105 protein-coding genes, 1 pseudogene and 1 riboswitch (2 of these 107 only partly in view) are annotated in these 113,713 nt (G+C 72.6%); of the genes and pseudogenes, 44 read left to right on the forward strand and 62 right to left on the reverse strand.

Annotation, left to right across the window (positions count from 1 at the left end; all coding sequences use genetic code 11):
* On the reverse strand, positions 1–56 hold the beginning of the coding sequence (locus tag NCI01_RS13160) for a L,D-transpeptidase family protein (protein WP_254181939.1). The gene continues 667 nt to the left of window position 1, outside the view; the window shows 56 of its 723 coding nt (coding positions 1–56); it begins with the start codon at positions 54–56; its stop codon lies off the left edge, out of view.
* Positions 56–967: a non-homologous end-joining DNA ligase gene (gene ligD, locus NCI01_RS13165; RefSeq protein WP_254182103.1), complete on the reverse strand. Its 912-nt coding sequence runs from the start codon at positions 965–967 to the stop codon at positions 56–58. The genes NCI01_RS13160 and ligD overlap by 1 nt, the downstream gene beginning before the upstream one ends.
* Positions 968–1,061: 94 nt before the next feature.
* On the opposite strand from ligD, the gene ku reads away from it, so the two are divergent.
* Positions 1,062–2,033 (forward strand): non-homologous end joining protein Ku, encoded by a 972-nt coding sequence (gene ku, locus NCI01_RS13170; RefSeq protein ID WP_254181940.1) that lies wholly within the window; start codon positions 1,062–1,064, stop codon positions 2,031–2,033.
* 228 nt (positions 2,034–2,261) lie between these two features.
* Here the strand turns inward: ku and NCI01_RS13175 are convergent, their stop codons facing one another.
* The 3 genes from NCI01_RS13175 to NCI01_RS13185 form a co-directional block, all read right to left on the reverse strand.
* Positions 2,262–3,719 (reverse strand): carboxyl transferase domain-containing protein, encoded by a 1,458-nt coding sequence (locus NCI01_RS13175; protein WP_254181941.1) that lies wholly within the window; start codon positions 3,717–3,719, stop codon positions 2,262–2,264.
* A 61-nt stretch (positions 3,720–3,780) separates the two neighbouring features.
* Positions 3,781–5,055: a CaiB/BaiF CoA transferase family protein gene (locus tag NCI01_RS13180; RefSeq protein ID WP_254181942.1), complete on the reverse strand. Its 1,275-nt coding sequence runs from the start codon at positions 5,053–5,055 to the stop codon at positions 3,781–3,783.
* 5 nt (positions 5,056–5,060) lie between these two features.
* Complete coding sequence (locus NCI01_RS13185) at positions 5,061–6,431, reverse strand: SLC13 family permease (protein WP_254181943.1); 1,371 nt, start codon at positions 6,429–6,431, stop codon at positions 5,061–5,063.
* Positions 6,432–6,550: 119 nt separating this feature from the next.
* On the opposite strand from NCI01_RS13185, the gene NCI01_RS13190 reads away from it, so the two are divergent.
* Together NCI01_RS13190 and NCI01_RS13195 are read left to right on the forward strand one after the other, a co-directional pair.
* Positions 6,551–7,258 (forward strand): FadR/GntR family transcriptional regulator, encoded by a 708-nt coding sequence (locus NCI01_RS13190; protein ID WP_254181944.1) that lies wholly within the window; start codon positions 6,551–6,553, stop codon positions 7,256–7,258.
* Positions 7,255–8,025 (forward strand): sulfite exporter TauE/SafE family protein, encoded by a 771-nt coding sequence (locus NCI01_RS13195; RefSeq protein ID WP_254181945.1) that lies wholly within the window; start codon positions 7,255–7,257, stop codon positions 8,023–8,025. The genes NCI01_RS13190 and NCI01_RS13195 overlap by 4 nt, the downstream gene beginning before the upstream one ends.
* A 19-nt stretch (positions 8,026–8,044) precedes the next feature.
* On the opposite strand, the gene NCI01_RS13200 is transcribed toward NCI01_RS13195, so the two are convergent.
* Positions 8,045–12,934, reverse strand: a complete 4,890-nt coding sequence (locus tag NCI01_RS13200; RefSeq protein ID WP_254181946.1) for an NAD-glutamate dehydrogenase — start codon at positions 12,932–12,934, stop codon at positions 8,045–8,047.
* 73 nt (positions 12,935–13,007) lie between these two features.
* On the opposite strand from NCI01_RS13200, the gene NCI01_RS13205 reads away from it, so the two are divergent.
* On the forward strand, positions 13,008–13,475 hold the full coding sequence (locus tag NCI01_RS13205; RefSeq protein ID WP_254181947.1) for a DUF2505 domain-containing protein: 468 nt from the start codon (positions 13,008–13,010) through the stop codon (positions 13,473–13,475).
* Between the two features lie 22 nt (positions 13,476–13,497).
* Here the strand turns inward: NCI01_RS13205 and NCI01_RS13210 are convergent, their stop codons facing one another.
* Genes NCI01_RS13210 through NCI01_RS13225 form a run of 4 tightly spaced genes read right to left on the reverse strand, consistent with a single transcriptional unit; the run spans position 13,498 to position 17,258 of the window.
* The gene (locus tag NCI01_RS13210) at positions 13,498–13,743 is read right to left on the reverse strand and encodes a hypothetical protein (RefSeq protein ID WP_254181948.1); all 246 of its coding nucleotides are present in this window, start codon (positions 13,741–13,743) and stop codon (positions 13,498–13,500) included.
* Between the two features lie 37 nt (positions 13,744–13,780).
* Positions 13,781–15,409 carry an L-glutamate gamma-semialdehyde dehydrogenase gene (pruA, locus tag NCI01_RS13215; RefSeq protein WP_254181949.1) on the reverse strand — a complete coding sequence of 543 codons (1,629 nt, stop codon included), beginning with the start codon at positions 15,407–15,409 and terminating at the stop codon, positions 13,781–13,783.
* Positions 15,410–15,441: 32 nt separating this feature from the next.
* A complete protein-coding gene (locus NCI01_RS13220; protein ID WP_254181950.1) occupies positions 15,442–15,795 on the reverse strand; it encodes a DUF6912 family protein in 354 nt (117 codons plus the stop codon).
* Entirely contained in the window at positions 15,792–17,258 is a 1,467-nt protein-coding gene (locus NCI01_RS13225) for a WS/DGAT/MGAT family O-acyltransferase (RefSeq protein WP_254181951.1), read from the reverse strand. Before NCI01_RS13225 ends, NCI01_RS13220 begins: the two co-directional genes overlap by 4 nt.
* 112 nt (positions 17,259–17,370) lie before the next feature.
* On the opposite strand from NCI01_RS13225, the gene NCI01_RS13230 reads away from it, so the two are divergent.
* Positions 17,371–17,820 carry a hypothetical protein gene (locus tag NCI01_RS13230; protein WP_254181952.1) on the forward strand — a complete coding sequence of 150 codons (450 nt, stop codon included), beginning with the start codon at positions 17,371–17,373 and terminating at the stop codon, positions 17,818–17,820.
* Complete coding sequence (locus NCI01_RS13235) at positions 17,817–19,160, forward strand: hypothetical protein (RefSeq protein ID WP_254181953.1); 1,344 nt, start codon at positions 17,817–17,819, stop codon at positions 19,158–19,160. The genes NCI01_RS13230 and NCI01_RS13235 overlap by 4 nt, the downstream gene beginning before the upstream one ends.
* Before the next feature lie 12 nt (positions 19,161–19,172).
* Here the strand turns inward: NCI01_RS13235 and NCI01_RS13240 are convergent, their stop codons facing one another.
* Genes NCI01_RS13240 through NCI01_RS13250 form a run of 3 tightly spaced genes read right to left on the reverse strand, consistent with a single transcriptional unit; the run spans position 19,173 to position 22,147 of the window.
* Positions 19,173–20,030 (reverse strand): calcium-binding protein, encoded by an 858-nt coding sequence (locus tag NCI01_RS13240; RefSeq protein ID WP_254181954.1) that lies wholly within the window; start codon positions 20,028–20,030, stop codon positions 19,173–19,175.
* Positions 20,031–20,075: 45 nt separating this feature from the next.
* Positions 20,076–21,410 (reverse strand): CpaE/TadZ family protein, encoded by a 1,335-nt coding sequence (locus tag NCI01_RS13245; protein ID WP_254181955.1) that lies wholly within the window; start codon positions 21,408–21,410, stop codon positions 20,076–20,078.
* Positions 21,411–21,415: 5 nt separating this feature from the next.
* Complete coding sequence (locus tag NCI01_RS13250) at positions 21,416–22,147, reverse strand: CpaB family protein (RefSeq protein ID WP_254181956.1); 732 nt, start codon at positions 22,145–22,147, stop codon at positions 21,416–21,418.
* Between the two features lie 99 nt (positions 22,148–22,246).
* Between NCI01_RS13250 and NCI01_RS13255 the strand changes: the two genes are divergently transcribed.
* Positions 22,247–22,492: a helix-turn-helix domain-containing protein gene (locus tag NCI01_RS13255; protein WP_254181957.1), complete on the forward strand. Its 246-nt coding sequence runs from the start codon at positions 22,247–22,249 to the stop codon at positions 22,490–22,492.
* Between the two features lie 12 nt (positions 22,493–22,504).
* Here the strand turns inward: NCI01_RS13255 and NCI01_RS13260 are convergent, their stop codons facing one another.
* From NCI01_RS13260 to sigE, 3 genes are read right to left on the reverse strand one after another with little or no spacing between them, the layout of a single operon-like run.
* Entirely contained in the window at positions 22,505–24,145 is a 1,641-nt protein-coding gene (locus tag NCI01_RS13260) for a trypsin-like peptidase domain-containing protein (RefSeq protein WP_254181958.1), read from the reverse strand.
* Positions 24,142–24,663: an anti-sigma factor family protein gene (locus tag NCI01_RS13265; protein ID WP_254181959.1), complete on the reverse strand. Its 522-nt coding sequence runs from the start codon at positions 24,661–24,663 to the stop codon at positions 24,142–24,144. The genes NCI01_RS13260 and NCI01_RS13265 overlap by 4 nt, the downstream gene beginning before the upstream one ends.
* Positions 24,663–25,262 carry an RNA polymerase sigma factor SigE gene (gene sigE / locus NCI01_RS13270; protein WP_254181960.1) on the reverse strand — a complete coding sequence of 200 codons (600 nt, stop codon included), beginning with the start codon at positions 25,260–25,262 and terminating at the stop codon, positions 24,663–24,665. The genes NCI01_RS13265 and sigE overlap by 1 nt, the downstream gene beginning before the upstream one ends.
* 240 nt (positions 25,263–25,502) lie before the next feature.
* On the opposite strand from sigE, the gene NCI01_RS13275 reads away from it, so the two are divergent.
* Complete coding sequence (locus NCI01_RS13275) at positions 25,503–26,162, forward strand: O-methyltransferase (RefSeq protein WP_254181961.1); 660 nt, start codon at positions 25,503–25,505, stop codon at positions 26,160–26,162.
* Between the two features lie 6 nt (positions 26,163–26,168).
* On the opposite strand, the gene NCI01_RS13280 is transcribed toward NCI01_RS13275, so the two are convergent.
* From NCI01_RS13280 to NCI01_RS13290, 3 genes are read right to left on the reverse strand one after another with little or no spacing between them, the layout of a single operon-like run.
* A complete protein-coding gene (locus NCI01_RS13280) occupies positions 26,169–26,528 on the reverse strand; it encodes a hypothetical protein (protein ID WP_254181962.1) in 360 nt (119 codons plus the stop codon).
* Entirely contained in the window at positions 26,528–28,108 is a 1,581-nt protein-coding gene (locus NCI01_RS13285) for a leucyl aminopeptidase family protein (RefSeq protein WP_254181963.1), read from the reverse strand. Before NCI01_RS13285 ends, NCI01_RS13280 begins: the two co-directional genes overlap by 1 nt.
* Before the next feature lie 2 nt (positions 28,109–28,110).
* Positions 28,111–28,278 (reverse strand): DUF3117 domain-containing protein, encoded by a 168-nt coding sequence (locus tag NCI01_RS13290; protein WP_082602897.1) that lies wholly within the window; start codon positions 28,276–28,278, stop codon positions 28,111–28,113.
* Positions 28,279–28,458: 180 nt separating this feature from the next.
* Between NCI01_RS13290 and NCI01_RS13295 the strand changes: the two genes are divergently transcribed.
* Positions 28,459–29,304: an enoyl-CoA hydratase/isomerase family protein gene (locus NCI01_RS13295; protein ID WP_254181964.1), complete on the forward strand. Its 846-nt coding sequence runs from the start codon at positions 28,459–28,461 to the stop codon at positions 29,302–29,304.
* 63 nt (positions 29,305–29,367) lie between these two features.
* Here NCI01_RS13295 and NCI01_RS13300 read toward each other — a convergent pair whose 3' ends face one another.
* From NCI01_RS13300 to NCI01_RS13325, 6 genes are read right to left on the reverse strand one after another with little or no spacing between them, the layout of a single operon-like run.
* Positions 29,368–30,123: a M14 family zinc carboxypeptidase gene (locus tag NCI01_RS13300; RefSeq protein ID WP_254181965.1), complete on the reverse strand. Its 756-nt coding sequence runs from the start codon at positions 30,121–30,123 to the stop codon at positions 29,368–29,370.
* Positions 30,123–30,545: a hypothetical protein gene (locus NCI01_RS13305; protein WP_254181966.1), complete on the reverse strand. Its 423-nt coding sequence runs from the start codon at positions 30,543–30,545 to the stop codon at positions 30,123–30,125. Before NCI01_RS13305 ends, NCI01_RS13300 begins: the two co-directional genes overlap by 1 nt.
* Positions 30,546–30,561: 16 nt before the next feature.
* Entirely contained in the window at positions 30,562–30,870 is a 309-nt protein-coding gene (locus NCI01_RS13310; protein WP_254181967.1) for a DivIVA domain-containing protein, read from the reverse strand.
* The gene (locus tag NCI01_RS13315) at positions 30,870–31,616 is read right to left on the reverse strand and encodes an LOG family protein (RefSeq protein ID WP_254182104.1); all 747 of its coding nucleotides are present in this window, start codon (positions 31,614–31,616) and stop codon (positions 30,870–30,872) included. Before NCI01_RS13315 ends, NCI01_RS13310 begins: the two co-directional genes overlap by 1 nt.
* A 20-nt stretch (positions 31,617–31,636) precedes the next feature.
* A complete protein-coding gene (dapE, locus tag NCI01_RS13320) occupies positions 31,637–32,692 on the reverse strand; it encodes a succinyl-diaminopimelate desuccinylase (RefSeq protein WP_254181968.1) in 1,056 nt (351 codons plus the stop codon).
* Between the two features lie 37 nt (positions 32,693–32,729).
* A complete protein-coding gene (locus tag NCI01_RS13325; protein WP_254181969.1) occupies positions 32,730–33,497 on the reverse strand; it encodes a TetR/AcrR family transcriptional regulator in 768 nt (255 codons plus the stop codon).
* A 91-nt stretch (positions 33,498–33,588) separates the two neighbouring features.
* Here NCI01_RS13325 and NCI01_RS13330 point away from each other — a divergent pair, with 91 nt between their 5' ends.
* Both NCI01_RS13330 and NCI01_RS13335 read left to right on the forward strand, forming a co-directional pair.
* A complete protein-coding gene (locus NCI01_RS13330; RefSeq protein WP_254181970.1) occupies positions 33,589–34,587 on the forward strand; it encodes an ATP-binding cassette domain-containing protein in 999 nt (332 codons plus the stop codon).
* Positions 34,584–35,372, forward strand: a complete 789-nt coding sequence (locus NCI01_RS13335) for an ABC transporter permease (protein ID WP_254181971.1) — start codon at positions 34,584–34,586, stop codon at positions 35,370–35,372. Before NCI01_RS13330 ends, NCI01_RS13335 begins: the two co-directional genes overlap by 4 nt.
* A 21-nt stretch (positions 35,373–35,393) precedes the next feature.
* Here the strand turns inward: NCI01_RS13335 and ileS are convergent, their stop codons facing one another.
* Entirely contained in the window at positions 35,394–38,594 is a 3,201-nt protein-coding gene (ileS, locus tag NCI01_RS13340) for an isoleucine--tRNA ligase (protein WP_254181972.1), read from the reverse strand.
* 416 nt (positions 38,595–39,010) lie between these two features.
* Positions 39,011–40,048 (reverse strand): hypothetical protein, encoded by a 1,038-nt coding sequence (locus NCI01_RS13345; protein ID WP_254181973.1) that lies wholly within the window; start codon positions 40,046–40,048, stop codon positions 39,011–39,013.
* Between the two features lie 171 nt (positions 40,049–40,219).
* Here NCI01_RS13345 and NCI01_RS13350 point away from each other — a divergent pair, with 171 nt between their 5' ends.
* Genes NCI01_RS13350 through NCI01_RS13360 form a run of 3 tightly spaced genes read left to right on the forward strand, consistent with a single transcriptional unit; the run spans position 40,220 to position 42,727 of the window.
* Positions 40,220–40,765 (forward strand): DinB family protein, encoded by a 546-nt coding sequence (locus NCI01_RS13350; protein ID WP_254181974.1) that lies wholly within the window; start codon positions 40,220–40,222, stop codon positions 40,763–40,765.
* A gap of 44 nt (positions 40,766–40,809) precedes the next feature.
* A complete protein-coding gene (gene dapD / locus NCI01_RS13355; RefSeq protein ID WP_254181975.1) occupies positions 40,810–41,751 on the forward strand; it encodes a 2,3,4,5-tetrahydropyridine-2,6-dicarboxylate N-succinyltransferase in 942 nt (313 codons plus the stop codon).
* Between the two features lie 7 nt (positions 41,752–41,758).
* Positions 41,759–42,727 (forward strand): VldE C-terminal domain-containing protein, encoded by a 969-nt coding sequence (locus tag NCI01_RS13360; protein WP_254181976.1) that lies wholly within the window; start codon positions 41,759–41,761, stop codon positions 42,725–42,727.
* A gap of 110 nt (positions 42,728–42,837) precedes the next feature.
* On the opposite strand, the gene dapC is transcribed toward NCI01_RS13360, so the two are convergent.
* Positions 42,838–43,965 (reverse strand): succinyldiaminopimelate transaminase, encoded by a 1,128-nt coding sequence (gene dapC, locus NCI01_RS13365; protein ID WP_254181977.1) that lies wholly within the window; start codon positions 43,963–43,965, stop codon positions 42,838–42,840.
* The gene (gene fdxA, locus NCI01_RS13370; protein ID WP_056604759.1) at positions 43,965–44,291 is read right to left on the reverse strand and encodes a ferredoxin; all 327 of its coding nucleotides are present in this window, start codon (positions 44,289–44,291) and stop codon (positions 43,965–43,967) included. The genes dapC and fdxA overlap by 1 nt, the downstream gene beginning before the upstream one ends.
* A 64-nt stretch (positions 44,292–44,355) precedes the next feature.
* On the opposite strand from fdxA, the gene NCI01_RS22770 reads away from it, so the two are divergent.
* The 3 genes from NCI01_RS22770 (at position 44,356) to aspS (ending at position 47,696) form a co-directional block, all read left to right on the forward strand.
* Positions 44,356–45,282, forward strand: a complete 927-nt coding sequence (locus NCI01_RS22770) for a GNAT family N-acetyltransferase (protein ID WP_254181978.1) — start codon at positions 44,356–44,358, stop codon at positions 45,280–45,282.
* A 39-nt stretch (positions 45,283–45,321) separates the two neighbouring features.
* Positions 45,322–46,158, forward strand: a complete 837-nt coding sequence (locus NCI01_RS13380; RefSeq protein WP_254181979.1) for a TspO-related membrane protein — start codon at positions 45,322–45,324, stop codon at positions 46,156–46,158.
* Between the two features lie 242 nt (positions 46,159–46,400).
* Positions 46,401–47,696, forward strand: a complete 1,296-nt coding sequence (gene aspS, locus NCI01_RS13385; protein ID WP_254181980.1) for an aspartate--tRNA(Asn) ligase — start codon at positions 46,401–46,403, stop codon at positions 47,694–47,696.
* Between the two features lie 5 nt (positions 47,697–47,701).
* On the opposite strand, the gene NCI01_RS13390 is transcribed toward aspS, so the two are convergent.
* The 4 genes from NCI01_RS13390 to NCI01_RS13405 are packed head-to-tail and all read right to left on the reverse strand — an operon-like array spanning position 47,702 to position 51,071.
* Complete coding sequence (locus NCI01_RS13390; protein ID WP_254181981.1) at positions 47,702–49,453, reverse strand: VanW family protein; 1,752 nt, start codon at positions 49,451–49,453, stop codon at positions 47,702–47,704.
* Positions 49,454–49,462: 9 nt separating this feature from the next.
* Positions 49,463–49,849, reverse strand: coding sequence for a hypothetical protein (locus tag NCI01_RS13395; protein ID WP_254181982.1), 387 nt, complete (start codon positions 49,847–49,849; stop codon positions 49,463–49,465).
* Positions 49,846–50,757, reverse strand: a complete 912-nt coding sequence (gene mshB / locus NCI01_RS13400; RefSeq protein WP_254181983.1) for an N-acetyl-1-D-myo-inositol-2-amino-2-deoxy-alpha-D-glucopyranoside deacetylase — start codon at positions 50,755–50,757, stop codon at positions 49,846–49,848. The genes NCI01_RS13395 and mshB overlap by 4 nt, the downstream gene beginning before the upstream one ends.
* Before the next feature lie 5 nt (positions 50,758–50,762).
* Positions 50,763–51,071, reverse strand: coding sequence for a hypothetical protein (locus NCI01_RS13405; RefSeq protein ID WP_254181984.1), 309 nt, complete (start codon positions 51,069–51,071; stop codon positions 50,763–50,765).
* A 41-nt stretch (positions 51,072–51,112) separates the two neighbouring features.
* Here NCI01_RS13405 and NCI01_RS13410 point away from each other — a divergent pair, with 41 nt between their 5' ends.
* The gene (locus tag NCI01_RS13410; RefSeq protein ID WP_254181985.1) at positions 51,113–52,231 is read left to right on the forward strand and encodes a hypothetical protein; all 1,119 of its coding nucleotides are present in this window, start codon (positions 51,113–51,115) and stop codon (positions 52,229–52,231) included.
* Between the two features lie 2 nt (positions 52,232–52,233).
* On the opposite strand, the gene NCI01_RS13415 is transcribed toward NCI01_RS13410, so the two are convergent.
* From NCI01_RS13415 to NCI01_RS13450, 8 genes are all read right to left on the reverse strand, one after another.
* Positions 52,234–53,040: a thioesterase family protein gene (locus NCI01_RS13415; RefSeq protein ID WP_254181986.1), complete on the reverse strand. Its 807-nt coding sequence runs from the start codon at positions 53,038–53,040 to the stop codon at positions 52,234–52,236.
* A 25-nt stretch (positions 53,041–53,065) separates the two neighbouring features.
* Positions 53,066–54,115, reverse strand: a complete 1,050-nt coding sequence (locus NCI01_RS13420) for a family 43 glycosylhydrolase (RefSeq protein ID WP_254181987.1) — start codon at positions 54,113–54,115, stop codon at positions 53,066–53,068.
* A gap of 25 nt (positions 54,116–54,140) precedes the next feature.
* Complete coding sequence (locus NCI01_RS13425; RefSeq protein ID WP_254181988.1) at positions 54,141–54,752, reverse strand: histone deacetylase; 612 nt, start codon at positions 54,750–54,752, stop codon at positions 54,141–54,143.
* Positions 54,749–56,326 (reverse strand): peptide ligase PGM1-related protein, encoded by a 1,578-nt coding sequence (locus NCI01_RS22775; protein WP_254181989.1) that lies wholly within the window; start codon positions 56,324–56,326, stop codon positions 54,749–54,751. The genes NCI01_RS13425 and NCI01_RS22775 overlap by 4 nt, the downstream gene beginning before the upstream one ends.
* Positions 56,327–56,330: 4 nt before the next feature.
* Positions 56,331–57,437 carry a response regulator gene (locus NCI01_RS22780; RefSeq protein ID WP_254181990.1) on the reverse strand — a complete coding sequence of 369 codons (1,107 nt, stop codon included), beginning with the start codon at positions 57,435–57,437 and terminating at the stop codon, positions 56,331–56,333.
* The gene (locus NCI01_RS13440) at positions 57,434–57,811 is read right to left on the reverse strand and encodes a response regulator (protein ID WP_254181991.1); all 378 of its coding nucleotides are present in this window, start codon (positions 57,809–57,811) and stop codon (positions 57,434–57,436) included. The genes NCI01_RS22780 and NCI01_RS13440 overlap by 4 nt, the downstream gene beginning before the upstream one ends.
* Positions 57,808–60,054 carry a hybrid sensor histidine kinase/response regulator gene (locus NCI01_RS13445; protein ID WP_254181992.1) on the reverse strand — a complete coding sequence of 749 codons (2,247 nt, stop codon included), beginning with the start codon at positions 60,052–60,054 and terminating at the stop codon, positions 57,808–57,810. Before NCI01_RS13445 ends, NCI01_RS13440 begins: the two co-directional genes overlap by 4 nt.
* A gap of 102 nt (positions 60,055–60,156) precedes the next feature.
* Positions 60,157–61,464, reverse strand: a complete 1,308-nt coding sequence (locus NCI01_RS13450; protein WP_254181993.1) for a cytochrome P450 — start codon at positions 61,462–61,464, stop codon at positions 60,157–60,159.
* Positions 61,465–61,497: 33 nt separating this feature from the next.
* Here NCI01_RS13450 and NCI01_RS13455 point away from each other — a divergent pair, with 33 nt between their 5' ends.
* The 6 genes from NCI01_RS13455 (at position 61,498) to NCI01_RS13480 (ending at position 68,741) form a co-directional block, all read left to right on the forward strand.
* Complete coding sequence (locus NCI01_RS13455; protein WP_254181994.1) at positions 61,498–61,836, forward strand: DUF3054 domain-containing protein; 339 nt, start codon at positions 61,498–61,500, stop codon at positions 61,834–61,836.
* The gene (locus tag NCI01_RS13460; protein WP_254181995.1) at positions 61,829–63,046 is read left to right on the forward strand and encodes an MFS transporter; all 1,218 of its coding nucleotides are present in this window, start codon (positions 61,829–61,831) and stop codon (positions 63,044–63,046) included. Before NCI01_RS13455 ends, NCI01_RS13460 begins: the two co-directional genes overlap by 8 nt.
* 35 nt (positions 63,047–63,081) lie before the next feature.
* Positions 63,082–63,987 (forward strand): carbohydrate kinase family protein, encoded by a 906-nt coding sequence (locus NCI01_RS13465; RefSeq protein WP_254181996.1) that lies wholly within the window; start codon positions 63,082–63,084, stop codon positions 63,985–63,987.
* Position 63,988: 1 nt separating this feature from the next.
* The gene (locus tag NCI01_RS13470; RefSeq protein WP_254181997.1) at positions 63,989–64,891 is read left to right on the forward strand and encodes a pseudouridine-5'-phosphate glycosidase; all 903 of its coding nucleotides are present in this window, start codon (positions 63,989–63,991) and stop codon (positions 64,889–64,891) included.
* Positions 64,892–64,955: 64 nt separating this feature from the next.
* Positions 64,956–65,179, forward strand: a riboswitch (cobalamin riboswitch).
* Between the two features lie 128 nt (positions 65,180–65,307).
* Complete coding sequence (locus NCI01_RS13475) at positions 65,308–67,722, forward strand: ribonucleoside-diphosphate reductase subunit alpha (RefSeq protein ID WP_254181998.1); 2,415 nt, start codon at positions 65,308–65,310, stop codon at positions 67,720–67,722.
* Positions 67,719–68,741, forward strand: coding sequence for a ribonucleotide-diphosphate reductase subunit beta (locus tag NCI01_RS13480; protein ID WP_254181999.1), 1,023 nt, complete (start codon positions 67,719–67,721; stop codon positions 68,739–68,741). Before NCI01_RS13475 ends, NCI01_RS13480 begins: the two co-directional genes overlap by 4 nt.
* A 21-nt stretch (positions 68,742–68,762) precedes the next feature.
* Here NCI01_RS13480 and NCI01_RS13485 read toward each other — a convergent pair whose 3' ends face one another.
* The 5 genes from NCI01_RS13485 to NCI01_RS13505 form a co-directional block, all read right to left on the reverse strand.
* Positions 68,763–69,545, reverse strand: coding sequence for a PIG-L deacetylase family protein (locus NCI01_RS13485; protein WP_254182000.1), 783 nt, complete (start codon positions 69,543–69,545; stop codon positions 68,763–68,765).
* Between the two features lie 73 nt (positions 69,546–69,618).
* Positions 69,619–71,067 carry an FAD-binding oxidoreductase gene (locus NCI01_RS13490; protein WP_254182001.1) on the reverse strand — a complete coding sequence of 483 codons (1,449 nt, stop codon included), beginning with the start codon at positions 71,065–71,067 and terminating at the stop codon, positions 69,619–69,621.
* A 69-nt stretch (positions 71,068–71,136) separates the two neighbouring features.
* Positions 71,137–74,466: an ATP-binding protein gene (locus NCI01_RS13495; protein ID WP_254182002.1), complete on the reverse strand. Its 3,330-nt coding sequence runs from the start codon at positions 74,464–74,466 to the stop codon at positions 71,137–71,139.
* A 202-nt stretch (positions 74,467–74,668) separates the two neighbouring features.
* Complete coding sequence (locus NCI01_RS13500) at positions 74,669–75,253, reverse strand: hypothetical protein (RefSeq protein WP_254182003.1); 585 nt, start codon at positions 75,251–75,253, stop codon at positions 74,669–74,671.
* A 141-nt stretch (positions 75,254–75,394) separates the two neighbouring features.
* Entirely contained in the window at positions 75,395–75,793 is a 399-nt protein-coding gene (locus NCI01_RS13505) for a YccF domain-containing protein (RefSeq protein WP_254182004.1), read from the reverse strand.
* 31 nt (positions 75,794–75,824) lie between these two features.
* On the opposite strand from NCI01_RS13505, the gene NCI01_RS13510 reads away from it, so the two are divergent.
* Both NCI01_RS13510 and NCI01_RS13515 read left to right on the forward strand, forming a co-directional pair.
* Complete coding sequence (locus NCI01_RS13510; RefSeq protein WP_254182005.1) at positions 75,825–76,241, forward strand: VOC family protein; 417 nt, start codon at positions 75,825–75,827, stop codon at positions 76,239–76,241.
* Entirely contained in the window at positions 76,238–76,840 is a 603-nt protein-coding gene (locus NCI01_RS13515; protein WP_254182006.1) for a GNAT family N-acetyltransferase, read from the forward strand. The genes NCI01_RS13510 and NCI01_RS13515 overlap by 4 nt, the downstream gene beginning before the upstream one ends.
* A gap of 44 nt (positions 76,841–76,884) precedes the next feature.
* Here NCI01_RS13515 and NCI01_RS13520 read toward each other — a convergent pair whose 3' ends face one another.
* Positions 76,885–77,799 (reverse strand): alpha/beta fold hydrolase, encoded by a 915-nt coding sequence (locus NCI01_RS13520; protein WP_254182007.1) that lies wholly within the window; start codon positions 77,797–77,799, stop codon positions 76,885–76,887.
* A 164-nt stretch (positions 77,800–77,963) separates the two neighbouring features.
* On the opposite strand from NCI01_RS13520, the gene NCI01_RS13525 reads away from it, so the two are divergent.
* From NCI01_RS13525 to NCI01_RS13535, 3 genes are all read left to right on the forward strand, one after another.
* Positions 77,964–78,653 carry a hemerythrin domain-containing protein gene (locus NCI01_RS13525; RefSeq protein ID WP_254182008.1) on the forward strand — a complete coding sequence of 230 codons (690 nt, stop codon included), beginning with the start codon at positions 77,964–77,966 and terminating at the stop codon, positions 78,651–78,653.
* Complete coding sequence (locus tag NCI01_RS13530; protein WP_254182009.1) at positions 78,611–79,324, forward strand: TetR/AcrR family transcriptional regulator; 714 nt, start codon at positions 78,611–78,613, stop codon at positions 79,322–79,324. The genes NCI01_RS13525 and NCI01_RS13530 overlap by 43 nt, the downstream gene beginning before the upstream one ends.
* Positions 79,325–79,564: 240 nt before the next feature.
* Positions 79,565–80,959, forward strand: a complete 1,395-nt coding sequence (locus tag NCI01_RS13535; protein WP_254182010.1) for a M28 family peptidase — start codon at positions 79,565–79,567, stop codon at positions 80,957–80,959.
* Positions 80,960–81,041: 82 nt separating this feature from the next.
* On the opposite strand, the gene NCI01_RS13540 is transcribed toward NCI01_RS13535, so the two are convergent.
* From NCI01_RS13540 to NCI01_RS13550, 3 genes are all read right to left on the reverse strand, one after another.
* Positions 81,042–81,686: a dihydrofolate reductase family protein gene (locus NCI01_RS13540; protein WP_254182011.1), complete on the reverse strand. Its 645-nt coding sequence runs from the start codon at positions 81,684–81,686 to the stop codon at positions 81,042–81,044.
* Positions 81,687–81,807: 121 nt separating this feature from the next.
* On the reverse strand, positions 81,808–85,200 hold the full coding sequence (locus NCI01_RS13545; RefSeq protein WP_254182012.1) for an ATP-binding protein: 3,393 nt from the start codon (positions 85,198–85,200) through the stop codon (positions 81,808–81,810).
* A 19-nt stretch (positions 85,201–85,219) separates the two neighbouring features.
* A complete protein-coding gene (locus NCI01_RS13550; protein WP_254182013.1) occupies positions 85,220–87,361 on the reverse strand; it encodes an MMPL family transporter in 2,142 nt (713 codons plus the stop codon).
* A 141-nt stretch (positions 87,362–87,502) separates the two neighbouring features.
* Between NCI01_RS13550 and NCI01_RS13555 the strand changes: the two genes are divergently transcribed.
* The 3 genes from NCI01_RS13555 to NCI01_RS13565 are packed head-to-tail and all read left to right on the forward strand — an operon-like array spanning position 87,503 to position 89,423.
* Positions 87,503–88,207, forward strand: coding sequence for a hemerythrin domain-containing protein (locus NCI01_RS13555; protein WP_254182014.1), 705 nt, complete (start codon positions 87,503–87,505; stop codon positions 88,205–88,207).
* Between the two features lie 26 nt (positions 88,208–88,233).
* Positions 88,234–88,731: a hypothetical protein gene (locus NCI01_RS13560; RefSeq protein ID WP_254182015.1), complete on the forward strand. Its 498-nt coding sequence runs from the start codon at positions 88,234–88,236 to the stop codon at positions 88,729–88,731.
* Positions 88,728–89,423 carry a hypothetical protein gene (locus NCI01_RS13565; protein WP_254182016.1) on the forward strand — a complete coding sequence of 232 codons (696 nt, stop codon included), beginning with the start codon at positions 88,728–88,730 and terminating at the stop codon, positions 89,421–89,423. Before NCI01_RS13560 ends, NCI01_RS13565 begins: the two co-directional genes overlap by 4 nt.
* Positions 89,424–89,479: 56 nt before the next feature.
* On the opposite strand, the gene NCI01_RS13570 is transcribed toward NCI01_RS13565, so the two are convergent.
* The 6 genes from NCI01_RS13570 to NCI01_RS13595 all read right to left on the reverse strand — a co-directional run bounded on the left by NCI01_RS13570 (position 89,480) and on the right by NCI01_RS13595 (position 94,850).
* Positions 89,480–90,772: a glutaminase gene (locus tag NCI01_RS13570; protein WP_254182105.1), complete on the reverse strand. Its 1,293-nt coding sequence runs from the start codon at positions 90,770–90,772 to the stop codon at positions 89,480–89,482.
* 64 nt (positions 90,773–90,836) lie between these two features.
* The gene (locus NCI01_RS13575; protein ID WP_254182017.1) at positions 90,837–91,826 is read right to left on the reverse strand and encodes an extracellular catalytic domain type 1 short-chain-length polyhydroxyalkanoate depolymerase; all 990 of its coding nucleotides are present in this window, start codon (positions 91,824–91,826) and stop codon (positions 90,837–90,839) included.
* A gap of 79 nt (positions 91,827–91,905) precedes the next feature.
* Positions 91,906–92,313, reverse strand: coding sequence for a DUF4260 family protein (locus NCI01_RS13580; RefSeq protein WP_254182018.1), 408 nt, complete (start codon positions 92,311–92,313; stop codon positions 91,906–91,908).
* Positions 92,314–92,317: 4 nt separating this feature from the next.
* A complete protein-coding gene (locus NCI01_RS13585; RefSeq protein ID WP_254182019.1) occupies positions 92,318–93,157 on the reverse strand; it encodes an alpha/beta fold hydrolase in 840 nt (279 codons plus the stop codon).
* Between the two features lie 45 nt (positions 93,158–93,202).
* Positions 93,203–93,922 (reverse strand): ABC transporter permease, encoded by a 720-nt coding sequence (locus NCI01_RS13590; RefSeq protein WP_254182020.1) that lies wholly within the window; start codon positions 93,920–93,922, stop codon positions 93,203–93,205.
* 49 nt (positions 93,923–93,971) lie between these two features.
* On the reverse strand, positions 93,972–94,850 hold the full coding sequence (locus tag NCI01_RS13595) for an ABC transporter ATP-binding protein (RefSeq protein WP_254182021.1): 879 nt from the start codon (positions 94,848–94,850) through the stop codon (positions 93,972–93,974).
* 286 nt (positions 94,851–95,136) lie between these two features.
* Between NCI01_RS13595 and NCI01_RS13600 the strand changes: the two genes are divergently transcribed.
* The 7 genes from NCI01_RS13600 (at position 95,137) to NCI01_RS13630 (ending at position 104,605) form a co-directional block, all read left to right on the forward strand.
* Positions 95,137–97,893 (forward strand): ATP-binding protein, encoded by a 2,757-nt coding sequence (locus NCI01_RS13600; protein ID WP_254182022.1) that lies wholly within the window; start codon positions 95,137–95,139, stop codon positions 97,891–97,893.
* A gap of 104 nt (positions 97,894–97,997) precedes the next feature.
* A complete protein-coding gene (locus tag NCI01_RS13605; RefSeq protein WP_254182023.1) occupies positions 97,998–98,312 on the forward strand; it encodes a GNAT family N-acetyltransferase in 315 nt (104 codons plus the stop codon).
* Positions 98,313–98,320: 8 nt separating this feature from the next.
* On the forward strand, positions 98,321–99,058 hold the full coding sequence (locus NCI01_RS13610) for a flavodoxin family protein (protein ID WP_254182024.1): 738 nt from the start codon (positions 98,321–98,323) through the stop codon (positions 99,056–99,058).
* Positions 99,059–99,083: 25 nt separating this feature from the next.
* Positions 99,084–100,073: a DUF5996 family protein gene (locus NCI01_RS13615; protein WP_254182025.1), complete on the forward strand. Its 990-nt coding sequence runs from the start codon at positions 99,084–99,086 to the stop codon at positions 100,071–100,073.
* Positions 100,070–100,705 (forward strand): DUF6518 family protein, encoded by a 636-nt coding sequence (locus tag NCI01_RS13620; protein WP_254182026.1) that lies wholly within the window; start codon positions 100,070–100,072, stop codon positions 100,703–100,705. The genes NCI01_RS13615 and NCI01_RS13620 overlap by 4 nt, the downstream gene beginning before the upstream one ends.
* Positions 100,706–100,750: 45 nt before the next feature.
* Entirely contained in the window at positions 100,751–101,443 is a 693-nt protein-coding gene (locus NCI01_RS13625; RefSeq protein ID WP_254182027.1) for an NADPH-dependent F420 reductase, read from the forward strand.
* A 141-nt stretch (positions 101,444–101,584) separates the two neighbouring features.
* Positions 101,585–104,605 (forward strand): ExeM/NucH family extracellular endonuclease, encoded by a 3,021-nt coding sequence (locus NCI01_RS13630; protein WP_254182106.1) that lies wholly within the window; start codon positions 101,585–101,587, stop codon positions 104,603–104,605.
* A 10-nt stretch (positions 104,606–104,615) separates the two neighbouring features.
* Here the strand turns inward: NCI01_RS13630 and NCI01_RS13635 are convergent, their stop codons facing one another.
* From NCI01_RS13635 to NCI01_RS13645, 3 genes are all read right to left on the reverse strand, one after another.
* Positions 104,616–105,221, reverse strand: coding sequence for a hypothetical protein (locus NCI01_RS13635; protein WP_254182028.1), 606 nt, complete (start codon positions 105,219–105,221; stop codon positions 104,616–104,618).
* 550 nt (positions 105,222–105,771) lie between these two features.
* Positions 105,772–106,146 (reverse strand): GntR family transcriptional regulator, encoded by a 375-nt coding sequence (locus NCI01_RS13640; RefSeq protein ID WP_254182029.1) that lies wholly within the window; start codon positions 106,144–106,146, stop codon positions 105,772–105,774.
* A complete protein-coding gene (locus NCI01_RS13645; RefSeq protein ID WP_254182030.1) occupies positions 106,143–107,015 on the reverse strand; it encodes a hypothetical protein in 873 nt (290 codons plus the stop codon). Before NCI01_RS13645 ends, NCI01_RS13640 begins: the two co-directional genes overlap by 4 nt.
* A 496-nt stretch (positions 107,016–107,511) precedes the next feature.
* Between NCI01_RS13645 and NCI01_RS13650 the strand changes: the two genes are divergently transcribed.
* The 3 genes and pseudogenes from NCI01_RS13650 (at position 107,512) to NCI01_RS13660 (ending at position 108,506) form a co-directional block, all read left to right on the forward strand.
* Complete coding sequence (locus NCI01_RS13650) at positions 107,512–107,781, forward strand: hypothetical protein (RefSeq protein ID WP_254182031.1); 270 nt, start codon at positions 107,512–107,514, stop codon at positions 107,779–107,781.
* Between the two features lie 275 nt (positions 107,782–108,056).
* Positions 108,057–108,268, forward strand: a pseudogene (locus NCI01_RS13655) (integrase core domain-containing protein); the annotation flags it as partial.
* Positions 108,269–108,344: 76 nt separating this feature from the next.
* Complete coding sequence (locus tag NCI01_RS13660) at positions 108,345–108,506, forward strand: site-specific integrase (protein WP_254182033.1); 162 nt, start codon at positions 108,345–108,347, stop codon at positions 108,504–108,506.
* Positions 108,507–108,602: 96 nt separating this feature from the next.
* Here the strand turns inward: NCI01_RS13660 and ychF are convergent, their stop codons facing one another.
* Together ychF and NCI01_RS13670 are read right to left on the reverse strand one after the other, a co-directional pair.
* Complete coding sequence (gene ychF, locus NCI01_RS13665) at positions 108,603–109,679, reverse strand: redox-regulated ATPase YchF (protein ID WP_254182034.1); 1,077 nt, start codon at positions 109,677–109,679, stop codon at positions 108,603–108,605.
* 109 nt (positions 109,680–109,788) lie between these two features.
* On the reverse strand, positions 109,789–110,628 hold the full coding sequence (locus NCI01_RS13670) for a zinc metalloprotease (RefSeq protein ID WP_254182035.1): 840 nt from the start codon (positions 110,626–110,628) through the stop codon (positions 109,789–109,791).
* A gap of 231 nt (positions 110,629–110,859) precedes the next feature.
* Between NCI01_RS13670 and NCI01_RS13675 the strand changes: the two genes are divergently transcribed.
* Together NCI01_RS13675 and NCI01_RS13680 are read left to right on the forward strand one after the other, a co-directional pair.
* On the forward strand, positions 110,860–111,363 hold the full coding sequence (locus NCI01_RS13675) for a PH domain-containing protein (protein WP_254182036.1): 504 nt from the start codon (positions 110,860–110,862) through the stop codon (positions 111,361–111,363).
* On the forward strand, positions 111,360–112,931 hold the full coding sequence (locus NCI01_RS13680; RefSeq protein ID WP_254182037.1) for a PH domain-containing protein: 1,572 nt from the start codon (positions 111,360–111,362) through the stop codon (positions 112,929–112,931). The genes NCI01_RS13675 and NCI01_RS13680 overlap by 4 nt, the downstream gene beginning before the upstream one ends.
* Here the strand turns inward: NCI01_RS13680 and NCI01_RS13685 are convergent.
* A protein-coding gene (locus NCI01_RS13685) for an acyl-CoA dehydrogenase (RefSeq protein WP_254182038.1) crosses the window boundary here: on the reverse strand, positions 112,928–113,713 show its 3' end. It continues 1,011 nt past the right edge of the window; 786 of the gene's 1,797 nt are visible here — the last part of the coding sequence; its start codon lies off the right edge, out of view — the gene reads right to left on this strand; the stop codon is at positions 112,928–112,930. The genes NCI01_RS13680 and NCI01_RS13685 overlap by 4 nt on opposite strands.

Genomic DNA, 113,713 nt, shown 5'->3' on the forward strand with positions numbered 1-113,713 from the left:
GCGGCCGCTGCGGTGAGCGCCAGCACGAGCGGTGCGCCGGCGAGCAGGGTCCTCATCACAGGTCCTCCGGGGCGAGGTCGTCGCGCACGCCCTGGAACGACGGCTGCCGCAGGCGCTCGTAGCCCAGCCCGTGGGTGTCGATGTCGACCACGACCCGGGGCTCGACCCAGAACGTGCCCGCCGCGTCGACACGCGGCACCTCGTCGGCGAACGGCGACTCCCCGGTCGCCAGCGGCGCCAGCAGCGCCGCGAGCCGGGTGCTGGTGGCGCCGGTGATGCCGCTGCCCACGCGGCCCCGATAGAGCAGGCCGTCGGGGGTCGGCTCGCCGACGAGCAGCGACGCCAGCCTGTCCGTCGTACCGACCTGGGGGCGCCAGCCGCCGACGACGAACGACCCGCGGTGCCGGTGGGCGAGCTTGCGCCAGTCCTCGCTGCGGGTGTCGAAGCGGTAGCGCGAGCCGCGACGCTTGCTGACCACCCCCTCCAGTCCCTGCTGCAGGGTGGCGTCGAAGAGCATGTCGCCGTCGTCGTAGGCCGCCGGGACCTGCCACGTGGAGTCGCCGAGCGGCAGCCCCTCCAGCAGCGCGCGCCGCTCCTCGAGCGGGAGCGAGGTCAGGTCCTTGCCGTCGAGCCGCAGCAGGTCGAAGACCATCAGGGTGGCCGGGACCGCCTTCACGAGCCGCGCGACCTCGCGGGCATTGCGGACGTGCATGCGGTTCTGCAGCACGCGGAAGTCGGGGACGCCGCGCTCGTTGAGGGCGATCACCTCGCCGTCGACCATGAGGTCACGGTCGCCGAGCGGCGGCGCGGCCAGGTCGGGCCAGGCCGGGGTGACGTCGTTGTCGTTGCGGCTGGTCATCCGTACGACGCCGTCGCGGACGTCGACGAGCACGCGCACGCCGTCCCACTTGACCTCGTGCAGCCACTGCGCGCCGGTCGGCACGCGGTCGGTCTTGGTGGCGAGCATGGGGCGCACGGCTGCAGTCTGGCATCCGTCGGCGCGCGCCTGCGGCACCCTCTGAGGGGAGACGACCGTCGGCGGTGGCGGCTATCGTCGGCCCATGCGCGCGATCTGGAAGGGTGCCGTCTCCTTCGGCCTGGTCAGTGTCCCGGTCAAGCTCTATGCCGCCACGGAGAGCCACGACGTGTCGTTCCGGCAGGTGCACGCCAAGGACGGCGGCCGGATCAAGTACCAGCGGGTCTGCTCCCTCGACGGGGAGGAGGTGGCCTACGCCGACATCGCCAAGGGCTACGAGACCGAGGACGGCGAGATGGTCATCCTCACCGACGACGACATGGCCGAGCTGCCGTCGACGTCGTCGCGCGAGATCGCGGTGGAGAAGTTCGTGCCGCGCGAGCAGATCGACCCGCTGCTCTTCGAGAAGTCCTACTACCTCGAGCCCGAGGGCGCCGGCGCCAAGCCCTACGCCCTGCTGCGCCAGGCCCTCAAGGACGCCGACCGGATGGCCGTGGTGACCGTGGCGCTGCGCCAGCGCACCACCATCGCGGTCCTGCGCGTGCGCGAGACCGAGGCGGGCGAGGTCATCGTGCTGCAGACGATGATGTGGCCCGACGAGGTGCGCGTGCCCGACTTCAAGGTCGAGGTCGACGACGCCAAGCCGCAGGAGGTCAAGATGGCGCACATGCTCGTCGAGACCCTCGCCGGCGACTTCGACGCGACCGAGTTCGAGGACGACTACGCCGGCGCCGTCGAGGCGCTCGTGAAGTCCAAGATCGAGGGCGGCGAGATCAAGCGCACCGAGACCTCGACCAAGACCTCCGGCGAGGTGGTCGACCTGCTCGCCGCCCTGCAGAAGTCGGTGGCCGCGGCCAAGACCGCTCGCGGCGAGGCCGACTCGTCGGACGACTCCGACGACGCGGCCGAGGACGAGAAGCCGGCGAAGAAGACGGCGGCCAAGAAGTCGACTGCCAAGAAGGCCCCGGCGAAGAAGACCGCCGCCAAGAAGTCGACGGCCAAGAAGACCGCGACCAAGAAGACGGCTGCGAAGAAGCAGGCCAAGAAAGCCAGCTGAGCCCCCGTTGACCCCACCAAGCGGTGGCTGACCCACCGCTCGAGCACGCGCCCGACACACCACCAGCGGTGGGTGAGGCGGGTTCTGCGCGTGCAGAACCCGCCTCACCCACCGCTGACCCTCGACCGAGCGCGCGGGCGGTGCGTGAGGCGGGTTTGCCGGGCTCAGAACCCGCGTCACTCACCGCTCCCCGGCAGCGCGGGCGCGCGAGACCGCCGCGACCGCGCGTCAGGACGCGTGCGCCACCGGCGTACGACCGCCGAGCTCGCGCAGGCGCGCGCCCACCTCGGCCGCGACCGCGACGGCGAGGTCGCGCGGTGACTCCCCGTCGATCTCTGGCACCACGTGCTGGACGACGCGGTCGGCGAGGAGGTCGGCAGCGCGCACCCGCTGGCGCGTGGCCATCTCGGCGGCGTGGGCGGTGTCGCCGTGCACGATGAGGCTCGCGCCCTCGGGCGGGAGCGGGGAGAGCCAGGCGTGCTCGGTGGCGATGACCGTCCGGGCGGGCAGGAACGCCAGCGCCCCTCCCCCGCAGCCCTGCCCGAGGATCACCGACACGGTGGGCACGGTCATGGTGGTCAGGGTCGCGATGCAGCGGGCGATCTCACCGGCGATGGCGCGCTCCTCCGCCTCGGGCGAGAGCTCGGCGCCCGGGGTGTCGATGACGCTGACCAGCGGCAGCCCGAGCTCCTCGGCCAGCCGCATCCCGCGCCGCGCCTCGCGCAGCGCGCCGGGTCCCATCGCATGCCCGGGCACCTGGCGGGAGCGGTCCTGCCCGATGACGACGCACGGCTGGTCGTCGAGGCGGGTCAGCGCGACGAGCACGGTCGAGTCGCGCTCGCCCTCGTCGGTGCCGCGCAGCTGGAGTGTGCCCGCTGCACCGTGGGCGAGGAGATCGCGCACGCCGACCCGGTCCGTACGACGGGTGCGCTCGACGCTGTCCCAGGCGGGGTGGTCGCCGATCGGGCGCGCCGCGCGGATCGGCAGCCGGCCGGGGCCGGGCGGGTCGACGAGCACGGCCAGGGCGCTGTCGACCATGGCCGGGAGGTCCTCGGCGGCGACGACGCCGTCGATGACGCCCGCGGCGGCGAGGTTCTCAGCGACCTGCACGCCGGGGCGGAACGGACGCCCGTTGAGACCCTCGTAGACCTTGGGTCCGAGGAAGCCCACCAGCGCCCCGGGCTCGGCGACGGTCACGTGGCCGAGCGAGCCCCACGACGCGTACACGCCGCCGGTGGTCGGGTGGCGCAGGTGGACGAGGTAGGGCAGGCCGGCGGCCCGGTGGTCCATCAGGGCGCGGGAGATCTCGACCATGCGCACGAAGGCCGGCGTGCCCTCCTGCATCCGGGTGCCTCCCGACGCGGTGCTGGCGAGCAGGGGCAGCCCCTCGGCCGTCGCGCGGCGCACGGCCGCGGTGATCCGGTCGGCGGCGGCGCGGCCGATCGAGCCGGCAAGGAAGCGGAACTCGTTGACCACGACCGCGACCGGCCGGCCGCGGACCTCGCCGCGGCCGGTGAGCACGGACTCGTCGGTGCCCGCCTTCGCGGCGGCGGCCTCGAGCTCGGCGCGGTAGCCCGCGTCGGCGTAGGACAGGTCGACGGGCTCGTCCCACGAGGTGAAGGTGCCCTCGTCGAGCACCAGGTCGAGCAGCTCGTGGGCGGTCCAGCGCTTCGTCTGCTGCGTCACGGGGCCACCGGAGCGTTGTTCGGGGGAGCGCAGCGGAGGAGAAGAACGTCGTGGGGTGTGTTCACGCGCCGCCCCCGCCGACCCAGGCGCGGATCTCGTCGGCGTGCTGGTCGAGCAGCGGCGGCGCCACGTGGTCGCGACGGGTCACCTCGGTGCCCTCGGCGTCGAAGAACCGCAGCGGCGGACCGGGCAGCGTCAGGGCGCCGAGCGACGGGTGCTCGACGTCGACCAGCAGGCCCTGGCTGGCGACCTGGTCCCACTCGTAGACCTCGTCGAGCGTGCGCACCTTGCCGGCCGGCACGCCGACCTCGGCGAGCCGGGCCAGCAGCGGCTCGGCGTCCCAGTCGGCGAAGGCCTGCTCGACCAGCGCGATGACGTCCTCGCGGCGCGCGACGCGCTCACCGTTGGTGGCCATGCCCTCGGTGTCGGGGTCGAGCCCGAAGCCCGCGCAGAACTTCCGCCACAGGCCCTCGCTGCCCAGCGCGATCTGCACCGCGCCGTCGCGGCAGCGGAACAGGCCGTAGGGGGCGATCGACGGGTGGTGGTTGCCCTGCGCACGGCCGACCTCGCCGGCGACGGTCCAGCGCGTGCCCTGGAAGGCGTGCACGCCGACGACGGACGCCAGCAGCGACGTACGCACGACCTGCCCCCTGCCGGTGACGTCGCGCTCGTGGAGCGCGGCGAGGATCCCGTAGGCGCCGTACATCCCCGACAACAGGTCCGCGATCGGTACGCCGACCCGCTGCGGGTCGTCGGGACCCGAGCCCGTCAGCGACATCAGGCCGGCCTCGCCCTGGGCGATCTGGTCGTAGCCCGCGCGGCCGCCCTCGGGGCCGTCGTGGCCGAAGCCGGTGATGGAGAGGACGACGAGGCGCGGGTTGCGCCGCATCAGCTCCTCGATGCCGAGGCCGAGGCGCTCGAGGACGCCGGTCCGGAAGTTCTCGACGAGCACGTCGGCACGCTCGACGAGGCCGACGAGGACGTCCTTGTCCGCCGCGTCCTTGAGGTCGAGGGCGATCGACTCCTTGTTGCGGTTGGTGCACAGGAAGTACGTCGACTGGCGCGCGTCGGGCTCGCCGACGAACGGCGGCCCCCAGCCGCGGGTGTCGTCGCCGCTGCCGGGCGCCTCCACCTTGACCACGCGGGCGCCGAGGTCGCCCAGCATCTGGGTGGCGTGCGGCCCGGCGAGGGCGCGGGTGAGGTCGACGACGAGCAGGTCGCTGAGCGGCCCGGTGCGCGGGGCCCGGTCGGCCTGGTCGGTCAGGTCGGTCTGGTCGGCCTGGTCGGTCAGGTCGGTCTGGTCGGTCTGGTCGGTCAGGTCGGTCTGGTCGGTCATGGGGGTCACCATCCGGGGAGGACGAGGGCGGCCCAGACGAGCAGCGGGCCGACGAGGGTCACGATCGCGGCGTAGCCGAGGATCTGCTTGTAGTAGGTGTTCTCGTCGATGGTGTCCGGCCGGTTGGCCAGCATCAGCGCACCGTTGGTGCTGAAGGGGCTGACGTCGACGATGGTGGAGCTGACCGCGAGCGCGGCGACGAAGAGGCCTGCGGACAGGCCGCCCTCGGCGACCAGCGGGATCGCGATCGGGATGATCACGGGCAGCAGCGCGGTCGAGGAGGCGAAGGCGGAGACCACGCCGCCGACGTAGCAGAGGATCAGCGCGCCGATGGCCGCTGCGCCGAGGCCCGCGGCCCACTTCCCGACGAACTCCGGCGAGCCGGCCGTCGTCAGGATGGTCGCGTAGGTGCTGACGCCCGCGACGAGGAGCACGGTGGGCCAGGCGATCTGCTTGACGGTGTCCTTGTAGGCCTTCGGGGTCAGCATCGACAGCAGCACGGCGGCGGTGATGGCGGCGAAGCCGATGTTCTTGTCGAAGGCGAGCGCCACGACCGCGACGGACAGGAAGGCGAGCAGCGTCAGCACGTGCTCCTTGGTGCTGCCGGCGTCCTCGGTGCCCGCCGGGTTGGGGGTGCCGGTCGTCGGGGTGGCGCCGGTGGCGGAGCGACGGTCGGAGCGGTCCGGGTGGGCGGAGCTGCGGGAGGACGTCGCGGTGGTGCCGGACCCGGCACCGACCGTGACGAGCTCGCCCTCCTCGGACATGCGGAGGGACAGCAGCCTGCGGCCGCCGAGGGCGACGAAGAGGATCGCGGCCATGAGGGTGTTGACCAGCAGGCTGGAGAGGAAGATCGTCATCTCGCTGGTGCCGAGCCCGGCGTCCTCCATGACGGAGTTGGTGATCGTGCCGTAGATCGAGATCGGCGAGAAGCCGCCGGCCTGGGCGCCGTGCACGACGAACATGCCCATCATCAGCGGGCTGATGCCGTAGCGACCCGCGAAGCCGAGCGCGATGGGGCCGATGATCGCGCACGCCGCGGGGCTGGCCGCGCCGATCGCGGTGATGACCGCGGTGACCGCGAACATCACCCACGGGATCAGGGCCACCCGGCCGCCGACGGACGACACCGCCGTACGCACGATGAGGTCGACCGTGCCGTTCTGCCGGGCGATGGCGAAGAGGTAGGTGACGCCGATCAGGGTGAGCACCAGGTCGGCGCTGATGCCGGCGAGGATCTCCTTCTCGTCGAGGCCGAGCGAGTACATGCCCACGAGCCACGCCGCCACGTAGGCCAGCGCGCCCATGTTGATCGGCAGCAGCGTGCCGACCACGAAGAGGGCGACCAGCGCGATGATCGCGATCCATTCCGGACCCATAAGTCGTTGCCTTCCGAGTCGAGGCCGCACAGCGGGCCCCGGGGGGTGGCCCTCGTCACAATGCTGGCTCAGTGGCCTAGCCAATAGGACAATGAAACGAACGTCAATAGGGTGGATCCATGTCCGAGTCGTCCTCCTTCCCGCCGCGGCTGCTCCGCACGCGTCTCTACGAGCAGGTGGCCGGGCAGATCTCGACGTGGATCGACGACAACGGCCTGCGCGCGGGCGACAAGCTGCCGCCGGAGCGCGAGCTCGCCCAGCGCCTCGGCGTCAGCCGCGCCACGCTCAGCCAGGCGCTGGTGGCGCTCGAGGTGGTCGGCGTGGTCGAGGTCCGCCACGGCGACGGGACGGTCGTCACCGCCCGCCACCAGACGTCGAGCCGCATCGTGGAGGCGATCCGCAGCCACGCCGACCGGCTGCCGGAGATCATCGAGACCCGCGACGCGCTGGAGACCAAGATCGCCGCGCTCGCCGCCGTGCGCCGCACCGACGACGACCTCGCCCGCATCGACGACGCCCTCGCCTCCATGGCCGCCGACATCGAGGCCGGCGGGCGCGGCGTGGAGGGCGACGAGCGCTTCCACGGCGCCGTGACCGCCGCCTCCCACTCCCTCCTGCTCGCCCGGCTGATGGACGAGATCGGTGACCTCATCAAGGAGACCCGGCTGGAGTCGCTCGGGCAGCCCGGGCGTCCGCAGGACTCCCTGGCCGGGCACCGCGCGATCGCCGAGGCGATCCGCGCCGGCGACCCCGCGGCGGCGGCCGAGGCGATGCACGCCCATGTCGCGATGGTCAGCGACGTCGCCCTCATCCGCGAGGCGCAGTGACAGCACTCGAGGCGCTCCTGGTGCTCGCCACCGGGCTGGGCGCCGGCGTGCTCTCCTCCACCGTCGGGGTGGCGTCGCTCCTCAGCTTCCCCGTGCTGGTCGCGCTCGGCCTGCCGCCGGTCGTGGCCAACGTGTCCAACACCCTCGGCCTGATCCCCGGCGGGATGGGCGGCGTCCTGGGCTACCGCGCCGAGGTGCGCGAGGCCGGCCCCATCGCCCGCACGATCGTGCTCGTCTGTGCGCTGGGGGCGATGCTCGGGGCGGCCCTGCTGCTCGGCCTTCCCCCCGGTGTCTTCGAGACGATCGTCCCCTACCTCATCCTCTTCACGTGCCTGCTGGTCGGCGTGCAGCCCCGCATCGCGGCCTGGCTCCGGGCGCGCCACGAGACCCGGCACGGCGTCGCGATGGCGGAGCGCCGGCACATGTCGCCAGCCACCACGGCCTTCGCCACGATCACCGGGGTCTACGGCGGCTACTTCGGTGCCGGCGCGGGCGTGATGATGGTGGCCGTCCTCGGCATCGGCACCGACCTCGAGCTGCGCATCGTCAACGGCCTCAAGACGCTGTCGCTCATGGTGGGCAACGTCGTCGCCGGCCTGATCTTCATCGTCGTGGCCGACCCGCGCTGGGACGTCGTGGTGCTGCTCGCCGCCGGATCGCTGGTGGGCGGCTACGTCGGCGCCCGCATCGGTCGCAAGCTCCCCGACGCGGCCTTCCGGTGGGCGGTCGTCGCCGCGGGCGTCGTGGCCGCGGTCCTGCTCTTCTGAGCCGAGACGTCGTACGACGTCAGGACAGCAGGCCGCGCACCACCCGCAGGCCGACGGACAGCCGGGCCAGCTCCGCGCTCTCCTCGCGGCAGATCTCCTCCAGCGTCGACGCCGAGCGGGCCACCAGGTCCTCGTCGGCGTCCTCCCAGGCGGCCACCCGGGCGGGCGCGGAGTCGGCGGCGTCGGTCGACTCGAGCACCTGGGCGGTCAGCTGCTGGTGGACGCCGTAGAGGTCGTCGCGCACGGCGGCCCGGGCCATCGTCTGCCAGCGGTCGTCGCGGGGCAGGGCGAAGATCCGTTCGACGAGGGCCGGCAGCCCCAGCCGCTCGCCGAGGGCGAAGTGGACCCGGGCCACCTCGACCGGGTCGAGGCCGAGCCGGTCGGCGGTCTCGACGATGCCGAGCAGGGCGTAGGCGGGCGCCAGCACCGCGACGCGCGAGGCCAGGTCGTCCGGGACGCCCTGGTCGGTGAGGCGCTTCTCGCGCGAGCGGTAGTCGTCGAGCTCGCGGCCGCTCATGATCCCCGGCAGCTCGGCCATGACCGCCTGCACGCGGCCGCGGAAGAACTCGACCGTGGCGCTCGAGTCGAGCGGGGGCCGCCGGTTGGTGACCAGCCAGCGCGACGCGCGCTCGACGAGCGTCCGCATCTCGATCCGCATGCGGGTCTGGCGCTCGGCCGGCACCTGGTTGTCGAGGGCGGCGATCTCCTGGCGCAGCGGCAGCGAGCCGAAGATCTCGCGGGCCACGAAGTTGGCCCGGGTCAGGTCGGCGGGGCTGGCCCCGGTCTCGCCCTGCAGGCGCGGCCAGAAGGTCATCCCGGCGCCGTTGACCAGGTCGTTGACCACCTGCGTCACGATGATCTCGCGCCGCAGCGGGTGGTCCTCGATGGCCGCCTCGAGGTCGGGCTTCATGCGGCTGGGGAAGTAGGCGAGCAGGTCCTCGCGCAGGTAGGGGTCGTCGGGCAGGTCGGACTCGACGAGCTCCTCGGCCAGCACGATCTTGGTCCACGCCAGCAGCACCGACAGCTCGGGCGCCGACAGCGCCTGCTTGCGGTCCAGGCGGCGTCGTACCTGCCGGGTGCTGGGCAGGCCCTCCAGCTCGCGGTTGAGCACGCCGCGCTTCTCCAGCGCGCGCATCCAGTCCTCGTGCACGTGCAGCAGCGACGGGGCGTGGGCCTGCGCGTTGGCGAGCGCGAGGTTCTGCTCGTAGTTGTCGCGCAGGACGAGCTGGCCGACCTCCTCGGTCATGTCCGCGAGGAGCTCGTTGCGCGCCGCCTCGGTCATCGCACCCGAGCGCACGACGCGGTCCAGGAGGATCTTGATGTTGACCTCGTGGTCGGAGGTGTCGACGCCGGCCGAGTTGTCGATGAAGTCGGTGTTGATCCGGCCACCGTCGCCGCGGGCGCCGAACCGGGCGTACTCCACCCGCCCGAGCTGCGTGAACCCGAGGTTGCCGCCCTCGCCGACGCACCTGACCCGCAGGTCCTCGCCGTTGACGCGGATCGCGTCGTTGGCCTTGTCGCCGGCGTCGGCGTTGGTCTCCTCCGCCGACTTCACGTAGGTGCCGATGCCGCCGTTCCAGAGCAGGTCGACCGGTGCGAGCAGGATCGCCTTCATCAGCTCGGCGGGGGTCATCGCCGTGGTGCCGGCGGGGATGCCGAGGACCTCGCGCGCCTGCGCCGAGATGGGGATGGACTTGGCCGAGCGCGGCCACACGCCGCCGCCCTCGGAAATCAGCGAGGTGTCGTAGTCCTTCCAGCTCGACCGCGGCAGGTCGAAGAGCCGGCGCCGCTCGGCGTAGGACGACGCGGCGTCGGGCGATGGGTCGATGAAGATGTCGCGGTGGTCGAAGGCCGCCACCAGCCGGGTGTGCTCGGAGCAAAGCAGGCCGTTGCCGAAGACGTCGCCGGACATGTCGCCGATGCCGACCGCCGTGAAGTCCTCGGCCTGGCAGTCGACGCCCATCTCGCGGAAGTGCCGCTGCACCGAGACCCACGCACCCTTGGCGGTGATGCCCATCGCCTTGTGGTCGTAGCCGACCGAGCCACCGGAGGCGAACGCGTCGCCGAGCCAGAAGCCGTAGTCCTTGGCCACGCCGTTGGCGATGTCGGAGAAGGTCGCGGTGCCCTTGTCGGCCGCCACGACGAGGTAGGAGTCGTCACCGTCGTGCCGGACGACCTCGCGCGCCGGCACCGTGACGCCGTCGACGAGGTTGTCGGTGATGTCGAGGAGGCCAGAGATGAAGGTCTTGTAGCAGGCCACTCCCTCGGCCAGCCACGCGTCGCGGTCCGACGGGTCGGGCAGCTGCTTGCAGAAGAACGCGCCCTTCGCGCCGACCGGCACGATCACGGTGTTCTTGACCATCTGCGCCTTGACCAGGCCCAGCACCTCGGTGCGGAAGTCGTCGCGCCGGTCCGACCAGCGCAGGCCGCCGCGGGCGACGGCGCCGAAGCGCAGGTGCGACCCCTCGACGCGCGGGCTGTAGACGAAGATCTCGAAGCGCGGGCGGGGCTCGGGCAGGTCGGGGATGGCCGACGGCTCGAGCTTGAACGAGATGTAGGGGTGCACCTGGCCGTCGGCCGAGCGCTGGAAGAAGTTGGTGCGCAGCGTCGCGCGGACCAGGGTGCGGTAGGAGCGCAGGATGCGGTCGTGGTCGAGGCTGACCACGTCGTCGAGCGCCTTGGCCAGTCGCTCCTCGACCGCCTCCACCTTGGCCACCCGCGCCTCGGCGTCGTGCTCCAGCGACCGGTCGCCCCGACCCGGGTCGAAGCGCGACTCGAACAGCTCGACGAGCAGCCGGGTGATGTCGACGTTGCTGCGCAGCGCGCCCTCGATGTAGTCGAGCGCGAAGGGCGAGTTGCCCTGCTTGAGGTACTTCGCGTAGGCCCGCAGCACCGTGGCCTGTCGCCACGTCAGGCCGGCGGCGAGGACGAGCTGGTTGAAGCCGTCGATCTCGTTGTAGCCGTCCCAGACCGCGCGGAGCGCCTCGGCGAACAGGGTCCGCTCCTGCGGCGAGAGCGTCCGGCCGTGGCGCAGGCCGAACTCGTAGATGTAGGAGGGGCGCGCGAGCCCGCTCAGCTCGTAGGGGCGCTCGTCGACGACCTCGACGCCCATCGAGGTGAGCATCGGCAGCATCGCGCTCAGCGACAGCGGCTCACCGACCCGGAACACCTTGAGGCGCGACTCGGCACGGCGGTAGGTGCCGCGCGGCTCGTCCTGGTCGAAGAGCGCGAGGTCGATGCCTTCGTCGCCCTCGATGGCCTCGATGCGACCGAGGTCGGCCGACCCGCGCTGGGGCTGGTAGTCCTCCTTGTAGGCCTCGGGGAACGCGTTGGCCCACGCCCGCGCGAGCCGCGACCCCTCGTCGACGCCGTACTCCCCCACGACGGCCGTCACGAAGTCGTCGCGCCACGACCGCGAGGCCTCCATCAGCCGGCGCTCGAGGTCGGCGACGTCGATCTCGGGGACGTGGCCGCCCTTGGGCGGGTGGACCACGAAGTGCACCCGGGCGGTCGTCGACTCGTTGACCCGGGCGGTGAACTCGACGTGCTCCCCGCCGAGCTGGTCGCGCAGGATGTCGGAGAACCGCTCGCGGACCGCGGTGCTGTAGCGGTCGCGCGGGAGGTAGACGAGGACCGACACGTAGCGGCCGTAGGTGTCGCGGCGCACGAAGGCCCGCAGCTGGCGGCGCTCGCGGGCGCTCATCACGTCCTGCGCGACGGGGGCCAGCTCGTCGGGCGAGGTGTGGAACAGCTCGTCGCGCGGGTAGTTCTCGAGCGTGTCCATCAGCGCCTTGCCGGCGTGGCTGCGCGGGTCGAAGCCCGCGTGGCGCATGACCTCGGTGACCTTCTCGCGCAGCACCGGGATGCGGGTCACCGACTCGGTGTAGGCGGCGCTGGAGAACAGGCCGAGGAAGCGGCGCTCCCCCACCACCTCACCGTCGGGGCCGAACGTCTTGACGCCGACGTAGTCGAGGTAGGCCGGGCGGTGCACCGTGGCGCGCGAGTTTGCCTTGGCGAGCACGAGCAGCTTCTTCTCGCGGGCCTTGGCCTTGACCAGCGGCGGCAGCTTGGCGAAGGACGCCGACAGGTCCTGGTCGTGGCGCAGGATGCCCAGGCCCGACCCCGGGACGGCGCGCAGCCCGCACTCGTCAGGGGCGCCCTCCTCGGCCTCGAGCAGGTACTCCCGGTAGCCGAGGAAGGTGAAGTGGTCGTCGGCGAGCCACGTCAGGAAGTCGCGCCCCTGGCGCAGCTCCTCGGCGGACAGCGGCGGCGGGTCCTGGTCGAGCTCGGCCACCACGGCGAGGGCCTGGGCGTGCATCTTCTCCCAGTCCTCGACCGACTCACGTACGTCGCGAAGCACCCGCTGGAGGCCCTCGGTGATCTCGGCCGCCTCGTCGTCGTCGGTGCGGTCGATCTCGACGTGCATCCACGACTCCGCACCCTCCTGGGTGGCGGGCCGGGTCTCGGACTCGATGGCGGCCCGGCCACCACCGGTCGGCTCCTGGGCGTGCACGTGCTGGAGCTCGCCGGTGATGTCGCGCTCGACGGTGAGCTGGGGGTGGAAGACCGCGTGGACGTTGTGCCCGAGCCGGTTGAGCTCCATCGTCACCGAGTCGACGAGGAACGGCATGTCGTCGGTGACCACCTCGACGACCGAACGGCCCGACGCCGACCAGCCGGAGTCGGCGATGGTGGGGGTCACGACGCGTACGGCGGCGGTGCCCTGCGGGCGCGAGGACGCGAGCTCGCGGTGCGAGGCCACCGCGCCCAGCAGGTCCTCCGGTGACCGCTCGGCCACCTCGTCGGGTGCGACGTGGCGGTAGTAGTCGCGCACCAGGTCGCCCCACTCCGGTCGGGCCGCCGCTGCTGCGTCGAGCTGCTGGTGCTTGGTCTCCTCAGGCGTCGCCACGCTCCGACCCTAGAACCCGGGTGTGACGGCCACAACACGGGGGTGCGGGCACCGTTGGGCCATGATGAGCGCCATGAAGAAGCTCACCAAGACGCTGACCTACGACGCCTCCACCGACGCCGTCGGGGCCATGCTCGACGACGCCGCGTTCCGCGAGGAGGTCCTGCGCCAGCAGCGCGTCGTACGCGGCTCGGCGGACGTGGACGGCGACGTGGTGCGCATCGAGCAGGTGCGCTCGGCCGGCGACGTCCCGTCGTTCGCGCGCTCCTTCGTGGGCGACGAGATCGTCATCGTCCAGACCGAGACGTGGACCTCGGCGACCACGGCCGACCTGGCGATCGCCATCCCCGGCAAGCCCGGCGAGGCGTCCGGCACGATCGGGCTCACCGAGGCGGGAGGCCGGACGACGCAGACGGTCGAGCTGGCCGTCAGCGTCCGGCTGCCCCTGGTCGGCGGCAAGGTCGAGTCGATGATCGTCGAGCTGCTGGGTCACGCGCTCGACGTCGAGCACCGCGTGGGCCAGGAGTGGCTCACCCGCTGACCCCGCCTCGCGACCTCGAGGCTCACGGAGCGGGGTCGGCCTTTGCCTCCGGCTGGGGCCCGTCGCCCGGGGGAACGGGGACGTCGGCGCCCGGCTCCCGGGCGGCCTCGCGCGACACCTCCGTGGCGTCCTCGCCGCGGCGCCGCCAGATGACCAGGCCCAGCACCACGAACGGTCCGAACGCCAGCAGCAGCGTCAGCGCCTGCTCGTAGGGATGGAGGGACCCCATGTGCCACAGGGCGCGGAGCGGGAGGACGGGGACGGGCACGCCCCCATCCTCCCCCATCTCGGCGGGACCGCGGTGGTCAGCCCTGGTGCGGGTAGCGGTGGTCGGTCGGAGGCACGAAGGTCTCCTTGATCGAGCGCGGCGAGGTCCAGCGCAGCAGGTTGACCGCCGCGCCGGCCTTGTCGTTGGTGCCCGAGGCGCGGCCGCCGCCGAAGGGCTGCTGGCCGACGACAGCGCCGGTCGGCTTGTCGTTGATGTAGAAGTTGCCGGCCGCGAAGCGCAGCGTCTTGCGCGCCCACGCGATCGCGGCGCGGTCCTGCGCGATGATCGCCCCGGTGAGGGCGTACGGCGCGAAGGACTCCATCTGCGCCACCACCGACTCGAAGTCGGCGTCGTCGTAGACGTGGACGGCCAGGATCGGGCCGAAGTACTCCTCGGAGAACATCTGGTCCGTCGGGTCGGTCGACTCCACGATCGTGGGCCGCACGAAGTAGCCGACCGAGTCGTCGGTCTGGCCGCCGGCGAGCAGGGTGAGGTGGTCGGTGCCCTCGACGCGGGCGATCGCCTTGCGGTGCTTGGCGAAGGCCCGGTCGTCGATCACGGCGCCCATGAAGTGCGACAGGTCGGTGACATCACCCATGCTCAGCGCCTCGGTGTCAGCGATGAGCTGGTCCTTGATCTTGGCCCACACCGAGCGCGGCACGTAGGCGCGCGAGGCCGCCGAGCACTTCTGGCCCTGGAACTCGAAGGAGCCGCGGATCATCGCCACGCGCAGCACGTCGGGGTCGGCCGAGGGGTGGGCGACGATGAAGTCCTTGCCACCGGTCTCGCCGACGATGCGCGGGTAGGCGCGGTAGCCGGTGATGTTCTCCCCCACCGTGCGCCACAGGTGCTGGAACGTCGGGGTCGAGCCGGTGAAGTGGATGCCGGCCAGGTCGCGGTGGGCCAGCGCGACCTTGGACACGTCGAGGCCGTCGCCGGGGAGCATGTTGATGACGCCGGGCGGCATGCCGGCCTCCTCGAGCAGCTCCATCGTCAGCGACGCGGCCAGCTGCTGGGTCGGCGACGGCTTCCACAGCACGGTGTTGCCCATCAGCGCAGGCGCGGTGGGCAGGTTGCCCGCGATCGCGGTGAAGTTGAACGGCGTGATCGCGTAGACGAAGCCCTCGAGCGGGCGGTGGTCGGTGCGGTTCCAGATGCCGGGGCTGTTGGCGATCGGCTGGTCGGTGAGGATCTGCTTGGCGTAGTGGACGTTGAACCGCCAGAAGTCGATCAGCTCGCACGCGGCGTCGATCTCGGCCTGGAAGGCCGTCTTGGACTGGCCCAGCATGGTCGCTGCGTTGAGGCGCTGGCGCCACGGGCCGGCCAGCAGGTCGGCGGCCTTGAGGATGATCGCGCACTTCTCGTCGAAGGGCATCGCCTGCCAGCCCGGCGCAGCCGCCGCCGCGGCGGCGATGGCGTCCTCGGTGTCCTTGGTGGTCGCGCCCCGCAACGTGCCCAGCACGTGCTGGTGGTCGTGGGGCTGGACGACCTGGGTCTCGGCGCCGCCACCCTCGCGGTGCTCACCGCCGATGACGGCGTGGAAGGTGCGCTGCTCGCCCTCGAGGCGGGCCAGCTCGGTGACCAGTGCCTCGCGCTCCGGGGCGCCGGGCGCGTAGGTCAGGTTGGGCTCGTTGGTGGGAGCCGGCGGGAAGGTGATGGCGTCCATGCGGGTGATCGTGTCAGACCCGCAGGCGCGCCTCAAAGTGCCGGATCCTGGGCGACGAGGTCGCCCACCTCCTGGGTGGCCCACCAGGCGAGGTCGTCGTCGGCGTCGGCGTCGTCCTCGGTGTCGACGTGCACCGCGACGACGTCGCGCCAGCGGACCGGCGCGTCGGCGGTGGAGGTCTCGGCGACCACGACGACCCGCCGCCGCGCACCGTCGGGGAGCGCCGCCACCAGCTCGGCCGAGGCGTCCGCGGCGCTCATCAGGGCGGCGTACTCGCTCTCCTCGCCGTCGTCGGCGGCCAGGACCGCGTCGACGACCCGCGGACCGTCGGCGGCCCAGTCCTCGGCCAGTCGCGGCAACGTCGAGGGCAGGTAGCGTCGCGTCACTTCTCCTCCTTCCCGGCGGCCTTCTTGCCGGCGGCCTCCTTGCGTCCGCGCGGGGCGCGCGGCCGGGTCTCGGACGCCGAGTCCTTGAGCTCCTCCAGCGCATCGAGGACGCACTGGCCCAGGACGTCCGCGTCCGGTACGGCGTCGCGGTCGGCCGTGATGCCGTAGAACACACGGCCGTCGTAGGACGTCACGCCGATCGCCAGCGGGTGGTCGGGGAGCAGCGGGTGGACGGGGTAGGACTCGAGCATCCGGGCGCCGTCGGCGTAGAGCGGGAACTGCGGGCCCGGCACGTTGGTGATCGAGACGTGGAAGCCGCGGCGAAGCTCCGCCGTGGCGAGGCGCGCCCCCAGCGCGTGGAACGTCGTCGGCGCGAAGCCGGCGATCCCCGAGAGCCGGCGGGCCGAGACGTTGCGGCCGTTGTCGCGGTGCGCCCGCAGGTCATAGCTGACCTGGTGGAGCCGGACGACAGGACTGGGCTCGCCGATCGGCAGGTTCACGAGGTGGCCGGTGATCTGCGTGCCGAGCGACGTCGGCTCCAGCTCGTCGTCGATGACCGACATCGGCACGATGGCCTTGATGGTCTTCAGCCCGCCCAGCGACTCGGCGCGAGCCATCAGCCAGCCGCGGAAGCCGCCGGCGAGGGTGGCCAGGATGACGTCGTTGACCGTGCCGCCGTGCACCTCCCGGATCACCCGGTAGTCGGAGAGGTCGGTGCGCACGGTCACGAACCGGCGCTGCTGCGAGAGGCGGCGGTGGACCGGCGTGGAGTGGACGGGGCCGCGGCCGGCGAGGGCGTTGGCCACCTCGGCCACGCGGGCCCCCGAGGCAGAGGCCGCGCGAGCGAGCGACTCGGCGTTGGACCGCGTGGTCATCCAGAGCGTGCGGGGGCTCTCCAGGTTGTCGGTCACCGCGTGGAGCGCGGCCGTGACCGGGCCGGCCGGACGGCTCGGATGCCAGTCGTCGTCGTGCCCGAGGGTCGAGCTGTCCGGGGACGTGTCGAGGAGCACCTGGCCGATGTCGACGGTCTCGCGGCCGTCGACGAGGATCTGGTGGCTCTTGGTCAGCAGCGCCACGCGCCCGTGCTCGAGGCCCTCGACGAAGTAGCACTCCCAGAGCGGGCGGGTGCGGTCGAGCGGGCGCGACGCGATGCGCGCGACGAGCTCGCGGAGCTGGTCGATCGAGCCCGGTCGCGGCAGCGCCGAGCGGCGTACGTGGTAGCCGAGGTCGAAGCCCTCGTCGTCCACCCACGACGGGTTGGCCAGCCGCCCCGGCACCGACTGCAGGCGCTGGCGGTAGCGCGGCACGAACGCGATCCGGTCGGCGATCAGCTGGACCAGCCGGTCGTGGTCGAAGCCGGACTCCCCCGGGTCGAAGATCTCCACCGTGGCGTTGTGCATGGGCGTCGTGGGGGACTCGGCGGCCAGGATGGCCAGGTCCCGCGGCCGTAGCCGGTCGCTCATGCAGCTGCCCTCTCGTCGATGATCTTGTCCCGCATGGGATTCTGGCAGAGGCAGTGATGCGGCGGGTGCCGCGGTCGCTGCCTGCCCGTGCAGCTGTCGAAGGAGATCTCCTGTGTCCGGTCGCGTCCTCACGCGCCTCGCCCCTGTCGTGCTCGTCCTGGCCGCCTCGCTGACGGCGTGCGGTGGAGACGGCGACGCCGACCAGACGTCCACCTCGTCCGACACCGCGTCCGACACCCCGTCCGACACCTCCGCCGACACGCCGTCCGACACCCCAACCGAGTCCAGCGACGCCGCCGACACCGTCGCGGTGACCGTCACCCGTGAGGGCGGCTCGTTCACGCCCAACGGCGAGCGGGTGGAGCTCGGGGTCGACCAGGCCCTGGTCCTCACCATCGAGGCCGACGAGGCCGGCGAGCTCCACGTGCACAGCACCCCCGAGCGGGAGATCGCCTACGAGGCGGGGACGTCCGAGCACAAGATCGTCATCGACCGGCCGGGTGTCGTCGAGGTGGAGAGCCACGACCCCGACGTGATCCTGCTGCAGCTCGAAGTCCGGTGATCCTCGGTCCCGCCACCGTCGGCGGCTCGATCTCGGCCCACGGCCTCGGCGGCGCGAAGGACCTGCCGATCCCGTCCGAGCTCGCGATCGCCGGCGCCGTCGCCGCGCTGGTCGTCTCCTTCACGGTGCTGGCGGTGGCCTGGCGCGAGCCTCGCTACGACGCAGCCACCAGCGGCCGCCCGGCGCCGGCCTGGCTCGACCGCCTGGTGTCCTCCCGCGCCCTGGCCGTCTCGGCGCGCGTGCTCGGCATGGTCTTCTTCCTCTACGTCGCCGCAGCGGCGGTGTTCGGCGAGGACACCCTGATCAACCCGTTCCTCGGCACGGTCTACGTGCTGCTGTGGGTCGGCCTCGTCCCCGCGTCGCTGCTGCTCGGGCCCGTCTTCCGGGCGATCAGCCCCGCGCGCACCATCAGCATGCTGTTCGCCAGGATCTCCGGCGTGCCCGAGGGCCAGGGCCTCTACACCTACCCCGCCCGGCTGGGCTACTGGCCGGCCGCGATCGGGCTGTTCGCCTTCGTCTGGCTCGAGCTCGTCTATCCCTCCTCAACCGACGTCGGCCCGGTGCGGCTCTGGTTCGCGGCCTACCTCGGCATCATGCTCATCGGCTCGGCAATGTGGGGTACGACGTTCCTCGCCCGCGCCGACCCGTTCGAGGTCTACTCCTCGCTCGTCGCGAAGCTGTCGGTCTGGGGTCGCCGCGACGGTGCGCTCGTCCTGCGCAGCCCGCTCGCCAACCTCGACACCGTCGTCCCCCGGCCGGGACTGGTGGCGGTGGTCGGCGTGCTCTTCGGCAGCACCGCCTTCGACTCCTTCCGGGAGTCGACGCCCTGGCTCAAGCTCGTGCAGTCGATGTCGACCTCACGCGTGTGGCCCGACACCCTCGCGCTCATCGCGTTCTCGGCCGGCGTGGCGCTGGTGCTGGCGGTGGCCACCATGGCGACGGGCGTCGCCAGCGACACCCCGCGGCGGGAGCTGCCCAACCAGTTCGCGCACTCGGTGGTGCCGATCATCGTGGGCTACATCGTGGCCCACTACCTGACCTACTTCGTCGAGTACGGCCAGCAGACCGTCATCCAGCTCAGCGATCCGTTCAGCCGGGGCGACGACTTCCTCGGCACGGCCGACCTGCAGGTCAACTACTGGCTCTCGACTCACCCGACGTTCCTCGCCGTGAGCAAGGTCGCCGCCGTCACGCTCGGGCACGTGGTGGGCGTGGTGGCCGCCCACGACCGCGCGGTCAAGCTTCTGCCCCGCCGCCACCAGCTCACCGGTCAGCTGCCGCTGCTGGTCGCGATGGTCGGCTTCACCGTGGGTGGCCTCTACCTGCTGTTCGCGGCCTGAGCCGCGCCGGCCTCAGCCCTGGGGCGGGATCGCGCCGTAGGGCCAGCCGGCCGGCAGCACGTCGGTGACCTCGACGGACTCGCACGAGCCGCGGTAGTCGATCACGTCGGCGGGGTCTCGCCAGCCGACGAAGACCACGCGGTCGGCGTTGCCGACGTCGCCCAGCGTCGGGTCGTCGCAGTGGATCTTGTCCTGCTGGCCGTCGGGGAGGACGTAGATCGTGTCGTTGCCCTGCTCGGTGAAGACCTTGTCGGCGCCGGGGCCGAGGAAGACCGTGTCGTCACCCTCGTCGCCCTTGATCTTGACGTCGTTGCCCTCGCCGTCGATCAGCACGTCGTTGCCGGGACCGCCCTGGATCGCGCCGTCGTCGCCGGGGCCGGCGTCGATCCAGTCGTCGCCGTTGTTGCCGATGTGCTTGTCCGAGCCGTCACCGCCGAAGAGCTTGTCGGCACCCTCGCCGCCGCCGACGAGGTCGTTGCCGCCCTCGCCGTGCACGAGGTCGTCGCCGTCGCCGGCGGTGAGCTTGTCGTTGCCCTCGCCGCCGTAGATCACGTCGTCGCCCTGGCCCCCGTCGACCGAGTCGTTGCCGAGCCCGCCCGAGCCCCAGTCGTTGCCGGGCTGGAGGGTGATCCAGTCGTCACCGTCGTCACCGCTCACGGTGTCGTGCCCGTTGCCGGCGTAGACCTTGTCGTTGCCGCCGCGGGCGGTGACCTCGTCCTGGCCGCCGATCGCCATGATCTTGTCGGCGCGGTTCTTGCCCTTGATGGTGTCGTCGCCGGTCGTGCCCTGGAAGAGCTTGGCCGACGCGGGAGCGGCCGTCAGGACGACAGCCAGGCTGGCGACAGTGGCCAGGCGAAAGGGACGTGGCATGGGAGGGCCTCCTCGAGAGATCAGCCCTCAAAGTACGTCAAATCTTTACGGTTTTCTGAATTTTGACCTCTTGACTTGCCTGACTTCACGCGTGGCGCGGCGGTCTCCGCCCGCGCCCCGGGCCGTCCGGTCGCGCCGCAGTCGGGCCCGGACCGACACCTGGCCGCCGCCGTCGGCGTGGTCCGGGAACACCGCGTCCACCAACGAGGCCAGGGCGTCGACCAGCGGAGAGTCGCCGAGGTCGGTGACCGGACGCCCGCTCACCAGCGCCCGGTCGAGGCCGGACCGGTCCTCGGGCAGGAAGTGCAGGCCGGCGACCCGGCTGAAGCCCTCGACCATCCCGGCGATCTCCTTCTCCGACCACCCGATCGAGGGCCGCATCCGGTTGACCACGACGCGCACGGGCGTGCCGGCGGCGCGCTCGCGCAGGTCGACCAGCCCCCGGGCGAGCCGCGTCAGGCCCACCGGGTCCGCCGCTCCCACGACCACGACCTCGTCGGCCTGCTCCACGGCGGCCAGCGTCAGCGCGTTGCGCCCGGGCCGGCCGCCGACGTCGGAGCCGGTGTCGTCCTCGATGCTGAAGCCCGTGTCGACGACGACCTGGCCGTGACGACGGGAGCGCTCGAGCAGCTGGTCGACCTGCGCCGCCCGGACCTCGCGCCACCGGTCGGGGCGGGGCAGCCCGGTGACCACGGCCAGGCGGTCGCCCGCGCCCCGGCACACCGAGGGGAACCGGTCGTCCAGCTGTCCGGCGGACGCCAGGCGCGAGGCCGACAGCAGCCCGGACACCTCGTCGAGGATGCCGAGCTGCTGCGCGACGGCGCCGCCGTAGGGGTCGAGGTCGGCCAGGACCACCGCCACGTCGCGACGGGCGAGCTCCCACGCCAGGTTGGTCGCGACCGTCGTGCGGCCCGGGGCGCCGGCCGGTCCCCAGACGACCACGAGCCGGCCCACCTCCGCCGCGGGATCCACGGCCGGAGCGTCGTCGCCCCCCGGCACGTCGCTCCGCACGCGGGTGTCGGCGACGTCCTCGACGGACGTGACGACCCGGGGAAGGGAGGCCAGCTCACCTCGGCCGACGAGCGCGGTGATGCCGAGACGTGCGGCGTGCTCGCGCGCGTCGAGGTCCTCCGGCAGCGCCGAGGTGACCGCGACGGGTCGCACGGCATGACGTCGCAGGTGGGCGACGCTGGCCGGGTCGAGGCCGGGGGCGTCGAGGGAGACCACCGCGACGTCGGCCTGCCCGGTGGCGACCGCAGCGAGCAGGTCGTCGACGTCGACGCACCGCTTGAGCACGACCACCCCGGGGTGGGCCTCCAGGTCGGCCATCGCGGGCGACTCCCACGCCTCGCCCGCGGCCAGGAGCAGCACGCAGATCACGGCCGTCAACCCCGACCGACGACCCGGACCCGGTCGTCACCGACGGCCGCCAGGACCTCCCCGAGCGACTCCTCGTCGGTCTCCGGGACGGCGAGGACGAGCTGCCTGCTGGTCGCCGACGCGAAGGCGTCGGACACGACGGGCGCGTCGAGGACGACGACGTCGCCGAGCACCATCTCGGCGGGCGGGCGCCCGCGTCGCGGGGCGACGGTGCGGTCGGCCACGACCCACACGTCGACCCGCGATCCCCGGACCAGGTCGGTCGGGACGTGCTCGGTCGCCACCGCGAGCGAGAGCGACACAGTGTCGTCGGCCGCGTCCTCCCCCAGCGCCGCGGCGGGCACCAGCTCTCCCGCCGACAGCGGCCGGGTGAGGGTGAGCGCGGCCGGGAGCTCGTCGTCGACGCCGAGGTAGCGGGCGTGGTCGGCGGCCTCGTCGAAGCGCACCCGGGCGGGCACGAGGTCGGCGGCGGTGAGCGTCTGCCCCGCGACGAGGTCCGACGACGCGGCCCAGACCGGGGTCAGGTCGTCGGCGCCGGAGAGGATGCGCGCACCTGCCACGACCGACCCGGTCACCAGGACCAGGCCGACCCAGAGCCGGGGGTCGCGCCACCCGGGCGCCGTGGCGCGGGTCGCGGCCGGCACGTCGGTGCCGCGGGCGGGCGCGTGCGGCGGGGCGTGCGGCGAGGAGCCGCGTGCGGGGATCCGGGAGCTGGTCCGAGAGGTGGTCCGAGGCACGACGACATCATTGCCGCACGAGCCGGACTTCACACCTGTCTCTCCACAGGGACGGCCGGGCGACGACGGGAGCCGAGCGCGCGGTGGCACGATGGCCCCATGGCCGACGACCCCCGCTTCCTGACGCTCGCCGACGTCGCGGAGGTGCTCAACACCTCTGGCGCGCAGGTCTACGCGCTCGTCCGCCGCGGCGAGCTGCCGGCGATCAAGATCGGTGGCCGCGGCCAGTGGCGCGTGGAGCGGGTGCAGCTCGAGGAGTTCATCCAGCGGATGTACGCCGAGACGAGGACGTTCGTCGACCAGCACCCGTTCGTGGACGCCGAGGCCGAGTCGTCCGACAGCTAGGTCGTGGGGTGACTATCCGACCTTGCCGTCGAGCTCGACCTTCACGACCCGCTCCTCGCCGCCCCGGAGGACCGACATCTCGACGGTCTCGCCCGGCAGGTGGGTGCGGATGGCCACGATCAGGGCGATGCCGTCGCTCACCGGCTGGTCGTCGACGGCCGTGATGACGTCGTCCTTCTCCAGCCCGGCCCGCTCGGCCGGGGTGTCGGGCATGACCTCGGTGATCGTCGCACCCTCGGCGTCGACCTCGCCGCCGGTGCGCACCTGCGCTCCGATGACGGGGTACTCCGCCCGGCCCGTGCGCAGGATCTGGTCGACCGTCGTGCGGACCTGCTCGATCGGGATCGCGAAGCCGACGCCGATGTTGCCCGCCTCGCCCGACGCGCCACCGTTGGTGGCGATCGCGGAGTTGACCCCGACGACCTCGCCGGCGAGGTTGACCAGCGGGCCGCCCGAGTTGCCCGGGTTGATGGCGGCGTCGGTCTGGACCGCGTTGATGTAGGACGAGTCGTCCTCCGACTGGCCCGACGTGGTCACCGGCCGGTTGAGGGCGCTGACGATGCCCGAGGTGACGGTCTGGCTCAGCCCGAGCGGCGCACCGAAGGCGATCACGGGGTCACCGACGCGGAGGACCTGGGAGGAGCCCAGGGCGGCCGGCTCGAGCTCGCCGCCGCCCTCGACGGACAGCACCGCGAGGTCGTAGACCGAGCTGCGGCCGACGACCGAGGCCTCGAGCCGCTCCCCCGTGTGGTCGATGACGACGATGGGGCCGTCGTCCTCGGCCGCGGACGCGACCACGTGGTCGTTGGTCACGACGTGCCCCTCGCGGTCCAGCACGAAGCCGGAGCCGGTGGCGCCACCGGCCTGGCCGTCGAGCTCGGCCACGATCTGGACGGTGCTGGGCAGCAGCGCCTGCGCCACCGCGGCGACCGAACCGTTGTCGACCTCCAGCGGAGCGGCGGTCTGGGTGCGGACGCCGCTCAGGCCGTTGTCGTTGGTCCCCGGACGGGCGGCGAGCTCGTCCTGGATCGCGCCACCGGCGAGCCCGCCGAGCACTCCGACGACGAGCGCGAGGCAGGCGACGGCCGGCCAGACCCACAGCGGGACCCGGCGGAAGGCGCGCGAGGGTCCGGCGTAGGGCGGGCGCGGGTGCGGCCCCGGACCGAAGTAGACCTGCTGACCGGGCTGCTGACCGGGCTGCTGATCGGGCCGCTGACCGGAGTAGGGCGCGTAGGGCCCCTGGGTCGGGTAGGGCACGGTCGGGGCCCCGGCCTCGTGAGCGCCCGGCCGCGGCTGCTGCTGGGGTGGCTCACCGTAGGGCGTCCGGTGCGGCGGCGGGCCGTCGAGCATCCCGGACCCGCCCGGAGCAACGTCGTCCCGGGCGGCTGCGTCGGGGGCCGTGTCGGGGGCATCGGCGGAAGCGGCGTCAGGCGCGCCGTAGGCCCGGCCCTCGGGCTGGACGGCCGACGGGGCGTGTTCGGCATCAGGGGACGACTCGGGCGCCGGCCCAGGGGCCGACTCCGGAGCAGCCGGTCCGGTCGGCCGCCAGCCGGCCAGCGGCTGCGTGGGCTCCTCGGGTCGCTCGCCGGGAGCGGGCTGGTCGGTGACCTGCTCGTCCGGGGTCTGCTCGTCGGGCCTGTGCTCGTCGCTCACGGAGCAATCTTCTCCCGGATCGCAACAAGGCGCTCGGCCAGGGGCGTCCGGGAGGGTGCGGCGGGGGTGCGGGCGGCGCGGTCGTCGGTGACGACCGGGCTCGAGGAGCCGGTCGGCCGGCTCAGGTCGGTGACAGGTGGGCGGGGGTCGACGCGGGGGGTGCCGGCCACGCCGAGGGCGAGCACGCCGACGACGCACGCGCTCGCCGCGCCACCGCCGATGGCGACGAGGCCGCGGCGGGAGCGGTGTCGTGAGGTCGGGAACTGCGGTGCGACCAGGCCGCGGCCCGAGCCGGACTGCATCGCCGAGCAGCGACCGAGCAGCTCGGACTTGAAGTCGCGGGAGGGCTGGCCGGGGCCGTAGGACAGCTGGGCGAGCTGGGTCTTGACCCATCCCTCCTGCTCGACGAGGTCGCGGCAGGAGTGGCAGGTGTGGACGTGGTTCCAGCAGCGCTCCTCCTCCTCCGGCGCGAGGCGACCGTCGAGGAGGGCGCTGACCCGGGATCCGAGGTGGCTCATCACGACACCTGTCCGCGGGAGCGCGGGGCGCGGGGGCCCGAGTAGCGCGAGCGTCCGGCTGCCGGCTCGCGGTGGGCGAGGGCCTTGCGGAGCATCGTGCGACCCCGGTGGATGCGCGAGCGCACGGTGCCGAGCTTGGCGTCCATGATCTCGGCGATCTCCTCGTAGCTGAGGCCCTCCACGTCGCACAGCACCACGGCCGCGCGGAAGTCGGGCGGCAGGGTCGCCAGTGCCGTCTCGATGTCGTCGTCGAAGGTCCGGTCGGCCAGCGCGAGCTCCGGGGCCGGGGCCGGGCTGGTCAGCCTGGCGGCGCGCTCGTCGGACAGCGTGTCGAAGCGGATCCGCTGCTTGCGGCGCGCGCCGTCGAGGAAGAGGTTGGTGGTGATGCGGTGCAGCCACCCCTCGAAGGTGCCGGGGGTGTAGCCGTCCAGGGACCGGAAGACGCGGACGAAGACCTCCTGGGTGAGGTCCTCGGCGTCGTGCCGGTTGCCGGTCAGGCGGTAGGCCAGCCGGAACACCCGGTCAGAGTGCTGCTCGACGACCTCGTCCCACGTGGGCACGTCGACGGCTTCCGGCGTGGCGTCGACCTGTTCACCCACGGGCGCTCCCTGGCTTGGCTTCCTCGACCGCAGCTGCAACGGTTCGATGTCCTTCCTGACGCTAGGCATCCCGCCTGAGAGTTCCCTGTGAACACCATGCGGACCGGCCAAGAACTCCTGGCCGGGTCAATCGCCTCCAACGAGCGAGCCGGGCCGTGTGTTCCCGGCCACGTCGCGCGGCTGCTGCGTGAGTGCCGAGCGGGGGTCCCGCCCCCCGGCGCCCGGCGATAGAGTCGCCGCGTGCCGAACAACACTGCGCCGATCAAGCCGGCGAGCTGGTCCTACGCCGAGAACTTCGTGGCCGAGGACGAGCTCCTGGCCGCCGCCCGCAGCCGCGCCGAGGAGGTGGGAGTCGCCCCGGTCGGCCCTGGCGTCGGTGCTGCGCTTCGCTTCCTCGCCTCCGTGCTCGACGCGCGCGCGGTCGTCGAGGTCGGCACCGGCACCGGTGTCTCCGGCCTGTGGCTGCTCCGCGGCATGCGGGCCGACGGCGTGCTGACGACCGTCGACATCGAGGCCGAGCACCAGCGCCTGGCGAAGGAGACCTTCACCGAGGCCGGGATCCCCGGCAACCGGGCGCGCACCATCGCCGGCGCCGGGCTCGACGTGCTGCCCCGCCTCACCGACGGCCACTACGACCTGGTGTTCTGCGACGGCGACAAGCGCGAGTACGCCGCCTACCTCAAGGAAGCGCTGCGGCTGCTGCGCCCGGGCGGGATCGTGGCGTTCGACAACGCGTTGTGGCACGACCGGGTGGCCGACCCCGCGCAGCGCGACGAGGAGACCGTGACCATCCGTGACCTCGGCCGGACCATCCTCGAGCACGAGGCGCTGGTGCCCGTGCTGCTGCCTGTCGGCGACGGCCTGCTGGCCGCGAAGAAGGAGTGGGCCCCCGAGGCCTGACCCAGGTCAGCCGGTGCCGCTCAGCGGCTCGAGGCGCGGGGCGGCGGCGAAGCCGTCCCAGCCCTCGGCGACGGCGACGATGTCGCACGCCTCCACGAGGATCGGCGGGCTGCCGATGATCTGCGAGCCGGGCGCCTCCGCTGCGGTCTCGGTGAAGGCGCGCTGGAACTCCTCGCGTGCCTCGCTGGTGGCGAAGACGTAGCAGCCCTCGAACCACTCGCCGCGGACCTGCCGCCAGGTCTTGAAGCGCAGCCCGGCCATCCCGGTGAAGCGGGCGTGGGAGGTCTCGGCGACGTAGGCGGCCAACCGGTCCTCCACCCCCTCGGGCGCGTCGGCGAGCGACCAGCGGACGGTGAGCCCGAGCATCAGGCGATCCCGGCCAGCGGGTCGTCGGAGCCCAGCCAGGTCAGGAGCAGTCGCGGACCCCAGCCGCTGGGCCCGGCCGTCCACTCGTGGCGGTCGGCGGGCGACTCCGCGGCCGAGGCGAAGTCGATGTGGGCCCACGGCACGTCGCCGGCGAAGTGCTGCAGGAAGAGGGCGGCCGTGATCGCGCCGGCACCTCCGGCGGCGTTGTCGCCGTCGGCGATGGCGGAGGCCACCTTGTCCTCGTAGTCGGCGACCAGCGGCATCCGCCAGACGTTCTCGCCGGATGCGGTCGCCGCGTCCCGGACGTGGTCGGCGAGGCCCTCGTGGTTGGCGAAGTAGCCGCCGGTCCACTGGCCGAGCGACACCTTCATCGCACCGGTCAGCGTCGCGATGTCGACGAGCGCGGCCGGGGCGAGCTCGCTGACGGCGTACGCCATCGCGTCGGCGAGGACGAGCCGTCCCTCGGCATCGGTGTTGTTGACCTCGGAGGTGCGGCCGCCGAAGTGGGTGATGACGTCACCGGGACGCATCGCGGAGCCGCTGACGGCGTTCTCCGCGGCCGGCACCAGTCCGACCACGCGGACGGGGCAGTCGACGTCGCGGAGCGCAGCCATCGTCGCGATGACCGCGCCGCCACCGCTCATGTCGCGCTTCATCGTCAGCATGCCCTCGCTGGGCTTGATGTCGAGGCCGCCGGTGTCGAAGGTGATGCCCTTGCCGACGATCACCACGGTGGGCATGCGCTTGGTGGCGCCGCGGGGGGTGTAGTCCATGCGGATGAGCCGCGGCTCGTGGACCGAGCCGCCGCCGACGGCGCGGATGCCGCCGAAGCCCTCGGCCTCCAGCCGGGCGTCGTCCCAGATCTCGACGTCGAGCCCGGCTGCCTCGCCGACCTCGACCGCCTGCTGGGCCAGCCAGGCCGGCGTCTTGAGGTTGGCCGGGACCGTGGCCAGCGTGCGCGAGCGCCAGCCGGCCCCGCCCAGCGCGATCGCGCGGGCCAGCTCGTCGTCGGCACCGTCGTCGTCGACACCCGCGAGAACGATCCGGGCGACCGGGCGCTCCTTGGGGCCGGTGGAGCGCCAGTGGAAGGCGAACGAGCCCAGCATCGCTCCCACGACGAAGGCACCGAGGGCCTCGACGGGTGCGATCGCCGGCACCGACGTGGCGAGGCTGGCGCGGTCCTTGGTCGCACGGGCCAGCGCTGCGCCGGCGCGACGGAAGTCGGTCGGGGTGGCGTCACCGACGCCGACGAGGAGCACCAGCCCCGGTCCGTCGGCCGCGCCGTCGGAGGTGGCCTCGGAGGTGGTCTCGGATGCGGTCTCCGAGGTCGTCCGGCCACCCACCGGGACGGACGTGAGCTCACCGGTGCGGCCGGTGGCCCGCGACGCCTCGAGCGCGGCGAGGAGGTCGACGCCGAGCGCGTCTCCGGCCTCGTCGGCACCGGGGCCGAGCAGCGGACCGTCGTCACCCGGCAGGACCGGGAACGCCCAGACCTCCGCGCCGCCGATCTGGTGGGGCAACGCGGGGCTCAGGGCGAACCCGGGCGGAGAGACCTGGGGCGGCAGCGGGGAGGTGGGCACGATCAGCCGACGACGCCCTTGAGCGCATCACCGAGAGCCGTGGCCTCATCGGCGTTGAGCTCGACCACCAGCCGTCCACCGCCCTCGAGCGGGACCCGCATGACGATGCCGCGCCCTTCCTTCGTGACCTCGAGCGGTCCGTCGCCCGTGCGGGGCTTCATGGCGGCCATCGGCGCACCCTCTTCCTGTTCAGCCATCACTGGATGTGGCTCTTCACATGCGAAACGAGGCGGCTGAGTCGTGCTGGCCACCTCGATCGGCGTCGTACGACGTCCATTATCCCCCATGACCCGGGTGATCGGCACCACAGGGCGAACCGACACCTCGTGTCCGTCGGGCAGACTGCGGCCATGACGACCTCCCAGCCCGACCGCGCGGACCGTTCCAGCGCTCACGACGGCGCCGACGACGCCCCCGTCCTGCTCCACGTCCAGGACGGGATCGCGACGATCACGCTCAACCGGCCCGAGGCGATGAACGGCCTCGACGTCGCCACCAAGGACCTCCTGCTCGACACCGTCCACCGGGTCGCCGACGACCCGGAGGTGCGGTGCGTGGTGCTCACCGGCAGCGGCCGCGCCTTCTGCGTGGGTCAGGACCTCAAGGAGCACCTCGCCGGGTTGAAGGGCGAGGCCGACGTGCCGCTCTCCGAGACCGTCGAGCAGCACTACAACCCGATCGTGCTCGCCCTCGCGACGATGCCGAAGCCCGTCGTCGCGGCCGTCAACGGTGTGGCGGCCGGGGCCGGGGCGAGCCTCGCGTTCGCCGCGGACTTCCGGGTCGTCGTGGACTCCGCCGGCTTCAACACCTCCTTCGCCGGCGTCGCGCTCTCCTGCGACACCGGGTCGAGCTGGACGCTCCCCCGGCTCGTCGGCCGCGCCAAGGCCATGGAGCTGCTCTACTTCCCGCGCACCGTCACCGCCCAAGAGGCCCTCGAGCTCGGGCTGGCCAACCAGGTGGTCACCGCCGACGAGCTCCAGCAGGCGGTGGGCGAGCTGGCCGCCCGGCTGGCGTCGGGGCCGACCGTGGCCTTCGGCTCGATCCGGCAGGCAGTGGCCTACGCCGCCGCGCACCCGCTCGAGGAGTCGCTGGCCTTCGAGGCCGACAAGATGGCCCTCACCGGCGGCACGGAGGACCACCTCGCGGCCGTCGACGCGTTCATGGCCAAGGAGAAGCCGGTCTTCCACGGCCGCTGACCGGACCCGGTCGAGTGCGCCGCGCTGCGGCGACCACAGCCGCGAGCGCACTCGACCCGGTCGTCAGTCGCGGCGCGCGCGGGCGCCGATCGCGTCGAGCAGCTGGCGGGGCGCCTGGACGGCCATCCGGTGGCGCGAGGGCCGGCTGCCGTACTCGACGGTGAGCGCCGATCCGCGGAAGTGGTGGTTGAACCACATCGTCATGGTGCCGTGGCACAGCCCGCCGCAGTCGAGGGTCGTCCGTGGCAGCCTCAGCGCCCGCGCCAGTCGCCGCGCGAAGCCCGGGTCCTTGGTGTCCGTGTCGACGCCGTGCAGCGGCTGGTGGAAGCTGATCACCCGGCGCGGGTCGACCTCCTGCAGGAACCCCATCACGGCGCGCGTCTCGGGTTCGCTCGCCGGCCGGGGGCCGGACTCATAGCTGCCGTCGAGGTCCCGCCAGCGGTGCGGGAAGTTGCGGTTGAGGTCCACCCCGCGAGCGTTGCGCCGGGTGCCGCGGACGAACCCGTCCGGGTTGTAGGTCGGCACGACCCACAGGTCCACGCCGCGCACCGGCCGACCGTCGCGCAGGGTCTCCAGGATCCGGCGGGTGTGCGGCTCGTCGCCGTGCATCGTCGAGACGAGCACGATCCGTCGCTTGCCCGGCTCGCCGAGCCGCCAGGCCCGGATCGGCCGGCCCTTCACGGAGTGGCCGATCGTGCGGACCTCGACGACGGCCGGCCGCTCGCCGGGACCCGCGTCGACGGACACCGCCTGCGCCGGGAGGGCGAGCCCGGCGGTGGTCAGCCCCAGCGCGACGACGTACGCCGACGGGGCGCGCATCACACGGCCGCCGAGAGGTAGGCGTAGGTGAAGACCAGGACGCCGACCACCATGCCGAGGTGCGCCAGCAGGGACAGCCCCGGTCCGTCGCTCCACGAGTCGCCGGCGGCCTCGGGCGCGTGCCGGCCCTTGGCCGGCAGCCACCGCGCGAGGATCAGCAGTCCGCAGATGGCGGTGACCCACCAGAAGGCGATGGCGAGGATCCCGACGAAGGCTCCCCCGACGAAGGAGTCCTCCGGGGCGACCAGCACGCCCAGCCACAGGACGAGGGCGACGACGCCGGCCACGAAGTGCGCGAGCGGCACGCGACTGCTGATCGAGAAGCGGCCCGCCGCTGCCTCGCCGCGGAGGCGCAACCGGGTCAGCACGATCGCCACGGCGGCGAGGGCCGTGAGGATCCAGACGACGATCGGGAACGACATGACGGGGCAGTCTGCCCTAGACGCGAGGCGGCTCGCCAGACGAGGTCGGGGCGTCCGGGTCGGGGCCCGACCCGCCGCTCGGCCGGTCCTCGAGCTCGCCCGCGAGCCGGGCGAGCAGGGCGTCGACGTCGGACATCCGGTAGCCGCGCAGCGCGAGCGGGAACCGCACCGTGCGCAGGTCGTGCGCCTCGAGGGGGCGGTCGTCGGGCAGGGCGAGGTCGGGCCGGTCGTCGTAGGCCGGGGGCATCGACCCGCCGCGTCCGGAGGCCACCATCGCGACGCCGCCCATCGCGAGGACGATGAGGATCGCGAAGAACCACGTCATCATTCGGGTCGCTCCGGCTCCGGTGAGGGCCAGCGGTCCTCGCGCGCGGCCACCATCAGCGACACGGCCTCGTCGACGTCGTCGGTGAGCACCAGCATGTCGAGGTCGGCGGCGTTGATCTTGCCCTCGGCCAGCACGGTCTCGCGCAGCCAGCCGACCAGGCCCGACCAGTAGGACGTGCCGATCAGCACGATGGGGAACGACGTCACCTTGCGCGTCTGCACGAGCGTCAGCGCCTCGAAGAGCTCGTCGAGGGTGCCGAGGCCGCCGGGCAGGACGACGAAGCCCTGGGAGTACTTGACGAACATCGTCTTGCGGGCGAAGAAGTAGCGGAAGTTGATGCCCTTGTCGACCCACTGGTTGAGGCCGGACTCGAAGGGCAGCTCGATGCCGAGGCCGACGCTGGCGCCGCCTGCCTCGCAGGCACCCTTGTTGGCCGCCTCCATGGCGCCCGGGCCGCCGCCGGTGATGACGGCGAAGTCGGCCTCGACCAGCTTGCGGCCGACCTCCTCGCCGATCGCGTAGAAGGGGTGGTCGACCGGCGTGCGGGCGGAGCCGAAGACTGCGATGGCGGGGCCGGTCTCGGCGAGCGCGCCGAAGCCCTCGACGAACTCGGCCTGGATCCGCAGCACGCGCCAGGGATCGGTGTGGACCCAGTCGGTGGCGCCCCGGGAGTCGAGCAGGCGCTGGTCGGTGGTGCTGCCCTCGTGGACCTGGCCGCGACGCTCGATGACCGGTCCGGCCATGCGGTCGACCTGCCGGTCGCTCACGCGAGCCACTCCTTGAGGATGCGCTCGCAGCGCTCGACGTGCTCGGCGGGGACGTGCTCGTCCTGCTTGTGGGCGAACATCGGGTCGCCGGGGCCGAAGTTGACCGCCGGGATCCCGAGGCGGGTGAACTGCGCGACGTCGGTCCAGCCGAACTTCGGCGCGGCCTCGCCGCCCACCGCATCGACGAACGCCTTCGCGGCGGGCCGGTCGAGCCCGGGCATCGCGCCGGCGGCCATGTCGGTCACCGTGACGTCGTAGCCCTCGAAGAAGTCGCGGACGAACGCCTCCGCGTCGGCCTCGCTGCGGTCGGGGGCGAAGCGGAAGTTGACCTCGACGACGCACTCGTCGGGGATCACGTTGCCGGCGACGCCGCCGCGGATGCCGGTCGCGTTGAGGCCCTCGTGGAAGGTCAGGCCGTCGATCTCGGGCTGCCTCGCGACGTAGCCGTTGAGCCGGTCGAGCACGGGCCCGGCGAGGTGGATGGCGTTGACGCCCTTCCAGCTGCGGGCGCTGTGCGAGCGCTCCCCGGTCGTCCGCACGTCGACGCGCATGGTGCCCTGGCAGCCCGCCTCGATCGAGGCGTTGCTGGGCTCCATGAGGATCGCGAAGTCGGCCTGCAGCAGGTCGGGGTCGCTCTCGGTCAGCTTGCGCAGGCCGTTGTGGACCGAGTCGACCTCCTCGGCCTCGTAGAAGATGAAGGTGAGGTCGCGGTTGGGCTCGGTGAGGTCGGCGGCGAGCTTGAGCATGACCGCGTCGCCGCCCTTCATGTCACAGCTGCCCAGGCCGTGCAGGACGCCGTCCTCGAGCCGCGAGGGCAGGTTGTCGTTGAGCGGCACGGTGTCGATGTGCCCGGCGAGCACGACGCGCTCACCGCGGCCCAGGTCGGTGCGCGCGACCAGCGTGTGCCCACGGCGGGTGACGGTGAGGTGCGACAGCCCGCGCAGCGCCTCCTCCACGGCGTCGGCGATCTCCTGCTCGTGGTGGCTGACGGAGAAGATGTCGACGAGCTCCTGGGTGAGGGTGACGACGTCGGCGGAGAGATCGAGGGGCATGCCGCTCATCCAATCACCCGGGCCTCGCGACGATCGCTCACCCACGCCCCGGCTGCCGGGACGCGAGGTGGGCGAGGAGCCCGTCCACGATGCGCCCCAGGCCGAAGTCCAGCTCGCGGCGCTGGTCGCTCGCGGCCTGGTAGGCCTCGCCGGCGGCCGTGCCCACCCGGCCCGCGAGGGGGTAGTCGTGGCCGGCCATCACCTCGGCGAGCGCCTCGTGGTTGGCCTCCCACCACTCGGCATCGGTCATCCCGGACTCCCGCTCGGCCGCGCGCACGGCCTGCTCGGCCCGGGCCACGCCGGTGCCGAAGGACACCAGGAGGGTCACGGCCTGGTCCATCTCGACGTCGTCGAGGCCGATCCCCTCGACCGCGGCCAGCTGCCACTCGTAGCGGTCGGCGACGTGGGGACCGAGCCAGGCGCGCACACCGGTGACCTCCAGCAGCCACGGGTGGGCGCGGCACTCCTCGTACTGCAGGCGCGCCACCTGCTCGAGCCGCTCGCGCAGGTCCGCGGGGTGTCCGGGCAGCGTCGTGCGGCCCAGCACCTGGTCGACCATCAGCACGACGAGGTCGCCGCGGTTGGCGACGTAGGTGTAGAGCGTCATCGCCCCGAGGTGCAGGTGCTGCGCCAGTCCCCTCATCGACAGCGCCGCCAGGCCGTCGCGGTCGGCGAGCTCGATGGCGGCGTCGACGACGTCGTCGAGGGTCACCTTCGGCCGCGGCCCCCGGCGCGCCCCGGCGTCCGCGACGGCCGGCACGCGGTGTCGCCACAGCAGCCGCAGCACGGGGTCCGGTTCGGTCACAAGCGCCACCCTAACTTCTTCGTACGTCGTACGGAATAAATGGTAGGGTCCACCCGCTTCATTCCGTACGGCGTACGACAAAGGAGGCACGATGACCCAGGCACCATCCCTGCCAGCACCGGCGACAGGGCCGGCCCTGCACGCCCGAGGGCTGCGCAAGCACTACGGCGGCACGGCCGCCCTCGACGGCTTCGACCTGACCGTCGAGCGCGGGACCGTGCACGCCCTGCTCGGTCCCAACGGGGCGGGCAAGTCCACGGCCGTCAACACCCTCGCCACCCTGACCCGGGTCGAGGAGGGAGAGGCACGCGTCGCCGGCCTCGACGTGCGGTCACAGCACGCGCAGGTCCGCTCGGCGATCGGCCTGGTGGGCCAGGCGGCCGCGCTCGACGAGGTGCTCCACGGACGCGAGAACCTCGTGATGTTCGCCCGGCTGCACGGACTGTCCACGCCGGCGGCACGGGACCGGGCCGCCGGGCTCCTCGAGGCCCTTGACCTCACCGAGGCCGCCGACCGCAAGGTGTCGACGTACTCCGGCGGCATGCGACGCCGGCTCGACATCGCCGTCGCCCTGCTCACCCGCCCCGCGGTGCTGTTCCTGGACGAGCCGACCACCGGGCTGGACCCGCGCGGCCGGGCCGACGTGTGGGAGGCCGTACGCCGCGCGGTCGCGCTCGGCACGACCGTGCTGCTGACCACCCAGTACCTCGACGAGGCCGACCAGCTCGCCGACCGCATCACCGTCATGGACGCGGGTCGCGTCGTGGCCGAGGGCTCCCCCGCCGAGCTCAAGTCGCGGCTCGGCGGCGACCGGGTCCTGGTCGGGCTCCCGGACGCCGTCGACGCGGCGGTCGTGCGCGACGCGGTGGCCGCGGTCACGCACTCGGAGGTCCACGTGGACCGCGACGCTGGGGGGCTCGTCGTCGAGGCCGGCACCGCCGGCGGCACGCACGCGCTGGTCGCCGTGGTGCGCGCGCTCGACGCCTCGGGCGTCACCCCGACGCACGTGCACCTGCGCGAACCGACCCTCGACGAGGTCTTCCTGCACCTGACCGACCGCACCGCGACCCCTGAGGAGAGCCACTCATGAGCGCCACGACCACCCTGCGCCAGAGCTGGATCATCATGCTGCGCGACCTCAAGCACTGGCAGCGCGAGCCGTGGACGCCGCTGTTCGGCATCGCGTTCACGATCATGCTGGTGCTGGTCTTCGGCTACCTCTTCGGCGGCTCGATCGTGCTGCCGGGCGGTGGGGACTACCTCGACTACCTGATGCCCGGCATGTTCGCGCTGGCGATGATGTTCGGCCTCGAGGGCACCATGACGGCGATCGCCAACGACTCGAAGCGGGGCGTGACCCAGCGCTTCCGGTCGCTGCCGATCAGCAGCGTCGCCGTGCCCCTCGGCCGCGCGGGCGCCGACCTGGCCAACTCCACGGTCGAGCTGCTGGTGCTCGTCGGCGGCGGGCTGGTGATCGGCTGGCGCGCCGGCGGCTCGTGGTCCGAGAGCCTGCTCGCCGTGGCGCTCCTGCTGTGGCTGAGGTTCGCCCTGTTGTGGGTGGGCATCCTCCTCGGCCTCGTGCTGCGCGGCGAGGGCGGCGTGATGGCCGTCCAGGTGCTGGTGTGGCCGCTGGGCTTCCTGTCCAACGTCTTCGTCTCGCCCGAGGACATGCCGGCCTGGCTGGGCACCGTCGCCCAGTGGAACCCGGTCTCCGCGACCGCCGCGGCCTGCCGGGACCTGTTCGGCAACCCGACGGGGATCACCACGGGCCCGCTGGCCGAGCACGCGACCACCGTGGCCCTCGTGTGGCCACTGGTGATCGCGGCGGTGTTCGTCCCGCTGTCCGCGCGGGCCTACCGACGGCTGTCCGGCTGAGGGCGGGGTCGCCCGGGCCGCTCAGGCCCGGGCGACCTCGACCGACACCTCTGCCGCGTCGGCGTACGCCACGCTCGTGGCGAGGGTCTCCTCGGCGATGAGCCCCTCGTGGGTCCGGGCCGCCGCCAGGGTGGCCTCGGGTCCGGAGAGCGTGAGGGCGATCCGGTCGCTGACCTGGAGACCGGCGTCCTTGCGGGCCTGCTGGACCGCGCGCACCAGGTCGCGGGCGGTGCCCTCGGCCTCGAGCTCCGCGGTGACGGCCGTGTCGAGGACCACGAAGCCTCCGCCGGGCAGCATGCCGATCGCCGTGTCGTCGGAGGAGGACCCCGCGACCGTCTCGAGGGCGTACTCCCCCTCGACCAGCGCGAGCCCGCCCGCGGTCACGGTGCCGTCGTCGGCGACCGACCAGTCGCCCGACTTCGAGCCCTTGATGGCGAGCTGGACGTCCTTGCCCAGGCGCGGCCCGGCGGCGCGGGCGTTGACGGTGAGCCGCTGCGAGACGCCGTAGGCCGCGGCCTCGGGTGCGTCGGCGGCGAGGACGTCGACCGCCTTGAGGTTGAGCTCGTCGGCGACCAGCGACCCGAAGCCGGTGAGGTCGGCGTCGGTGACGACGGTCAGCCGCGCGAGCGGCAGCCGGTTGCGCAGGTTGGCGGCCTTGCGCAGCGCGGAGCCGGCCGAGCAGACGTCGCGGACGGTGTCCATCGACGCGACCAGCGACTCGTCGGCGGGCAGGTCGTCGGCGGACGGCCAGTCGGTGAGGTGGACCGACCGCTCGCCGGTCAGGCCGCGCCAGACCTCCTCGGTGGTCAGCGGCAGGAGCGGCGCCGTGGCGCGGCAGACGACCTCGAGCACCGTGTAGAGGGTGTCGAAGGCGTCGGGGTCCTCGTCCCAGAAGCGCTCGCGCGAGCGCCGGATGTACCAGTTGGTCAGCACGTCGAGGAAGCCACGGGTGGAGTCGCAGGCCGCGGCCACCTCGTAGTTGTCGAGCTGGTCGGTCATCGTGGCGACGTAGTCACGCAGCTTGGCCAGGATGTAGCGGTCCATCGGGTGGGCGCTGTCGGTGCGCCAGGTGGCGTCGTAGCCCTCGCCGCCCTTCGCGGCGTTGGCGTAGAGGCTGAAGAAGGACCAGCTGTTCCACAGCGGGATGAGCACCTGCCGCACCGAGTCGCGGATGCCCTGCTCGGTGACCACCAGGTTGCCGCCGCGCAGGATCGGGCTCGACATGAGGAACCAGCGCATCGCGTCGGCGCCGTCGCGGTCGAAGACCTCGCGCACGTCGGGGTAGTTGCGCAGCGACTTCGACATCTTCTGGCCGTCGTTGCCCAGCACGATGCCGTGGCTCAGGCACGTCGAGAACGCCGGGCGGTCGAAGATCGCGCCGGCCAGGACGTGCATCGTGTAGAACCAGCCGCGGGTCTGGCCGATGTACTCGACGATGAAGTCACCCGGGAAGTGGCTGTCGAACCAGTCCTTGTTCTCGAACGGGTAGTGCACCTGCGCGAAGCTCATCGAGCCGGAGTCGAACCAGACGTCGAGGACGTCGGTGACGCGGCGCATCGTCGACTTCCCGGTCGGGTCGTCGGGGTTGGGGCGCGTCAGCTCGTCGACGAACGGGCGGTGCAGGTCGGGGTTGCCGTCCTTGTCCCGCGGCAGGCGCCCGAAGTCGCGCTCGATCTCCTCGAAGGAGCCGTAGACGTCGACGCGCGGGTGGTGCTCGTCGTCGGACTTCCAGACCGGGACGGGCGAGCCCCAGAAGCGGTTGCGGGTGATCGACCAGTCGCGGGCGTTCTCCAGCCACTTGCCGAACTGGCCGTCCTTGATGTGCTCGGGCACCCAGCGGATGTCCTGGTTGAGCGCCATCAGGCGCTCCTTGACCTTGGTCACCTCGACGAACCACGACGAGACGCCCTTGTAGATCAGCGGCTGCCGGCAGCGCCAGCAGTGCGGGTAGGAGTGGTCGTAGGTCTCGCGGCGCACGAGCACGGTGCCGGGGGTGACGGAGCCGGCGGCCTCGCCGCGCGTGGCCGCCTTGAGGTGGTCGAGGATCTGCAGGTTGGCGTCGAAGACCTGCATGCCCTCGTAGTCGGTGACGGGGAACGTGAAGCGCCCGTCCTTGCCGACCGGCATGACGGCCTCGATGCCCTCGCGGTCGGTGACGACCTTGTCGTCCTCACCGAAGGCGCCGGCGGTGTGGACCAGCCCGGTGCCGTCCGTGGTCGTGACGAACTCGGCGGGCACGAGGCGGAAGGCGCGCGGGTGGCCGGCGTAGTAGGAGAACGGCGGGGCGTACTCCAGGCCGACGAGCTCGGCGCCGGTGCCGCGCCAGGTGACCTCCGGCGACTCCCCCAGCTCACGGGCGTACGACGCGAGGCGGGCCTCGGCGACCAGGTAGCGCTCCGGGCTCCCGGTCGGGCCGTCGGAGCTGACGACGACGTAGTCGATGTCCTCGCCGACCATCACCGCGAGGTTGGACGGCAGCGTCCACGGGGTCGTCGTCCAGACGAGGACCTTCACGCCCTTGAAGGGTCCGTCGGTCGTGACGTCGTAGCCGACGGTGACGGCCGGGTCCTGGCGCATCTGGTAGACGTCGTCGTCCATGCGCAGCTCGTGGTTGGACAGCGGCGTCTCGTCGTTCCAGCAGTAGGGCAGCACGCGGAAGCCCTCGTAGACCAGGCCCTTGTCGTGCAGCTGCTTGAAGGCCCAGATGACCGACTCCATGAACTCGGGGTTCATGGTGCGGTAGTCGTTGTCGAAGTCGACCCAGCGCGCCTGGCGGGTGACGTAGTCGCGCCACTCGCCGGTGTACTTCAGCACGCTCTGGCGGCACGCCTCGTTGAACTTCTCGATGCCCAGCTCGACGATCTCGTCGGTGGTCTTGATGCCGTTGAGGCGCATCGCCTCGAGCTCGGCGGGCAGGCCGTGGGTGTCCCAGCCGAAGCGGCGCTCGACCTTGTGGCCGCGCATCGTCTGGTAGCGCGGGATGAGGTCCTTGACGTAGCCGGTGAGCAGGTGGCCGTAGTGCGGCAGCCCGTTGGCGAAGGGCGGGCCGTCGTAGAAGACGAACTCGTTGGCGCCGTCCTGGCCGGCGTCACGCTGCTCGACGCTTGCGCGGAAGGTGTCGTCCGACTCCCAGTAGGCCAGCACCGCCTCCTCGATCTCGGGGAAGCGCGGGCTGCTCGCGACGGTGGTGGCGTCGGTGTGCGAGACCTTGGGATAGGCCATCGGGGGTGCTCCTCGCGGTGGGTCGTTCGACTCGGGCTTGTCACCACGAGGACGATCTGCTGACCGCGGTACCACCTCGCTTGCCCGCCCCGGCTGGGACGGACCGCTTCGTTCGGCTGTGTCGGGCCGTACCCGTCGGGGTCTAGTGAGGCCGCGGCCGGATCGCCGTACCCGTTCTTCCCGAGGCTCGCCGCTGATGACGGCTCAGACGCCTGAGCCGATCGTACGGCGCTCGCGCGCGGGCGCGCCAATTGATTGGCGCGCCGCCATCGTCCGCGGGCCCCGGGCCCGAGCCCCGCGCGCGGTAGTCCACCGGGATCCGGTTGTCCGACAGCCCTCAGGGCAGCAGGATCCCGGTGGACTAACCCTTCTGGCACGCGGGTGCGGGGCTGGTGCGCGGGCCGGCGTCCGCCGGCTCAGGCCGTACGCCGGTAACGGAGGAGCCGCGTCCTGTCGTGGTCCTGCAGCCCCCGGCGGAGAGCCACAGTGTGGGTCGGCGTCCACCACGCGGGCTCCTGGAGCGTCCACAGGCGCCTGCCGTTCCCGGCCGCGGCTCGTCGCGCAGCGGCGTTCAAGCGCGCGACGAAGTCGTCGAGGTCGCTCCGGTCGGTCGCGAGCATGGTCACCGTCTCCAGGCCGAGGTCGCGGTAGGCCGCGTCCTTCTTCGTGTCGGCCGCTGCACCGGCGAGCGAGAGATGGTCGCTGCCGTTGTACTGCGCGACGAGACCGAGCACAGGCGCGACGAGGTCCGGCGTGCCCACGTGGTGCCCGTCCAGCGAGAAGACCGGCCGGTTCGCGAGCGGGCGCTCGAGGTCCGTCATCCTCGTCCACACCCCGCGCATCATGGTCTCCTGCGGCGACCACGAGTTCTCGTCGCCGAGCGCCAGCGCGTCCCGCGCCTGCTGGACGCCTGTCACCGGACCGAGCTCCCGGATACGGGTCGCGACCTCGGCCAGGCTGACCAGGTCGGCGTAACACGCCATGTCGAGAGCGACCACTGCGTCGCCGAGGGTTCGGGCAAGGCGCATCTCGCGGAGGACCGAGCGCACGGCGTGGGTGACCGGGACGCCGTCCACCGAGGTGATCTCGTCGGGGTGCAGGAACTCCTGGCTCACCACGGCGCCGCGAGGGGCGGCCCGGTCCCGACGAGCCAGCAGCGGTACGTCGCGCAGCGCGGTGGGGCCGGTGGTGCCGTCGAACCATGCAGCACCCATCCAGCGAAGCGATGCCCACCCGGTCACCGCCTCGTCGTCACGCAGCACGACGGCCGCCTCCACGATCCGCTGCTCGGGACTGCGCTCGACATCGGACGGGACGTAGAACCCCTGGCTCGTGCGACGCCAGCCGGGTCCTCGCGCGCTTCCCGGCGTGGGGCCCTCGAGGCCAGCGGGATCGACGCGGACGGGGACCACCAGCCGGGGTCGGCGTACGCGGAGCGAGGTGGGTTCCAGCACGGGGACGTTCTTCCCCGGTGGGCTGGCCCCAGCCGGTCGTCCACAGGGCAGTTCAGGCACGCACACCGTCTCCGCGGGGGGGGTAGTCCACCGGGATCCGGTCGTCGAGGGGCCGCGAACACGACGGAATCCCGGTGGACTACCAGCACCCGCGGACGGTTGGCTGGCCTCATGGCGAACCCCGGACACGACGGCATGTGGCTCCCGAGCGACCAGGACCCGCGGATGCAGATGGGCCCGACGCGCGGCGAGCGCGAGTGCCTGCTCGGCTACCTCGAGCACTACCGCCAGACGCTCGCTCTGAAGTGCGACGGGCTCACCGCCGAGCAGCTGGCGACGAGGGCGGTGCCGCCGTCCAACATCTCGTTGCTGGGCCTCGTCCGCCACATGGCACGGGTCGAGCAGAGCTGGTTCCGCCGGGTGATCGAGGCGCGGATGGACCTCCCGCGGCTGTTCCAGGACGAGTCGGAGGACGCCGGCTTCACCTTCCCCGACGCCGACGACGACCTCGTCCGGGCGAGCCACGCGCTGTGGCAGTCGGAGATCGCCTACGCCCGCGAGGTCCTCGACCGCGCCGACCTCGACGCGATCGTCGACGTGCACGGCGAGCCCACCGAGGTGCGCGACATCGTGGTCCACATGATCGAGGAGTACGCCCGCCACTGCGGGCACGCCGACCTGGTGCGGGAGTGCATCGACGGCCGCACCGGCCAGTAGACCTCACCCCCGGGCGGGTGGGTCGCCCTCCGTAGGCTGTGCCCGTGACTGCTGCTTCCGGCTACGGCCTGCTGACCCTCTCCCCCGGACCGTCCGGCGACACCGTCCTCGACGCGTGGTTCCCCTCCCCGGTCCTCGGCGCGACCGAGGGTGACGCCCCGTCGGAGCTCACGGCGCTGGAGGGTGACGACGAGGTCCGCGGCGTACGACGTGAGGTGCGGCTGGTCGAGATCGCCGACCTCGACGAGGCACCCGCCTCCACCGAGGACGTCTGGCTCCGGCTGCACCTGCTCTCCACCCGCCTGGTGAAGCCCCACGGGCAGAACCTGGACGGGATCTTCGGCCTGCTGACCAACGTCGTGTGGACCTCCGCCGGCCCCTGCGCGGTCGAGGGCTTCGAGGCGACCCGCGCGCGCCTGCGCGCGAGCGGCCAGCACGTCACCGTCTTCGGCGTCGACAAGTTCCCGCGCATGGTCGACTACGTCGTCCCCAGCGGCGTACGCATCGGCGACGCCGACCGCGTGCGGCTCGGCGCCCACCTCGCCGAGGGGACGACGGTGATGCACGAGGGCTTCGTGAACTTCAACGCCGGCACGCTCGGCACCTCGATGGTCGAGGGCCGGATCTCAGGCGGCGTGGTCGTCGGCGACGGCTCCGACGTCGGCGGCGGGTCGTCGATCATGGGCACCCTGTCGGGCGGCGGCAAGGAGGTCATCTCCATCGGCGAGCGCTGCCTGCTGGGCGCCAACGCCGGCATCGGCATCTCCCTCGGCGACGACTGCGTCGTGGAGGCGGGCTGCTACGTCACCGCCGGCACCAAGGTCACCGTCAGCGACATGGACGGCAAGCCCACGGTCGTCAAGGCCGGGACCCTCTCGGGCGTCGACAACATCCTGTTCCGCCGCAACTCGGTCAGCGGCGCCGTCGAGGCCGTGCCGTGGAAGGGCGAGGGCATCGCCCTCAACGCGGCACTGCACGCCAACTAGGGCCCCGGTGCCCTCCCTCCGCACGGCTGCGGTCGGCGCGGTGGTCGCGCTCGGCGTCGTGGCGACCGCCGTGGTCCTCGTGGACCGCGGGGCGGTCCCGCCCCTGCTCGACACCAGCGGGTGCACCGCCGAGGTGGACGGCCACACCGTCGAGGTCGACCTCGAGCAGGCCGAGAACGCCGCGCTCATCACGGCGATCTCCGTCGAGCGCGGCCTGCCCGCGCGGGCGGCGAGCATCGCGCTGGCCACGGCCTACCAGGAGTCCGAGCTCTACAACATCGACTACGGCGACCGCGACTCCGTCGGCCTGTTCCAGCAGCGGCCCTCCCAGGGCTGGGGCAGCGTGGCCCAGCTGACCGACCCGGTCTACGCGACCAACGCGTTCTACGACGCGCTGCAGCAGGTCGACGGCTACGACTCGATGGAGATCACGGTCGCCGCCCAGGAGGTGCAGCGTTCGGGCTTCCCGGACGCCTACGCCGACCACGAGAAGGACGGCCGCGTGCTCGCCTCCGCGCTCACCGGCAACTCACGCGCCGCCCTGTGGTGCGACGTCCCCGGCGACGCCGACGAGGCGGGTGACGTGCTCGACGAGTCCGGGCTCGTCGCCCGCGCGGTCGCCGTACGCCGTGACCTGGAGGAGCGCTTCGGGGCGCTGTCGCTCGGCGGGTTCGAGCCCGGAGGCGTGTCGAGCGGCCACATGGAGGGCTCGGCCCACTACGAGGGGCGGGCGATCGACGTGTTCTTCCGGCCGGTCAACGACGAGAACAAGAAGCGCGGCTGGGCGATGGCCCACTACCTCGTCGCCAACGCCGACCGGCTCGACATCAGGACGATCATCTTCGACGACCGCATCTGGCGCGCCGGGTCGTGGGCCGGCGACGGCTGGCGCGACTACCGCGTGCCGTCGTCGTCCGGTGGCGACCGGGCGATCCTGGAGCACCGCGACCACGTGCACGTCGACGTCTTCGACTGACGGGTCGTCGTCCCACGCGCCCGTCGAGTCCCCGCTCGAGCGGGGACTCCGCCACTTGGTGGCCGTTGCAACCCCCGCGAAGTGTCAGACTCCCCCGACAGGTCCGACGCTCAGCCCGCGAGTCGGGCGACGGCGGCATCGATGCGCTCGTCGGTCGCCGTGAACGCGACGCGTACGTGCTGGCGGCCGGCCGCGCCGTAGAACTCGCCGGGCGCCACGAGGATGCCCCGCTCGGCCATCCACGCGACGGTGTCCCAGCAGTCCTCGGCCCCTGCTTCGGTCAGACGCTGTGCCCAGAGGTAGAGCGAGGCCTCCGAGTGGTCGATGCGGAACCCCGCCGACTCGAGGGCGTCCTTCAGCTTCGCCCGGCGCGCGGCGTAGCGAGCGTGCTGCTCGTCCACGTGGGCGTCGTCGTCGAGCGCGGCGATCATCGCGCGCTGCTGGGGCCCGGGCATCTGCAGGCCGAGGTTCTTGCGGACGGCGAGCAGCTCGCCGACCAGGGCGGGGTCGCCGGCCAGGAACGCGCAGCGGTAGCCGGCGAGGTTGGAGCGCTTGGAGAGCGAGTGGACGGCGAGGATGCCGTCGAGGGAGCCGCCGTTGACCTGCGGGTCGAGGACCGACAGCGGCCGCTCGGCCGGGTCGTCGGACCACGCGCACTCGATGTAGCACTCGTCGGAGACGAGGACGGTGCCGCGCTCGCGGCACCAGTCGACGACCTTGCGGAGGTGGGCGAGCGGCAGCACCCGCCCGGTGGGGTTGGCCGGGCTGTTGAGCCACAGCAGGCGTGGGGTGCGAGGGCCGAAGGCGGTGAGCGAGTCGGTGGCCAGGCTGTCGGCGCCGGCCAGGGCGGCACCCACCTCGTAGGTCGGGTAGGCGAGGGCCGGGTAGCCGACGAGGTCGCCCGGGCCAATGCCGAGGTGGAGCGCCATCGACCCGATCAGCTCCTTGGAGCCGGTCACCGGCAGCACGCCGTCCAGCCCGAGGCCCGTCACGCCGTGCCTACGGGCCAGCCAGTCGATCGCGGCCTGGCGCGTCGCCTCGAGCCCGATGGTGGTCGGGTAGCCCGGGGAGTCGGCCGCCGCCCGCAGCGCGTCCTGGACGACGGCGGGCGTCGGGTCGACCGGCGTACCGACCGAGAGGTCACAAACCCCGTCGGGGTGCGCGCGTGCGGTCGCGGCGTAGGTCGTGAGCTTGTCCCACGGGAAGTCCGGGAGCCGGTGCGAGACCGGCTGCGACATCACTCGTCGTGCTCCTGCGGGGGCAGCGCGGCGACGAGCTCGTGGTCCTTGTCGATGACGCCCATCTTGGCGGCACCGCCGGGCGAGCCGAGGTCGTCGAAGAAGTGGACGTTGGCGTCGTAGTAGCCCTTCCACTCCTCCGGGGTGTCGTCCTCGTAGAAGATCGCCTCGACCGGGCAGACCGGCTCGCAGGCGCCGCAGTCGACGCACTCGTCAGGGTGGATGTAGAGCATCCGCTTGCCCTCGTAGATGCAGTCGACGGGGCACTCGTCGACGCACGCGCGGTCCTTGAGGTCGACGCACGGCTGGGCGATGACGTAGGTCACCAGGTCCTCCTGAAAGGCGGATGGTCGGATCGGGCTGGAGTCCTCTCACTCTAGTATCCGGCGGGTGCCCGACACGTCAGAACCCCACCCCGGCGAGACGGACGAGGCGCGCGTGGGCCGACACCGCCTCGGTCCCCACGTCGTCGGCCAGCGCGTCGTCGTGCGCCACCTGCTGCCCGACGGCCGCGCGAGCGACGTCCTCGGCACCTGTACGGCGTGGGGCGAGGACTCGCTGACCATCGACCGCGACGGCCACGGACCCGTCGTCGTGGCGCTGGCCGACGTGGTCACCGGCAAGCCGGTCCCGCCCCGGGCGTCGGTGCGCGCGCGGGTGTCGGCGCAGGAGGTCGAGGAGCATGTCGCAGCGCTGTGGGACTCGGTCACGACCGAGCCGCTGGGCCGGTGGCTGCTGCGGGCCTCTCCCCCGCACGGCGGCCGGCTGCGACGCCGGGGCAACTCCGCGCTGGCGATGCACGAGCCGGGCATCGGCTGGGCCGACGCCGCGTTCGGCGTACGTCGCTTCTACGAGGCGCTCGACCAGACCCCGACCGTGCAGGTCGAGCGCGGATCGCTGGTGGAGCGGACGCTCGCGCCGCTGGGCTTCGTGCCGATGGGCGACGGCGACGCGCACGCCCAGCTGGCCTCCGTGGCCCGGGCGCTGCGCTCGGTCCGGTCGGCCGCGCCGGACGTCCCCGCCACCCTCGACGAGCGTCCCGGGTCGGTCTCGGTGTCGGTGGGCTCGGGAGTCGCGACAGGGCGCGGGGTGCTGTCCGGGGACTGGCTGCTGGTCGAGTCGCTCGTGGTCGAGGCGGCCGCGCGGCGCCGCGGCCTGGCCACCGCCGTGCTGTCGGAGGTCCTGGACTGGGGCGCGTCGCGCGGCGCGACCACGGCCCTGCTCCACGTGGAGACGGACAACGCGGGAGCGCTCGCGCTCTACGAGCGGCACGGCTTCGTCACCCACCACACCAACCGCTACCTGGTGGCCTCGTAGCGCCGCTTTCCGTCACCTGCGGTCGTGTTGGATGGCGACGTGAGCACCGCGCAGAGGACCGCACCCGCCGCCACCGGAGCCGACCGCGGCCGCCAGGTCGTCGTGACCCTGGCCGAGGTCTTCTGCGTGATCGGGACCCTGGTCGGCGTGGGGGTCATCGGCACCCGCGTCGAGGAGTCCTCGGGCGGTGCGCTCGCCGCGGACGCCACCCTGCTGGCCCCGCTCGGCCCGGCCTTCTCGATCTGGTCGGTGGTCTACGCCGGGCTCGCCGCCTACACCGTGTGGCAGTGGCTGCCGGGCTCGACGACCGACCCGCGCGCCCGCCGCACCGGGTGGCTGGCCGCAGCCTCGATGGTGCTCAACGCGGCGTGGCTGCTCGTCACCCAGCAGGGCTGGCTGTGGGCGAGCGTGGTGGTGATCCTCGCGCTCGTGGTCGTGCTGGGGATGCTCGTGCAGCGCCTGGCCGACCTCGGACCCGCGCCGTCGCTGGTCCAGCGGGTCGTGGTCGATGGCACCTTCGGGCTCTACCTCGGCTGGGTCGCGGTGGCCACCTGCGCCAACATCACCGCCACCCTGGTCGCCGAGGACGTCGAGACCTCCACCCTCGTGGGCGAGCTCGTCGCGGCCCTCGTCATCGCCGTGGTCGTCGTGGTCGCGGCGGTCGTCGTGGCCCGGACCGGGCCGCGGTGGGCCTTCGCCGCGGCCGCCGCGTGGGGCCTGGCCTGGATCGCGGTCGGGCGGCTCACCGACGAGCCGGCCTCCACCCTGGTCGGCGTCGTCGCGGCGGTCGCCGCCGTCGCGGTGCTGGCGATCACCGCCCGCACTGCTGTCCGCGACGGTCGAGTGCGGGGCCACGCGGCGACCACGACCGCGTGAGCACTCGACTCGCGGCGACAAATCGGTCGCGCAGCATCCCCCGACCCACCTAGGGTCGTCGCGACGACCGCGGGGCCTGACACACCCCCTGCCACCGGCAGAGCAGCGGCCGTCCGCGCGTCCGGCGTCACCGACGAGAGGCCGGGCACCTCCCGAAACGGAGCCAGCCCGGCGAAGGTGTGGTGGCACCGCGACCTAGCCCCCGCCCACACCTCCAGGGCCTCATCCACCTGGAGGACATCATGAGATCGCTCTGCTCGTCGCTCGGCACCGCCGAGGCCGGTTCGACCGTCACGCTCGAGGGGTGGGTCCACCGCCGCCGCCAGCTCGCGCGCGTGACGTTCCTGGTCGTGCGCGACCGCAGCGGCCTGGCGCAGGTCGTCCTGCCCGCCGGGGCCGCCGTGCCGGCCGAGGAGACGACCGTACGCGTCACCGGGACCGCCACCCGCAACCCGCAGGCACCCGGCGGCACGGAGGTCACCGACGCGACCGTGCTCGCCCTGACCGAGGACGCCGCGACACCGCCCGCCGAGCTGTGGCGACCGGACCTCGACGTCTCGCTGCCGACGCTCCTCGACCACGCCCCGGTGCTGTGGCGACACCCGGCCCAGCGGGCGCGGTGGGAGCTCGCGGCCGCCTCCCTCCGCGGCTTCCGCGCGACCCTCGACGGCCTCGGCTTCACCGAGGTGACCACCCCGAAGATCGTCGGCACCGCGACCGAGTCGGGAGCCAAGGTCTTCCCGGTCGACTGGTTCGGGCGGGAGGCCTACCTCGCGCAGAGCCCGCAGTTCTACAAGCAGCAGCTGGTCGGGGTCTTCGAGCGGGTCTACGAGGTGGGGCCGGTCTTCCGCGCCGAGCCGCACGACACCGTGCGCCACCTGGCCGAGTACCGCTCGCTCGACGTCGAGCTCGGCTTCATCGAGGACCACCGCGACGTGCTGGCCGTGCTGCGTGACGTGCTGGCCGGCATGGTCGACGCCGTCCGGGCGGAGGAGCAGGCGGTGTCCCGCACGGGCGCGTCGCTGCCTGTCGTGCCCGACGAGGTGCCGGTCATCCACTTCAGGGACGCGCTGGCGCTCGTGGGGGCGCCGGCCGACGAGCCGGACCTCGCGCCCGAGCACGAGCGCGCCGTCAGCGCGTGGGCGCTCGCGGAGCACGGCAGCGACCTCGTCGCCGTCGAGGGCCAGCCCCTGGCGAAGCGGCCGTTCTACACGCACCCGTGGTCCCGTGACGGCGCCGGAGCGCCTGCTCGAGCGACGGAGCGGTCGTCCAACAGCTTCGACCTGCTGTTCCGCGGCCTCGAGCTGGTCACCGGCGGCCAGCGGCTGCACCGGGTGTCGGACTACGAGCGGGCGATCCGCGCGCGCGGCGAGGACCCGGCGACGTACGACGCCTACCTGCAGGCGTTCCGTCACGGGATGCCGCCGCACGGCGGGTTCGCCATCGGGCTCGAGCGCTGGGTCGGCCGGTTGGTGGGGGCGGCCAACGTGCGCGAGGTGACGCTCTTCCCGCGCGACCTCAACCGGCTGGCGCCGTAGGAGCGCTACTCGTCGACGGCGTCGGGGTTGGTGCAGATCACCGTGTCGCTGGGGGTGTAGGTCGTGCTGAAGACCTCGTCCTCACGCGTCTCGGTGTTCTCACCGACCGGCCGGAAGTAGCGCACCACGTCGATGTCGAAGCCGCCGAAGCCCTCGTTGGGGTGGCAGGTCAGCGAGTCGATGCGCCGGGTCTCGGGCTGGGTGAGGTTGTGGCGCTCACCCGTGGTGGTCGTGATGTCCCAGTGCTTCGTGGAGTACATCGTCACGGTCACCGCGCCCGAGGACGACGGCGTGGAGTCGGTGAACGAGGTGTCGATCAGCACGCCGTAGGGGGTGTCGTTGCGGAAGCGCAGGTCGACCGCGCCCCAGGCGACGGTCGCCTCGCGGCCCACCGGGTAGCGGTCGATGTAGAACGAGTGCGGCTTGTGCTCGACGTCCTCGAGACCGGCGAAGAACATCGCGTTGAACAAGGTGGTGGCCATCTGCGAGACGCCCCCGCCGAGGTCCTGCACGAGGATCCCGTCGTTGATGACGTAGCCCTTGGTGAAGCCGTTGGCCTCGGTGCGCTCGCCGACCGTGTCGTTGAGGGAGAAGGTCTCGCCCGGCTTGAGGAGCGTGCCGTCGATGACCTCCGCGGCGCGGCCGATGTTGACGTTGCGGTACTCCGCGTAGGGGAAGTAGGTGGTGAACGTCGAGACCCGCTCGCGGACCCGCAGGTCGCGGGCCTCCCTGGTGGTGAAGTCGGGCTTGGCCACCGTGGCGGTGAGGGCGAGGGTCCGCTCGCCCTGCGGCGCGGCGACGGCGGCGAGGAACCCGGCCTCGAGCTCGGCGGGGTCGAAGGTGACGCCCGGCTTGGCGGGCACGACCTGGGGGCGGCCGCCGACCAGGGCGACGGTGGCGTCGACCGGCGCGCCCTGGGTGATCTTGGCGCCGACGACCTCGTTGAGCGTGGCCGGGTCGAGCGTCGGCACCAGCTCGCCGTCGGTCGGCACGAGGGTCAGGGCGGCGGTGTAGTCGGCCGGGAACACCTTGACGTCCGATCCCTCGAACGTCAGCGTCACCGGTGCGGCGACAGCCGGGGACGCGAAGCCGTCGAGCGCCTCCTGCACGTCGGAGGCGTCGATGTCGGGCTGCACCTGGACGGTCTCGAGGGCGACGACCTCGGGGTCCTCCTCGAGGAACGCCCCCTGCAGGGCCGTCAGCGTGTCGCTCGGGTCCAGCGCCCGGCCGGCGCGGGCCTCGGTGGTGTCGATCCGCGCGCCGGTGAAGGCGATCGCCCCGTCGCGGGCCGTCGCGCCGTGCTTCTCGTCGAGACCGGCGAGGAACGTGTTGTAGGTGGCCTCGTCGACCTCGACCTCGGCGTCGAAGGCCTCGCCGCCGGTGAAGTAGTTCCAGAGCCGGACCGGGTCCCAGCTCTCCTCGCCCCCGGCCTCGGCGACGGAGGCCTCGTGGTCGACGGAGAGCCCGGCCTGGGCGGGGTCGACGGCCACCTGCTCGCCGTCGACGGTCGTCGCGATGTCGCGGGCAACCCGGTCTGCCAGCCCGGCCCGGAGCCGCTCGGCGGCCTCGTCCTGGGGGTGGCCGCCGATGCGGACGCCGGCGACGGTCGTGTTGCGCGGGACCTTGTCGCCGGCGGCGTAGTGCGCGGCGACGTAGAGCCCGCCGAACAGCACCACGAGCCCGAGGAGCAGCCACAGCACGACCTTGGCGCCCGCCCTCTCGCGGGGCTGCGCGTCACTGGTCTGGTTCTTCGGCACGCGGCGAGTCTAGGAGGGCAGGCCCCGAACTCCCGGATCCTCGCCGCGCCCTGTCTCGGGCACCGGGGGCGTACGACGTCCCGCTCCCGCGGTCGCCACGGCCGCCACCAGGAGCACGGCGGACCCGGCCAGGAACGACCACCCGACCGCGTCGGCGCCGATCAGGAAGCCGCCCCCCGGACGCTCCAGGGCGCCGCGCAGCACGGGCACGCACCAGCCCGCCGCGAAGGCCAGTCGCGGCCCTCCCGCCGGGAGCCAGGCCAGCGTCGCCAGCGCGGCGCCGAGGGCGAGCGCGAGGCCCCACCAGCGCTGGTGCACGAGGGTGCCAGCAGCCCCGGACACGAACCCGACGACCAGGGCCGCCAGCCCCAGGGCCGCCCTCGCAGCCCCGCTCACAGCCCCGCGAACAGGTCCTCCTCGAACCCGTCCGCGCCCGTCGCGCCGGGCGTGCCCTTGGCGAGGCGGTAGTACTCGTCGGACCACCACGAGTGGCCGCTCTCGGCGCCGGCGAAGAAGTGGCCGTCCGGCTCGACCTGGGTGGCGTGCTTGGCCAGGGCGTCCATCTTGCGCTGGACGGTGGCGGAGCCGTCGACCCGCGCGCTGATGAGCTCGTCGGGCGTCACGAACGGCGGCAGCTTGCCGTCGGGCTCCATCCCGGCGAACGTCTCGGTGTCGCCGGACTCGCGCAGCTGGCGCAGGCTCTCCCGCATGCGCGACTCGCTCATCGCGGTCCAGTAGATCTTCGCGACCTCGTGCGGCTCACCGAGCTCGAGCCGGTAGGACGGCACGGCCGCCAGCTGGGCGGCGTACATCGCGACGCGGTGCGCCTGGATGTGGTCGGGGTGGCCGTAGCCGCCGAACTGGTCGTAGGTGACCAGCACCTGCGGGCGGACCTCGCGGATCACCTCCACCAGCTCGTCGGCGGCCTCGGTGAGGTCGGCGTTCCAGAAGGCGTTGTCGGGGATCTCCTCGGCGGGCACGGCGTGACCCTCCTCGTGCCAGGCCATCCCGGAGTCGTGGAAGCGGCCGAAGCCGCCGAGGAAGCGGTGGTCGGTGACGCCGATGACCTTCATCGCCTCGTCGAGCTCGCCGCGGCGGTGCTCCCCCAGCCCGCCCTTCTCCTCGTAGGCGAGGTAGGAGAGCTCGGGCACGAGCACCTCGCCCATCTCGCCGGCCGTGCAGGTGACCAGGGTGACGCCCACGCCCTCGTCGACGTAGCGGGCCATGGTGGCGCCGTTGTTGATGCACTCGTCGTCGGGGTGGGCGTGGACGAGCAGCAGGCGGTGGTCGGGGCGGTGCGTCATGGAGGTCAGCCTAGGTCTGGGCGCTTGATGCGCTTGGGCGCGGTCGGCAGGTGCAACGGCGCCGGGGGGCCGCCCTGTTCCCGGGGTTCGCCGGCCGTGCCGGTCCCGTCGTCCTCGTCGAGCCACCCGTCGTGGGCGTCGACGAGCACCTCCAGCATGAAGGCGGGAGCGTCGCTCAGCACCGCCCACGGGTGGTCCTCGTCGTCGTCCTCGCCCGCCAGCCGCTCGCGCTCGAGGTGCGCCTCGAAGCCGTCGGCGCGCAGCCGGGCGACGACCGCCTGCGCCTGGTCCTCGTCGAAGAAGATCGCCCTCACGGGGGTCATTGTCCACCGGACCGGCTGGCTAGGGTCGGGGGATGTCGACCGCCTCGCAGCCGCCGTCCGTGCAAGGGGTCCACCTGCACCGCACCGACGAGAACGCCCGCGAGATCGCCGCGCTGGCCTCGGTGCTCGGTGAGCCGACCGGGCTCGACGGTCTGCTCGGCGACCTGAAGTACGCGGTGCGGCGGGCGCGGGTGCCCCGGCTGCTGGGCCGGGCGGTGCGCGAGGCCTACCGGTGGGACGACTACGACGAGCGTGACGTGCAGTGGTACCCGCAGGGCATCTCCAGCAGTGCCGACGCCTCCGACACCGAGGCCTTCCAGACCGACGCCGGCGCCGGCCGCCGGATCGTGGTGACGACCTGGTACTCCACCGGCCGCGACGGCGTGAAGCGCGGCTCCCGGGTGACCTTCGTCGACCTCGACTCCGGTACCTACCGCCACGTGCTGCTGGTCTCCCCTGTCCTCGACGAGGCGGGCAACCTCACGCTGAGGCCGATGAGCATCCACGCCGGCGGCATCGTCTGGGCCGGGCCCTACCTCCACATCGCCGCGACCAGCCGCGGCTTCGTGACCGCCCGGGTCGACGACATCATGCGGGTGGCCGGTGACGACGACCACCCGGACCGGTTCGGCGTCGAGGGCACCTCGGTCCACTCCTACGGCCACCGCTACGTGCTGCCGGTGCGCTTCACCTACCGGGCCGCCACCGACGAGGGCCACGAGAAGCTGCGCTACTCCTTCCTGTCGCTCGACCGGCGCTCCGAGCCCCCGGCGCTCCTGGCGGGTGAGTACGCCCTCGACCCCGACGCCACGACCCGGCTCGCGCGCTACGAGCTCGACCCCGCGACCTGGCAGCTCGCCACCGGCGACGACGGGTTCTCCCGCCCGCTGGCGATCGACGAGGGCGGCGTACGACGGATGCAGGGCGTCGTCGTGGCCGCGGACCGCTACCACGTCACGGTCTCCAACGGCCGGTGGATGCCCGGGAGCGTGTTCGCCGGGCGGCCCGGCTCGATGCGGGAGCGACGCTGGGCGCTGCCGATGGGTCCGGAGGACCTGACCTACTGGCCCTCCACCGACCGGATCTGGTCGGTCACCGAGCACCCCCGCCGCCGCTGGATCGTGGCCATGGACCGTGGCTGGTTCGACTGAGCTCAGGAGCGTGGCTGCAGGGCCAGCTGGCGGCTCTGGGCGACGAGGCGGCCGGCGGAGTCCCAGACCTCGCAGTCCTCCTCGAACATCCCGCCCGCGACGTTGCGGGTGCGGTGCGAGACCTTGAGCCAGCCGGGCGCGGGGACGGCGCGGACGTGGACGGTCAGCTCGAGCGTCGGCGCCCAGCCCGGCCGGCCGAGGTCGAAGGTGACCGGAGGCAGGGCGTCGCACACCATCAGCAGGCCGACGGGGTCCACGTCGTGGCCGTCGGCCATCCGGAACCAGGCCTGGATGTGACCGTTGCCGCTCGGGGCGCCCACCGCCCACCCGACGCAGGCGGGGTCGAAGCGCAGGTCGAAGCGCTCGAGCAGCGGGGCCGCCCGGCGGACGTCCTCCGGCGCGAGGGAGGCCGCGACGCACTCCTCGACCGGTGGCAGGGTCGGCTCCTCGGCCGTGGTGGCCACGTCGGTGGGCATCGCCCGCAGGTCGCCGTACGTCGCCAGCGCGGTGATGCGCGTGGCACCCTCCTGGCCGAGCTCGGCCGCCACGGTCGCGACCGAGCCGCCGTCACGCAGCACCCGGGTGGAGACCTGGGCGGGCCCGGGCCTCGAGGCCGAGAGGTAGTAGGCGCTGACGGCGAGGGGGTGCGGCTTCGCGGGCAGAGTCTCCGCGACCGCGCGGCCGAGGACGCCGAGGAGGTAGCCACCGTTGACGCCGCCGCCGACCACCCAGCCCGGGTCGAGGTGGGCGCCGAAGAGGCCGTCGCCGGCGGCGGTCAGGGAGGTGTGGGTGTCCCACTCGGAGGCCATCCCCCGAGCGTAGGTCCGCCCCCGGTCAGCGCGCGCGGAGCCAGTCGGTGACCTGCGGCACACCGTCGGCCCAGCCCAGCTCGGCGGCGTAGAGCGCCCGCTGCCCGCGCTGCCGCGGCTTGTGGTCCCACTTCCCCGAGCCGACGCACGGGAGCGTGGTGCCCCGGCACGTCCAACCGTGCAGGAACATCGCGAGCTCGCCGTCGCGCCGCTCGACCAGGTCGGCGCCGCCCGGACCGCAGAGGCCGGTGGTCGTGGTGTCCAGGAACACCCCGCCCACGGCCGCTGACCAGTCGAGCAGCGCGACCGACCGCCGCCAGGTCGTCGCGTAGCCGCAGCGCGTCCAGTCGCCCTCGGACGCCAGCAGCACGTAGCCCTCCGGGCGCACGGTGAGCACGGGGTTCTCCAGGACGCCCTCGGAGCGGAGCAGCTCCAGGCTCGTCGCCCCGGACTTCACCGACTGGCCGTCGCGCGTCAGCGCCACGACGCGGATGGTGGAGGGGATCCGGTCGGTCTTGTAGAGCAGGTAGGACGACCCGTCGACGTCGCGGAAGAAGGACGGGTCGATCACGCCGGCGCGCGGGAGCGTCGGGTCGCGCGGCAGCAGCGGGTCCTGCGCGGTCGGCGTGCCGGCGTACGACGGGCACACCAGAGGAGCGCTCCCCACGGGCCGGAACGGACCGCGCGCGGCGCGCGATCGGGCCACGCCGATGCAGCGGCCGTGCTCACCCATCCCCTTCACCGGGGTGGCGTAGTAGAGCAGCCAGCGGCCCCGGACGCGCGCGACGTCCACCGCCCACACCCCGCCCTCGCGCGACCAGGACGGCTTGTGCGTCAGCAGGCTCGGCCCGCGCCGCCACGGGCCGTCGGGCTGCCGGGACCACGCGTGCGGGACCAGGTCGCCGGTGGCATAGGCGACCAGCCCGCCGGGCGCGGCGACGACCGCGGGGTCGGGGAAGTCCACGTTGAGCACCGGGCGCGGCACCCACTCCTCGGCGGACGCGGGACGGGCCAGCGACAGCACGGTCGCGGCGAGCAGCAGCACGAGCAGGCGCGCTGCTCCTCGGTTCGGCACCGGGGGAACCTACCCCGGCGTCGGCTCACGCGGGCAACATCCGGCGCAGTGCCTCGACGCTCCAGTGCGGCGCGACCCCGCCGGCTGCCGCCAGGTAGGCGACCCGCGCGTCGGCGTCCAGCCCGAACCCGTCCGCGAGTCCTTCGAGCATCGTGCGGACGTAGGCCGCGGACGGGGCGTTGGCAGCAGGGAGGCTCGTGCCCGTGAGGGTGAGCATGCGGTGCCCGTCGAGCTCGCCCAGGTCGAGGAGGACGTCGTAGGTGCGCGAGAGCCCGTGACGGGTCGGACCGTCGACGGCGAGCACCAGGTCCGTCCCGACCGGGCGTCGTGCCTCCTGTGCGACCAGGTCGCCGAGCTGCTGGAGGCGCAGCAGGTAGGCGCGGGCATGCACGACGTCCCCGCCGTCGACGGCGAAGAAGGCCATCCCGCCGCCCCACACCCCCGACTCGCCGGCGAAGGACAGGCGACCGGCCAGCTCGACGGGCCGGTGGTCGCGGGGCGGGGACGTGTCGCGGCACCCGTCGTAGTGGCGGGCGGCTCCGGACGGGCGGCCGCCGGAGACGTAGCAGCGCAGCCGCGCCGTCGACAGGTTGGTGCCGTAGGCGGCGTACCAGACGTAGGTCTCCGGGTCCGTCACGTGGGCAGGGTCCCCGGCACCCGGGCCAGCGCGGCCTCCTCCAGCAGCGCCTCCGTGGCGTCCTGGTAGGTCTGCCAGGCCTGCTCGGGGCTGTCGCCGATCGCCGTCATGCCGAGCCGGCCGCACTCGGTGACGCAGCTGAGCATGTGGAACACGACGCCCGTCTTGTGGGAGTGGTCGAAGTGCAGGCGCCTGCGCACGACGACGTCGAACACGTCGCGCGGGGTGAGCGCCTTGAGACGGTCGTCCTCGAGGTGGTCGGTCGCGACGAGGAACTTGGGGGCACCGGACGCCGTGCGGTAGAGCCCGGCGTCGCCGTCGTACTCCCCACCGACGAGGAACTGCAGGGTGAGGAAGGGGTGCGTCGTGCCGCCCTTGCGGAGGTTGAGCTCGATCGCGTAGGCGGTCCAGTCGTCGGCGCCGTCGCGGACGGCGACGAAGTCCACGGCGAAGCGGCCCAGCACGCCGCGCTGGGCGAGGTCGCGCCCGACGGCCATGGCCGGCTCGGTGATCAGGCGGGAGTACGCCGGGTCGGCGGGGAACACGCACCCGAGGTACTGCTGCCCGCTCGCTCCCCCGAGCAGCTGGTCGTGGGTCGAGAGGAGCTCGACGGTCCGGTCGGGCAGCACCCGCATCTGCACGCTCGGGCTGGTGAGGGCCGTGCCCGTGATCCGCTCCTCGACCACGCCGCCGAGGCGCTCGAAGGCGGCGAGGAACCCGTCCACGTCGAGGTCCGGCGCCTCGGGCCGCAGCTCGCGGATCCTGGCGCGCAGGGCCGGCGCCTCACCGGGGTCGCCGCGGACGGGCAGGCCGGAGAGGTCGACCAGCGCGTTGCCCGACCCCGACACGCCCTCGTCGGTCTTCACGATCACCTCCGCCAGGGTCGGCCGGTCGGCCCGCATCGCCGCGACGGCCGTCACCAGGTCGTCCACGGTCCGGAGGCCCTCGGCCCCGACCGGCGCGTCGACACCGACCTCCGCGAACAGCCGACGACAGCCGGACTTGCTGCCCAGCGGCGCGAGGCGCGGGTCGGAGCCGTACATCGGGATGCCCAGGCTGATCGCGACGTCACGCTCGAGCTCGGTCGTGGTGTAGGGGATCAGATGGCTGACCGACCGGTCGGGGATCAGCTCGCGGATGCGACGGAGCACGCGCGGCCGGTCGAGCACCTTCTGGCTCAGCGGTCGCGTCGACGCGTCGCCGACCGACACCAGCCGCAGCCGGCGGCGCGCGTTGCTGGGGATGACCCCGGGCAGCAGCCCGAGGTAGTAGTCGACGATCTCGTCGGCGATGGGCGAGGAGGTGACGTAGACGAGGGTCAGCATCGGCTGCCGCAGGAGCAGCAGCTGGAACAGCGCGCGCTCCTCCATCGCCTGCATCAGCGTCCCGCTCGACGCCGTCGTGCGCTCGAGGCTGATGGACGGCACGACGACCGCGGACTCCTCGGGGCGATCGCGTCGCATGACGTTCCACACCTCCGGCAGGTGCTGCTGAAAATGGTCGAAGAGGGCGTAGCGCTGCTCCTCGTCCAGGTCCGCCAGGGTCGCCGCCGTCTCGTCCATCCGGGTGTCCACCCGCCTACCCACCCGTCGTCTCCAGCACGTCGTGCACCCGCACGGGCCGGCTGAATCCCTTGGGCCGGACGTCGCCGACCACGTCGGCGGCGACCTGCTCCTCGACCTGGGCCAGCACCCGGTCCGTGACCAGCACCTGCCACGGACCGGCGTCGGAGCACAGCCGGGCCGCGAGGTTGGTCACGCTGCCGATGGCCGCGTAGTCCGAGCGGCCGGGATAGCCGATCTGGCCGAGCGTCGCGAACCCCTGGGCCACGCCGACCCCCAGCGAGAGGTCGTGCCCCCTGCGCGCCCAGCCGGCGGCGAGGCGTCGTACGTCCTCGCGCACCGCCACCGCCATCGCGATCGCCGCGCCGGCCGGGTCGGGCACCGGGACGGGGTCGTTGAAGAAGACCATCACGCCGTCGCCGGTGAACCGTTCGAGCGTCCCGCCGTGCTCCTCGATCCGTGCCCCCAGCGCCAGGTGGAACTCGCCGAGCACGTGCATGACCTCCTCCGGCTCGGAGGCCTCGGCGAAGGAGGTGAAGCCGCGGAAGTCGCAGAAGACGACGACGATCTCGCGGCGGTGGCTGGCCAGGAGTCCCTCGTCGTTGACGACGACGTCGGCGAGCTGCGGTGACAGGAAGCGGCGCAACCGTCCCATGCGCTCGATCTCCTCGACCTGGGCGACCACCCGGGCCTCGAGCTCGCGGTTCCAGGCCGCGATCTCGTCGGCCTGACGACGCACGGTGTCGTGGTAGCCCTTGATCCGCGCGAGCGAGCGGACCCGGGCCAGCAGCTCGGACTGGTCGAAGGGCTTGGTGATGAAGTCGTCGGCGCCGGCCTCGAGTCCCTCGAGGCGCTGCGCGCCGCCGCCGGCGGTGATCATCACGACCGGGAGGAACTCCGTGCGCGGGTCCTGCCGGATCCGGCGGCACACCTCGCACCCGTCCATCCCGGGCATCTGCACGTCGAGCAGCACGACGTCGACGGGCGTCGCTGCGAGCAGGTCGAGGGCCTGCTGGCCGCTCGAGGCGGTGCGCACCTCGAAGCCACGCGGCGAGAGCACCGCGTCGAGGAGGCGCAGGTTGGCCGGCTGGTCGTCGACCGCGAGCACGGTCCGTCCGGTCACGGTGCACCCCTGGCGAGGAAGCGCTCCACCTGCCCGGGGAGCGACCGCGCACTGATCGGCTTCTCGAGGTAGCCGTCGAACCCCGTGCTGCGCGCGCGGTCGCGGTCCTCGGCCATCGCCAGGGCCGTCACGGCCACGACGGGCACGCCGTCGGGCAGGACGCCGTCGCGCAGGCGACGAAGCGTCTCGTGGCCGTCGATCCCGGGGAGCTGCAGGTCGAGCAGCACGAGGTCGGGTGGCTCGCTGACCGCCGACGCGACGCCCAGCTCGCCCGTGGCCGCCGCCGTCACGTCGTAGCCGGCGTGCTCGAGGACGTCGCGCACCAGCTTGAGGTTGAGCGCGTTGTCCTCGACCACCAGGACCTTGGGGCTCACGGGACACCACCGCCCACCGCGTCGAGGTCCGAGCCGAGCCCGGGGACGCCCAGCGCCTCCAGGAGGTCCTCGCGCCGCACCGGCTTCAGCAGGTACGCCGACGCCCCGAGCCGCAGGCCGCGCTGCCGCTCGTCGACGATCGACACCACCACCACGGGGATGGACCGGGTGGCCGGGTCCGCCTTGAGCCGGGTCAGCACCTCCCAGCCGTCCATGCGCGGCAGCCGGATGTCCAGCACGACCGCCACCGGGCTCGCCGTGCGGGCGAGGGCGAGCGCCTCGAGGCCGTCGTGCGCGCGCAGGGCCTGCACGGGGGTGGCCGAGAGGTAGGCGGTCATCAGGTCCAGCGAGGCGCGGTCGTCGTCGACGAGGAGGACGGTGCGCCCACCACCGCCGGCGTCCCCGTCCGCGGCCTCGACGCGCGGCAGCGGCACCCGGAGGCCGAAGGTGCTCCCGCCGGCGTCCGACTGGGGCTCGAGCCACAGGGTCCCCCCGAAGAGGGCGACGATGCGACGCGACAGGGTGAGCCCGAGGCCGGTGCCCTCCTCCTGGGGCGCGTTCCGACGGCCCTGCTGGAAGGACTCGAAGATGCGCTCCCGGTCCTCCGGCGGCACGCCGACGCCGGTGTCCGTCACCCGGATGAGCACGTCGCCCTCGTCGCGCTCGGCCCGGACGTCGACGCGCCCGCCGTCGTGGGTGAACTTCACCGCGTTGGACACCAGGTTGAGCACCACCTGCTTGAGCCGCAGCTCGTCCCCCCACACGATCCCGACGTCGTCCGCCACCTCCAGGCCGAGCTCGATGCGGTGGGCCGCGGCCCGCTCACGCACGAGGGACAGGACGTAGTCCAGGCAGGCCTGCACCGAGACCAGGCTCGGCTCGAGGACCATGCGTCCCGCCTCCACCTTGGAGAGGTCGAGGATCTCGTTGAGGAGCTCGAGGAGGTGCTTGCCCGACGCCCAGATGTCGCGGAGGTACTCCTCCTGGCGCTCGTTGAGGTCCCCGAACAGCCGGTCGAGGAGGACCTCCGAGAACCCGATGACCGCGTTGAGCGGGGTCCGGAGCTCGTGGGACATGCTCGCGAGGAACTCCGACTTGTGCCGGCTCGCCACCTCGAGCTCGGCGCGCTTGGTGTCGAGCTCGCCGAAGAGGCGCGCGTTGACGATGGCGAGGCCCGACTGGTTGGCGAAGGTCTGCAGCAGCTCGGGGGTCTCGGCGTCGAAGCCCCCGCGCGAGCGGCGCCTGATGACCAGCGCGCCGACCAGCTGGTCGCGCCGGACCAGGGGCACGGCCAGCAGCGAGCGCCAGCCGTCGGCGTGGAGCACGTCGAGGTGCTCGTCGCGGGGCATCGCACCGAGGTCGGTGACCTGGAGGGTGGTGCGCTCGGCCGCCGAGCGACCGACCGCCGAGGTGGCCCGCGCGATGCGGAGCTCACGCAGCCGAGCGGTCAGCTCCTCGGTGCCACCGGCCGTGGCCCGCACCCGGAAGCAGTCCTCGGCGGTGTCGTACTCCATGATCGAGCCGCCGTCGGCGCCGGTGAGCCGTACGGCGCCGCTGACGATCTCGCCGAGGACCTCCTCCAGGTCCAGGCTCGAGCTCACCGCCTCACCGATCTCGCGCAGGACCTCGAGCTGGCTGACCTTGGTGGCCAGCTCCTGGCTGCGGGTCTCGAGCGCAGCGACGAGCTCGACCTGCCGCAGGACGATCGCCGCCTGGGAGGCGAAGGTGCTGAGCAGGTCCACCTCCCCCTCGTCGAAGGGACGCGCCTCGGTGCGCCAGACCGACAGGATGCCGATCACCTCGCCGTCGAGGATCATGGGCGCCGACATCAGCGTCCGATAGCCGGCGAGGTGCTGGAGATCGTGGCGACCGTAGTCGGGGTCCTCGAGCACGTCCTGGATCTGTTGGGTCCGCCGGTCCTGCGCCACGCGCCCCAGGAGGCTGTCGCGGGTCATGGCGACCGGGTGCTCCTCGACGTAGTGGACGAAGTCCGCGGAGACCTCCCCGGAGACGCGGGACAACCGGAACTCGTCGCCCTCCACCAGGTAGAGCTGACCGGCCCGGGCCCGGCACATCCTGACGGCACGCTCGATGATGGTGTCGAGGATCTTCCCCGGCTCGGCACCCGCACGTCCGAGGGCCTCGAGGATCTCCCGCGTCGCGGACGCCTGCTCCTGGGCGTCGACCAGCCTGCGGTGCACGTGCGCACCGCTGCCGGTTCCCGTCGTCGGGCCTTCCTCCATGGCACCGTCCCTGCAGCCCCCCCGCGCTTTCGAGTGTGCTCCCGCCGTCGTGGGCCAGCAAGCCCCCAATTGGGGATGGCGCGTAGGGCTCTTGGGCCGGGGCTAGGGCCGCAACGTGGCGGGGAGCGTCTCGAAGCCGCGCAGGATGCGGGTCTCGCGGCGCCGGGCGCCGGGCTCGAGCCGCAGGTCGGGGAAGCGCTCCCAGATGGCACACAGCCCGACCTCGCCCTCCATCCGCGCGAGCTGGGCACCGAGGCAGTGGTGACGGCCGGCTGAGAAGGAGATGTGCTCGCGCGCGTTGGCGCGGGCGACGTCGAAGCGCAGCGGGTCGGGGAACACGTCGGGGTCGCGGTTGGCCCCGCCGAGGATCGCGGTGACCATGGATCCGCCACGCACGTCTCGCCCCGCGACCTGGGTGTCACGCACGGCCATGCGCGCGGTGAGCAGCACGGGCGGGTCGAGGCGCAGCGCCTCCTCGACGACGTTGGGCCACAGGGACGGGTCGGCCGCGAGCCGCGCCCGCTCGGCGGGGTGGTCGTGGAGCAGGGCGATGCCGTTGCCGAGCAGGTTGACGGTCGTCTCGAAGCCGGCCGCCAGGACCAGCCCGGCCGTCGCCTTGAGCTCGGTCTCGTCGAGCCCACGGCCCTCCTCGCGGACGGCGACGAGCTGGCTGAGCAGGTCGTCGCCGGGCGTGCGGCGCAGCGTCTCGAGGTGCCCACCCAGCCAGGCGTCGAACTGCGCCAGTGCCCGCGAGACGGACCGGTAGAGCCGGAACCCCAGCCCGAGGTCGAGGCTCGGTGCCGCGGCCGAGCCGAAGGCGAGCACCTGGCCCCGGTCCCGCTCGGGCACGCCGAGGATCTCGGCGATGACGGTGACGGGCAGCACGGAGCAGTAGGTCTCGACGAGGTCGACGGGCCCCGACGCCCGCCGCTCGAGCTGGTCGAGGAGGTCGGCGGCGATCTCCTCGGTGCGCTCGCGCAGCCGCTCCACGGCCCGCATCGTGAAGACGCGGGTCACGAGCTTCCGGTAGCGCGTGTGGTCGGGCGGCTCGGTCACCAGCAGCGACGGCGGCTCGACGGGGTGGAGCGTGGTGGGGGCGGCCCAGCGCGAGACCCGACCCAGCGGCCCCTGGGCCGTTGGCAGCCCCGTGCGGAAGTCGTCGCTGGTGAGCACGTGCCGCACGGCGGCATGGCTCGTCGTGACGTAGCCGATGCGGGAGCGGTAGACCGGGCCGCGCGAGCGGATCTCCTCGACCAGGTCGAAGACCTCGTCGGTGCCGGTCGCCCCGAGCCGGATCAGCCGGGCCTGGAGGTCACCCTTGGCAGCAGCGCGCCGCAGGAACAGCGTGGGCAGGCCGTGGGCGACGCCCCAGTGGACGCCCGAGCGGAGCTCAGTGGCGGGCGACGACATGACCCGAGGGTAGTGCTGCCTAGGCTGACCGGCATGTGGCTCGTGGTCGACCTCCTGCTCGTCGCCGTCTTCGCGGTGATCGGGCGGCTCAGCCACTACGACTCCCTCACCGCTGCCGGCTGGTGGACGACCGCCTGGCCCTTCCTCGCCGGCACCGTGGTCGCATGGGCGGCGTTGGCCGTCGCGAGGCGACCGCCGGCCGCGGTCACCTCCGGCGTGGTCGTGTGGGTCGGGGCGCTCGTCGGGGGCATGGTGCTGCGGCAGGCGAGCGGGCAGGGCACCGCGACCGCGTTCGTCGTGGTGGCCACGCTCGTCCTGGGCGCGCTCCTGGTCCTGCCCAGGCTCGGTGCGAGGTTCGGTGCCCGTGGCTGACGCCGCCGCCCGCACGCGCGACGCCGTACGCTCCACCGGCCTCGCGTTCGGCGTCCTCCTCGCCGCCGTGGTGCTCGTCTCGGTCAACCTGCGACCGGGCGCGTCGTCGGTCGGACCGGTGCTCGAGGAGCTGCGGACCGGGCTCGGCATGAGTGCCGCGGTCGCCGGGGCGATGACCGGCCTGCCCGGACTGGTCTTCGGCCTCGTCGGTGCCGTCTCGGTGGCCTTCGCGCGCAGGGTCGGGATGACCGCCGGCATCACGATCGGCCTCGCCCTGGCCGCCCTCGGCCTGCTCCTGCGCGTCACGACGGACGACGTCCCGGTCTTCCTGCTGCTCACCGTCGTCGGACTGGCCGGGATGGCCGTCGGCAACGTCCTGGTGCCGGCGTGGATCAAGGCCCACGGGCACGCCGTCGCCCTCATGACCGTCTACGGCACCGGACTCGTCGTCGGTGCCACCCTCAGCTCGGTGGCGACGGCCCCGGTCAGCGAGGCGGCCGGTTCGTGGCGCGCCGGCCTCGGCATGTGGGGACTCCTCGCGGCGATCGCGCTGCCGCTGTGGGCCTGGCTCACCGTGCACGAGCGCCGCTCCCCCGCCGAGCACCAGGTCAGCGGGGACGCGGCCCCCAGCGGTCGCATCGTGCACTCACCGACCGCCGTGGCGCTGACGGTCCTCTTCGGCGTGCAGTCGATGCACGCCTACGTGCAGTTCGGCTGGCTGCCGCAGGTCTACCGCGACGCCGGCATCTCCGCCTCGCACGCCGGCGCCCTCCAGGCGCTGCTGTCGAGCGTCGGCATCGCCGGCGCCCTGGTCCTGCCGACGATCATCGAGCGCGGTCGGGGCCTGCGCGTGATGGCAGTGTCCTTCGGCGTCCTGCTCGCCCTCGGCTACAGCGGGCTGGTCGTCGCGCCGGCCACGGTCCCCTGGCTGTGGGCGCTGATGCTCGGCTACTCCGGGCTCGCCTTCCCGACCGCGATCGCGCTCATCGCCGCCCGCACCCGGCACCCATCGGTGACCGCGCAGCTCTCCGGCTTCGTGCAGCCGGTCGGCTACGCGCTCGCCGCCATCGGGCCCTTCCTCGTGGGCCTCGTCCACGAGGCCACCGGCGGCTGGACGCTGATCCTGGTCCTGCTCGCCCTCACCTCCGTGCCGCTGACCCTCGCGGGCGTGCGCGTGGCGCGGCCGACGTACGTCGACGACGAGATCTGACCCGCACTCGGCGCCGCCTCTGTCAGGATCTGCGCGTGAGGCAGTGGGTGGTGGTCGTCGGCGGGACCAACATGGACGTGGTCGCCCGCACGTCCGCGCCGCTCGTCCCCGCGTCCAGCAACCCCGGCCGCACGCGGATCTCCCCCGGCGGCGTCGGCCGCAACGTCGCCGCCTGCCTCGGCCTGCTCGGCGCACCGGTGCGGCTGGTGTCGGCCGTGGGCGACGACGCCTTCGGCGAGGAGGCGCTGCGGGTGACGGCCGCGTGCGGCGCCGACGTGTCGGCCGTACGCCGCGCACCCGGCGCGACCGGCACCTACACCGCCGTGCTCGACGACCGCGGCGAGCTCGTGGCCGCCGTGTCCGACATGGCGGTCGTCGACGAGCTGCGGCTCGAGACCGTCCACCTGACCGACGCGGCGCTGGTCGTGCTCGACGGCAACCTCGCCCGCGACCAGGCGGTCCGGGTCGTCGGCGCCGCGGCCGAGGCGGGGGTGCCGCTCGCCTTCGAGCCGGTCTCGGTGGCGAAGGCCGACCGGCTCGCCGACCTCGTGCACGACCTCTTCCTCGTCACGCCCAACTCCGACGAGCTGGCCGCCATCACCGGTCGGGGACCCGCCGAGTGGCGCGCCTCGGTCGACGACCTGCACGGGCGCGGGGTCGACCACGTCTGGGTGCGGCTCGGCGCCGACGGATCCTGGATGTGCAGCCGCGATGGGGAGCCGGTCCACCTGGCGACGGTCCCCGCCGAGGTCGTCGACGTCACCGGTGCCGGCGACGCGATGCTGGCCGCCTGGGTGGCTGCCTGGCTGCGCGGCGCCAGCCCGGTCGAGGCCGCCCGCGAGGGCCACCGCGCCGCGGCCGCCACCGTCGCCAGTCCGCACACCGTCCGGCCCGACCTGGCCGCCGCCATCGAGCAGCTCCCGTCCGAGAAGGGGTCCTGACATGCTGACCGTCACCGACGAGGTCCGCGACGCACTGGCGTCCGGGCAGCCGGTCGTCGCGCTGGAGAGCACGATCATCAGCCACGGCATGCCCTACCCGCAGAACGTCGAGATGGCGCGCACCGTGGAGGGCATCGTCCGCGACGGCGGCGCCGTGCCGGCGACCATCGCGGTGCTCCACGGCAGGCCGACCATCGGGCTGTCCGCCGACGACCTCGAGCTCCTCGCCTCCGACGCGTCGGTCATGAAGGTCTCGATCCGCGACCTGCCCTACGTCGTCTCGCGCGGGCTGCACGGCGCGACGACCGTCGCGTCGACGATGCGGCTCGCGGCCCTCGCCGGCATCCGCGTGTTCGTCACCGGCGGCCTCGGCGGCGTGCACCGCGGGGCGGAGACGTCGTACGACGTGTCGGCCGACCTGACCGAGCTCGCGACGACGTCGGTGGCGGTGGTCTGCGCCGGGGTGAAGAGCATCCTCGACATCGGGCTGACCCTCGAGAAGCTCGAGACGCTGGGGGTGCCGGTCCTGGGCTACGGCACGGACGAGTTCCCGTCGTTCTACTCGCGCTCGTCGGGCTTCGCCGCGCCGATGCGCGTCGACTCCCCCGCCGAGGTCGCCGCGCTGGTGCGGGCCAAGTGGGACCTCGGGCTGGCCGGCGGCGTCGTCGTCGCCAACCCGATCCCGGCCGAGTCGGAGATCCCGGCCGAGGAGATCGGCGTGATCATCGAGCAGGCGCTCGCCGACATGGACCGCCTCGGCATCACCGGCAAGGACGCCACCCCCTACCTGCTGGGCCGCATCGTCGAGATCAGCGGCGGCGCGTCGCTCACCGCCAACATCGCGCTGGTCGAGCACAACGCCCGCCTCGGCGCCGCGATCGCGCGCGAGCACGCCGCGCGCTGAGCCCCTCGTCGGCACCAACACGCCGACACAAGATGTGGTCCCCCACTTCTTCCGCGCCCCCACATATGGTGGTCGACGCAGCTGGTTCGCCGCGCCAACCCGGGCGCGTCGAGGCAAGAGGGAACCCGGTGTGACTCCGGGACTGCCCCGCAGCGGTGAGTGGGAACGACAGCCGTCACCAAGCACTGGACCGAGAGGTCTGGGAAGCGACGGCCAGTAGGGGTCGAGCGGAGAGATCCGTGAGGCGCGCCCGCGAGTCCGAAGACCTGCCAGCGCACCGCACCCGACCGGGTGCGGTGGTCCGAGGCCTCGTGGGAAGGCCGGTGGGCTCCTACGACGTCGCGCCAGCGCGCCCGTCGTACCCCTCCCCTCCCCGCGCGACCCGGACCTCACGTCCGTCTCGCGAGGAGAGAGAAGTGACCATCACCGAGTCACCGGGCCGCACCGCGATGCAGGTCCGCAAGAGGAACGGCGACGACGAGCCCGTCGACGTCAACAAGATCGTCCGCGCCGTCGACCGGGTGGGCGCCGACCTGGCGCACGTCGACCCGATGCGCGTCGCCACGCGCACCATCAGCGGGCTCTACGACGGCGCCACCACCGCCGAGCTCGACCGGCTGTCGATCCAGACCGCCGCGGAGATGATCGGCGAGGAGCCGCAGTACTCCCGGCTCGCCGGGCGCCTGCTGGCGGGCTACGTCGACAAGGAGGTCCGCAACCAGGGCGTCGCGTCGTTCAGCCAGTCGGTCGCGCTCGGTCACGCTGAGGGGCTGATCGGCGACGAGACCGCGGCGTTCGTCAAGGACAACGCGCGCAAGCTCGACTTCGCCGTCGACGAGGCGGCCGACCGCCGCTTCGAGTACTTCGGCCTGCGCACCGTCTACGACCGCTACCTGCTGCGCCACCCCTCGACGCGGCTCGTGATCGAGACGCCGCAGTACTTCCTGCTGCGGGTGGCGTGCGGGCTCGCCCGGAGCACCGGCGAAGCGATCGAGTTCTACCGGCTGATGTCGCGGCTGGCCTACCTGCCGTCGTCGCCGACGCTGTTCAACTCGGGCACCCGCCACACGCAGATGTCCTCGTGCTACCTCGTCGACTCCCCGCGCGACGACCTCGACTCGATCTACTCCCGCTACGCGCAGGTCGCCAAGCTGTCGAAGTTCGCCGGCGGCATCGGGATCGGCTTCTCCCGCGTCCGCAGCCGCGGCGCGCTGATCCGCGGGACCAACGGTCAGTCCAACGGGATCGTGCCGTTCCTGCGCACCCTCGACTCGTCGGTCGCTGCGGTCAACCAGGGCGGTCGCCGCAAGGGCGCCGCGTGCGTCTACCTCGAGCCGTGGCACCCCGACGTCGAGGAGTTCCTCGAGCTGCGCGACAACACCGGCGAGGACGCCCGCCGGACCCACAACCTCAACCTCGCACACTGGGTCCCCGACGAGTTCATGCGCCGGGTCGAGGCCGACGAGCCGTGGTCGCTGATCGACCCGGACCAGGCACCTGAGCTGCCCGACCTGTGGGGCGAGGCGTTCGACGAGGCCTACCGCCGCGCAGAGGCGGAGGGCCGCGTGGTGCGGCGGGTCAGTGCCCGCGAGCTCTACGGGCGGATGATGCGCACGCTCGCGCAGACCGGCAACGGCTGGATGACCTTCAAGGACGCCAGCAACCGCACCTGCAACCAGACCCGGGACCAGGTTCCCGGACAGGGGCCGAGCGGCCCGGTCGTGCACCTGTCCAACCTCTGCACCGAGATCATCGAGGTCTCCTCCGACGGCGAGACCGCCGTGTGCAACCTCGGCTCGGTCAACCTCGCCCAGCACCTCGCCGCCGACGGCATCGACTGGGAGGCGCTGCGCGCCACGGTCCGCACCGCGGTCCCGCTGCTGGACCGCGTCATCGACGTCAACTACTACCCCAGCGACGAGGCGGCCGCATCCAACCCGCGGTGGCGCCCGGTCGGTCTCGGGCTGATGGGGCTGCAGGACGTCTTCTTCGCCCTGCGCCTGCCCTTCGACTCCCCCGAGGCGCTCGAGCTCTCGACCCGGGTCTCGGAGGAGATCTACCTGACCGCGCTCGAGGTCAGCTGCGAGCTGGCCGAGCGTCACGGCCCCCACCCGGCCTACGCCGAGACCCGCGCCGCGGGCGGCGTCCTCCAGCCCGACCTGTGGGACGTCACCGGCACCCAGGTCGAGCGCTGGGCCGCGCTGCGCGAGCGGATCGCCGAGCACGGCCTGCGCAACGCGTTGCTCGTCGCGATCGCGCCGACGGCGACGATCGCCTCGATCGCCGGCTGCTACGAGTGCATCGAGCCGCAGGTGTCCAACCTCTTCAAGCGCGAGACGCTCTCCGGCGAGTTCCTCCAGGTCAACACCGCCCTCGTGCGCGAGCTGAAGGAGCGCGGCCTGTGGACCGCCGAGGTGCGCGAGGAGATCAAGCGTGCGGAGGGTTCGGTGCAGGGTGTCGCGGCGATCCCCGACGACGTACGCCGCCTCTTCCGCACCGCGTGGGAGCTGCCGCAGCGCGCGCTCATCGACATGGCCGCCGCCCGGCAGCCGTTCATCGACCAGAGCCAGTCGCTCAACCTGTTCATCGCCGGTCCGTCGATCGGGAAGCTCTCGTCGATGTACCTGCACGCCTGGAAGTCCGGCCTGAAGACGACCTACTACCTCCGTTCGCGCCCGGCGACGCGGATCCAGCAGACGACGACGTCGGTCAGCGTCCCCGCGCCCGCCGTAGTCGTCGAGACCACCCCGACCATCCCCACCACCTTCTCCGACGGCGCGGCGCTCGCCTGCTCGCTGGAGGACCCCGAGAGCTGCGAGGCCTGCCAGTGACCACCACCGAGAACCCCACCCGGATGCTGCTCGACCCGGGGATGAACCTGACCCTGCGACCGATGCGCTACCCGCACTTCTACGACCGCTACCGCGACGCGATCAAGAACACCTGGACCGTCGAGGAGGTCGACCTGCACTCCGACCTCAAGGACCTCGCCCGGCTCAGCGAGGCCGAGCGGCACCTGGTGTCGCGACTGGTGGCGTTCTTCGCCACCGGGGACACGATCGTGGCCAACAACCTGGTGCTCAACCTCTACCAGCACGTCAACTCCCCCGAGGGCCGGCTCTACCTGTCGCGCCAGCTCTTCGAGGAGGCGGTGCACGTGCAGTTCTACCTGACGCTGCTCGACACCTACGTGCCCGACGAGACCGAGCGGCACGAGGCGTTCTCGGCCGTCGACAACATCCCCTCGATCAAGGCCAAGGCCGACTTCTGCTTCCGGTGGATCGACTCGGTCTTCGACCTCGACGCGCTGGAGACCCAGGAGCACCGCCGGAAGTTCCTGCTCAACCTGATCTGCTTCGCGGCGGTCATCGAGGGGCTGTTCTTCTACGGCGCGTTCGCCTACGTCTACTTCCTGCGCTCGCGCGGCTTCCTCAACGGGCTCGCGTCGGGCACCAACTGGGTCTTTCGCGACGAGTCGATGCACATGGCGTTCGCGTTCGACGTGGTCGACACGGTGCGCGAGGAGGAGCCGGGGCTCTTCGACGAGCAGATGGCCGCCGACGTCCGGCAGATGATGGTGGACGGCGTCGACGCCGAGGCACAGTTCGCCGAGGACCTGCTCGGCGGTGGCGTCGCCGGGTTGTCGACGGCCGACATGCGCTCCTACCTCGAGTACGTCGCCGACCGCAGGATGGAGCGCCTCGGCCTGCCCGTCATCTACGGCTCGAAGAACCCCCTGGCGTTCATGGAGCTGCAGGACGTGCAGGAGCTCTCCAACTTCTTCGAGCGCAAGGTCTCGGCCTACCAGGTCGGCGTCACCGGCGCCGTCGGGTTCGACGAGGACTTCTGAGGGCCGCACGTGCGCGGCGTGTCAGGCGAGCAGCTCGGACTCCCTCGGGCCGCCCGTCCACGGCGGGACGACGCGCCGCGCGCGGGCGGTGTCGAGGAAGTCGTCGGCCAGACCACCGGGGAGGCCGACGTAGGGCGAGGACTGCGAGGCGTGCGCCGCCATCGCCAGGTCGAGGGCGCGACGGTGCTCGCCCACGTCGACCACGGTCGTGATCTCGTCGTCGGGCGTGCCGAGCCGGGCCTCGTCGACGTCGAGGTAGGGCGAGCCGGGGTTGACGACCTGCTGGTGGTCGGCCCAGCGCCGCATCAGGGACCGTGAGAGGCAGGCGACGTAGACGCGCGGCACCGCGGCGTCCTCGGCGGCGCGCAGCACCGCATCGCGCACCAGCACGTGGTCGCGGTGCCCGTCGCTGCCGTCGAGGGTGACCAGCACGTCGGGCGAGAACGCGCGCACCTCGGCGAGGATCGCCGCGACCAGCGCGTCCTCGGTGGCGCCGCACACCGTCCCGGGCCCCGGCTCGCCCGCCATGCCCGAGTCGGCGAAGCCCAGCAGGGCCACCCGCTCGACGCCGAGCAGCCGCGCTGCCGTGCGCAGCTCGGCCTCCCGCACGGCACCCAGGTCGTCATGAGGGGTGGTCGACTCCCCCGCCTCGCCCCGGGACGCGCACACCACGGCGGTGCGTGCACCCCGGTCCGCGGCGTGCAGGAGCAGCGAGCCGCAGCCGAACGTCTCGTCGTCGGGGTGGGCCACGACGACCTGCACCCTCGGCGCTCGCGGTCGGGCGGGAGGCGTGCTGCCGGTCATGTCGTGGTCCCCTCGTCAGTGTGCTGGGCCAGCGTCACCGCTCGGGTGCCCCGGCGGCAAGGTGCACGCCGGCTCACGGCGCCGTCGTCGCCTCGACGGGACGGTTGCTGCGCAGGGTCCCCAGCGGGTCGGACTCGCCCTTGGCCCGGACCAGTCGCTCCCGGTCGGCGTCCGACCACCACGTCGAGCGCGCGTGGGCGCCGCCGAAGTTGAGCAGCGTCCGTCCGCTCGCGGCGTCGGCCACGGCTGCGCCGGTGCGCTCGAAGCACGCCTCGATCACCGGGACCAGCTCCGGGACGGCGGGGATGCCGAGCAGGAACAGGTTGTACGGCTCGCGCACCGGGCCGTGCGCGCCGCCGCCGTCCGGCGTACGGGTGAAGGCACCGCCGAGGTGGCGCACCTGCACCACCGGCAGCGGCGAGCCGCTGCCCGCGCCGACCGCGCGCACGAAGGCGTCCATCGTGTCCTCGTCCAGGCGCGACAGGAGCTGCGACCACTCCATCCCCGGGGTGGGGTCGGTGGGCTCGGCGGCGATCCCGTCCAGCTCGGCGAGGGGCACGTCCCCCGTGAGGTCCATCGCGAGGTCCGGCACCACGCGGTAGGGCGCCAGCAGCCGCTCACCCTCCTCGGCCTCCCCGAGGAACGCGACGGCGACGCTGGCGAACGAGCGGCCGCGGAACGGCTCGGGCACCTCCGGGAGCGGCGGGAACTGGTAGGCGTGCAGCCACGTGCTGAGGGTCTCCGGCGCCTCAGCGGTCGAGCGGGCGAACACCCGCAGGAGCTCCGGGAGCCGCTCCAGCGGCCACAGCAGGCGACCTCCCCAGACGTGCGGAGCCGGGTGCAGGGCGACCTCCATCCGGGTGACGACGCCGAAGTCCCCACCTCCTCCGCGCACGGCCCAGAACAGGTCTGCGTCCGGTCCGTGGCTCGCGGCGCTCAGCGTGCGGTGGCGGCCGAGGCCGTCGACCAGCTCCACCGACACGATGCTGTCCGAGCCGATCCCGTAGGCCCGACCGAACCAGCTGATGCCGCCCGTGAGCGTCATCCCGACGACCGTCGGGTCGGAGCTCGACCCGGCGAGGAAGGTCAGCCCGGTGCCGTCGAGCGCGGCCAGCAGTGCTCCGGCCTTGACGCCGGCACCGACTGTGGCGGTGCGCCTCTGCTCGTCCACGACGATGTCCTGCAGGGCGCCGGTGCGCAGCAGCAGCACGTCGCCGCCGAGGCCGTGCACGGCGCCGTGACCCGTGGGCTGGGCGGTGACCTGGAAGCCGAGGTCCACGGCCCAGCGGACCGCGGCCCGGACGTCGCCCTCGTCGCGGACGTCCACGACGGCGAGCGGCTGCTGGTCGACCACGACGTTCCACGGCATCCTCGCGACGTCCCAGTCGGGGTCGCCGGGGGTGTGGACCGTGCCCGCGACCCGGCGGCGCAGGTCCGCGAGGACCTGACTGCGGTCGGGGTGGTCGAGGGTGGCGGCGACCGTGGCCTCGGCCCGGTCGAGGGTGGTGTTGTCGGCGTTCATCTCTTCTCCTCTGGTCGGTGCGACAGGAGGAGCATCCGGCGACGTCCTTGCCGGACGCCTGCACGCGCCTTACCGGGCGCCCAGCCGACCCGCGAGAACCTGCGAACGTCGCTGCCACGGACGGCACTCGAGCCGAGCGTTGAGCTCGACGGCACGCGCGGCCGCCTCGGCGGCGCGGGGGTCACCGAGCGCCTCGAGGCCGAGGGCGTGGAAGTGGTCGACCACGCCGTAGTGGAAGATCGAGCCGTAGTTGGCCGGGACGCCCAGGTAGGGCTCGATCAGCGGCATGGTCTCGCGGACGCCGTCGAGGTCGCGGAGGGCAGCGAGCACCGCGACCCGGAGGCACCGGCCGACCGTCGAGCTGTAGGTGATCTCCTGCACCGGGGCCGCCGGGCCGAGCACGTCGCGGGCCCCGTCGAGGTCGCCGTCCTCGACCAGCGCCCAGGCGGTGACGGCACGCAGGGCCGCGCTGCCGCCGGCCGCGAGCGCGACGGCGCTCGGGGGGACGGACGCGCCCACGGGGCGTGAGTGCAGCGCGTGCAGGCACTCGAGCTCGCGGGCGGCGATGAAGCCCGCGCGGCGGTGCATCTCGAGCGCCCGGTCGCCCAGAGCCCCGGCCTCCGGCGACTCCGCGTCGTGGGCGCGCGCCCAGTGCCACCACGCGAGCGGGATGTCGACACCGCTGTGCCTCAGCGCCTCGGCCGCCGCGCCGCACCGCGCCATCGCGTCGTCGGCCGCCTCGACCTGGAGGCACTCGTAGCGCAGGAGGCCGAGGTAGAAGAGCGCGGCGAGCTCGATCTCCCCGCGCGGCCGGCGGGCCACCAGCTCCTCGACGAGCTCGACCCTGCCGGTCATGTCGCCGCTGCCCATCATGCCGACCATGCGCACCATCAGCATCTCGTCGAGCAGCGCCCGGTCCCCCATGCTGCGGGCGATCCGCACCGACTCATCGCCGTACTCCTGCACGACGTCACCGCGCGGGCCGTAGTAGTGCTCCATCTGGAGCGTGGCGAGCACCCGGGCGCGGGGAGCGAGCTCGAGGTGCTCGGCCGCCTCGGTCAGCATGCCGATGAACTCGTGGTCGACCTTGCCGTGCTCGCGCCAGCTCCACACCCCGGCCCCACCGAGAATGGCGGCGGCCTCGGCGACGAGGTCCCACCGCGCCAGGTCCCGGGCGGTCTCGACCGCCTCCTCGACCGCCGTACGCGCCTCGGGCGTCCGTCCCAGCCGGAGGAGGGCGGCCGCGCGGCCCCGCTGCGCGCGAGCGGCCTCCGAGGACTCGCTCCGGGCGTGCGTGAGCGCGAGCGACCACAGGTCGAGCGCCTCCTGGTGGGCGGACCGCGCGGCGGCGACCTCCGCTGCCCGGGACAGCCACACGACGGCGCGCCGCGCCTGCTCGGCACCGAGCGGGGCGGCCAGCTGCGCATGGTGCGCGACGTCGGCCGCAGCGTCGCGGTCGTCCCCGCCGCGCTGCTCGAGGATGCGTGCCGCGCGGTCGTGGAGGTGCATCCGACGGGCGGCCCCCATCCGAGAGCTCAGGGCCTCCCGGGCCAGGGCGTGCACGAACGCATAGCCGTGCTCGTGCTCCTCCGCGAGCCCGCTCGCCACCGCCTGGTCGAGGAGCTCCAGGGAGCGGTCCACGTCCAGCCCGCTCAGCTCGGCGACGAGGGCTGTGTCGATGGTGCGGTTCACGACCGCGGCGGCCGTCAGGAGGCCGATCCCCTCGGGCGAGAGCCGCTCGATGCGCTGGCGCAGCACGTCGGTGATGCCGTCCGGCACCGGCAGCGTGGCGGGCTCCACCGAGGCCAGGTCGGGCAGGCTCGCCAGCAGCCGGGCGTACTGGAGCACGAAGAACGGGTTGCCGGCCGTGACGGACGAGACGTGGCGCACCAGCTCAGCGCCGACGACCGACGAGCCGAGCGTGGACTCCAGCAGGTCGCCCACGCCGGCGCGGTCCAGCCCGTCGACGCGCAGTCGCTCGGCACCGGCGCGGGCGAGCGTGGCCATGGTGTCGACCAGCTGGTCGCCGGTGACCGTCTCGGTCGTGCGCCGGGTGATCACGACGGCGAGGGGCGCGTCGGGGGCGGTGTCGGCCAGGTGGCGCAGCAGCTGGAGCGAGGTGGAGTCGGCCCAGTGGACGTCCTCCAGCACGACCAGCAGCGGCCGGCGCGCGGCAGAGCGCGCGAGCAGGTCGACGACGGCGTCGAACATCCGCAGGCCGGCGCCGGCGCCGGTGTCCTCGACGTCCGCGTCGTCGAGCAGCGGTGCCAGTCGTGGGTCGGACGCGCTCTCGCCGTCGTCGGCGGCGAGCTCACGCACCATCGCCAGCCACGGCCACAGGGCAGGTGCGTAGCCACCCTCGTGGGCACGCCCGACCACCACGCGCCAGCCGTCGTCGCCCGCACGCCGCGCCACGTCCTGCGCGAGCCGGGACTTGCCGATGCCCGGCTCACCGGCGACGAGCAGGAACCGGGTGCGACCCGTCGTGCCCGCCCGCGCGACGACGGCGGAGGCGAAGCGGGTGGTGTCCTCGCGGCCCACGGTCACGGGCCCGCGCGCCGGGTCGTGAGCCGTTCCGCGGGCATCGCCCGCACCCGCGACGGCGTCGAGGTGGCCGAGCGCGTCGTCGGGCACCCTCGCCGGCACCATCAGGTCGGGGTCCTGGCGCAGCAGCCGCTGCTCGAGGGTGCGCACCTCCGCCGACGGGTCCACGCCCAGCTCGTCGGAGAGCCGCTCCCGCAGCGCGCGGAGCGTGGCGAGCGCGTCCGCCTGCCGCGCGCAGCGGTACTGGGCGAGCGCGAGCAGCGCCCACAACCGCTCGCTGTAGGGGTTCTGCCCGGCGACCTCGGCGGCGTCCCGCAGCGCGTCCTCAGCGCGGCCGACCTCGAGCAGGGCACGGATGCGCTGCTCCTGCACGGCCAGGCGCAGCTCGACGAGCCGGTCGGCGGCCGCCCGGACCAGCTGGCCGTCGACGGTCGCGTACGGCGTACCGGTCCAGCACGCGAGCGCCGCGTCCGTAGCCGCCAGGGCCTCGCGGCCGTCGCCCGCACCCAGCGCATCGCGGGCGGCCGCCTCGAAGGCCCACGTGTCGACGTCCGCGATGTCCGCGGCGATCGCGTAGCCGGCGGCGGTGCTCACCAGCGCGGACCGGTCACCCGGCCGACGTCGGGGCTCGAGGAGTCGGCGCAGGCGGGACACGGCCACCTGGACCGAGGCGAGCACGCGGTCGGACGCCTCCGCGCCCCACACCTCGATCGCGAGACGCTCGGCCGGGACGTGCTCGCCGTGGGCGGCGAGCAGCGCGCACAGCACGCCACGCTCGCGCCCGCGCGTCACCGGCACGCTGACCCCGTCGACGACCACGGCGGTCTCCCCGAAGGCAACGTAGGTCAGCGCCACGGCGGCATGGTGACACAGGCGGGGCCGTGCGTCGCCCCCTTTCAGGCGGGTGGAGCTGGCTCCGGTGAGCGGTGCGCCGGGCAGACCCAGCCCGCGCGACGGTGGTCCCAGTAGCAGGTCCACGTGTGGCGGTGGCGGGGGCGGGCGGTCGGGTGGTCGGTGGGAGTCGTGTCCACGACGATCCTTCCGGGGTGACGGCCGGTCAGCAGTGGACCGTGGGGTTGAAGGCGGCGAGCAGCCCGTCCGGGTTGTGCTTGAAGAGCCACGCGTGCAGGTCGTAGTGGACCGGCATCCCGGGCTCGTGGCCGGGCATCGGACCGTCGAACGGCACGCCGAGCAGGTCGGGCCGGTCGTCCGAGGTCGTGACGTCCTGGTCGCCGTCGGGGGCGAACCACTCGACGGCACCGAGCGTCAGGCCGCCGGCGCTGGGGACGTAGACGAGGATCGGCGGGCGCTCCGGGTCGATCGGACCCATCAGGCTCGGGTTCACGTAGTGGTAGCCCATGCCTCCGCCGGGCGAGGCGGCGCACTCGGTGCTCGGCAGGTAGCCGTCCGCGACGGCCGCGGCCGGGGATCGGTAGCGGGCCAGCCGACCCTTGAGCTGCATCAGCTCGCGGAGGGCGGGCTTCGGCACGTCCCGGACGCTGGAGCCGTAGCCGTGCGATCCGCCGTCGTCGTGGGCCGACGCGGACGGTGCGGCCAGCGAGAGGAACGGGAGGGTCAGCGCGGCGGTCAGCGACGAGGCCAGCGCGGTACGGCGGATGCGGCGGGTGGACTGCAGGGACATCGGTGTCTCCTTCGGGTGGACGACGCCCGGAGAGGACCGGGCTGTGGTCCCACGCTGTCAGCGGGGACTTGCCGGTCACTTGCACGCCGCTGATCGCCGCACGTGCGCGGTCGTCAGAGGCCGACGGCCTCGGGTCGCCCCTCAGCGGTAGCGGTCGAACTCGCCGCGGTCGGTGGGCACGATGTCCTTGCCGAGCGGCGCCAGCGAGATCGGGATGAGCTTGAGGTCGGCCAGGGCGAGCGGGATGCCGATGATGGTGATCGCGAGCGCCACGGCGGACACGACGTGCGCCAGGGCCAGCCACCACCCGGCGAGGACGAACCAGACCACGTTGCCCAGGAACGAGCCCACGCCGGCCGACGGCTTCGCGACGACGGTGCGGCCGAAGGGCCACAGCGCGAACACCGCGATGCGGAAGGACGCGATCGCCCACGGGATCGTGATGATCGGGATGCAGAGCAGCACCCCCGCGAGCAGGTAGCCGAGGAACAACCAGAACCCGCCGAAGATCAGCCAGATGACGTTCAGGAGCAGGCGCACGTCACGAGTATGCCCGTGCTTGGATCGCTGCATGGCCTCCCGACTGACCGAGATCTCCCTCGACTGCCACGACCCCGACCGGCTCGCGGACTTCTGGTGCGCCGTGCTGGGCTGGGTCGTCGTCCACCACGAGCCCGGCCTCGTGGAGATCGGCCCCGAGCGGGTCGAGGACCAGGCGCTGCTGGACGCCGTGCGTTCCGGCCCGGTCTGCCCGACGATCTTCCTCGCGAAGGTCGAGGAGCCCAAGACGGTGAAGAACCGTTCGCACTTCGACGTCTCGCCGGTCGACGCGTCGCACGAGGAGGAGGTCGAGCGCATCCTCGCCCTGGGCGCGACCCGGGCCGACGTCGGGCAGAGCGGCGAGGAGTCGTGGACCGTGCTCGCCGACCCGGAGGGCAACGAGTTCTGCGTGCTGCGCAGCCTCGCGCCCGGTCACTTCTCGCTGTGAGCGGACTCGACGTCGTCCTGCCGATCACGACCGACCGGCTGCTGCTGCGGCCGCACCGGATGGACGACCTCGACGACCTCGTCGTCTTCCACTCCGATCCCGAGGTGGTCCGCCACGTCCCGTGGCCGGTCCGCGACCGCGCGGCGACCGAGGAGACGTTGCAGGTCAAGCTGACCCAGACCGAGCTCCTCGCCCACGGCCAGTGGCTCGTGCTGGCCGTCGAGCTGCGCTCGACGGGCACCGTGATCGGCGAGGTGCTGCTCAAGTGGGCCTCCGAGGGTCAGGGCGAGGTCGGTTTCGCCTTCGGCCGCGACCACCAGGGGCAGGGCTACGCCACCGAGGCCGCCACCGCGATGCTGCGCCTCGGTTTCGACGCCCTCGGCTTCCACCGCATCACGGCCGTCTGCATCGAGGAGAACTCCGCCTCCGCCCGGCTGCTGGCTCGGCTCGGCATGCGGCAGGAGGCACGCCTGGTCGACAACGTGCTCTTCAAGGGCGCGTGGGCCACCCAGCTAGTTTTCGCGATGCTCGAGGACGAGTGGCGCGTCAGCCCTCACCGGTCCCCCGCACCGCGGCCCCACCGATCGGATGAACGATGACCGGCGGGGCCTCGACCGTTCCCCCTGTCGGCCTGTCCCGACATCTACTCCTCGTTCGCCGGGACTTCCACACCCTCAAGGCGGGTCGGCAGACCCTCCCCTGCGGCGCCGTCCGCGGCCCCGGACATGAAGTCGCGGAGCACCTGTGCGAAGCGGTCGGGATCGTCGAGGTGGGGGAAGTGGCCGGCGCCCTCGAAGAGCTCGACCTGGCACTCCGGTAGCGCGCGCTGCGCGCTGAGCGCGTGCCAGGCCGGGATCATCCGGTCCCTCGAGCCCCACACGATCAGGGTGGGCGGCGGCGTCACGCCGGCGAGGTGGTCGTGGGCACTGATGCTCTGACCACCGATGTCGATGACGGCCCGGGTGGTCGCGAGGAACGCCCGCCGGCTCTCGCGGTCGGCGAGCGAGGTGAAGCCGCGCCAGATCGCACCGATGTCGGCGCCGGGCCTCCAGCCGACCTTCTGCGCTCCGCGGCCCAGGGCCTCGACCCGCTCCAGGACGGGCCCGGAGGCGATCACGCCGAGCACCTGCTCCGCGCCCGGGAGGGTGGCAGAGCGCAGCACCAGGTTGACCTCCCGCCCGAGGCCGCCGCTCGCGACGAGCACGAGCCGGTCCACCCGCTCGGGGAAGAGGTAGTAGAACTGCATGGCGATGCCACCGCCGAGCGAGTGGCCCACGAGCGTCACCCGCTCGATGCCGAGGCGGTCGAGCAGGTCGCGCAGGGTCGCGGCGTGCGCGCCGAGGGAGTAGTCGCCCGTCGGCTTGGCCGAGTCGCCGTGCCCGAACAGGTCGGGCACCACCACGCGGTGGTCCTCGTCGAGCTCGTCGACGAGGTGGGACCACTGTCGCTGCGACCCGAGGATGCCGTGGATGAAGAGGATCGCGGGCCCCGAGCCGGTGTCGACGTAGGACAGGTCATGGCCGTGGAGCACGACCGTCTGCGGAGCCAGGCGGACCATCGCTCCTCCGTCGTCGAAAGGCTGGTTACCCCACAGTAGCCGCACGGCGAGGACCGTGCCCCGGGTGCGCGGAGCTTCTGGGTCGAACGTCGACGGAAACTTCGGTGGAACAATCTTGTATTGAACTGAGTCCTGGTCCACCGTAGGTGACGGAGGCGAGCAACATGGACACTCTCGACACCCCGGCGGACACACGGATGATGGGCATCGTCCACGAAGCGCTGAAGCGTGACCTTCGGCACGTCCGACAGGTGCTGCAGGACGAACCGGCCCCCCGCGGCCGGCAGCGGATCGCGCTGGGCCGGCACGTGCTCTGGATGCTGGACTTCCTGCACGCCCACCACAGCAGTGAGGACGCGGGCCTGTGGCCCCTCGTGCTGCGACGCAATCCCGCCGCGGCGGAGCTGCTCGCCTCGATGGAGGCCGACCACGCCCGGATCGCCCCGGCGGCCGACGCGGCCGCCGCGGCGGCACGGACGTACGCCTCGACGACGGCCGATGCCGACCGGGTGGCGCTCATCGGGGCCCTCGACGACCTGCTCGCGGTGCTCGTGCCACACCTCGACCGGGAGGTGGTCGAGGCCATGCCCGTCGTGGCTGCGAGCATCACCAACCGCGAGTGGGACGCGGTCGAGCAGGAGTACAACATCAAGCCGAAGACGACACGGCAGCTCGCGACGGAGGGTCACTGGCTCATCGAGGGGATCGACGCAGAGGGCTACGACGTCGTGGTGCACAAGGTGCCGGCGGTGCTCCGGTTCGTCCTCATCCACGGTTTCGGGCGCGCCTACCGGCGCCAGGCCGACGAGCGATGGACACCCGACCCCTCGTCCGTCGCGGACCCGGCCCGGTGACCGCCGCTCCCGGAGCGGCACGACGGCCCTACCGGTCGGCGCACCGCCGGCAGCAGGCAGTGCGGACGCGCGCCCTGGTCCTCGAGGCCGCCACGTCGCTGTTCGCCGACCGCGGCTGGTCCGCCACCGGGATGCGCGACGTCGCCAAGGGCGCCGGCGTCGCCGTGGAGACGGTCTACAGCAGCTTCGGCTCGAAGACCGACCTGCTGCTGAGCGCCATCGACGTCGGCGTCGTGGGCGACGACGAGCCCGTGGCGCTGTCCCAGCGCCCGGAGTTCGCTGGGCTCGGGGTCGGCAGTCTCACTGATCGTCTCGCTGCGGCGGTGCGGATGGTCACGGGGATCAACGAGCGGACCTGGGGGCTGCGACAGGCGCTCAGCGAGGCGGCCGGGAGCGAGCCGCAGCTCGCGGCGAAGCTCCACGAGCTGGAGACCCGGCGGCGCGAGAACATCCGTGAGGGCGTCGAGATGGTGATCGGCCGACCGGTGGACGACGAGGTGCTCGACGGGCTCTGGGCGGTCATGGGCGCCGACGTCTTCCGCCTGCTGACCCAGGTCGGAGGGCGAGGAGTCGACGACTACGAGCGATGGTTGACGACGACGACGCGTCGGCTACTGGCGGTAGATGTTCCCGAGCCGCCCCCGGGTCCGTCGACCGGGAGGGACGGGTGAGCTAGGTCCAGAAGCACTCGCAGGTCGAGGTGGAGGTCGACGCGGCCCTGCCTGCCAACCGGCGCAGCGACCGCCCTGGCCCTGACAGGCACGCCGGCAACAGCAGACAGCAGCACCAAGACCGGCCAGTCCGCGCTCTCCTTCACCCAAGGCTTCCGCAAGGCCGTCTCGGTCGAGCGCATCCGCCGGCACCAGGCGGCCCTCCAGGGGTTCTCCGACGAGGGCGGCACCGGGAACCGCGTGGGGGGCTCGCCGGCCAACCGCGCCTCGGTCGACTACGTGGCGGCCAAGGCGGCAGCAGCCGGCCTCGACGTCACCGTGCAGCCGTTCGAGTTCGAGTACAACGCCGACGCCTCACCCGCCGTCCTCAACCAGGTCTCACCGTCCCCCACCTCGTACGTCGACGGGACCGACTTCGCATCGATGACGTCGTCGGGCAGCGGCGACATCACCGCTCCGGTGATCGCGGTCGACCTCGTCCTGCCGCAGGCGCCCGCTGCGGGCCTGACCACCTCCGGCTGCGAGGCCGCCGACTTCGCGGGCTTCCCGGCGGGCGCCATCGCCCTCATGCAGCGCGGCACCTGCCCCTTCGGGACCAAGGCCGACAACGCGGCCGCAGCGGGTGCCGTCGGCTCGGTGATCTTCAACGACGGTGGCGACGCAGGCCGCGTCGCGGTGGTCAACGGCACGCTCGGGACACCGGTCCGCACCTTCCCGGTCGTGGGCGCCTCCCTGGCGGTGGGCCAGGACCTCGCCAACGGGATCGCCAACGGCAGCACCGGCAGCACCGCGCGGCTGAAGGTCGACCGGGTGGTCGAGACGCGCACCACCTACAACGTGATCGCGGAGACCCCGGGCGGTGACCCGGAGGAGGTGGTCGTCGTCGGCGCGCACCTCGACAGCGTGCCCCGAGGCCCCGGCATCAACGACAACGGCAGCGGCTCGGCGGCCATCCTGGCCATGGCCGAGGCGCTCCAGGGGCGTGACGTCCACAACAAGGTCCGCTTCGCGTGGTGGAACGCCGAGGAGTTCGGGCTCCTGGGGTCGGCGTACTACGTCTCGCAGCTGAGCCAGGAGCAGAAGGACGACATCGCCCTCAACCTCAACTTCGACATGATCGGCTCGCCCAACTACGTGCGGTTCGTCTACGACGGCGACAACTCCGGGTTCCCGGTCGGGCCGGGCGCCGCGGCAGGCCCCGACGGGTCGGGCCTGATCGAGAAGGTGTTCCACGACTACTTCGGCGCGGTCGGCATCGCCAGTGCGGAGACGCCCTTCAGCGGACGCTCGGACTACGGACCCTTCATCGCCGCGGGGATCCCTGCGGGTGGTCTGTTCACCGGCGCCGAGGGGATCAAGACCGCCGCGCAGGCAGCCGTCTTCGGCGGCACCGCAGGCCAGGCCTACGACCCGTGCTACCACCTGGCGTGCGACACCTTCGCCAACAACAGCAACGCGGCCCTCGACGAGATGGGTGACGCCGCCGCGCACACCCTCCTCACCTTCGCTCGGTGGGACTTCTCCAAGCGGGCGCTCACCAACCCCGCGGGCCCCGTCGAGCCGCGCAGCGGCAGCTCCGCCGGTGGCGAGGGTGGCGGGTTGCACGACCACGACCACGAGCCCGAGGTCTCCTGACCCGAGCAAGGGTCGTCGTGGCGCCCGTGAACCGGGAGACGGCTCACGGGCTCCACGACCTCGGGCCGCGGGCGGTCGGGCCTCACCGACGCCAGAAGATGTGGTGGACCACCCCGCTGGGGCTCGGCACCCGCTCGAGGTGGAACCGGTCGAGGAGCTCGTCCGGGCTCTCCCACAGGCGCACGCCACGCTCGAGGTCCACCGGCGCCACTGCGACGTGCATGGTGTCGATGAGGTCGGCGTCGAGGAACTCACGCACCGTCGTGACGCCGCCCCCGATGCGTACGTCCTTCCCGTCCGCGGCCTCCATCGCGCGTGCCAGCGCGTCGGCCGGCGACGCGTCCACGAAGTGGAAGGTGGTCTGCCCCCGGACGATGGACGGGCGCGGGTGGTGGGTCAGCACGAACACCGGCGTGCGGAACGGCGGCTCCTCCCCCCACCAGCCCTCCCAGTCGAGGTCCCGCCACGGCCCACGCTGCGGGCCGAACTTGTTCCGGCCCATGATCTCCGCGCCGATGTTGCGGGCGAAGTCGCGCGTGAAGTAGTCGTCGAGGCCGTAGGTGCCGCCGGGCTCGGTCCGCATGGGCGCGTGCGCGGTGGCACCGGACCAGGAGAACATCGTCGCCGGATCGGCGTGCCCGAAGGGGCGCTCCAGGCTCTGCCCCTCCCCTGTGCCGAAGCCGTCCCGGGAGACGTTGAAGTTCTGGACTCGGACGAGTTGACCCACGAGATTCCCCTCTGGTTGCACGCAGTCGTCGGGCCTCGACACTAGCGAGACCGGTGACCTCCCGCGGCGGACGGACTGCTCGTCCGCGACGACCGGGCGGCCCGGCTCCCAGCCCAGCCGATCAGAAACCGAGCCGCTCGCGTGCCTCGTCGAGCCACTGCGCGTAGGCGTGCCAGCCCCACTCCATCGCCGTGGCGTGGGCCGCGGTGGCGTAGTGCCGCGCGTCCTCGGTGTCCCCGAGCGTGGCCGCCGCGAGGGCGAGGTAGCCGCTGATCGGGCCGAAGCAGGCCGCCGCGCCGGCCAGGGCGATGCGATCGGCGTACGGCGCGAGCACGGCACGGCCCCGACGGGCGAGGTCGACGTCACCCACCGCGGTCGCGGCCTCGACCTCCTGGCACCAGTCGGCGAGCTGTGACCACTGGGACGGGTCGTCCACGGTCACCCGCGAGTCCGGCAGCAACCGGCGCAGGTCGTCGAGGAGACCGGCTCGCGCGAGCATCTGGTGCACCGGGGCGTCGACCATGCCCGACTGCTCGAACAACGCGAGCATCGGGCCGATCGTCCCACCGACCGTGCCGTCCCAGAGCGAGGCGATCATCGCGGCCGCGGGCGCGTGGACCTCGGCCATCGGCAGTGCCACCTCACGCCAGGTGGTGGCCAGACCGGCCTGGTGCTCGGCGACGGCGTCGGTGTCCCCGCTCATCGCGGCCAGGGTCATCTCCACCCAGTGCAGGGTGAACATGACGTACGGCAGGCGCTCGCGCCGCGCGATCGTCTTGGCGGCCTCGCTGTGCTCGGTCCATCCGCGGACGCGGCCCAGCACCAGCTCGTCGATGGCCAGGGCGGTGAGCAGCACGGCCTCGGCTGCCGGGTCGTCGGCCCGGCGGGCGGCCACGAGTCCCTCCTCGGCCAAGCCCATCCGCTCCACGAGGTGCGGCGCCGCCCAGCTCGCCAGCCACGCCGTCCGCATCGCCCACCAGGTCAGCTCCGGGTCGTCGATGCGGCGCGCCAGCGCGAGGCCCGTCTCGACCAGCGCTCGGCGCTCGGCCGACGACTCGGGCACGTAGTAGAGCTCGACGGCAAGTGACAGCTGGAGGCGGCAGCGCGTGGCGGGGTCGTCGTCCGGAGCGTTCGCGAGGGCCCAGCGGAGGTCGTCCACGACGTCCTCCAACACCACCTCGAGGTCATGGGGAAGCCAGACGCAGTAGCGCGTCAGGGTGCTCGCCGCCGTGCCCACCAGGGCCGGCGAGCCGAGGGCGCGGCCGAGGGCGATGGCCTCGCTCGCGGCCTCCTCGACCCGGTCCCACCGGGCCGCGTACGCCGCATCGGTCGCGAGCTCCAGCAGGAGGTCGTAGCGCTCGGTGTCCACCCCGTCGGCCGCACGTCGATGGGCCTCCACGGCGGCGGCCCGCAGGTGCATCGCCTCGGTGTGGGCCCACACCGTGCGGGCCTGGGCGGCGGCAGCACGCGCCGCCCGCCAGGCTCGGTCGGCGTTGCTGGGCCCCGACCGGAGCCAGTGCTGCGCCAGCTCGGCGGTCAGCTCGGGGTCCGGCACCAGGCGGCGGAGGACCGGGTCGGACTCGAGCGCCCGCGCCACCCGCGCGTGCCGGCGCGCCCTGCGGTGCTCGGGCTCGGAGAGGTAGACCGCGTCACGGGTGAGGGCATGGACGAACGCCAGCCTCCCGTCCTCCTCGTCCACGACCAGGTCGGCCGTCCGGGCGGCGTCCAGGTCGTCGGCGACGTCGTCGAGCTCGTCGCCGTTGGCGGCGGCGACCAGCTCCGGGCGGAACCGGTGACCGATGACCGCCGCCGTGACCAGCGACTCGCGGGCGCGCTCGGGCAGGAGGGAGAGCCGGCGGGTCACCACCTCACGCACGGTCGGCGGCACCCGGTCGGGGTCGTCGGCGCCGAGCCTGGCGAGCTCGACGAGGAAGAAGGGGTTGCCGCCCGAGCGGTAGTGCCAGGCGTCGAGCAGCTCCTCGGGCAGCGGGTGTCCCGCCACGCCGGTCAGCAGTGCCGAGGTCCCCTCGCGCTCGAGACCGCTGAGCTCGACGCGTGCCGCGTGCCGGCTGGCGAGGGCCTCACCGACCAGCGCCAGCGCCCCGGTCGGTTCGGGATGGGCCCGCCGCGTGCCCACGACGCAGATCGACGACTCCGTCGGCGTGGACGACAGCAGGTGGGCCAGCGTCCGCAGGGTCGCCTCGTCGGCCCAGTGCAGGTCCTCCATGAGCAGCAGGAGGGGTCGGGTCGCGGCCGCTGCGCGCACCCGCCGAACGATGCGGTCCCAGCGGTCGAAGGCCACCTGCGCCGGCGTGGCCTCCGGATCGAGCGGGGCGTCCTCGGGCGTCGCACTCTCGCCCAGTGCCTCGAGGACCGCGCGCCAGGGCCACAGCGGCGGCGCGCCGTCGTCCTGCGAGCAGCGCCCCCAGGCCACCCCGAACCCGCGCTCGCGCGCCTCGGTCGCCAGGTCCGTGACCAGCCGCGTCTTGCCGATGCCTGGCTCGCCGACCACCTGGGCGCAGGAGAGGGCTCCGCCCGATGCGCGGGTGAGCACGGCGGACAGCGCTGCACGCTCGGCCTGTCGGCCGACCGTGAGGTCGAGGGGGTGGTGGCCGCCGTCCGGACCGGCCGACGGGCCACCGGCGTCGGCCGCGGCGGGGGCGGCAGGGGCGGCGGCGGGGGCGGGGGCGGCCAGGGTCTGCTCCAGCTCGGGTGCCTGCCGCAGGACAGCCGCCTCCAGCGTCCGCAGTCGCGCCCCGGGGTCGATGCCGAGCTCCTCGACCAGGGTGGACCGGACGCTGCGCAGCGCCTCGAGGGCGTCGACCTGTCGACCGGCGCGCAGCAGGGCGAGGGCGTGGGTCGCCCACAGCGCCTCGTCCATCGGGTTGCGGGCCGTCGCCGACTCGGTGGTCGCGAGCACCCCGGCGTGGTCGCCGACCGCCAGCAGGCCCAGCAGCCGGGCCTCCTCGGCGCCCGCGCGCAGCCGCTCGAGGGAGGATCGCGCGGCCAGCACCTCGGGGTGGTCCGGCAGGTCGGCGTACGGCTCCCCGGCCCAGGTCGCGAGCACGTCGTCGAGCCGGTCGATCGCCTCGACCACGTCCGCACGCCCGGGCCACGCAGCGGTCGGTCCGACGTCGAACTGCGACACGAGCGGCGCCAGGACGCGCCCGGCCGCAGCGACGCGATCGGCGAATGCGTGGGCGTCGATGTCCGCCGCAGGGGTGCGCAGCACGTAGCCGTGGTCCGTCGTCTCGATCACCGAGGCCGCTCCCCCGGTCGGGCGCTCCGGCTCGAGGGCGGCGCGCAGGCCGGAGAGGTAGGCGTGCAGCGACCCCGCTGCGGTGCGGGGCGGTTCGCCGCCCCACACCAGGTCAGCCAGGGTGTCGAGCGAGACCGGACGTCCCGGGGTCAGCGCCAGGGCCGCGACGATGGACCGCGGCTTGCGCGAGCCGAGCTCGACCTCCGCGCCCACGTGGTCGATGACCCGGCTTGCGCCCAGGACACAGATCCGCACGGGCACACCCTAGACCGGCTCACTCGACCAGGAGCGGAACTCGCTCGTCCTTGACGGGCTCCTCCTCCGCGCCCGTCGGACCCTCCCCCTGGAGGCGGGGCAGCAGCCGGTCGAGCCACGCGGGCGTCCACCAGTTCCGCTCGCCCAGCAGGGTCATCGTCGCGGGCACCAGGACGAGGCGTACGACGGTGGCGTCCAGGAGGATCGCCACCCCGAGCCCGAAGCCCAGCATCTTCACCAGCGTGGCCGTCTCGGAGGTGAAGCCGAGGAAGACCAGCACCATGATCGCGGCCGCCGCAGTGATGACGCCGCTGGTGGCCGCCAGGCCGCGAGCCACGCTCCCCCGGGCGTCACCGGTGCGCTCGTAGTCCTCCCGGATCGCCGCGAGCAGGAACACCTCGTAGTCCATCGAGAGGCCGAACAGGATGGCGAACATCAGGATCGGCATCCAGCTCGACATCGGCAGGGTGTGGTCGACCCCGAGCAGCTCGAGGCCCCAGCCCCACTGGAACGTCGCCGTGACGACGCCGTAGGCCGCACCGACGCTCAGCAGGTTCATCACCACCGCCTTCAGGGCGACGACGGGCGAGCGGAACATCAACATCAGCATCAGCGCCGAGACCGACACCACGAAGCCGATGACCAGCCAGATCTTCTCCCCCAGGACCGACGAGAAGTCCGCGAAGAGTGCGTTGGAGCCGGCGAGCTCCGCACCGTCGGGGAGCAGCTCGCGCAACGAGGCCACCTGGTCAGGGGTGCGGGCGTCGTTGTCGGCGAACGTCGACTCGGCGCCCACCACCGCCACGCCGCCGTCGGGCGAGACCACCGGGTCGCTCACCTCCACCAGGTCGTCGCGCGCCCGCAGGTCCGCCACCAGGTCGGCGACCTCCGCGTCCCCGAGCCGGGAGCGGTCGGCGACCACGACGTACGGCGTGGGCGCGCCGGGACCGAACGCCTCGCTCAGCAGGTCGTAGGCCTGGCGCCCCTGCACCGACGTGGGGTCGTCGCTGCCGCTCTGCGGCCAGGTGCGCATCTCCAGCACCGGGGCGGCCAGCAGCAGCATCACGGTCACCGCGGCCAGCGCCCACGCGAGGGGTCGGGCGGCCACCCGCTCGGCCCACCGCTGGGAGCGGCTGGGTCCCTTCGAGCGGGTGACACCACCGCGTCGTACGCGCCGCGGCAGCAGGCGACGGTGCAGCAGGCCGCACAGCGCGGGGACCAGCACGAGGGTGCTGACCACGACCGCCAGCACGGTGAGCGCGGTGGCGAGGCCGAAGGCGGAGTACGTCGCCAGGCCGGCCAGGCGCAGGCCGAGCAGCGAGACCAGCACCGTCGCGCCCGCGAGCACCACCGAGCGCCCGGCCGTGACCGCGGCCCGCTCGACGGCGTCGACGACGCCCAGGCCGGCGGCGAGGTGGTAGCGCGTGCGGGTGAGCAGCAGCAGGGCGTAGTCGATGCCGACGCCCAGACCCACCATGGAGGCGACCATCGGCGCGCTCGGGCTCACCGACATGAGACCGCACAGCACCGTGATGCCGGCGCCGCCGACCGCGAGCCCGGCCACGGCGACCAGGACCGGCAGGCCCGCGGCGACCACGGAGCCGAACATCAGCAGCAGGATCACGAGGGCTCCGAGGATGCCGATCATCTCGCCGGTGCCCTTCACCTCCGCCTGGGCGGTGGCGGGCAGCTCGCCGCCGAGCGCCGCCTGGAGGCCGGTGGCCCGGGTCGCGGCGACCGCGTCCTCGAGCGGCTCCGCGTGGCCCATCAGGTCGCGGTGCGTGACGGGCACGTCGTACCTCACGGTGAGCAGCACGGTGGCCCCGTCCGCCGAGACGCGTGGAGGGTCCACGGCCAGCACGTGGGGCATCGCGGCCAGGCGGGTGGCGAGGGCGGCCACCTCCCTCCCGGGCACCGGCGCCTGCCCCCGGTCGTGGACCACCACCTGGGCGCTGGCGTTGCCGGCCTCGGGGAGGTGCTCGCGCAGGAGGTCGACGCCTCGCTGGGCGGGGGTGCCGGGAGCGTCCCAGTCCTCCTGGGCCGGGCCGCCGACGGCGGCGGCCAGGGAGAACGCGGCTGCTGCGCCCACGAGCCACAGCAGGAGGGTGCGCCACGGATGGGCGGCGCTGAGGCGGGCCATCGGGCCGAGGATCCTGTTCATCTCAATGTCCTTGTACGAGTGGTGGACGGGTCGGTGCGCCGAGCCTGCGGGCCACGGCTTGCGCAGCGCTTGTGGCGAGGTCCGCGCCCGTCACAAGCCGCGCACAGGCCGGGCACAAGGGCCGGGTCCGAGGCTCGGCTCATGCACCAGATCTGCCTTCCCGGTCAGGCCCACGTGGCCGAAGGACCGCACGACCAGTCCGGCATGTACCTCATCCACCACGCGTTCCGCCGCGACCTCGACCGCTTCCGCGACGCGGTCCGGCTGACACCCGTCGAGGACCACGACACCTGGCGGGCGCTCGCCCGGCGCTGGGGGCGGTTCGCCGGGATCCTGCACCACCACCACACCGTCGAGGACGACCACATCTGGCCCCTCGTCCGGCGCCGGGTCGAGGAGCGCTCCGAGCCCGGAGGACTCGAGGTGCTGCAGGCGATGGAGGACGAGCACGAGCTCGTCGACCCGGCGCTCGAGTCGTGCGGCCGTGGTTTCACCGCGCTCGTCGAGTCGCCCTCGGAGGACCGGCGCAAGGCGCTCGACGTCCACGTCTCGACCACGCGCACCCTCCTGCTGGAGCACCTGCGGCACGAGGAGACCGAGGCCCTGCCCCTGCTGCAGCGCACGCTGACCGTCGAGGACTTCGCTGCGACCGAGGCGGCCGCGGAGCGGGCCTACCCCTTGCGCACCCTGGCCTTCCTCGTGCCGTGGGTCGCCGACGGCGTGCCCTCGGACGTCGTCGACCAGACCCTGGGCGACGCCGGCCCCGGCTACCAGCTCCTGCTGCGGCTGTGTCGGCCGTGGTACGCCCGCGCCGAGCGGCGCGCGTTCGTCCGTCTCGGCTCATGAGCGACCTCTCCACGGAAGGGACACCGATGACCGCGCACGCCCCCCACCCCATCCACTCCACACCGCCGCAGGCGGTGCCTCGGCTGCTGGCCGCGTCGCTGGCCGCCCTGCTCGTCGTGGACCTGGTCGGCGGCCTGTGGGCCGGCCTGGCCGGGGTCAACACGTGGGACGACGCGTGGGGCTCGCACGCCCTGCTCGCCGCGCCGCTGCCGATGATCGTCGGCCAGGTCGTGCTGACCGTGGCCGCCGTCCGCGGCCGGAGCCGCAGGGCGGCCGTCCCGTCCGGCCTGCTGGCCGTGGCGTGCCTGGTGAGCCTCGCCTCCGGCTTCTTCGACGGCGGCCTGGGCCACGCCGGGCTCGAGCCCGGGATGGGGGCCTACCAGGCCTTCCTGCTCGCCGTCACCGGAGTGGTCGGCGTCCTGGCCGCCGCCCGCACCGCCCAGCTCGCCGCGCGACCTCGCGCTGTCCCGTCCAGCCACCCGCTCACCACACCCGCCCACCCCACGGAGGAGAACGTGTCATGACCCAGCTGCACCCCACCACACCCGGCGTGAGCGCCCCGCCACGCACGCGGCGCGAGCGCTGGCCGCTGCTCGCGGCAGCCGCCGGACTCGCCGGCCTCGTGTCCACGATGGTCCTCGACGGCCGCACCCTGGGTGACGAGGGAGCGAGCCTCGACCACCAGCTGTTCGTCGACCTCGACCCGCTGACGTTCAGGTTGAGCATGATCATCGGCTACCTGACCGTGGTCCTGCTGCTCGTCCTCGCCGCCACCTGGCGCCGGCGCGTCGAGCCGCTCCTCCCGGACTCGACGGCCGCCCACCTCGTCCCCCTGGGCCTGGTCTCGTCAGCCGCGGGACTCGCCTACGGCTACGGCTGGAAGGGAGCCCTCGGCAACTACCTGCCGGGCTCGTTCGAGCCCACGGCCTTCGACGACGCGGGCCTCTACGTCTACTACGTGCTCAACGACTTCGGCGCCTGGATCGGGTGGCTGGGGGTCGTCGTCGCGGCCGGCGCCGTCGCTGTGCTGGGACTGCGCGAGCGCGCCGTGCCCCGGTGGCTCGGCGTCCTCGCGCTGCTGCCGGTCCTCCAGACGACGGTCATGGTCGCGGGGCTCGGCGTGCCCGGCGTGCCCGCCCTGCTCGGCCCGACATGGCTGGCCATGACCGGTCTGGGTCTCTACTTCAGCAGGAGCACGATCGTCCGGCCGGTGTAGCGACGCTCGGCGGGCGGGGACGGCGTGCCGCAGCCGGCCCCGACGCCGATCGAGTCTCAGCGTGGCCGCTGTCGTCGTTCGTCGCCCTCCTGCTGTCCGAGGCACGCGAGGCTGTCGACGACGGTGACCCCGCCTCCCTCGCCCGGGTCGGGGAGCACCGACTCCGGGTCGACGACGACGACCTCGTGACCATCGAGGGTGACTCGGCGCGCGACCTCGCGCAGCATGCGTCGCGCCACGTCGTCGAGCGAGTGGACCATCGTGAGGTCGATCGCCATCCCCGCCTCAGCGGGCACGGTGCTCACGGCCTCCCTGACCACCCGCTCGGCGCCCGCGAAACGGATCTCGCCCTGCAGCTGGAGGACCCTGATGGCGCTCGCGCCGGTGCCGACGACGTGGTTCGACCGTACGGCGGACCGTGCGGCGGGCGGGACCTCCATCAGGTGCATGCCCATGTCGGAGGAGAACCGTTCGAACAAGGACACCCCGCGCACGCTTGTCCCGTGGCTGTCCAGCCGAGGCGAGTAGGTCGCGATGCCGATCTGGCCCGGAAGGGCGCCGATCAAGCCGCCGGCGACGCCGCTCTTCGCCGGGATGCCGACCTGGGTGGCCCAGTCGCCCGCGGCGTCGTACATGCCGCACGTGCTCATGACGCTCAGCACCTGCCGGACCGCGCGCTCGGGCACGACGCGCTCGCCCGTCCGCGGATTGACCCCGCGGTTGGCCAGGGTCGCCGCCATCAGGGCCAGGTCGCGAACGGTGACGAGCAGCGAGCACTGGCGGGTGTAGCCGGCCACGGCCGCGGTCGGATCCTCGTCGAGGATCCCGTGGCTGCGCAGCATGTGCGCGATCGCGAGGTTGCGGTGCGCGTTCTCGAGCTCGGAGGCGCACACGCCGTCGTCGATCTCCAGTCGGCGTCCGGCGAACGCCGAGAGTCCCGCCACCACGCGTTCGAGGCGCGCGCCCGCGTCGAGCTCCTGGGACCCGGCGAGCGAGTGGGTCGTGATCGCACCGGCGTTGATCATGGGGTTGAGCGGGCGGCCTGACCCCCTCTCGAGGGAGATCTCGTTGAACGCCTCCCCCGAGGGCTCGACGCCGACCTTGGCCAGCACGGCGTCGAAGCCTCGGTCGGCCAGGGCCAGGGCATAGACGAACGGCTTCGAGATCGACTGGATCGTGAGCTCCACGTCGAGGTCTCCGGCACCGTAGACCTCGCCGTCGACCGTGGCGAACGCCGCGCCCAGGAGGTCCGGGTCGGCCGTCGCGAGCTCGGGGATGTAGTCCGCCGGCGCACCCGAGGTGTCGGAGGCGACGTCACCGAGTGCCTCGGCCAGGTAGTCGGGGATCATCGACCTCACGACCCGTCCCCTCCTCGGTGTCCGGCGACGTGCACGATGGCGAGAACGACGGGGCTCATGGCAGTGATCCTCTCGGATGGCGTCGGGCGAAGTCCCAGACGATGGCGCTGGCGTCCGGCCCGGCGTGATCGGTGAACAGGCCCTCGCCGGACGGGCCCGGCCAGACGTGTCCCATGTCCTCGACCAGGTAGGACTCGACCAGGGACGCGCCGCCCCGGGTGGCGATGGTGGTGCGCACGTACGCATGCTCGTCCGGGCCCCCCGCCACCGTCGTGGTCTCCTCGACCAGGTCCAGGCTGTCGTTGAGCAGGCCGTCGTCGGTCAGGTCGCCCACGGCCGTCCACTGCTCGACCAGCCGGGTGGCGACGAGCGGCGGGACCACCTCGTCCTCCTCGCCCTGGATCACGAGGAGCGGCACCTGCCGCGCCCGCTCCCCCATCTGCGCCCACGCCTGGCGGGCGGTGTAGTCCGGTGGCGTCGAGTCGGGGGCGTCGGGGTCCACCTGGTCCAGCCCGTACTCACCGCCCGCGACGGACGTCGCCGTCGCGAAGACGTCGGGATGGGTCGCGGCGAGGATGACCGCCGTGCCTGCCCCGGAGGACGCCCCGGCGACGTGCACCTGGTCCGGGTCCGCGCCGTAGGTCTCGACCACCTCGCGGGCGACCCCGGCGAGGAGCGCGGGCTCGCCGGTGTGGCGGTGCTGCTCACGCGGGTCGCCCGAGTTCCAGCAGTTGATCGCGCTGCGGAACAGCCGCTGCGTCGGGTAGACGACGATGAAGCCCTCGCGGTCGGCCAGCCGGTTGAGCTGGGTCGTGGACTTCATCGAGTTCCAGCCGAAGCCGCTCATGCCGCAGCCGTGGATCGCCATGATGACCGGCAGCCGGGCCGTGCCGTCGTGCTGCGGCGGGAGGTGGACCTGGTAGCGCTGGGAGCCGGCGTCGCTCTCGTGGACATGGTTGCGGTCGCCCTCGTCCAGCCACCAGGGAAGGCCGAGGTGGAAGACCGCCATGGCCGTCCCGGCCACGACCACGAGCGCCGCAGCCACACCGGCGACGACCGACGGCCATCGTCGGCGACGCCGCCGGGTCCGGTCCCTCCGCCGCCCGGCCCTCCCCTGCGCGTGCTCACCCGTGGCCATGGTCGCTCCGCTCGGCGCCGATCCGTCCGAGGTGGGTGCTGCGGAACGACTCCGGCAGCTTGAGGCCGTAGCCGAGGGCGCGGTCGACACCGACGTGGAACGCCCACGCGCAGGCGAGGACGCCGGCGGCCGTCGAGGCCGCCGACGTCACCGGCTCCACGGCGAGCGCCACCAGTCCCGCCAGCGCCGGGAACGCGTAGTTGTGGACCGAGTTGTACGTCATGGCGCCCGCCGCGGTCGACCGCGCGTAGCCCAGCATCGAGAGGTCGAAGGCGAGGAACGCCGCCGGGACCACCCACCACCAGTCGGGGTACAGCGCGACGGCGGCGGCGATGGCAACGAGCGCCACCGCCCCCGCCTCGACGCGCTGCACCAGGTGGACCTGTCTGGTCATCACCTCATCCGAGGAACGCGCGCAGGGCTGCGTTCACGTCGTCGGCGTGGGTCCAGAGCAGCCCGTGCGGCGCACCCTCGATCTCGATGTAGTCGGCATGCGGGACCAGGTCGCGGAAGCGTCGGCCGGTCGCGTCGATGGGCAGGATGTTGTCGGCCGTCCCATGGAGGATCAACGTCGGCAGGCCGGCCTCGCGGACGGCCTTGGTGTCGTCGCGGAAGTCCTCGATCCAGCTCGGCACGACGGCGTACGCCGCGACAGGTGCGCTGGCGGTCGCGGTGTTCCAGTTCGCCCGGACGACGTCCTCGCTGATCCGCGTGCCCAGCGTCTCGTCGAGGTTGTAGAAGTCGCGGTAGAACTGGGTGAACCAGGCGTAGCGGTCGGTCCTGGCCGCCATCGCGATGTCGTCGAAGACCTTCTGCGGCACGCCGTCGGGATTGTCGTCGCGCTGCACCAGGAAGGGCTCGAGGGAGGCCAGGAACGCCAGCTTGGCGACCCGCTCCGTGCCGTACGTGGAGACGTAGCGGGCGAGCTCGCCGGTGCCCATCGAGAAGCCGACCAGCACGACGTCGCGAAGGTCGAGGGTCTCCAGCAGGGTGTTCAGGTCGGCGGCGAAGGTGTCGTAGTCGTAGCCGCTGCCGACCTTGGACGACTGGCCGAAGCCGCGCCGGTCGTAGGTGATGACGCGATGGCCCGCGGCGAGGAGGTCACGCGTCTGGCGCTCCCAGCTGTGACCGTTCAGCGGGTAGCCGTGGATGAGGACGACGGCCTGACCTGCGCCCTGGTCCTCGTAGTAGAGCTCGATCGGGGTGCTGTTCTCTTCTCCGACGGTGATGAATCCCATGATGTGCTTCCTTCTCGTTGTCGTGCTGTGTGGTCGGTGGCCGAGTCATCGGCGTGGTTCCCAGCTGAACAGGCGGACGGCCATGGCGACCGAGACAGCCACCCAGCCCAGCGTGGTGGCCAGCAGGGGAAGTGAGTCGAGCAGGGGGACGCCGCCGTTCCAGGCGTTCATGACCATCTCGGTGGCAGAGCCACCGGGGAGCAGCCTCTTGAGGCGGGCGAGGTCCTCCGTCCCGGTGATGCCCACCCACGTGGCGACGGCGATGACCGACAGGCTCACCGGCAGGGTGGTCACCTGCGCGTGCTCGGGAGAGTTGGTCAGTCCGGCGGTGGCCAGGGCCAGAGCGACCATCATGGCCGTGGTCGCCAGGACCGCCACCGCGAGGAGCGCGACCTGGTCCGGCTCTGTGGTCACCACTCCGAGCACGACCAGGATGGCGACCACCTGGACGAGCGCGATGACGGTGGCCGGAAGGACCAGCCCGGTGAGGATGCCGGCGTCGCCCGCCGCGGTGGAGCGCAGGCGCTTGAGGAAGAGGTTCTGCCGGCGCGAGGCGAGGGTGGTCACAGCGGTCGTGTAGAGCCCGAAGGCCAGCACCGTGAACATCACGATCGCTGCGATGTAGCCGACGCTGCCGAGGTCGGCGAACCGTTCGTTCTCGTAGACGAAGTAGCCGCTGATGGCCACCGGGATGACGAGGCCGGTGACCAGGACGAGCCGGTTGCGGAAGATCTGGATCATCTCGCTGCGAGCGATGGCCAGCATGGTCGGGGTTCCTCTCGTGGGCGGGTGCCGCGGTCCGTCGGCGCGTGGCTCAGGTGGCATCGAGGGCGCGGAACACGTCGTCGAGGCGGGTCGGGCCGGCCTGCAGGTCCTGCAGCTCCACCCCGCGGTCGTGCGCCCACGCCAGGAGGCGGTGGAGGTCGTCCTGGAGGTGGAAGGTCTCGATGTGGAAGGCCCCGTTGCGTGACCCGATCGTCGGCGGCTCGGGGGCGCCGGGAGGCAGCCTGAAGGTGATGACCGACGGGAGGGTCTGGGTGAGCTCCGCGACCGTGCCCTCGCGGTGGAGCCTGCCCTGGTGCATGAGGCCGATGCGGTCGGCCCGCTCCTGCGCCTCCTCCAGGTAGTGCGTGGTGAGGACGACGGTGGACCCAGCCTCCCGCAGCCGGTCCACCGCACCCCAGAGCGCGTCGCGGGACTGGATGTCCAGCCCCGTGGTGGGCTCGTCGAGGATCACCAGCTCGGGCCCGCCGTACACCGCAGTGGCGAAGTCCAGACGACGCTTCTCGCCACCGGAGAGCTGGGCGACGATCGTGCTCGCCTTGCGGGTGAGACCCACGACGTCGAGCACCCGGTCGGTGGTGTCGTCCCGTCCGCTCAGGGAGCCGATCAGGGCGACCGACTCCTCCACGGTCAGGTCCGGGGAGAACCCGCTCTCCTGCAGCATGATGCCCGTGCGCGGCCGGATGGCCTGTCGATCCTGAGGGCTCGCGCCGAAGATCCGCACCGTGCCGGACGTGGCCCGCCGGTGACCTTCGACGACCTCCAGGGTGGAGGTCTTGCCGGCTCCGTTGGTGCCGAGCAGGGCGTAGAGCTCCCCGCGTTGGACCTCGAAGGACAGGTCACGGACAGCGGTGAAGTCGCCGTAGGTGACGGTGAGACCGTCGACGTCGATCACGGGCGAGGCGTTCATCCGGTCACATCCCTTCGTCCTCATGAGCACGCAAACACCGTCGTCTGCGCCGCTCCTCGCCCGGGGATCCCCCGATCCCCGAGGCGAGGAGGTCGGCAGGCCGGTCAGCCCCGGTTGCTGCCGTGTCACAAGGCTCGCCCGGAGCGGGTCGAGATCGCGTCGGTGGGAGTCCCGTACATCGCGCTCCACGAGTCGTGGCAGGTGCTGGGTGCTGGGCTGGCAGGTGTTGTTCGCATCGGCAACAATCACCTAGTCCGGTGCCGACCGGGCCAGGGAGGAGTTCTTCGTGGACCTGGTGGGCCGGCGCCCCGAGCGCGAGGCGGTCGAGCGCCTGCTCGACGAGGCGCGGGCCGGGCGAAGTGGGGCGCTCATGGTGTCCGGCGAAGCCGGTGTCGGAAAGACGGCGATGCTCGAGCACGCTCGCTCGGTGGCTGCCCTGTCGGGGTTCCGCGTGGAGACCTCGGTCGGGCTGCCGTCCGAGACCCAGTTCGCGTTCGGGGCCCTCCACCAGCTGTGCGCGCCGCTGTTGGGACACCTCAGCGCGCTGCCCGGGCCCCAGCAGAGCGCCATCCGTACGGCGTTCGGGCAGGAGGCGGGTGCCGCTCCGGAACGCTTCCTGGTCGGCCTGGCCGTCCTGAACCTCCTGTCCGAGGTCGCGGAGGAGGGGCCGCTGCTGTGCCTGGTGGACGACGCGCACTGGATGGACGAGGCGTCCGCGCAGGTGCTGGCCTTCGTCGCCCGTCGGGTGGCGGCTGAGCGACTGGCGCTGCTGCTGTGCGTGCGCGACCCCACCGACGACGGGGACCTGCGGCCGTTCATCGGGCTGCCCGAGGTTCGCCTGAGCGGCCTGACCGAGAGTGAGGCGCGGGCGCTGCTGGCAGCCTCCGTACGCACACCGCTCGACGAGGAAGTGCGCGACCGCGTCGTCGCCGAGGCGCGCGGCAACCCGCTCGCGCTGCTCGAGCTGCCCCGCAGCGCACCCCCGGCGCGACTGGCCGGCGGCTTCGAGCTGCCCACCGCGCTCAGCGTTCCGCGCCGCATCGAAGACATGTTCCACCAGCGCTCGAGGGACCTGCCGTCCGAGACCCAGCTGCTCCTGCTGCTCGCGGCTGCCGACCCGACCGGCGACGGTGCCCTGCTGTGGCGAGCGGCCGAGACTCTCGGGATCGAGGCCCGCGCAGCCGAGCCCGCCGAAGAGGCAGGGCTGCTGACGATCGACAGCCGCGTCCGCTTTCGCCACCCGCTGGTGCGCTCAGCCGTCTACGGCGCATGTTCGGAGCCGGACCGTCGGCGCGCGCACGGCGCGCTGGCCACCGCCACCGATCCCCGGTTCGACCCTGACCGGCACGCGTGGCACCGGTCGCAGGCAGTGCTCGGCGTCGACGAGGGGGCCGCTGCCGACCTCGAACGCTCGGCCGGACGGGCGCGGACCCGCGGCGGCCTGGCCGCCGCGGCTGCGTTCCTGCAGCGTGCTGTCGACCTGACCCCGGAACCTGCCGTCCGTGCCCGTCGGGCTCTGGACGCCGCTGAGACCATGCACGAGGCGGGAGCCTCGGAGTCAGCGCTCGACCTGCTGGCCATCGCCGCGGCCCAGCCGCTGGGCGATCTCGGACGTGCCCGGATCCAGCTCCTCCGGGCCACGATCGCATTTCACCGCACGCACGGCAGCGAGACGCCGGGCATGCTCCTCGATGCAGCCAGGACTTTTGCCCCGCTGGACGCGTCGCTGTCACGCGAGACCTACCTCGACGCGCTCGACGCAGCCATTGTGCTGGGCGGCCCCGGTCACCCCCGCGCCGCGCTGAACGTGGCCGAGGCCGCTCGCTCCGCCCCGCCTGCCCCCGGACCACCGACGCCGGCGGACCTGTTGCTCGACGGGTTGGTGACGACGTTCACCGAAGGATACGAGGCAGGTGCACCCAGCCTGCGCCGGGCAGCACAGGCCCTCGACGACGACCTGTCAACCCCGCACGTCGCGGCCGAGCCAGACGGACGCCGTTGGCTGTGGCTCGGCAGCCGGGCCGCCGTAGCGCTGTTCGACGACGACCTGGCCTACCGACTCAACTGTCGAAACGTCAGGCTCACGCGTGATGCCGGCGCGCTGGCCGCTCTTCCCCTCGCGCTGATCAACCTGTGCACCAACTACCTCCTGGAGGGCGACTTCGCCCGCGCCGAGGAGCTGGCCGCCGAGGAGGTTGCGATCACGAAGGCGATCGGAGCGAAGCCGATGGCCCTCACGACGCTCACGATCGCTGCCTGGCGGGGGCACCGCGTCGAGACGATCGCGGGCCGGGACTCGTTCGCAGAGGGTGCCGACGGACTGCGTACCGGTACGGCAGTCAGCTGGGTCGAGTACGCGTCCGCGGTGCTCAACAACGGTCTCGGCAACTACCGGACGGCGATGGATGCTGCCGTGCTGGCGTGCGAGAACGACGAGCTGCCGCAGAGCAACTGCGCACTGCCGGAACTGGTCGAGGCGGCCACCCGGGCCAGCCGGCCGGCGGTTGCAGCGGCCGCGCTCGACGAGCTCGACTCGCGGGCGCGCGCCAGCGGGACCGCCTGGGCACGCGGGCTCGCGGCGCGCTCGAAGGCGCTCACCAGCACCGGGCCCGCTGCGGAGGATCACTACCGCGCAGCCATCGAGCTGCTCGGTGCCTGCCGCATCGCCACCCACCTCGCCCGCACCCACCTCGTCTACGGCGAGTGGCTGCGTCGCGAGGGCCGCCGCCAGGACGCCCGCGAGCAGCTCCGCACCGCCCACGAGATGCTGTCCGAGATGGGCGCAGGAGCGTTCGCCGACCGCGCCGCCCGCGAGCTGCGCGCCACCGGCGAGCAACCGCGCAAGCGATCCGCGCAACCCACCGACGCACTCACCCCGCACGAGCTGCAGATCGCCCGCCTCGTGGCCGCCGGGGCCACCTCGCGAGAGGTGGCCGCGCAGCTGTTCCTCAGCCCCCGCACGATCGAGGCCCACCTGCGCAACATCTTCCGCAAGCTCGGCATCACGTCGCGTCGCCAGCTGCGGGACCTACAGCTCGCGTGACCGCCGTCGGCGCGAAGCACCGACACCTACCCCACCCCGATCCGTCGGCACTCAGGGACTTTCACCGACGCGAAGACGCCGCTCGTCGCACCAGCATGTCTTCCATGTCGACCGACGTGATCGTGACCATCAACCCAGAACGGCGACGCTACGAGGCGTTCGTCGACGACACGACGCTGGCCGGGTACGTCGAGTACCAGGAGACCAGCGAGCTCGTCGTCCTGACCCACACCGAGGTCGACCCGGCGTACGAGGGCCGGCGCGTCGGCAGCACGCTCGCGCGCGCGGCGCTCGACGACATCCGCGACCGTGGGCTGAGGACGCTGGTGGTCTGCCCCTTCATCATCGGGTGGCTGCGCAAGCACCCCGACTACCAGGACCTGCTCTTCAACGCGCCCGCGTCCACGGTGAGCGACTAGGGGCCGGCATGACGGAGTCATCAGTGGACGCCCCAGTCGCAGGGCCTCGCTTCGACGATCTGAGTGCCGTCTTCGTCAACGCGACCCTCAAGCGCTCGCCAGAGCCCAGCAACACCGACGGGCTGATCCGTGTCAGCACTCGGATCATGGAGGAGCGCGGGGTCGAGGTCGAGGTCATCCGCGCGGTCGACCACGAGATCGCGACCGGCGTGTGGCCGGACATGACCGAGCACGGCGCGGACGTCGACGAGTGGCCGGCGTTGCTCGAGAAGGTGCTGGCAGCAGACATCCTCGTCCTCGCGGGGCCGATCTGGCTGGGAGACAACAGCTCGGTGATGAAGCGGGTCATCGAGCGGCTCTACGGCTGCTCGGGGGTGCTCAACGACGCCGGCCAGTACGCCTACTACGGCCGCGTCGGCGGCTGCCTGATCACCGGCAACGAGGACGGCATCAAGCACTGCGCGATGAACGTGCTCTACAGCCTGCAGCACCTCGGCTTCACCGTCCCGCCGCAGGCCGACGCGGGCTGGATCGGGACGGTCGGCCCCGGGCCGTCGTACCTCGACCCCGGGTCGGGCGGCCCGGAGAACGACTTCACCAACCGCAACACCACCTTCATGACCTACAACCTGATGCACCTCGCGGCGATGCTGCGCGACGCAGGCGGCGTGCCGGCGTACGGCAACAGGCGCAGCGAGTGGGACGCCGGCTGCGCGCCGGACCAGGCCAACCCCGAGCACCGGTAGGACTCCCTGCCGGGAAGGAGAACACGTGACAACAAGCCACATCGGCTCACGACGGGCGTGGCCGCGGCTGCGGGTCGACGACTGGACCGAGACCCGCGACACCGTGCACATGTGGACCCAGATCGTCGGCAAGATCCGGCTCTCGCAGTCCCCGCTGCTCAACCACTGGTGGCAGGTCACCCTGTACGTCACCCCGCGCGGCCTGACCACCGGCACGATCCCCCACCGCGGCGGTTCCTTCGACCTCGAGCTCGACTTCGTCGAGCACCACCTCCGGGTGCGTACCAGCGCGGGCGAACAGCGGTTCGTCGGCCTGTCGTCACGGCCCGTCGCCGACTTCTACTCCGAGACCATGAGCGCGCTCGACGACCTCGGCATCGACGTGGTCATCGACGTCCGGCCCAACGAGGTGGACCCCGCCGTCCCGTTCCCCCAGGACCGTGTGCACGCCACCTACGACCCGGAAGCGGCGCAGCTGTTCTGGCGCCAGCTCGTGCACGCCGACCGGGTGATGGGCGAGTTCCGCTCCCACTTCGTCGGCAAGGTCAGCCCCGTCCACTTCTTCTGGGGCGCCATGGACCTCGCGTGCACCCGCTTCTCCGGCCGCGAGGCCCCGGAGCACCCAGGCGGGGCTCCCAACTGCGGCGACTGGGTGATGGTGGAGGGCTACTCCCGCGAGCTGAGCAGCGCGGGGTTCTGGCCCGGCGGCGGCGAGGAGGGCGCCTTCTACGCCTACGCCTATCCCGAGCCCGAGGGCTTCGCCGACTACCCCGTCGGCCCGGACGCGGCCTACTACAGCGTCGAGAACCGCCAGTTCCTGCTGCCGTACGAGGCGGTGGCCGAGGCCGAGGATCCCGACCGGGCGCTGACGGAGTTCCTCCACACCACCTACCGGGCCGCCGCCGACCTCGGCGGCTGGGACCGGAAGAGCCTCGAGGACGACCCGCACCGGTGGCCGCAGCACCGAGCCCCGAGGAGACCGCTGCACGTGGACGGGGGCGAGAACCAGACGTGAGCGGGCAGACGCAGCGACGCGCCGTCGCCACCGGCGCCGGGACCACCCGGGGCCTGGGGCCCACGACAAGCATCGCTCTCGCGCTCGCCCTGGGTGTCGCCGTGGGTGTGCTCACCTCACTGCTGCAGAAACCCCTCGACTATCCGTGGCTGGCGCTGGTCAACGCCGCAAGCCCGTGGCTCACGACAGCCTTCGTCGCAGGAGCGCTCCAGTCGCGGCTCCCGACCGCGGCGCTGGTGGGGATGGCGGCGACGCTGCTGCAGGTCGCCGGCTACTACGTCACCGCAGACCTGCGCGGCTTCGGCGTCTCGACGGCCTACGTCGTGGTGTGGTCGCTGTGCGCGGTGCTGGGTGGCCCCGTCTTCGGTGCTGCGGGCCACGCCTGGCGGCGCGCGATCCCGGTCGGCGCGGGAGCGGCCCTCCTGGTCGCGGCGTACGCGAGTGAGGCCGTGGTCGCCTACCACTTCCGGCTGGGCTACTCGTCCACAGCGTGGTTGTTCGGCGCCCTGGCCCTCGGTCTCGCCGTGGGCCTCGGTCGGCACCGATCCCAGTATCCCGCCCTCGCACGCTGGCTGATCCCCACCTTCATCGCCGGGGTGGCCGGTCATGCGGTCCTGGGACTGGTGCTCTAGCACCTGCTCCATCCTCTCGATCGCCCACAAGAGATCGGAACACTGATGACGACCTTCGGCATCATCGGATCAGGCCAAGCCGGCAGCGCGCTGGCGCGCGCCTCGATCGCGGCCGGCTACGACGTCGTGATCGCCAACTCCCGCGGACCTCAGACCTTGCGGGGACTCGTCAGCGAGCTGGGCCCGCGTGCACGGGCCGCGGACGCCGCGGAAGCGGCCGCGGCAGCCGACTTCGCCATCCTCGCGTTCCCCTACACCCCGAACAGTCGGCTACCGGTCGAACAGCTCGCCGGCAAGGTGGTGATCGACAACAACAACTACATGGTGTGGCGCGACGGGAACCTCCCTGACGTCGATGCAGGACTCAGGACGATCCACGAGCTGCGGCAGGAGCAGATCCCTGCGTCGAAGGTCGTCAAGGCGTTCACCCATGTCCAGTTCCACGCGCGCTCGCCCATGCGGGTCGCGAGCGATGCGATACCTGCCGTGCTCCGCCTCGCCCGACCGGCGGGGGATCCTGACCGCAAGGCGCTGGTCGTGTCGAGTGACCACCCGGACGCCGTCGAGCTCGTGACCAGGTTCTACGACGACCTGGGTTTCGACACCGTGGACAACAGCCCCCTCAGCGAATCGTGGCGCAGCGCGCCCGGAACACCGATGTGGCGCCACCACGTCGACGGACAGAGCCGAGAAGAGCTCATCCGCAACCTGCAACGGGCGGAGCGTTCCCTCAGCTGAGCCTCGCCCATCACGGCGAGCGGCTCTGCCCGCTCGCCCTGCGCTCCGAGACGACCGGGACCGTCCGCCCGTAGCCAGCGTCCATAGGTGCGGCTTACCCTCGGAGCTCCTCCCCTCGCTCGAGAATCGTTGGTGACCGACATGCCCGCATCGACACACTCTGCAGGTCGCGGATTCGCGAAGGCGGCTGGTGCGGCCGTGCCGCTGGCCCTGGTGGCCAGCCTGGTTGCTGTCGCCCCTTCGGCTGCAGCCGTTGCGCCGGACTCCGCGGTGTTCATCAACGAGCTGCACTACGACAATGCCGGCGCCGATGTCGGTGAGTTCATCGAGGTCGCCGGCCCGGCAGGCACGGACCTCGCGGGCTGGACGATCGTTCCCTACAACGGCAGCAACGGAACGACGTACACCCCGCAGGGCGCCCTGACCGGCACCCTGAGCGATGAGACAGGATCGGGCTTCGGCTTCCTGTCGGTGCCCCTGGTCCTGCAGAACGGCGCGCCCGACGGTGTCGCACTGGTGGACGCCGGCGGCGCCGTCGTGCAGTTCCTGTCCTACGAGGGAACGATGACCGCCGTGGGAGGGCCTGCCGACGGCCTGACGAGCACGGACATCGGGGTCATCGAGAACGGCGCCGGTCCCGTCGGTGAGTCGCTGCAGCTCACCGGCACCGGTGACACGTACGCCGACTTCACCTGGGCGCCGTCTGCCGCCCAGACGCCCGGTGACGTGAACAACGACCAGGTCTTCGTCGCGTCCGGGGACCCCCGGCCGCCGACGATGAGCTGCGAGCCCGACGTCGAGACGACCGCCGGTGACGGAGCCACGTCACCAGTGTCGGCCACCGACACCGACAGCGGCATCGACGACCTCGTCATCACCTCGGACCCCGTGCCCGGGATCACGCTCCAGGGATCGACCGCCCCCACCGGACAGGGAGAGCCCGCGACCGCGACCCTCACGGTCGCGGGTTCGACCGAGGTGGGCACCTACCAGGTGGAGATCACGGCCACCTCGGACGACGGGGCCCAGGCCGTCTGCACGGTGACCGTGACCGTCACTGCGCCGCTGGAGACGACCCTCGTCTCGGCCGTCCAGGGCTCGGGATCCGCGTCACCGCTCGCCGGGCAGACGGTCCAGGTCGAGGCGGTCGTCACCTCGCTCATCACCAGCAACGACGTCCTCACCGGCTTCTACGTCCAGGAGGAGGACGCCGACGCGGACGCCGACCCCGCGACGTCCGAGGGCATCTACGTGTTCTGCGGCTCGACCTGCCCGACGGGCCTCGCCGCAGGCGACCTGGTGGAGGTGGTCGGCACCGTCGCCGAGTTCTTCGACAACACCCAGATCGACGTCACCACCGGGGACGTCGACGTGCTGGCCTCCGACCTGCCCCTTCCGAGCGCCGCCGTCGTGACGCTGCCGGCGAGCTCCGCCACGACGGCCCCCGCGACCTTCGAGCCGGTCGAGGGCATGATCACGACCATCTCCACCACCCTCGCGGTGAGCGAGTACTTCGAGCTCGCGCGGTTCGGCGAGGTCGTCCTCACGGCCGGCGAGCGCGAGTTCCAGTACACCCAGACCGACACGCCCACCGTCGAGGGCTACCAGGCGTTCCTCGACGATCTGGCGACGCGCCGCATCATCCTGGACGACGACAGCAACGACCAGAACGACGCGACCAGTGGCCCGCTGGACAACGAGCCCTACTACTACCCGACGCCGGGACTCAGCACGGGCAGCTACTTCCGCGGCGGTGACACGATCACCGACCTGACCGGTGTCATGGAGTACTCCTTCGGAGCCTGGAAGCTGCGCCCCGTCCCCGGCGTCGACTACACGTTCGAGGCGGCCAACCCCCGCCCCGCCACGCCCGACGACGTCGGCGGCCGGCTGCAGGTGGCGAGCTTCAACGTGCTGAACTACTTCGCGACGATTGACACCACGTCGTCGAACAACAGCGGTCCGTGCGGACCGAGCGGGACGGACGACTGCCGCGGCGCCGACTCCGAGCGGGAGCGGCAGCGCCAGCTCACCAAGATCGTGGCTGCGCTGGAGGCGATCGACGCCGACGTCTTCGGGCTGATCGAGATCCAGAACGACGCAGGTCTGGCCACCGAGCAGATCGTCGACGCGCTCAACGCCGCCACGGCGCCCGGCACGTACGACTCCATCGACACGGGCTTCATCGGCACCGACGCGATCAAGCAGGCCTTCCTGTACAAGACGGCGACCGTGGCACCGGTCGGAGCCTTCGACCTCCTCACCGAGGACGACGACCCCCGCTTCGACGACGATCGCAACCGGCCGGCCCTGATCCAGACCTTCGACGAGGTGTCGACGGGTGAGCGGTTCACTGTCGCGGTGAACCACCTCAAGAGCAAGGGTTCCGGCTGCGGGGCCGGCGACGACTCGCCCGCTGACGGGTCCGGCAACTGCGACCTCACCCGCACCCGCGCGGCTGCGGCACTCGCCGACCACTTGGCGAGCGACCCGACGGGGAGCGGTGACCCCGACTTCCTGGTCATCGGCGACCTGAACTCCTACTCCATGGAGCGGCCGATCACCACGCTCGAGACGGCGGGCTACATCGACCTGCTCGAGCGCTTCGAAGGCCTGGAGTCCTACGGGTACGTCTTCGACGGTCTCCTCGGCCACCTCGACCACGCACTGGCCACCGAGTCCCTCGCAGCCCAGGTGACGGGCGCGGGCGGCTGGAAGATCAACGCCGACGAAGTGCCGTTGTTCGACTACAACGACGACGTCCGCGACGCAGGCGAGGCAGCCTTCGAGCGCGAGTCGTCGGCTCTGCCGCTCTACGAGCCCACCGCGTACCGATCCAGCGACCACGACCCGGTCGTCGTCGGCCTGGACCTCAACACTGCCCCGGTCGCCGACGCCGGCGGTCCGTACACGGTGAAGCCGGGTGCTCGCATCCTGCTCGATGCCTCGGGCTCCTACGACCTCGAGGGTGACGACCTCACCTACGCGTGGGACCTCGATGGCGACGGCGAGTTCGACGACGCCACGGGCCCGACGGCGACCTTCCGGGCAAACCGGCCGCCGGGCGGCTACCCCGTCGCGGTGCAGGTCAGCGACGGCAGCGAGTCGACGATCGACGAGACCGTCGTCAACGTCGTGCCCCGCGGCCAGCAGTCCGACTGAGCTCCGCGACTCACGCGCCGGGCCGGGCGCCCCGCCACCGACTCGCTACGACCGCGATGACCCAGATGACGAACAGAGCGGACGTCATGAACACAAGTGCGGTCAGGCCGACCAGGACGGCAGCTGGATAGCTGGCGCTCGCGAGCCAGCGAGGGAGCAGGCCGGGCGTCCGTGCCGCGATCGCGATGAACATCGCGGCGGGCAGCATCGCGCCCAGGCCGAACGCGACCCAGCCGAACTGGGCGAGGACGGACTGGCCGGACTCGAACCCGGGATCGTCGACCAGCGCGCCGAAGGTCATGCTGAGCGGCACGGTGGCCCAAGCGAGGGCTGCGACGATCATGCCGATCGCCGCGGTGGCTCCGGTGACCAGGAGCGGGACGCGGAAGGTCCCCGCTGCGCTCGACAGTGCGTACGCGAACCAGACGAACGACAGGCCCGCAAGCAGGAGAAGGACTGCTCCTGCGACGTACACCGCCCTGTTGCCGGCGTCGGCATAGATCGAGACGAACTGGCTGTCGGGGTCTGCGAACGACCCGGCGACGTCTCCGTTCAGGATGGCCGCGGCGACGAAGACGACGAGGAACACAAGTCCGGGACGTGAGACGTCGAGCATGGTCGTCGAACGCGAGTCCTGCTGCTCGTTCGAGGAGCGTGGGTTTGTGCGGCTCACGATCGCCCCGCGCAGTCCCCAGCACCGTCACCGGTCGGACCAGCGGGCAGCACGACGGCGTCGAACACACGACCGAGGCTAGGTGGCCAGCACCCGCCCGTCCACGACCTGCTGCCCAGGAACCGTCAGACGTCCAGGCGGAACGGGGACCCGGGGGTCTGCGGACCGCTGGACGGCCGGACGTCGTCGCGCGCTCGCCAGCGCGAGGAAAGCCGAGGATGCCGCCGGGATCGCCTTGGCTGGGTCCGCCTCCAGGCCGTCGTGGGCGGCGGCGGCTTCAGAGTGCAGCCACGAGTCAGAGGCCAGCTCGAACGCCTCGTCCGGGTCGACCGACAGAGCTCCGATTCGCTCAGCGACATGACGTCAGGTGACTCCGCTCGCCGAGGCCTGCCCCAGAGGATCGGGTCGCCGCTGCCGCCGATGTGGTCCAGGAGCAGCGCAATCGTGCGATCGGTAGCAGCGGCCCCCTCGGCGCGAAGGACATCAACCGGCTCTACGAGGGGAGTTGGCGGCTGAGGGCGACGATGATCTCCTCATCCGTGAAGCCCAAGCCCCGGGCTCGGGCCACGAAGTCCGCCGCCATGCCACGGAGCAGTTGGCGCCGATCCGTGGCACGAGCTCGTCCGGCCGCAGCGACGCGGGTGCCACCGCCGCGACGGGAGGTCAGCAGCCCCTCCAGTTCGAGCTCACGGTAGGTGCGCGCGACCGTACCGACGGCCACTCCCAGGTCTCCGGCGAGCTGGCGCAGCGGGGGGAGCCGGTCGCCGGGGCCGAGCTGACCCGCCGTGATCAGGTCGGCGAGCTGGCGCCGCAGTTGCTCGTACGGCGGGGTCGGGTCGTCGGGGTCGAGGGTCAGGACGAGGCTCACCGCGTCCCCGCTGGGTGTGTGGGGAGGGCGGCAGGGAGCGCTCCGGGGGTGACGATCCGGCCGAGGCACCAGCCGAGCAGCAGCAAAGCTGCTGGCATGCTCGCCACGAGCACCCAACCGGCCGGGTCCATCCAGGCGCGTTGACAGTCCATCCTGAGCAGTGCCGTCCCGGCGAAGAACGCGATGCCCACGTGGCTGGCAGCCACGGCTGCGCCTGCCGCGGCGAGGATCCGTGTCGCGGACAGATGGCGCAGTTCGTCGTCCCCCATGTCGTCCGGCGCAGAACCGCGCGGCCTGCGTACGACAGCCATCAACGCCGCAGCGGTGGCCAGTCCGATGGCCAGGAGCAGGAGTGTGAGTGGGACGGAGTAGAAGCTGCCCGGGTAGGGACCGGCTGCGCTGCCGGTGTTGCCGCACCGGGCGGCGATCTGCCGTCCGGTGCGTCCGAGGTCATCCGTGGAGGCGGATGCCGTGGTCAGTGCCAGGGTGGCAAGGTGGAGCGCTGTGATCCCCCCGACCGCGGTGGTGAGTGCCCGCGGCAAGTAGTCGGCCACCTGCCGGGGAGCAAGCGAAGCAGTCCGGGGACCGGTCGGCCGTCTCGGTCGCACCACGGTCTCCGCGAGGCCCACCCCGGCGACCACGAAGAGACCGAGGACCGCGGGGACCAGCATCGTCCCCCGGCCGAGGTCAAGGCTGCCGTGGACCAGCCATGCGACCACGCCGCCCACGCCAAGGGCGGCAACCCACATCAGGCGAACCCACCTCCACTCACGGCGCGGGTCGACGCGTCCGCCGGTGAATGTCCGGCCAGCAAACGCGATGACCATCAAGAGCAGCGGCCCACCGACGAGGACGAGCAGGACGGACAACGACATGGGCACCCCTGGTGACTTTGTGTCAAATGATTGTGACAAGTAGAGCGTGAGTCGCCGCATCCTTTGTGTCAAGCATTCGACACAAACGAAGGCCGCCCGCACCCCCACCGGTTCGGGACCAGTGAGCCGCCTGCCGGCGTGCTGACTGCTGATGAGCAAGCGGGCGCGTGGAGATCGCCCCGCGGGTCACAGAACTGCAACTACCGGACTTCTCAGGCTGCGCGTGGTGAATCCCTCAACAGTCCCTCAGGGGCGCTTGGTGTAGTCCTCTCCGGCGGTGGTCCGACGGAACCCCCGAAAACGTCGGGCCACCGTCCACCCACTGAGCTGGGCCCGCCGCGCCACGCCCGAGTCCATGCTCCGGCGCGTCGTCCTTTCGCCGCCCAGGAGCAACGATCGGGGACCCCTGCCCATACGGCGCATGACTTGCGCCTCTACCGCCGGTTCGGCAGCCCGAATCAGACTAGGAGTGGATCGCTAGGAGGTAGACATGACATCACCGATGCAAGACCAGTCCCCGGTCCGGTCGCCTCGTGAGGGCTGGGCCTCACGGATCCTCGTTCGCGAGATGTGGGCCACCTTGGGGATCGTCGCCATGTGGGTCGCCGTGCTGTTCGTCGGCGTTTATGGAGGCCAGGCGACCTTCCACAGTGTCGACTCGAGTGTCACCACCATTCCCTCGAGCGTCTTTGTCGCCCTGTTCGCCGCTATCGGCACCGGGTCCATCGCCAAGCGCGTGTTCGGACCCAAGCCGGAGTAGCGACCGAAGCAGGTCGTTCGGCAGGCACGTGACGTCTGAGGTCGGGCCCAGGCGGTCAAGGAGCGGTGCGTGCGGCAGGTGCTGGAGCATCTGCCGGAGTACCCGTCGCTGACCGCGGCCGCTGAGTCCGTCGCACGTCGCGAGGGTCTAGGGAAGGAGACGGTGCGCCGCTTGGTCGTGCAGGCCCAGGTCGACGTTGGACAGCGCCAGGGTGCGACGACGAGGAGCTGGCCGAGATGAAGGATCTGAAGGCCAAGGTCCGCCGGCTCGAGGAGGACAACGAGATCATGCGCAGGACCGAATGCGTCCACACCACGGGTTCCACGCCAGCCCCTACCGGACCATCGGCGATGTCGAGTACGCCACTGCCGGCTGGGTCGACTGGTACAACAACCGGCGACTGCACGGCACCCTTGGGATGATGACCCTGGTCGAGTTCCAGCAGGCCCACTACGCGGCCCTCAACCGAGAGCCGCAACCCGTGTAGGAGCGGCAGAAGACCCGCGGCGGTTCAGGTTGCCCCCGACAAGCGGCGGTTTGCGGCAACGCCCAGGGCCACGCCCATGAGGGGTGGATCGCCGCACCAGAACACCATCGGCTACCGGTGGCGCACCATCCTCCAGCGGGCCGGGGTGGCGGGCGTCCGATATCACGACCTGCGCCACTTCTATGCCTCCGGGCTGATCGCCTCGGGCTTTGACGTGGTCGCCGTCCAGCGCGCCTAGTGGACGAAGTCGTTCGTTCTGGTGAGGGCACAGTGAGGGCAGAACAGGCCTGACGAGCCCCAGAAATCGCCTCTGACCTGAGCAAACAGTGAACCGTCAGACGTTGAAGCGGAACTCCACCACGTCGCCGTCGGCCATGACGTAGTCCTTGCCCTCCATGCGGACCTTGCCGGCCTCGCGGGCCTTGAGCATGGAGCCGGCGGTCATCAGGTCGTCGAAGGAGACGACCTCGGCCTTGATGAAGCCCTTCTGGAAGTCGGTGTGGATCACACCGGCGGCCTCGGGTGCGGTGGCGCCCTTCTTGATCGTCCAGGCCCGCGTCTCCTTGGGGCCGGCGGTCAGGTAGGTCTGCAGGCCGAGGGTGTCGAAGCCGACGCGCGCGAGCTGGTCGAGACCCGACTCGGTGATGCCCATCTCGGCAAGCATCTCGTGCGCCATCTCGTCGTCGTCCATCTCGGCGAGGTCGGCCTCGAACTTGGCGTCGAGGAAGATCGCCTCGGCGGGCGCGATGAGGCCGCGCATCCGGTCCTTCAGCGCCTCGTCGGCGAGCTCGTCGGCGTCGCAGTTGAAGACGTAGATGAAGGGCTTGGCCGTCAGCAGCGACAGCTCGCGCAGCAGGGTGCGGTCGATGTCGGTGGCGATGATCGGGGTGCCGGACTCCAGCGCCTCCTTGGCCGCCTTCGCGGCCTCGAGGTTGGCGACGAGGTCCTTGACCTTGCGCGACTCCTTCTCCAGCCGGGCGATCGCCTTCTCGACGGTCTCGAGGTCGGCGAAGATCAGCTCGGTCTGGATGGTGGAGATGTCGTTGGCGGGGTTGACCTCGCCGTCGACATGGGTGACGTCCTCGTCGCGGAAGACGCGGGTGACCTGGCAGATCGCGGCCGACTCGCGGATGTGGGCGAGGAACTTGTTGCCCAGGCCCTCACCCTGCGAGGCGCCGCGCACGATGCCGGCGATGTCGACGAACTCCACCGTGGCCGGCAGCACCTTGGCCGACTCGAAGACCTCGGCCAGCCGGGGCAGCCGCTCGTCGGGGACGCCCACGACGCCGACGTTGGGCTCGATGGTGGCGAACGGGTAGTTCGCCGCGAGGACGTCGTTCTTGGTCAGTGCGTTGAAGAGCGTCGACTTGCCCGCGTTGGGGAGACCGACGATGCCGATGGTGAGAGCCACGGGCGGGGAGTCTACGGCCGCGCTCGGCGCGCGGGCGATTCGCGGCCCGGGGACGGCAGAGGGCCCGGCCGACCGGCCGGGCCCTCCCTCCTGCGCGCCTGGGCGGCCGTCAGGAGCCGTAGACCGACCGCACCCCCGCGCGATCCGTCCCGGTCATCGACAGGTCGCTGGACGACCCGTTGCACTGCGGGTAGTGCATGATCGACGCCGCGTCGTACGCCGTCAGCGGCCGCCAGTTGTTGTCCTCGAAGCAGGTGCCGGCCTCGGGCCGGGTGTGCTCGTGGCGGAACCCGAGGGCGTGGCCGAGCTCGTGCGCCATGATGTTGCCCGGCGTCCACGACCCGCTGTTCATCAGCGAGCCGGCGTTGACCAGCACGTTGCGCTGGCTGTCGGGGCTGCTCGGGAAGAACGCGCGCGCGATGTACTGCGTCGTGTAGGTCGGCTCCACCGAGAAGAGCACCGCGTTGTTGCTCGTGCGGCAGTTCGCGTCCTGCGACGGCACGTAGGTGAAGTTGACCCCGGACGAGGCGGACTCCCACTGGTAGGCGCCGTTGGCCATCGCGTTGACGATGTTGGTCTTCTGGCTGCCGAAGTTGTTGGACACGCAGTAGGTCAGGTTGCGAGCGGTGGTCGCCGACCACTTGTCGTCGCGGCCGTAGACGCGGTTGATGATGAGCTCGCTGGAGGCACCGCCCTCGACCTCGCGCTCGTAGGCGGCGAGCATCTCGTCGTAGTAGCCCTGCAGCTGCTGGGTGTCGATCACGGTCTCGTCGCCGTTGACGACGTACTGGCCCGCGGTGTCGCGGTAGGTCGTGGACTGGAACTGGCCGAAGGTGGGGACGGCCCGGTCCCGGGCCGGGGCGGCGGTGGCCACGGGGGCGAGGGAGGAGGCGAGGGCGCCGGCTGCGATGACCGCGGTGGCGGTCTGCAGCAACGTGCGAACTGACATGGTCGATGTCCTTCTGGTGGTCACGGTGGGTGGAGCAACGCGTGCTCACCCAAACCGGAGGGGACCACTCGGCGGAAGCCATCCGCTGGGTCAGGTGTGTGCACTGCACGAACCTGCAGAAGTCGCACGCTCGCCTCTCGACGACACGCGGTTGCACAAGTCTGCTGCGGACCGCGGCTCGGGGCGGCCGGCAAGGACGGCCCAGCAAGACGACCCTGCAAGACTTCGCCCATGACTGACGTGGGGGGTGTGCCGGTGCTGCGCGCGCCGGCCAACCGGGTCTCGCCGCAGGCGGTCCCGTTCTGGACCGTGTCGGCCCTGCTGGGCGACGCCGTGCTCGTGGTCGCCGCCGTGCTCGTCTGGCTCCTGGTCCCGGGCCTCCCGGGCTGGGCCGGCCTCGTGGTGCTCCTGGTCGCGGTGGCGGCGGTGGCACACGTCGTGCTCATGCCCCGGATCCGCTACCGGGTCCACCGGTGGGAGGTCACCGACACGGCCGTCCACACCCGCGAGGGGTGGATCGGCCGGCAGACCCGCATCGCCCCCATCAGCCGCGTGCAGACGGTCGACTCCCGGCAGGGTGCGCTGATGCGGCTGTTCGGCCTGGCTTCGATCACCGTCACCACCGCGTCGGCCGCCGGGCCGATCACCGTCGACTGCCTCGACGCCGACACCGCACGGCGCGTGGTCGCGCAGCTCACCGCCATCACCGCGGCCACCGAGGACGACGCGACGTGATCCCCGAGCCCGGCGAGGGCTACGTCCGGCTCAGCCCGCGCAAGCTGCTGCTCGACCCCGTGAAGGCCGTCGGGCAGATGGTCGTGCCCGTGGCGATCGCGCTGATCGGGATCAGCCGCAGCGACACGAAGTTCTGGCCGATCATCCTCCCGCTCGCCGTCTTCGGGCCGCTCGTCCTCGGCGCGCTGCCGTGGCTGACGACCCACTACCGCCTCACCGCCACGCAGATCCAGGTCCGCAGCGGCGTCCTCAACAAGACCACCTCGACGGCGCCCCTCGACCGCGTGCGCAGCGTGGACCTCGAGGCGTCCCTGCTCCACCGCGTCCTCGGCCTGCAGAAGGTGCAGATCGGCACCGGGGTCGACGACGACCGCATCACCCTCGACGCCCTCGCCGCGCCCGACGCCCAGGCGCTGCGTACGACGCTGCTGACGCGCCGCGCGGTCGCCGACCAGCAGGCCGCGACCCCACCCGTCGACCAGCCCGCCGACCAGCCCGCCGACCAATCCCTCGGCCTGTTGCCCGACCAGCAGTCCCGGCCCGTGGCTCCTCCCCCGCCGGCACCGCCCGCGCCGGCGGTCGCGCTGGCACGGATCGACTGGTCGTGGCTGCGCTTCGCGCCCTTCAGCCTGGGCCGGCTCGTGCTGCTCGTCGGCGGGCTCGGCGTGCTGTCGCAGTTCGCCGACGAGCTGCCGATCTGGAACGAGGAGACTGCCACCTCGGCGTGGGAGTGGCTGACCCAGTTCGCCGTCGTCGCGATCGTCCTGGTGCTCGCGGTCGGCGCGCTGACCCTGTGGCTGGTCGTGTCGGTCGCCGGCTACGTCCTGCAGTGGTGGGACTTCCGCCTGGTGCGGGAGCACGGCTCGCTGCACCTCACGTCCGGGCTCGTGACCACCCGCTCGATCACGGTCGAGGAGGCGAAGGTCCGCGGGGTCGAGCTGACCGAGCCGGTGCTGATGCGGCTCGTCGGCGGCGCGGAGCTGTCCACGCTGGCCACCGGCGTGGAGAACGGCGTCACGCAGGTCCTGCCGCCGTGCCCGCGCGAGGTGGCCGTCGCGGTCGGCGAGGCCGTGCTCGACCGTCCCGGACCGCTGACCGGACGGCTCGTCGCGCACGGTCCGAAGGCGCACCGGCGCGCCTGGTTCCGCCAGCTCCGCAACGCGCTCGACGTCATCGTGCTGCTGGCCCTCGGCTGGTGGTGGTTCGACCTCACGTGGTGGTGGCTGGCCGCGATCGGAGCCACGCTGCTCGCCCTCGCGGCTGCGGCCGGCGAGGCGTCCTACCGCCACCTCGGGCACGCCCTCGCCGGGGACCACCTCGTCGTCGGCGGCGGGACCTTCGCCCGGATCCGCACGGTGCTCGAGACCGACGGCATCATCGGCTGGGTGGTCTCGCAGTCGTGGTGGCAGCGCCGCATCGGGCTCGCCGACCTGACGGCCACGACGGCCGCGGGCACGGAGCGGGTGCTGGTGCGCGACGTACGCCTCGACGTGGCGGTCGCGCTCGCCGACCGGGCCACGCCGGGGCTGCTGACCGACTTCGTCGAGCCCGACCGGGTGCCGGCCTAGAACCAGGCGTCGCGCATCTCGAGCGTGGTGGTGTCCCCCGAGGCGAGCAGGTCGAGCATCGGGCCCACCTTGGGAAGCTCCCAGCGGAAGAAGTAGCGCGCCGCGGCCCGCTTGCCGTCGTAGAAGTCGCCCGTCCTCTCTCCCACCGCGACGAGCTGCTCGAGCCACATCCACGCGACCACGACGTGGCCGGCGGCCTCGAGGTAGACCGTGGCGTTGGCCATCGTCCGCTCGGGGTCGCCCAGCCCGGCCAGCGCGAGGGTGACCTCACCGAGCCGGTCGACCGCGGCCTGCAGGGCGTCGGCGTGGGCGGCCGGCTCCTCACCGAGGTCGCGGGCCCGGCCGACGGTGTCGGCGATCCGGGCGGCCAGCGCCATGAGCGCGGCACCGCCACCGCCCAGGACCTTGCGGCCGAGGAGGTCGAGCGCCTGGATGCCGTGGGTGCCCTCGTGGATCGGGTTGAGCCGCTGGTCGCGCCAGTGCGCCTCGACGTCGTAGTCACGGGTGTAGCCCGACCCGCCGAGCACCTGGATGGCCAGGCTGTTGCTCTCCTGGCCCCACTGCGAGGGCCACGACTTCGCGATCGGCGTCAGCAGGTCGAGCAGCCGGCCGGTCTCGGTGCGCTCCTCCTCGTCGCGCGCGGTCGCCTGCAGGTCGAGCAGCCGCGAGCAGTAGAGGTTGAGCGCGAGCGCTCCCTCGACGTAGGACTTCTGCGCCAGCAGCATGCGACGCACGTCGGCGTGCTCGATGATCGGCACCTGCGGGGCGGTCGGGTCGGGAGC

It is taken from the genome of Nocardioides pinisoli (genome assembly GCF_024199985.1).
GTDB lineage: Bacteria > Actinomycetota > Actinomycetes > Propionibacteriales > Nocardioidaceae > Nocardioides > Nocardioides pinisoli.

Excerpts from the sequence above, each read along its gene's own strand:
- ligD (WP_254182103.1), bottom strand. The coding sequence starts at position 967 with ATGCTCGCCACCAAGACCGACCGCGTGCCGACCGGCGCGCAGTGGCTG.
- ku (WP_254181940.1), top strand. The coding sequence starts at position 1,062 with ATGCGCGCGATCTGGAAGGGTGCCGTCTCCTTCGGCCTGGTCAGTGTC.
- NCI01_RS13180 (WP_254181942.1), bottom strand. The coding sequence starts at position 5,055 with ATGACCGACCAGACCGACCTGACCGACCAGACCGACCAGACCGACCTG.
- NCI01_RS13185 (WP_254181943.1), bottom strand. The coding sequence starts at position 6,431 with ATGGGTCCGGAATGGATCGCGATCATCGCGCTGGTCGCCCTCTTCGTG.
- NCI01_RS13190 (WP_254181944.1), top strand. The coding sequence starts at position 6,551 with ATGTCCGAGTCGTCCTCCTTCCCGCCGCGGCTGCTCCGCACGCGTCTC.
- NCI01_RS13205 (WP_254181947.1), top strand. The coding sequence starts at position 13,008 with ATGAAGAAGCTCACCAAGACGCTGACCTACGACGCCTCCACCGACGCC.
- pruA (WP_254181949.1), bottom strand. The coding sequence starts at position 15,409 with ATGGACGCCATCACCTTCCCGCCGGCTCCCACCAACGAGCCCAACCTG.
- NCI01_RS13225 (WP_254181951.1), bottom strand. The coding sequence starts at position 17,258 with ATGAGCGACCGGCTACGGCCGCGGGACCTGGCCATCCTGGCCGCCGAG.
- NCI01_RS13240 (WP_254181954.1), bottom strand. The coding sequence starts at position 20,030 with ATGCCACGTCCCTTTCGCCTGGCCACTGTCGCCAGCCTGGCTGTCGTC.
- NCI01_RS13255 (WP_254181957.1), top strand. The coding sequence starts at position 22,247 with ATGGCCGACGACCCCCGCTTCCTGACGCTCGCCGACGTCGCGGAGGTG.
- NCI01_RS13265 (WP_254181959.1), bottom strand. The coding sequence starts at position 24,663 with ATGAGCCACCTCGGATCCCGGGTCAGCGCCCTCCTCGACGGTCGCCTC.
- NCI01_RS13280 (WP_254181962.1), bottom strand. The coding sequence starts at position 26,528 with ATGCTCGGGCTCACCGTCCGCTGGTCGCTCGCCGACGCGCCCGAGGGG.
- NCI01_RS13290 (WP_082602897.1), bottom strand. The coding sequence starts at position 28,278 with ATGGCCGCCATGAAGCCCCGCACGGGCGACGGACCGCTCGAGGTCACG.
- NCI01_RS13295 (WP_254181964.1), top strand. The coding sequence starts at position 28,459 with ATGACGACCTCCCAGCCCGACCGCGCGGACCGTTCCAGCGCTCACGAC.
- NCI01_RS13300 (WP_254181965.1), bottom strand. The coding sequence starts at position 30,123 with ATGCGCGCCCCGTCGGCGTACGTCGTCGCGCTGGGGCTGACCACCGCC.
- NCI01_RS13305 (WP_254181966.1), bottom strand. The coding sequence starts at position 30,545 with ATGTCGTTCCCGATCGTCGTCTGGATCCTCACGGCCCTCGCCGCCGTG.
- NCI01_RS13310 (WP_254181967.1), bottom strand. The coding sequence starts at position 30,870 with ATGACGTGGTTCTTCGCGATCCTCATCGTCCTCGCGATGGGCGGCGTC.
- NCI01_RS13315 (WP_254182104.1), bottom strand. The coding sequence starts at position 31,616 with ATGGCCGGACCGGTCATCGAGCGTCGCGGCCAGGTCCACGAGGGCAGC.
- dapE (WP_254181968.1), bottom strand. The coding sequence starts at position 32,692 with ATGCCCCTCGATCTCTCCGCCGACGTCGTCACCCTCACCCAGGAGCTC.
- NCI01_RS13330 (WP_254181970.1), top strand. The coding sequence starts at position 33,589 with ATGACCCAGGCACCATCCCTGCCAGCACCGGCGACAGGGCCGGCCCTG.
- NCI01_RS13335 (WP_254181971.1), top strand. The coding sequence starts at position 34,584 with ATGAGCGCCACGACCACCCTGCGCCAGAGCTGGATCATCATGCTGCGC.
- ileS (WP_254181972.1), bottom strand. The coding sequence starts at position 38,594 with ATGGCCTATCCCAAGGTCTCGCACACCGACGCCACCACCGTCGCGAGC.
- NCI01_RS13350 (WP_254181974.1), top strand. The coding sequence starts at position 40,220 with ATGGCGAACCCCGGACACGACGGCATGTGGCTCCCGAGCGACCAGGAC.
- dapC (WP_254181977.1), bottom strand. The coding sequence starts at position 43,965 with ATGTCGCAGCCGGTCTCGCACCGGCTCCCGGACTTCCCGTGGGACAAG.
- aspS (WP_254181980.1), top strand. The coding sequence starts at position 46,401 with ATGAGATCGCTCTGCTCGTCGCTCGGCACCGCCGAGGCCGGTTCGACC.
- mshB (WP_254181983.1), bottom strand. The coding sequence starts at position 50,757 with ATGACGCACCGCCCCGACCACCGCCTGCTGCTCGTCCACGCCCACCCC.
- NCI01_RS13410 (WP_254181985.1), top strand. The coding sequence starts at position 51,113 with ATGTCGACCGCCTCGCAGCCGCCGTCCGTGCAAGGGGTCCACCTGCAC.
- NCI01_RS13415 (WP_254181986.1), bottom strand. The coding sequence starts at position 53,040 with ATGGCCTCCGAGTGGGACACCCACACCTCCCTGACCGCCGCCGGCGAC.
- NCI01_RS13445 (WP_254181992.1), bottom strand. The coding sequence starts at position 60,054 with ATGGAGGAAGGCCCGACGACGGGAACCGGCAGCGGTGCGCACGTGCAC.
- NCI01_RS13450 (WP_254181993.1), bottom strand. The coding sequence starts at position 61,464 with ATGTCGTCGCCCGCCACTGAGCTCCGCTCGGGCGTCCACTGGGGCGTC.
- NCI01_RS13455 (WP_254181994.1), top strand. The coding sequence starts at position 61,498 with ATGTGGCTCGTGGTCGACCTCCTGCTCGTCGCCGTCTTCGCGGTGATC.
- NCI01_RS13470 (WP_254181997.1), top strand. The coding sequence starts at position 63,989 with ATGCTGACCGTCACCGACGAGGTCCGCGACGCACTGGCGTCCGGGCAG.
- NCI01_RS13485 (WP_254182000.1), bottom strand. The coding sequence starts at position 69,545 with ATGACCGGCAGCACGCCTCCCGCCCGACCGCGAGCGCCGAGGGTGCAG.
- NCI01_RS13490 (WP_254182001.1), bottom strand. The coding sequence starts at position 71,067 with ATGAACGCCGACAACACCACCCTCGACCGGGCCGAGGCCACGGTCGCC.
- NCI01_RS13500 (WP_254182003.1), bottom strand. The coding sequence starts at position 75,253 with ATGTCCCTGCAGTCCACCCGCCGCATCCGCCGTACCGCGCTGGCCTCG.
- NCI01_RS13510 (WP_254182005.1), top strand. The coding sequence starts at position 75,825 with ATGGCCTCCCGACTGACCGAGATCTCCCTCGACTGCCACGACCCCGAC.
- NCI01_RS13520 (WP_254182007.1), bottom strand. The coding sequence starts at position 77,799 with ATGGTCCGCCTGGCTCCGCAGACGGTCGTGCTCCACGGCCATGACCTG.
- NCI01_RS13525 (WP_254182008.1), top strand. The coding sequence starts at position 77,964 with ATGGACACTCTCGACACCCCGGCGGACACACGGATGATGGGCATCGTC.
- NCI01_RS13530 (WP_254182009.1), top strand. The coding sequence starts at position 78,611 with ATGGACACCCGACCCCTCGTCCGTCGCGGACCCGGCCCGGTGACCGCC.
- NCI01_RS13550 (WP_254182013.1), bottom strand. The coding sequence starts at position 87,361 with ATGAACAGGATCCTCGGCCCGATGGCCCGCCTCAGCGCCGCCCATCCG.
- NCI01_RS13555 (WP_254182014.1), top strand. The coding sequence starts at position 87,503 with ATGCACCAGATCTGCCTTCCCGGTCAGGCCCACGTGGCCGAAGGACCG.
- NCI01_RS13560 (WP_254182015.1), top strand. The coding sequence starts at position 88,234 with ATGACCGCGCACGCCCCCCACCCCATCCACTCCACACCGCCGCAGGCG.
- NCI01_RS13565 (WP_254182016.1), top strand. The coding sequence starts at position 88,728 with ATGACCCAGCTGCACCCCACCACACCCGGCGTGAGCGCCCCGCCACGC.
- NCI01_RS13570 (WP_254182105.1), bottom strand. The coding sequence starts at position 90,772 with ATGATCCCCGACTACCTGGCCGAGGCACTCGGTGACGTCGCCTCCGAC.
- NCI01_RS13580 (WP_254182018.1), bottom strand. The coding sequence starts at position 92,313 with ATGACCAGACAGGTCCACCTGGTGCAGCGCGTCGAGGCGGGGGCGGTG.
- NCI01_RS13585 (WP_254182019.1), bottom strand. The coding sequence starts at position 93,157 with ATGGGATTCATCACCGTCGGAGAAGAGAACAGCACCCCGATCGAGCTC.
- NCI01_RS13590 (WP_254182020.1), bottom strand. The coding sequence starts at position 93,922 with ATGCTGGCCATCGCTCGCAGCGAGATGATCCAGATCTTCCGCAACCGG.
- NCI01_RS13595 (WP_254182021.1), bottom strand. The coding sequence starts at position 94,850 with ATGAACGCCTCGCCCGTGATCGACGTCGACGGTCTCACCGTCACCTAC.
- NCI01_RS13605 (WP_254182023.1), top strand. The coding sequence starts at position 97,998 with ATGTCGACCGACGTGATCGTGACCATCAACCCAGAACGGCGACGCTAC.
- NCI01_RS13610 (WP_254182024.1), top strand. The coding sequence starts at position 98,321 with ATGACGGAGTCATCAGTGGACGCCCCAGTCGCAGGGCCTCGCTTCGAC.
- NCI01_RS13625 (WP_254182027.1), top strand. The coding sequence starts at position 100,751 with ATGACGACCTTCGGCATCATCGGATCAGGCCAAGCCGGCAGCGCGCTG.
- NCI01_RS13630 (WP_254182106.1), top strand. The coding sequence starts at position 101,585 with ATGCCCGCATCGACACACTCTGCAGGTCGCGGATTCGCGAAGGCGGCT.
- NCI01_RS13635 (WP_254182028.1), bottom strand. The coding sequence starts at position 105,221 with ATGCTCGACGTCTCACGTCCCGGACTTGTGTTCCTCGTCGTCTTCGTC.
- NCI01_RS13650 (WP_254182031.1), top strand. The coding sequence starts at position 107,512 with ATGACATCACCGATGCAAGACCAGTCCCCGGTCCGGTCGCCTCGTGAG.
- NCI01_RS13660 (WP_254182033.1), top strand. The coding sequence starts at position 108,345 with ATGAGGGGTGGATCGCCGCACCAGAACACCATCGGCTACCGGTGGCGC.
- NCI01_RS13670 (WP_254182035.1), bottom strand. The coding sequence starts at position 110,628 with ATGTCAGTTCGCACGTTGCTGCAGACCGCCACCGCGGTCATCGCAGCC.
- NCI01_RS13675 (WP_254182036.1), top strand. The coding sequence starts at position 110,860 with ATGACTGACGTGGGGGGTGTGCCGGTGCTGCGCGCGCCGGCCAACCGG.